Consider the following 115343-nt stretch of genomic DNA (forward strand, 5'->3'; position numbering starts at 1 on the left):
TTACACCAGGGGCTCTTTCCAGTAAGCGGAAACCCTCTGGGGTAATATCCATTACGGCCAGTTCGGTTACCACTTTTTTCACACAGGATACACCCGTCAGCGGCAGGGTACACGTTGGTAGCAATTTACTTTCCCCTTTGGGATTTGTATGCATCATTGCCACGATAATATTTTTTGCGGATGCTACCAGGTCCATCGCTCCTCCCATTCCTTTTACCATTTTACCGGGTATTTTCCAGTTGGCGATATCGCCTGCGTCAGATATTTCCATGGCGCCTAATACAGTAAGATCCACCTTTCCTGCCCTGATCATGCCGAAGCTCTCGGCAGAGTCAAAAAAAGCGCCACCCGGCAGTACTGTAACCGTTTCCTTACCTGCATTGATCAGGTCCGGATCCATTTCCTGCTCTTCGGGATAAGGTCCCATGCCCAGCAAGCCGTTTTCGGACTGTAGCATGATAGAGATACCCGGCGGAATAAAGTTAGCCACCAGGGTCGGAATACCAATGCCCAGGTTTACATACATACCATCGCGCAGTTCCTGTGCTATTCTTTTGGCAATGCCATATTTATCTAAAGACATAACGATTTTCAGATTTGAGGTTGCAGTAAGTTATGAGGGCTCAACCCATTTTTATGGTTTTCCGCTCTATACGTTTTTCATAGTTACTTCCCTGGAAGACACGGTGTACATAAATACCTGGTACGTGGATCTGGTCAGGATCCAGTTCCCCCGGCGGTACCAGGTGCTCCACCTCGGCAATGGTGACATTGCCCGCTTTAGCCATGGATGTACTGAAATTGCGTGTGGTTTTCCGGAATACGAGGTTGCCCATCGTATCCCCTTTCCAGGCCTTAACGATAGAAAAATCTGCATGCAGGGCCAGCTCCATAAGATATTGCTTGCCATTGAACTCGCGCGACTCTTTCCCGGCAGCGATCTCGGTACCATAACCAGCGGGGGTAAAGAAAGCGGGAATGCCCATACCAGCCATCTGGATACGGGTAGCAAGGGTGCCCTGGGGGATCAGTTCCACCTCCAGTTCACCGGAGAGTAGCTGGCGTTCAAATTCAGCATTTTCTCCCACATAAGAAGAAAGCATCTTTCTGATCTGCCGGGTTTTCAGCAGCAGTCCAAGGCCAAAATCATCCACACCGGCATTGTTGGAAATACAGGTTAACTGTTGAATGCCCTTACGTACTAAGGCGGCAATACTGTTTTCGGGGATGCCGCACAAACCGAATCCGCCCAGCATTAAGGTTGCGCCGTCACGGATGTCATGCAATGCCTCATCAGCATTAGCTACAACTTTGTTCATGTTTTGGTGATGTTTTTAAATAGGGAGGCGTCAGCTCCTAGGTTTGGCCAGTTTTAGCGGGGGCTTTGGTGGCAGATGGTCGAAATTGATGCCTCTCTTATTTTTCTTAACAAATGGAATTAATGTATCCTGTTCGCCTGAAATTAGGCTATTATTATTAACCGGCAAAAGAGAACGGCGGTTTGTAACATACTCCTTCCGTTTCAGGTTCAGATCCAGCATGTTTTTTTCGTTGGTGATAGATGCAAACATCATATCATACACTTCCTTGAACTTGTTGGGGTGCGACTCATAATAGGCGTAGCTGCGCTTAAACTCTGCTGGGGTCAGTTTGTGCAGATCCAGGATCTGGCGGTAATAAACTTTCGCCCGTTGCTTGCGCACCGAGTCACTGATGATCACGTTCGCCTGTTCATCATCCGCCATGCCGCTGTATGAATCCGCCAGATTCATATCCAGTAGCACATCGCGCATTTTTTCTTTTGGCAGAACGTCTTTCGGTACTTTATCCGCCCCCCCGCACGCCGTTATCAACAGCACCAGGCAAACTGCTATAATTCTATACATAAATGATTTTCCTTCTTCAGAATGCAAAGCTATTTCATCTGCTGATATTTCGCAGCATTGGTGACGTCCATTATGGCAAGTAATTGCGCCGCCCGTGACTTTTCCTGCGGAGGTGATTTCGCAAAGATCCTCTGCAGTTCATCAGCTTTGGCGGTAAAGAACGTCGACATCAGCATAGAATTGGGTATATCCTGATAGATGGCATACAACATGTTCAGACAGTTCATCACCGCATTACGTCCCTTATTCATGTCCTCATACATCATATCCAGTCCCTGCCGGTGATATTGGTACATCACATCATGAAAACGGGCGAATTTCACATTCAGCAGATTGTCCTGCAGCCAGTAGCGGTTACGGTTACCTTCAAAAGGTTTCCATCCGGCGATGTCTTTGCCGTCAGGTGCATTACTCACTATGTTCAGCGCCCTCTTATAAAAATCATCTCCTCCCCTGGCAGCGAAAGAATCTGCATCCAGTCCGAGAATAATGTAGGTATAATAAGCCAGGATAGCTGTAAGATTGGATGCCAGCGGATCATTTCCCACTACACGGTTATCGCTGAATTCCAGGGGCTGAAATTCCACATAACGGAACACTACATTCTGGTCCTGCGTGTTCAGGAGGCTGGTCAGGTATCCCGCATTGTATACCGGACGCGTAGCCTGTACGGTCAGGGTAGCCTTAAAGGTATTATTGCCCAGGTCTTCAGTAATGTTGAGTATGAAATTGCACTCTATTCGTTCTGCAGGCGTATACGCTTCGTCTGTCCATCTGCGGCCATTCAGAAACTCCCGGATGGAATTCTGCAGGGTAACAAATACCTTCCTGCTGGTGTTATTATTTACCAGCCTGCCGGTAGTGACGGTCACATTTGAACGGAGCTCCTGTGCCTGTGCAGGTATCAGGGCCATTAGGGTTCCTGCTATTGACATGATGAGTGCAAAACACCAGGTCCTGTGTTTTGCATAACATAAGTGAGCGTTATTAGCCATTGTGATCATTCTGTTATATAGAGCATATGTTTAGACTACCAGGGGAGCGCTATTAAGGTGAACAATGTCCACAATAGCTGCTACTATATCCTGTGCCACCTCCACTTTCGATTTCAGCGGCAGATCCCTTGCATCGCCTTTCTTGTCAAATAAAGTTACCTTGTTGGTATCGTGATTAAAGCCGGCCCCCTTATCATTCAGGGAATTCATTACCACAAGGTCCAGGTGTTTTTCACGGAGTTTCTTCAGTGCATATTCCTTTTCGTTGTTCGTCTCCAGTGAGAACCCAACCAGCACCTGCTTATCAGTGCGGGTAGCGCCCAGGGTACGCAGGATATCTTTTGTTTTTTCCAGTTCCAGCGTCAGAGCGTCTCCTTCTCCTTTCTTCATCTTAATGTCTGCCACGTGTTTTGGACGGTAATCTGCCACAGCTGCCGCCATTACTATAACGTCTGCCTGGGCGAAATGTGCAGCGCTGCCGTTGAACATGTCTTCCGCAGTCACCACCCGGATAGTGTTAACGGCAGGATGAACGGCAGAGAGGCCTGTCGGTCCCAGTACCAGGGTCACTTCAGCTCCGGCGGCTGCCAGCGCATCTGCGATGGCAATTCCCATCTTTCCACTGGAATGGTTACTGATATAACGTACAGGGTCCAACGGTTCTTGCGTAGGACCAGCAGTTACCAATGCTTTTTTTCCCCTTAGCGGCAGGCCGGCTGAGACAAATTGTTGCTGCTCAATGTGCTGTGCAGCACCGGCGCCTGACTGCCCTGTAAACACAGATTGACCGGTCGAGCCGGCGGCATCAGGATTTGCTTCCGGCTTATTGGAATATTGTCTGTTGCTGAAATGCCCTTCCAGGTATTTCACAATATTTTCCGGCTCCGCCATACGGCCTTCCCCGAAAAGGCCGCTGGCCAGTTCTCCTTTTTCTACCGGTATTTGTTGGTGCCCGTAAGAGAGCAGTTTGCTGATATTGTTCCTGGTAGCAGGATGATGCCACATGTCCTCATCCATGGCTGGTGCAAATAATACCGGGCAGGTGGCAGACAGATAGGTAGCCATCAGCAGGTTATCGCAGGCGCCATTGGCCATTTTGGACAATGTATTGGCGGAAGCCGGGGCTATCAGCATCACGTCCGCCCAGCGGCCCAGCATCACGTGGTTGTTCCAGCTCTGGTTATCGCTGATGGTCACCGGCACTTCATGTTTGGATAAGGTAGCCAGGGTCAGTGGAGTAATAAAATCGCAGGCAGATGGCGTCATGACCACTTTCACGTCTGCACCTTCTTTTACCAGCAACCTTACAAGCGTAGCTGCCTTATAGGCAGCGATGCTGCCGGATACACCCAGTAATATTTTCTTTCCTTGAAGCATGACCTATTGGCTATTAAACAAAAAGGCGGCAGAAATATGTTTCTGCCGCCATGAAGTTAGATATTTTTCAGTCAAACTACTTAACTATACAAGTCGTCGTCGTTCCTGCGGAAGTAGATCTTGTCTTCCAGGAATTCCTGTGTAGCCTGGATAGCCGGATTAGCCATCCTCTCATAGAAACGGGAGATCTCGATCTGCTCCTTGTTCTCATGCACTTCCTCCAGGTTGTCTGTGTGGCTGGCAAATTCTTCCAGCTTGGAGTGCAGTTCTTCCTTCACAGATATGTTGATCTGGTTGGCGCGTTTCGCGATCACTGCAATAGATTCATACAGGTTACCAGTTTTGCCCTTGATCTCGGTAGTATTTTTAGTTTCTACCATCGGATTAATGCTACTGGTGAGACCTCTTTTTATTTTGCTCATTCTCCAGGGAATTATTGTGTTTATTAATTGTTTTTAGTTTCGGTAACGGCTTTTTCAGATTTCTTTGAGTTATCTGAATTTTCCGTTTTGTTATTCTTTTCAGCCTTATCAGCTGCTTTTTCAGCTCTTTTAGCTTCTTTTTTCAGGCGCTCGGGCTTGGTATTGGTATAACTATCGAGCGTTTTGATATTGCCTTGTGCTAAGGTATAATATTTCTCGGCATCTCCCTTCAACTTGCTGTTAGGATAATGATCAGCAAAATCCAGGTATTCTGACAGCACCTCGTCGTAACGTTCCTTTTGCTTTTCCCAGATGCTATTTTTGGCATATTGATAATAAGCCTTGATAGCCATATACTTATACTCATCGCTCTTATCTGAATCCGGATAGTTACGCATCAGGCTCTTGAAAGAGATGGCAGCGGCCTTATAATATCCTAAGTTATAGTATAACTCTGAGTTATTGTATTCTTTCTTTTCCAGCTTCCTGCGGCACAGTTCGATTACGAGGTTGGCCTCAGGTACTTTATCGGAAGTGGGATAGTTATTAATGAAGGTCTGCATGGCAGCAATAGCCTTTTGGGTATTGGTCTGGTCCAGCTGCACTTTGGGCGACTGCTTATAATAACAGTAAGCCTGCATATAGTCCATTTCAGTCGCTCTCGGGCTGTTCGGGAAGTTATCCAGGTAGTTCTTGAAATAGAATCCGGCCTGTACATAGTCCTTCATCTTATAAGAGCAGTAGCAGTAATTATAATAAATAGGTTCATACTTATCAGTTCCTTTATATACCTGGAACAAAGACTCGTATAAAGCCTGGGCTGAAGTATACTTCTTTTTAGCATACAGCTTGTCAGCGTACGCCAGCTTGGCTTCGTAGTCCTTGCTTTTTTCAATTCTGCGCAGCTCCGAATTACATGATACCGAAGCTGTTACTGCCGCTAAAAGACTGATGTATAAAACTATTTTCCGCATAAAGAGGGCAAAGTTAAGAATTAAATGTAAATGTAAGATAGGGCGGGAATCGAAGCTGTTAAAATTTTGCAAAAGCCGGGACCGCAAGGAAGACTACGCTTTACCCCACCCCTGTTTATCAGACCTGGTCTCTTGACGAAAATATCCCACCACTTTTTACCACCCGCATCATATTCCCCACTTTTTACCACGGAAATCAATTTTCTCCACTTTTTACCACAGAAAACCAAAAACCTGGCTTTCGGAAGCAATCCGTTGTGTTCAAATCAACCTATGTGCGTGTGGTATATGCCTTTAAGGTGGACCTGAACATGGATTATACACGACGCATACAGGACGTATACAGGACGTATGGGGCGGTTGGAACGTCCTTATACCAATAGTTGATCGGGGGCCAGTTGATGGCACGGAAACGGGCATTGATACCGCCGGCCAGCATACCTATCGCCTCTCTCAGCTCTTTGCAGGCGAATACCAGACGCATCGGGGGGCCTTGAACTACCTTATAAGAGGTGCGTACCCAATATTAAAGGCATGTCAGAGGCATGGTAAGGCGTATTAAGTACTTAGGGAAGCGGACCTCCAACCCACTGATAATCAGATACAAAATATCATAGGAGGAAGAGCGTAAGTAGCACCAGTTTCAGATGGGAATGGCGGGCCTTCGGCTCTCTGGCATACGACTGACGCAGTTCAATCGGATTCCGACGCTAATCCGATTGACAAAGCCCAACAGCCTTGCGCTGCCAGAGAGGCGCCGACCGCCATCCCATACTGAAACTGAGCTACTTAGCGTGATCTACATAACAATAGGGAAGTGTCAAATACGGGAAGTAAGTTACTTAGCGCGATACGCGTATCAATAACCGGGGAAGCCGGAAACACCATTCCAGTCTGAAAATGAGCCACTTAGCGTGATACAGCATATCGACAACAAGTTAACCCCACCCGGTTATAAACAAGAAATACACACTTATAAACACGTTACTAACACACTATTCACATCAATCCACATTCATTACACAATAAAGCTCACACAACTCAATATTATAGGCAAAAAACTGCTGTGGAAAAAATTTATATTTCATTTTTTCGTTAGAGAGTGGGAAAAAGTGTTATTTTGTGTTAGAAAAGTGTTTTTCAAGGACTTTCGCCCCCAAGTATGACAGGCTTTCTCGGTGAATATGAGGCTACGCTGGATGCAAAAGGGCGCTTTCTACTCCCCGCTGGCTTTAAAAAGCAGCTGGCAGAGAGCGCAGGGGAGCAGTTTGTACTTAACCGCGGGTTTGAAAAATGCTTGTCTTTGTATCCCATGAATGAATGGCAGCCAATTTTCGAGCGTATCAGTAAACTGAACGACTTCGATCCGAAAGTTAGGGAATTCCGGCGCTATTTTCTGAATGGAGCTACAATATGTGAACTGGATAGTGCAGGGAGGTTATTGGTACCAAAAAACCTGATGTCGTACGCCTCACTTGAAAAAGACATTGTGCTGGCGGCGGCAACCAATAAGATAGAGATCTGGGATAAAGGTAAATACCAGGAGTTCTTTGAAAATTTCTCACCAGGATCATTTAGTGACCTGGCCCAACAAGTAATGGGAGGCGGAGATAATAATATTTCGATTTAACCGAGTATGGAAGAAGGTTCAGCATATCATCTGCCCGTGTTACTGCAGGAAGTGATCACAAACCTGCAGATACGCCCCGATGGTGTATATGTAGATGCCACTTTTGGAGGAGGGGGCCATTCCAGGGCAATCCTGGAACAACTAAATGAAAACGGCAGACTGATCGTGTTTGACCAGGATGAAGATGCTTATAACAACCGGATAGATGACCCGAGAGTCACCTTTGTTCAACAGAACTTCCGGCATATGCAGCGATTTCTGAAATTATACAAGTCAGTCCCGGTAGATGGTATCCTGGCTGACCTGGGAGTTTCTTCCTGGCAGTTCGATACCGCAGAAAGAGGATTCAGCACCCGCTTTGACGGTGACCTGGACATGCGGATGGACAAGCGCACCACGCAAACCGCCGCAGCTATCCTCCAATCATCTACCGAAAAAGAATTGCAACTGATCTTTCAGGAATATGGTGAAGTAACAAACGCCCGCACCCTCGCAAAGATCATTGTACAGGAACGCAAGGCCAGACCTATGCGTACCATCAGTGAATTCAAATCTGTAATTCAGCCGATAGTAAAAGGCAATCCGCAGAAATACCTGGCACAGGTGTTCCAGGCACTGCGAATTGCAGTCAATGATGAACTTGGCGCCCTGAAAGATATTTTGACCCAGTCAGCGGAAGTGCTGAAACCAGGCGGGAAACTCGCCATCATCACATTCCACTCGCTGGAAGACAGACTGGTAAAAAACTTTATGAAAATGGGACAATTTGAAGTGCAGGAGGATACGTTCTCTTTTGAAACGCCTCCGAAACGCTTCAGATTAGTGACAAAAAAGCCAGTAACTGCCAGCCCCGAAGAGCTGAAGCGCAATACAAGGTCCCGAAGTGCAAAACTCCGGGTTGCCGAAAAATTATAAGACTGATTATGAATCCGCTATGCCAATGTACTTGTTTGACGACAGGTTACATTGGCTTAGTAGCATAAATAATAAAAAGTGTTGCAGGACGAAGAAGCATACATATCAGCCGCAGACGAAACCCCGGAAGAACAACCGGAACAGCATGAACATAAAAAGGAATGGCGCCTTCGTATCAACTACAGAGCCATTACCCAAAACATGCCGTTCATCGGATTCCTGTCCGTGCTCGCACTGATATATATCGCCAACAGTCACCTGGCAGAAAAAAAGATCCGGCGCATCAACAAGCTTGGCAGGGAAATAAAGGAACTCAAATGGGAGTACCTCAACGTTAAAAGCGAACTGATGTTCCGGAGCAAAATGAGCGAAGTAGGTAAAGCAGTAGAGCCCCTCGGACTAAAACCGCTTAACTCTCCGCCACAGAAAATTGAACTGGAGAAAAAGGAATAACCTTTTATATAACAAACAGTGGAAGTAAAGAAAGACATATTGTGGCGTGTGTATCTATGCTTTATTGGCATGGGACTGTTTGGTGTGGCAATCCTCGTAAAGGTGTTCATGGTCCAGAACATAGAAGGTAACTACTGGCGTAGTATGGCAGACAGCCTGCACACCCGGTATGTTTCTCTCGACGCTGACCGTGGCACGATTTATTCAGAAGAAGGCAGAATGCTTTCCACTTCCATCCCTTACTTTAACCTGAGGGTGGATTTCGCCGCTGATGGCCTGCGGGAAAATAAAGGAAAGATCTTCAAGGACAATGTTGACTCATTGTCTATTCGTCTTTCCGCCCTGTTCGGCGATCATACACCTGCTGAATACAAACGTATCCTGCAGGACGCATACAAAAACAAAGACAGGTACTTCCTCCTCAAAAGAGATGTACAGTTTGTCCAATATCAGGCAGTCCGCGACTTCCCTATGTTCAGACTGGGAAGGAACAAAGGCGGCCTGATCGCAGAAACGAAAAATAAACGCATCAACCCCTTCAAACTATTGGCTAACCGTACAATAGGATTGTCCAGGGAAAATGCGCAGAACGTAGGTCTCGAAAGGACCTACGATAAATATTTAAAAGGCGTTACCGGTAAAAGACTGATGCGCCGTATCGCCGGTGGAACATTCGTTCCCGTGGAAGGATACGATATCGAACCTGAAAACGGACGTGATATCGTCACCACCATAGACGTCAATATGCAGGACATCGTGGAAACAGCGCTCATGAATATGATGGTGAGCAATGAAGCTGAACACGGCACCTGCATCCTGATGGAAGTGAAAACCGGTAAGATAAAAGCCATTGCCAACTTAGGCCGCCAGCCAGATGGCAGCTACTGGGAGGACATGAACTATGCCTTACAGGTGGGCGAACCTGGTTCCACCTTTAAACTGGCTACCGTGATCGCCGCACTGGATGACCAATACGTCACCATGAACAATCAGGTAAACCTTAATGAAGGCCGTTGGCAGATAGGAAAGAGAACAGTGTTTGATTCCGAACCTCACCCGGGACAAACAAACGTTAGCATTAAACATGCCTTCGAACTGAGCTCTAACGTGGGCATGGCGAAACTGGCCCTGCAGTGTTACGCAAAAAGGCCCAATGACTTTGTGGCTCACCTGCGTAAACTGAAACTGGATAAACCCACCGGTGTCGACCTCGTAGGGGAAGGCAAGCCGGTGATCAAGAATACAAAATCAAGGACATGGAGTTCCACCACCCTGCCATGGATGGCCTTTGGATACGAAGTGTTGATAAGCCCGTTACAAACCTGCATGTTGTACAATGCAGTGGCTAATAACGGTACCATGATGAAGCCTTACCTGGTAAACGCTATCATGGAATATGGTCAGCCGGTGGAATACTTTGATCCGGAAATCGTTCTGGACAGTATCTGCTCACAAAATACGCTCAGGCAGGTAAAGCAGATGCTGGAGGGTGTGGTGACCAATGGTACGGCCAAAGCCTTGTGGTCGCCGTACTACAAATTTGCCGGTAAGACCGGTACCGCCCTGGTAGCCAATGGTAAACAGGGATATGCAGATAAGATCTACCAGTCTTCATTTGCAGGGTACTTCCCGGCCAATGACCCACAGTTCACCTGTGTGGTGGTCATCAAGAACAAACCGAATGCGGTGAAGTTCTACGGAGGCGCAGTAGCAGGACCTGTGTTCCGCGAAGTGGCAGACAAGCTGTACGCGATCGCACTTGAGAAACAAAAGCCCATGCGCGCTACCCTGGCAATAGATACTTTGCTGGCGTTTAAAAACGGACAGGGACGCGAATGGAAAACAATACTGAACAAACTGAACCTGCCAATGCAGGGCAATGTGAATAACAGCAGCTGGGTAAGCGCTAAAGTAGACGATAAAAAGATCGTCTTTACGCCGGTACAGCATGTGAAAGGTGGAGTGCCCAATGTAACAGGGATGGGCTTAAAAGATGCACTGTACCTGTTAGAGAATGCAGGGTTGCGTGTGATTATCAAAGGAGCCGGTAAGGTGACCAGCCAGTCAATACCCGGCGGCTCCCAGTTGGAAAGAAACCAGACAATAGTAATAGAACTGAGCTAAGAGAATGAAGACGTTGCGCGACATACTATACAATGTGAGCATCCGTGAGGTACACGGCAGTACTGATACTGTCGTTAACTCATTGAGCATCGACTCCCGGGCCATTGGCCAGGGAGATGCCTTTGTTGCAATAAAAGGCGTACATGTAGATGGTCACCTGTTTATAGATAAAGCCCTCAGCCAGGGCGCCGCAGCTGTCATCTGTGAAGAACTGCCGCAAAATCTGGCAGACGGAGTGACATATGTGCTTGTGAACAGCAGCGCTACCGCTGCCGGTATCATCGCAGGTAACTTTTACGATAATCCGTCGCATAAACTGAAACTGGTAGGTGTAACAGGTACCAATGGTAAAACCACCATCGCTACCCTCCTCTTCCGCCTGTTCAGTAAACTGCGTTTCCACTGCGGACTCCTGTCTACAGTGCAGAACCAGATCGGCGACAAGGTCGTTCCGGCTACACATACCACACCCGACGCTATACACCTGAATGCCCTGCTGGCAGAAATGGTAGACGAAGGCTGCGAATATGTGTTCATGGAAGTCAGTTCCCATGCGGTACATCAGCAACGTATTGCAGGACTGAAGTTCACCGGTGGAATATTCAGCAACATCACACACGATCACCTGGATTACCATAAGACCTTCGACGAATATATCAGGGTGAAAAAAGCCTTCTTTGACGGACTGCCGCCCACTGCCTTTGCACTCACCAACCTGGATGATAAGCGGGGCAATGTAATGCTGCAGAACACCCGCGCAAAGAAACAATCATACAGCCTGCGCACAGTGGCTGATTTCAAGGGTAAGATCCTCGAAAACAACCTGACAGGGCTGATCATGACAGTGAATGAAAAAGAGGTGCATTTCCGCCTGATAGGTGAATTCAATGCATACAACTTACTGGCGGTATATGGCGCTGCCATACTACTGGGACAGGATAAAGAGGAAGTACTGCAGGCACTCAGCGACCTGTCTGGCGCTGAAGGCAGATTCGATTATATCATGTCCGCACAGGAAAAGATCATTGGCATTGTCGACTATGCACATACACCAGATGCACTGCTGAATGTACTGGCCACTATCAAAAACCTGCGCAAAGGCAACGAACAGGTTATCACAGTAGTAGGCTGCGGCGGCGACCGCGATACGGCTAAACGCCCCGTGATGGCAGCAGTAGCTACTGAACACAGTGATAAAGTGATCCTGACTTCCGACAATCCACGCTCGGAAGACCCCGTAGCCATCATTCATCAGATGGAAGCGGGTATACCGGTTCATCAGAAGAAAAAATCACTGTCTATCACCGACAGAAAAGAAGCCATTAAAACAGCTGTAAGCCTGGCCAACCCGGAAGACATTATCCTGGTAGCCGGCAAAGGCCACGAAAAATACCAGGAGATCCAGGGGGTAAAACATCCTTTCGACGACAAGCAGGTATTGCGCGAAATGCTGGAACTGATGGGGAAATAACAACAATGCTGAGACAACTAACGAAACTAAACCTGTAAGTAACGACTACAGGCAACTGACAGAGACTAACTAACTATATGCTATATTACTTATTTAACTATCTCAAATCATTAAACTTCAGCGGTAGCGGGATGTTTCAATTCATCACCTTCCGTGTTACAATGGCATTGCTGCTGTCGTTAGCGATTTCTTTGTTATTAGGTAAGCGCATTGTTCGTTACCTGCAGCGCAAACAGATCGGGGAAACCATCCGTGACCTGGGACTGGCCGGAGAGAACTCCAAGAAAGGCACCCCTACTATGGGTGGTCTTATCATTCTGTCTTCCATTCTTATTCCCACCCTCCTTTTCGCTCAGATCAAAACCGTGTATGTATGGCTCATGCTCTTATGTACCGTATGGCTGGGACTGATCGGATTCCTGGATGACTACATCAAGGTATTCAAGAAGAATAAAGAAGGGCTGGCAGGCAAGTTTAAAGTACTCGGACAGATCGGTCTGGGTATCATCATAGGCAGCACACTGTATTTCAATGAGAACGTAGTGATCTCCCGCGAGATCATCAGCGGCAAAAAGCTCGCTTCCTACGAACGGGATGTGCACCATAAAGAAAGGGTTACAAAAGATGGTCACCGGTTCGCTGATGTAAAGACGCCGATCACCACCATTCCTTTTGTTAAAAATCATGAGTTCAACTACGCCAAACTGATCTCCTGGATGGGAGAAGGTGCGGAGAAATATACATTCATCCTGTATATCCTGATCGTCATCGTAATCATCACAGCCGTCTCGAACGGCGCCAATCTTACGGACGGCCTCGATGGCCTCGCCACGGGCGTCTCCGCAGTGATCGGTGTGTGTCTGGGCATCTTTGCTTACGTATCGGGTAACATTCAGTTTGCGGAGTATCTGAACATTATGTACATCCCTAACCTGGGTGAATTGTCCATCTTCATTGCCGCCTTCGTGGGTGCATGTGTTGGCTTCCTCTGGTATAATGCTTATCCGGCGCAGGTATTCATGGGTGATACCGGTAGTCTTGCACTGGGAGGTATCATCGCTTCCATCGCGATCATCGTAAGAAAGGAATTACTGATACCAATATTCTGTGGTGTGTTCCTGGTAGAGAATCTCAGCGTTGTGCTGCAGGTTTCCTACTTCAAATACACCAAAAAGAAATACGGAGAAGGAAGACGCATTTTCAAAATGTCTCCCCTTCACCACCACTATCAGAAGCTGGGATATCATGAAAGTAAAATTGCAACAAGGTTCTGGATCATTACCGTAATCTGTGCAGCAGTATCTATAGCAACGTTGAAAATGAGATAAACATGCAAAAGAAACTCGTCATACTTGGAGCCGGCGAAAGCGGCATCGGTGCGGCCCTCCTGGGGAAGCAGCGCGGGTATGATGTATTTGTATCTGATGGCGGTGCTATAAAAGATATCTACAAACAGGAACTGGCGGTCAACCACATTCCGTTTGAAGAAAAAAGACACTCCTGGGATGTGATCCTGAACGCCGATGAGATCATCAAAAGCCCTGGTATACCTGAGAAAAGTGAGTTGATGAAGAAAGTGCGTGAAAGACAGGTGCCCGTGATCTCTGAAATAGAATTCGCTTACCGGTTCAGCAAAGACAGCAAGGTCATTGCCATCACCGGTAGCAATGGTAAAAGCACCACCACTGCGCTGACCTTTGACATCTTTGAAAGAGCAGGAATGAAAGCAGCCATGGTAGGAAATATCGGCCTTAGTTATGCAAGGCAGGTAGCCACAGCACCGGCGGATTATTATATCGTGGAGGTGAGCAGTTTTCAGCTGGACGATATCAAAGAGTTCAAACCAAATGTTGCCATTCTGCTGAACATAACACCAGATCATCTGGATCGTTATGACTACAAAATGGAGAACTATGTGGCGTCAAAGTTCCGCATAGCAATGAACCAGCGTCCAGGGGATTATTTCGTCTACTGCATGGATGATCCCGAGATCAGCGATTATTTAAGGAAGCAAACTATTTATTCAACAACAATACCCTTTACTATCATGGAACCATTAAAGCAAGGAGGATTTATGGCAAACGAACAGGTGAACATCCAGGTGAATGATGAGCCAATGATCGTATCAATGTATGATCTTGCGCTGAAAGGCAAACATAACTTGTATAATTCAATGGCAGCGGGTATTGCAGGACGCACCATGGACATCAGGAAAGAGAAGATCCGCGAGAGTCTTACTTCTTTCAAGAGCCTGGAGCACCGCATGGAGTATGTAGCTACTGTGCGCGGAGTGGATTTCATTAATGATAGTAAAGCAACCAACGTAAACTCACTGTGGTTTGCATTGGAAAGCATGGAACATCCTGTAGTGCTGATCATGGGTGGTGTGGACAAAGGAAACGACTACAGCGCGATCCGTGATCTGGTAAAGGAAAAAGTAAAAGCAATTATCTGTCTCGGTGTTGATAATGCCCCTATCCAGGAAGCATTATCAAACGATACACCGGTGATGGTAGATACACGCAACATGAAGGATGCTGTTCAGGCAGCATTCCAGCATGCCGCGAAAGGAGATGTTGTATTGCTCTCCCCTGCTTGTGCCAGCTTCGATCTCTTCAAGAACTACGAAGACAGAGGCAAGCAGTTCAAGGAGGCAGTCAAAGAACTGTAACCGGCTTGTTGTCTGAAAGTAATACACTCAGACAACCGGCGCCAAAAGAGTGAAATGGACGTACTTCATAGGACAAAAGGAGACAAAGTGATATGGACGATCGTGATCTTCCTGTCACTGGTAAGCCTGCTCGCTGTTTACAGCGCCACGGGATCGCTGGCGTATCGCGAACAGGGAGGTCATACGGAGTACTATCTTTTCAAACAGCTGAGTGTACTGGGCATGGGGCTGCTGATCATCTACTTCGCACACAGGGTGAATTATACCATTTACTCACGTGCCGCGCAGATAGGGTTTCTTATCTCTATACCACTACTCATCTACACACTGGCATTCGGACACAACATCAACGACGCCAGCCGTTGGATAAGGCTGCCAGTTATCAACCTGACATTTCAGACATCGGATGTGGCCAAACTGGCCATATTTATGTATGTAAGCAGACAGCTGTCCAAACGGCAGCATGTGATCACTGATTTCAGGAAGGGCTTTTTGCCCATCATTATACCGGTAAGTATCATCTGTGTGCTGATCATGCCGGCAAACATGTCTACAGCATTGCTGCTGGGCGCCAGCTGCATGATACTGTGCTTTATAGGCCGGGTACCTGTCAGGTTCCTGGCTTCCATGGTCTTAGCTGTAGTCGTCCTGGTGTTACTGATGTTTGCCATTGCGAAGCTGACAAAACTTGAAATGCGTACGCAAACCTGGATCAACAGGCTGGAACATTTCACCGGAGAAGAGAATTCAGAGCTGCCTTACCAGGTGCAACAGGCTAATATTGCGATTGCCGGCGGAGGCGTACTGGGTAAGGGTCCTGGCAATAGCACACAAAGAAATTTTCTTCCTCATGCATATAGTGACTATATATATGCAACAATTATCGAGGAGTATGGTATCTTTGGCGCCTTTTTGATATTGATGGCCTACATGTTGCTACTCTTACGCAGCATACGCATATACAGAAAATGCCCCTATGCATTTGGCGCATTTCTCGCAGTAGGTCTCAGTGTCACGCTTGTAATACAGGCACTTACAAATATGGCAGTCAATGTGGGATTGTTCCCCGTAACAGGGGTTACACTACCACTGGTGAGTATGGGAGGTTCCTCCGTCATCTTTACCAGCCTCGCTATAGGAATTATACTTAGCGTATCGCGCAACGTGGAAGAACTGGAAGGTAAAAGGATCGAACAGGAACGGATCGCTAAAGTGATGGAAGAAAACGGTATGCAACCGGCAGCTTAAACAACCAAAGTAAAACTATACAAAATGCAACGCAGAATAATCATAGCAGGCGGCGGAACAGGAGGACATATCTTCCCGGCAATTGCTATTGCCAATGCGTTGAAGAAAATAGACCCGGAAACGGAGATCCTTTTCGTAGGCGCCAGGGGAAAGATGGAAATGGAGAAAGTGCCGCAGGCAGGCTACAAGATCGAAGGACTCGAAATTGCCGGGTTAAACCGTAGTAACATGTTGAAAAACCTGTTGCTGCCTTTTAAAGTGATCAAAAGCCTGGGACAGGCACGCCGCATTATTGAACGCTTCCAGCCACAGGCTGTGGTGGGCGTTGGCGGTTATGCCAGTTTCCCTATCCTGCGCAAAGCACAGGGTAAAGGCATTCCGACGCTGATACAGGAACAAAACTCCTTTGCAGGAAAAGCCAATATGGTGCTTGGAAGAAAAGCAAAGAAGATCTGTACCGGCTACGAAGGCATGGAAAAGTTCTTCCCGGCCGATAAGATCATTTTCACAGGTAATCCTGTAAGAAATAATATCACACAGTCGTCAGTAACACGGGAAGACGCATTGCAGCACTTCGGCCTGAAGAACGGTAAAACAACCGTATTCGCTGTTGGTGGCAGCCTCGGGGCCAAAGCCATCAACGAAGCACTGCATCCGCTGTTGTCCAGCTTTGTAGAGAAAGATATTCAGCTGATCTGGCAAACAGGTAAGCCATACTTTGAAACAGCAAAGAGTGCAGCAGCTGCATACTCATCTCACGTGAAGGTGTTTGAATTCATCAACCTGATGGATTTTGCCTATAAAGCTGCAGATGTGGTTATATCACGTGCAGGTGCACTGGCCATTGCTGAATTGTGTGTAGTAAAAAAGCCGGTCATATTTGTACCGTATCCCTTTGCAGCAGAAGATCATCAGACCTTCAACGCGCAAAGCCTGGTGAATAAAAAGGCAGCCATCATGATCAAAAATGACGATGCCGCCACACAGCTTGGAACAACATTATTCAGCCTGGTACAAAACAAAGCACTGCTGGAACAACTGTCAGAAAACATCGGAAAACTGGGTAACACCAACGCTGACATGGTTATAGCAAAAGAAGTAATGGGACTAATAGGGTAATCAGTAATACATCATCGAAAAATGGATCTGAACAACATAAAACGCGTTTACTTCATCGGCATCGGAGGCATTGGCATGAGCGCCATTGCACGCTTCTTCAATGAGAAAGGTGTGCATGTGAGCGGTTATGACCGTACCGAGACTGCGCTTACCCGCCAGTTAGCTGAGGAAGGGATGCAGATCCATTATACTGACGATGTAGCGTTGCTTGACAAACAGGCAGAACTGGTGGTATATACACCCGCTATTCCTGGCTCCCACTCAGAACTGATCTGGTTCCACCAGCAGGGATATGAAGTAGTGAAACGCAGCGACGTATTACAGGAGATCACCAGGAACCTGTATGCGATCACAGTAGGTGGTACACATGGTAAAACCACCACCTCTACCCTGATCGCACACATACTCAGACATACCGGTTATGGCTGCAACGCTTTCCTGGGAGGTATCAGCGCCAATTATGACCGTAACTTCTGGAGCAGCAGCAAACAGGTGGCTGTGATAGAAGCTGATGAATACGACCGTTCATTCCTGAAACTACATCCTGATGTAGCTGTATTGACCGCTATTGATGCAGATCACCTGGATATCTACGGCACAGAAGAAGAAGTACAGGAAGCATTTATACAGTACACCCGCAACATCAAAGCCAATGGCACACTGGTGGCTAAGCTGGGTTTACATCGCGCTGATGAGCTGAAAGGAGATAACCATATATGGTATCACCTGAACGACAGTAAAGCGGATATACATGCCACCAACATACAGGCAACAGAAGGTGGTTACATGTTCGATGTGCTACAGAAAGACTGGAAATTAGCTAACATCTATCTTCCTGTCGGCGGCACCCACAACATAGAGAACACCGTAGCAGCCATTGCTGTAGCACACCTGCTGGGCATTGAGGATGATAAGATCAAAGCAGCTATTGCTGACTTTAAAGGTATCAAACGCAGGTTTGAATACCTGGTGAAGAATGACTATCAGGTGTATATAGACGACTATGCACACCATCCGGAGGAACTGCGCGCACTGATCACCAGTGCCCGTGCATTATTCCCCGACAGGAAATGCATCGTACTGTTTCAGCCGCACCTGTACACTCGTACACGCGACTTTGCAGACGGTTTCGCAGAAAGCCTGTCGCTGGCAGATGAAGTATTATTACTCCCCATCTATCCCGCAAGGGAATTACCGATTGAAGGAGTGCACAGCGAGATGATAGCAAAGAAGATCAGCAAGCCCGTTCAAGTGATACAAAAAGAGGACGTATTACCCTGGATAAAAGCGAACAGTGCACCACTATTCATCACAGCCGGTGCAGGAGATATAGACCAGTTCCGGGAGCCTGCACAGGAAATACTGAATGGAAAAGGCATCATAGACAATGAAGAAGTAAAGAAAGACGCATAAAAAAAAGTATAACACCCAATGCAAACCAAAACCCGTAAAGTACTAAAACGAATCGGCACCACTCTGATGTGGCTAGGCGTGCTGGCGGGCTTTGTTGTCATCCTGGTAGCTGCAGTGAATGACAAGAATGATGGTAAATGCACAGGGATCGTTGTGAAATTGCAGGGGGATGAGGCCAACTTCTTTATTGAAGAGAGAGACATTAAAGCGCTGGTAACGAAAGACACGGACTTAAACCCTGTCGGCAAGCCAATCAAGAATATCAACACTGCTAATCTCGAGAAGATCGTATCACGCGATCCCTGGGTAAAAAATGCAGAGATATTCATTGATAACCAGCGCAAACTGAACATAAAAGTAACACAGCGCGAGCCGGTAGCACGTGTATTCACGACAGCAGGCAACAGCTTTTACTTTGATACGGAAGGAGACCGGATCCCGGTATCTGCCCGTTACACCGCCCGCGTACCAGTGTTCACAGACTATCCCGCAGAAGCTGTAAAGCCTAAAACAGCAGACAGCTTGCTGGCGGCAGGTGTTATGTCACTGGGCACTTACATTGCGGAAGATCCCTTCTGGGCTGCACAGGTAGAACAGGTGGTGGTCACACCAACGCGCGAGTTTGAGATCATCCCGAAATTGGGCGATCATGTTATCGCTTTCGGAGATGGAACAGATGTAGAAAAGAAGTTCAGCAAACTGCTGGCGTTTTATAAAGAGGGACTGAATAAAGTGGGCTGGAACAATTACGCAAGGATTAATGTTGCTTATGAAAATGAGGTTGTATGTACAAGAAGGAACGGTGAGGAATTATCAAGGAAACTGGCATCTGCAGATAGTGCACGCACTGCCGGAAATGATTCTGCCGCAAAATTCCTCATACACCACGATGAAGTAACGCAAGCAGAAACAACATCAATGATGAAGACGCAGGCCAAAGTGACAGCGCCTAAGCCAACAAAAGCAAAGGCGACAACACCAAAGCAGGCATCTTCAAAGCCGAAGGTACAGAAGGTTGCGGCAGCTGATAAAAAGGCGCCGAAAGCAGTGTATAAGCCGGTTAAAAAATCTGTCAACACAACAAAAAATAATAGAACGCCATGAATCAGGAAGCTCCCATCATTGTAGGTCTCGATATTGGAACTACAAAGATTGCTGCCATCGCAGGAAGAAAGAATGAATACGGGAAACTGGAAATCCTGGGTTTTGGTAAAGCCCCGTCTTTCGGTGTTCAGCACGGAATGGTGCTGAATATTGATCAGACTATCAAGGCTATTCGCCAGGCCCTGGAAAACTGCTACGCTTCTAATCCGAATCTCGAGATCAATGAAGTATATGTTGGTATTGCAGGACACCACATTAAGAGTCTGCAGACACGCGGCGACATTGTGCGTAGCGATACCGATGCCGAAATTTCTCAGAAAGACATCGATCAGCTGATCAATGACCAATATAAAACTGTGATTCCCGCCAGTGATCAGATCATTGACGTAATACCACAGCAGTATATCGTGGACAGCCTCCAGAACATCACCTACCCTATTGGTATGTCAGGTGTGAAGGTGGGCGCTAATTTCCACATCATCACCGGCGACAAGAACGCTATCCGTAATATCAACCGTAGCGTGGAGAAATCCGGTCTGAAAATACATGACCTCGTACTGCAGCCACTGGCGTCTGCAGCAGCGGTAATGTGTGATATGGACTTCGAAGCAGGTGTTGCTATCGTAGATATCGGTGGTGGTACAACAGACCTCGCTGTGTTCTATGAAGGTATTCTGAAACACACAGCCGTGATCCCTTACGGTGGTGAGAATATTACCAACGATATCAAGAACGGCCTGGGTGTACTGAAAACACAGGCAGAACAGATGAAAGTGCAGTTCGGTTATGCCCTGGCTGATGAAGCTAAGAATAACGCATACATCACTATTCCTGGTCTGCGTGGACAAAGCCCGAAAGAGATCTCTGTAAAGAACCTGGCCCACATCATACAGGCACGTATGAGTGAGATCATGGACTTCGTGGTGTATCATCTGAAACAGATCGGTATGGACAATAAGATGCTGAATGGCGGTATTATCCTGACCGGTGGTGGTTCCCAGCTGAAACACCTTATACAGTTAACTGAATATACAACCGGTGTAAGCGCTCGTATCGGTTATCCGAACGAACACCTGGCCAGCGGTCATATCGACGAACTGACCAAGCCAATGTACGCTACCTGCGTAGGTCTCATCCTCAAAGGTTACAATGATTATGAGAATGACCGCAGAGCACTGGAAGAGAATTATGTAAAGATCAATACCAGCTACCTGGCAAAAGAGCAGGCGGCCAAAGCAGCTTCGCTTGAAGAAGATTCCTGGGAAGATGATGAGCCGACCGTTGAGCAGATACAGGAAAGGAAAGTAAAAGAACGGAATGCTTCGCTGAAAACATTCCTGGACAGGATGAAGACAAAGATCATAGACATGTTCACGGAAGAAGAAGATGCGAAACTTTAACAGGGTATTGTCGGTATATGGCGCAATTGTTGCAGCCACAAACGATTTAAAAATCAAATAATTAATAAGGGATAATTAATAACGTAGATAAGAATTGTGGGCATTATTAATTATACTAACTAACCCATAAAAGAGATAGAGTCATGATACATTTTGATCTTCCCAAAGAAAAATCTTCCATCATCAAGGTGATAGGCATTGGTGGTGGTGGGAGCAATGCGGTGAACCACATGTTCAACCAACGCATCGAGGGTGTGAATTTTATCATCTGCAATACCGACGCACAGGCTATTGCAAACAGCCCTGTGCCTAACAAAATACAGTTAGGACCGCATTTAACACAGGGACTGGGTGCTGGAGCCAATCCACGCATCGGTGAACAGGCGACGGAAGAATCCTTTGAAGAAATCAAAAAGATCTTAGAGGTGAATACCAAGATGGCCTTCATTACTGCAGGTATGGGTGGTGGCACCGGCACCGGTGGCGCGCCTATCATCGCACGTATATGTAAGGAACTCGGTATTCTTACGGTGGGGATTGTTACAACTCCTTTCTCTTATGAAGGGAAAAAAAGGATGGCCCAGGCAGATGAAGGTGTCAGCAGATTGAAAGAATATGTTGATACACTGCTTATCATCTCCAATGACAAACTTCGCCAGAAATACGGCGATCTGAAATTCAAGGCTGCCTTCGAGAAAGCAGATAACGTGCTTGCAACTGCGGCAAAATGCATCACTGATGTGATCAATTCAACGGGTCAGATCAATGTGGATTTTGCGGACGTTTGTACTGTTATGCGTAATGGCGGTGTTGCCATTCTTGGTGCTGCTACTGCAGAAGGTGAAAACCGTGCGCAGAAAGCGATCGAAGATGCACTGACTTCTCCGTTGCTGAATGATAATGACATCCGTGGTGCTAAATGGATACTGATAAACATTTCCTCTTCAGAAGGTGAATTCGAACACACCCTGGATGAAATGGATACAATACAGGCATACGTACAAAGCCAGGCCGGTGAGGATTGCGATGTGATCCTTGGTGTAGGCTATGACTCCACGCTGGACCGCAAACTGGGCGTGACGATCATTGCGACCGGTTTTGAACAGAAACCGATTCAGCAGGTAAAAACGACCCCACAGGATCCTTCCCAGGAACAGCCTAAGATTGTAATGCAGCTGGGCCAAGATGGTGATGAAAAGAAAATGAATAATCAGCAACAGACATTATTCGTTGAACCGGCGGACCTGATGGCGCCCCGCCTGGTAGAACCTGTGGTTACCCAGCCTGCAACTACCTTCACTCCTCCCGCTCCCCAGCAGCCGGAAAGACAAAGCTTTACGCTCAACGTTGAGCCTTCAGCAGTGCCTTCCCAGCCAATGGCAGGATACGGAGCCGGTGTAAATGTTATACAGCCTACTCCTGCAGCCGGTGGCTACCCTGCAGGCCCTGCATACATCTACATAGAGCCAGGTAACAACACGCCTGCATCCCAGGACGTTCCGGAAATGAAAATGGTTTTCAGAGAAGAAGACCAGTCACCGGATGCACCTTCAGATATTCAGCTGCAGGCTTTTGAAGAGCAACTGGAAGAACAAAAACGCAAACAGGCTGAACGCGTAGCAAAACTGCGCAGCATCAGCTTCAATGTAAAAGGCATAGATAATAACACAGAAATAGAAAACGTTCCTGCCTACATCCGTCGTAATATCAACCTCGATAACGGCGCTGGATCAGCAGAAAACTTCTATTCTAACTATACTATTTCCGACGGTCAGAACAACCAGGCGGAAATTAATACGATTAACACCTTTTTAGATGGGAAAAAACCCGATTGATCTATTCGGACGTTTGATTGTTTTTTAGTTGTGTTAAAGAAAAGTCCTCCGGTTCCCCGGGGGACTTTTTTTGTCCCTAAAATCATCCACCCTTTCCCCACATCTATCCATTCCCTCGCCTCGTGATCCTTCGTAAATTTGCTTATGCAAAAGACAGTAAACAAGGTTGTAAACAACCATCCGATAAGCGGCTCTCTGAGCGATTATTACTTCTATAGTCCTTTGCCCTATCAGGACGGCAAGGCGACGGACCCATTTCTGTTATTACATCATCATGGACCAATGACCCTGCCCCCTTTTAACAGCGGTATGCCATTCGGTCCGCACCCGCACAGAGGATTTGAAACAGTGACCTGGATCATCAGCGGACACGTGGTACACAAAGACTCTCACGGTTATCATAGCAGAATTGATGCAGGCGGCGTACAGTGGATGTCAGCTGCAAGGGGACTGATACATAATGAATATGTAGAGAAATCCTTTAAGGAAGAAGGTGGAGACCTGGAATTGCTGCAACTCTGGATTAACCTGCCAGCGAAGTTGAAGATGAATCCTGCCAAATATACCGGCTTGCAGAAGAACGATATTCCCGTAGTGACTGCAGATGAAGGTAAGGTGCAGGTGGCTATTGCAGGAGGCAACTGGAATGGCCATAAAGGTGCCGTTAATTCCCTTACTGGGGTCAATGCCTGCCTGATCACCATGCAACCCGATAGCAAGGCTGATATCACCGTTAAAGAGGGCAGGAATGTCTTATTTTATGTGTTGCGGGGGAATGTAACTGTGAATGGAAAGACGGCCGGAGACAGGTCGCTGGTGCTCTTTGATAACGGTGGGGATACGATCAATATCACAGCCAGCAGTGATGCCATTATCCTTTATTGTGACGGGGAGCCTTTAAATGAGCCTGTGGCCTGGCATGGCCCTTATGTAATGAATACCCAGACAGAGATCATGGAAGCAATGAGAGATGAACGAATGGGTAAATTTGGGTTCTATATAGACTAACGAAGCAGAAAAGGCCAGCATAATGCTGGCCTTTTTCTATTAAGAATGTATGATCCGTCGTAATTGCAGGTTCGTGACCGGCGACACAACCAGCGGATATTTTTCGATCGTTACATAGCTGGAATCCAGTCCGAAACCACGCTCTTCTGATAAGCTGATCTTCTTCAGGAAGAAGTACATACGCATGACCAGACGCTCGTAGAGAGGCAGGTCATTATCGTGTGACAGGAACTTCTCCATTACAATAAACTGGAAGTCCCCTACTACATTGTTTTTGCTCAGGGATTCGTAGCGGCTGGTAATGTTCACTTCCTTGTTACGTACCATGTCTTCCACCACCATACGGAACATGAGGTTAATGCGCTGCTCCACTTTAAAGCCCAGTCTGAATTCTACCCTGATCACCTCATTAGGAATGATCGTCTGTACGGAATATTCACTCAGGTAAGGCTCATCCACAACATCTACGTGTACAAACCAGTATATATCCGCCCGCTTTGGCTTCTTGTTCAGGATGGAATAAATAATCTTATGCTCGATCTCCTTTGGATTATCAGCACTACTCATGTATACCAGATGGGTGGCATATTTAGGGATGGTACTGTCATTACTGAGTTCCTGGATCACCGGAAGATGGTCTTCCAGCCTTACAAACTCCACATAACGGTTCTTGATCTTCCTGGATTTAAACCATACCATCATGATCAGGAAGAGTATTCCTGCCACGACCACGGTTACATAACCGCCATGCATGAATTTCACGAGGTTGGCAAAGAGGAAAGAGAATTCCAGGGTAAAATAAATCACCAGGTAGATCAGGATCAGGCTGAGCCGGACCCTCCGTGTATATAAATAGAAGGCGAACAGGCAGGAGGTCATCAGCATACAGATGGTGATAGACAATCCATAGGCCGCTTCCATGGCAGTGGACTCTTTAAATATCAGTACGATGGCCACACAACCCACAAACAGCATGGTATTGATGCCAGGGATGTACAGCTGTCCGCGCTCTTCGGTAGGATAATTGATCTTTAATTTGGGCCAGAGGTTCAGACGCATAGCTTCTGAAATAAGGGTAAACGACCCGGATATCAGTGCCTGGCTGGCGATGATGGATGCCAGGGTGGCAATCAATACACCGAAGATGACAAACCACTCCGGCATGATGGCGAAGAATGGGTTCTGGTCTTTAGGGATAACCTGTCCTTTCTGGGTCAGTAACCAGGCCCCCTGTCCGAGATAGTTCAGGATCAGGCAGGCCTTTACAAAGGTCCAGGAAACGCGGATATTGCCCTTACCACAGTGGCCAAGGTCGGAATACAGTGCTTCTGCCCCGGTGGTACAAAGGAATACTGCACCCAATATCATAAATCCACGGGGATAGGTAGTCAGCAGTTCGATAGCATAGTGAGGGCTGAAAGCCTTGAAGATGGCCACATCATCTACGATGTGCGACAGCCCCAGCACTCCCAGCATAGAGAACCAGATCACCATGATAGGGCCAAACAATTTACCGATAGATACAGTACCGAATTGCTGTACTACGAACATTAAGGTAATAATGGTCAGTACGATCTTTACAATCGTGAACTGGCTGAGGTCTTTGAATACTTCCAGTGTCCGCAGACCTTCTATGGCGGAAGTAACCGTAATGGGCGGGGTGATGATCCCATCAGCCAGCAGGGCGGCCCCTCCTATCATACCGAAGATGACGGCCCATTTTGCATGCCGTCTGACTAGCGCATATAATGAAAAAATCCCGCCTTCACCTTTGTTATCGGCCCGAAGTGTCAGGATCACATATTTAATAGTCGTTTGTAAAGTCAGGGTCCAGATGATACAGGAGATACCACCAATAACCAGGAGATCGCTTACAGGGTTATTGCCTACAATTGCCTTGAAAACGTATAACGGAGAGGTTCCAATGTCACCGTAGATAATACCCAAAGCTACTACTAAACCGGCCAGGCTTACCCTGTTAATGTCTTTTCTCACGAAATATGTATTTAATAAAAAAGCCACCAAAGTTAGGTGGAATTGCGCAGATGTACAAATATCAAAAAATCCGCTTATAAAAAAACCCCGTCTCGGTTTCGCGAGACGGGGCTTTATATCTTCTCAGTGAGATACTATTAGTTAGCAGGAGCTAAATCAACAGTAGAAGACTCACCAGGAGTGTTTTGTTTGATGAAGCGACCGCGATCGATACCTTGTTTATCAGCCAGGTAGTCGATAACTGCATCTACTCTTCTGCTGCTCAGGTCAACACCACCTTTCTTACCTTTAGCACCAGCGTGGCCGGTAACCAGGATGTTACAAGATGGGTTAGCTTTCAGTGTGCTGGCAACGCTTGCCAGGATAGCTTCGTTGTCAGTTGCAACTTTGGTAGAGCTACCTTTGAAGCTTACGCTAGGCAGAACCAGTGTGTTACAAGCTGCAGTAGCAACTTTTGTTGTGCAGCACTCAGGATCTGGGCATTTACCAACACCATCAGCGTCAACTGGCTGGCAGTAAGTTGGAGTAACCAGTTGTTTATCCTTGAAGTCAGGAACACCGTCACCATCAGTATCTTTAGCTACACCGTGAACATCAACTGGAGCACCAGCTGGTGTGTTAGGCTCACGATCAAACTGGTCAGTAACACCATCGCCATCAGCATCAGGCAGTACCGGAGTAGGCAGCTTCATGTGACGAGGAGCGCTCAGTTCGTTGTAAGCGTAGTTCAGCGGATTTACCCACCATAATGGCTCAACGCGTTTAGCGGTGTTACCCAGGTTGAAGTTCAGACGAATGCTGGTATAGCTGAACGCATCTTTGTGACTGGTAAATGGAGAAGAATAACCGTCCAGATAGTCATCAAAGTATAAAGTATATTTCTCTTCGATACCGATGTTGAAACGTTTAGAAACTCTGTACGCGATTCCTGTACCGAAATCAGCGCCATGACGCCACATCTGGTTGTTGTCTTTACGACCGATGTTAGCTCTGTTACCCTGAGATGGAGCGTTCTGCTCGTAATCACCGTCTAACAGGTTTTTCAGCTGATCCTTGATGTCTTTACGAGGAGCTGCGAAGTTGATCTGGCTGTAGTTATAAGCAGCACTACCGTTTAACGCATCAACGTCAACGTCGATCAGACCGAGGCTGTAACCACCGAATACATACCAGTTAATTTTAGGCTGTGCCTTGTAGAACAGGATGTTGCTCAGAGAAGCCATCAGGTCAAAAGACAACTGGTGAGTAGCAGTTTTATAGTTAGCCAGGATCATACCGTTGTTAGCTGCTGCAGTTGTTGCCCATGCATTGCTACCGGTAGTGATTGCTGGTCTTAATCTGTAGTCCATACCTTTATCGAAAGAACCGGTGTATTCAGCTCTTACAGAGATAGTATGACCCAAAGATTTTCTCAGGGAAACACCACCACCAAAACCTGGTCTGGCTGGGATTGTACCATTGATCAGGTGAAGACCACCATGGAAACCTAATTCCCACATATCGCGAGGTTTCGCAGGGAAATCATACTGATGGTTGGAAAAATTGTTCTGTTGGGCCTGTCTTGACGCTGGTACTTTACTTGAATCCAGGGCATCATAAACAGGGGTAACTTGTGCAAAACTGGAGGACGCCGCTAGGAGACTCATAGCGCCTGCCAGTAATAAGTACTTTTTGCTTGCCATAATTGTTTTCTATTTAAAAACTGTTAAAAATTTACTAATAACCCGTTTTTTTACCCAGCAAAGGTAAAATTCTCAAATGAATATTCAAATTTTTGTTACAATATTATTTTCATTGATAACTAGTTAACTACTAGTGCTTAGGCAAAACAAATGTTATACCTTAATTTGCCTTGGTATATAACGAATAAGCATATTTGTTAGAACTATAACAAAGTAATGTTAAAGTTATGTTACACCCATATATACAAATTAGGGGCCAAATTGTTAAAATTTGACATTTTAAGCATAGCTTAGCAATCTTTTTAGAGCACCTATGGACGAAATTAAACACCTGATCAGTAAGGAATTACAAGATTTTGAAAGCAAATTCGCAGACGCTGTTAAAAGTCATGTCCCCCTTTTGGACAGGATCATGCATTACATCGTTAAACGAAAAGGCAAGCAGATCAGGCCTATGTTTGTGCTTCTATCTGCCAAACTCTTTAATAATAATATACAGGAAAGCACATATCATGCCGCGGCCTTCGTAGAGTTACTTCATACAGCAACACTCGTCCATGACGATGTGGTGGATGATGCCAATGAAAGACGCGGCTTCTTCTCTATCAATGCACTGTGGAAAAACAAGATAGCCGTACTGGTAGGAGACTATCTCCTGGCCAAAGGCCTACTACTTTCAGTAAACAACAATGAGTTCAAAGCCTTAAAGATCCTCTCAGAAGCAGTAAGGGAAATGAGCGAAGGCGAACTCCTGCAGATAGAAAAGACCCGCAAGCTTAATATTAAAGAAGATATCTACTTCGAGATCATTCGCCGGAAAACAGCGTCACTCCTGGCCTCCGCCTGTGCTGCTGGCGCCTGGAGCACTACCAACGACGATGAAACAACAGAGAAAATGCGTCTCTTCGGTGAAAAAATAGGCGTAGCCTTCCAGATAAAAGATGACCTCTTCGACTATGGCTCGGAAAAAATAGGTAAGCCTACAGGGATTGATATACGGGAAAAGAAAATGACCCTCCCTCTCATCTATACGCTCGAACATGCCACTCCCGATGTCAGAAGACGTATTATTAATATCGTCAAAAATCACAATACTGATAAAGACCGTGTTGCTGAAGTGATTGAACTGGTCAAAAAATCCGGTGGCATTGAATATACACAGCAGAAAATGTTCGAGTACCGCGATGATGCACTGGCCATTCTGCACAGCTTTCCTGAAAATGACATCAGGGCCGGCCTGGAAACATTAGTAAGATACACCACCGATCGTACTTTTTAACCAATAAAAACTTATCTTCCGAAAACAGAACGCTAACTTTAGATACTAACTTTCGCCTTGATGCAAAAACGCTGGACAGTCCGATCTTATCAACCTAAACAGGAGGCATTGCTCCAGTCGTCTTTGCGCATTCATCCTTTATTATGCAGATTGCTGGTACAAAGAGGAATGCATACCTACGATGAGTCACGCCTGTTCTTCCGGCCGACCCTCACAGATCTGCACGATCCCTGGCTGATGAAAGATATGGATAAAGCTGTCTCACGTATTGAACAGGCCTTTTTCAGAAATGAAAAGATCCTCGTTTTCGGCGATTATGATGTAGACGGTACCACCGCCGTAGCTACTGTTTTTGACTTTCTGCACTCTCTATATAATAATATAGAATTTTATATCCCTCACCGGTATAAAGAAGGATACGGCATTTCCAAACAAGGTATAGAATACGCCAGGGACAATGAATTCACACTGGTTATTGCACTGGACTGTGGTATCAAAGCCATTGACCAGATCACGTGGGCGGCCGACAATGGTATAGACTTTATCATCTGCGACCATCATTTGCCCGATGCCATACTACCTCCGGCAGTGGCCATCCTCAATCCGAAACAATACGACTGCCCCTATCCATATAAAGAATTAAGTGGCTGTGGTATCGGTTATAAACTGATCTCCGCCTTTGCACAGAAAAGAGGTGTGCCAGACGAAAAAGTACATAATTACCTGGATCTCGTAGCCACCAGTATCGCTGCCGATATCGTTCCCATGACCGGAGAAAACCGTGTGCTGGCCTTTCATGGGTTGAAGAAAGTAAACTCGTCGCCACTCCCGGGTATACAGGCATTGATAGAACTAAGCGGATTGAAAGAACAGCTGACCATCTCCAATCTTGTATTTGTTATAGCGCCACGCGTTAACGCTGCCGGCAGAATGGATGATGCAAGAAAAGCAGTGAATTTGTTCGTGGAAAGAGATAAGGAAAAAGCAATGGAGATTGCCAAAGTGCTGCATGCCGATAATTTTGACAGGAAAGAAATAGACGGCAACATCACCAAAGAAGCAGTTGAATTACTACAGAACGATCTTACACTGCAGGATAAAAAGTCAACCGTTCTCTATAAACCTGACTGGCATAAAGGCGTAGTAGGCATCGTCGCTTCCCGCCTGATCGATAAATATTATTACCGCCCTACTATCATTCTTACACTGAGTAACGATCAGGTAGCAGGTTCTGCGCGCTCTGTGACCGGTTTTAATGTATATGAAGCCATCCACCAGTGCAAAGAACTGCTTGAAAACTATGGTGGTCATTTCTACGCAGCCGGTATGACATTGAAGCCTGAAAACGTTGCTGCATTTCAAAAGAAATTTGAGGAAGTAGTTGCCACTACCATAGATCCGGAACTGCTGGTACCGGAAATACTGATCGATACCGAAATACAACTGAAAGATATTACCCCCGCCTTTTTTAATATCCTGCGACAGTTTGAGCCACTGGGCCCGGAAAACCTGCGTCCCGTTTTCCTTGTCAGGAATGTAACTGATAGCGGTTACTCAAGGCTTGTGAAGGATGAACATATTAAGTTCTCCGTAAAACAGGGCAAATCTCCTAACGCATTAACGGGCATAGGATTCTACATGTCCGAAAAATTCCACATCGTGAATAGTAAACAACCGTTCGATATGGTATTTACTATCGATGAAAACGAATGGAACGGTAAAATGAATCTGCAACTGAAAGTAATTGACATCAGGGCGCACAACTAAGTACCATTACTTATCCCCTCCTCCTTTTATATGGTTTAACCTGCTATAACATTTCATTTTTTGTGTTGCAGCAGCCAGGTATATAATGCATCATCTGCATATGCTTTCGTCCATGCATCATGTCCACCAGTAGGATTTTCCGTATACTTAACCAGGTTACTTCCACATGTCTTTAATGCATTTACCATATCCCGCGAGCCGGCTACACCGACTGTCGGATCATTTGCATTATGAAATGCCCACACCGGCATATTCTTCAACACACAAGCCCTTGAAGGTGTACCTACACCACAGATAGGCACAATAGCGGCAAACTTCTCCGGACTGCTCTGCGCCCAGGTCCACGTGCCGAACCCGCCCATACTCAATCCCGTTAAATAAACACGCGAACTATCCACATGATACTTCTTCAGCACTTCCTGATACAGTTTTTGCAGAACATCAGTATTCCACCAGGACGCAGTACATTGCGGTGCGATCATTACAAACTGCTTTCCTGTTACCACTTTAGGCAACCCCACTTTTCTGATCACATTTACATCGGTTCCTATTTCCGCTACACCATGCAGAAAGATGACAACAGGCCATTTATACGTCTTTTTCTCATTGTACGTATCAGGAATATACAGCAGATAATCATCGATGTTGCCTCCCTTGTAATCCATCGTCTTTATAGTAATACCCGGGGTCTGAGGGTCAAAAACATCTCCTATTGGAGGATCGGGAATCGTGTCCGTTCCATTACCGCCGGGCAGGGCGGCATCATTCTTTTTGGAGCAGGCTACTGTAGTGCATAATGAAACAAGCAGTAGCGCATATACAAATCTCTTAATTATTCTTCTTTTCATATGCGTTGCATAAATGAAAAATCCCGTCTCATGGCTCATGAGACGGGATCGGGGTTGTTATTTCTTATTGCAAACCTACTACATTGTTTACTTATACAGCAGATTAATTTTTCTTTTCAGCACTCATTAATTCCACACTTCTGTTCACAAAAGCGGTAAGGTCCGCACCCGTCAGCAGGTTCTGAGATAATAACGCCAGATCCGCCAGATTTCGTACCTGTTTCTGCTGTTTATCATTGTCACTTTCTTCCAGGATCTGCAGATAGATCGGGTGGTTTGCATTGATGGTCATATTGATCTCATCAGGCATACTTGCATACCAGCTCATACCGCTGCCACCTACTGCGGCCATATCTTTCATGCGGCGCATAAATTCCGGGCGTGTTACGATCACAGGCTGGGCATCGGCGCTCAGGCCCCTCAGTTCTACTTTCACATGCTGCTGCGGAATATGTTCAAACAGCTCCTTCAGCTTGGTTTCCTGGTCAGATGTCAATACACTTTCTGATTTTTCATCCTTATCCACCAGGTGATCTGCTATGTCAGCATCCACACGGGTGAACATCATACTATCCCATCTTGGCTCCATATTGTTGATGAACGCAGCATCTACAATAGTATCCAGCTTCACGATCTTATAGCCTTTGTTCTTCGCAGCCTGTATATAACTATCCTGCTGTACTGCATTTGTTGCATACAACACGACCAACTTTCCATCTTTATTGGTCTGCAAAGCACTTGTCTCCTGCTTGTATTCTTCCAGTGTATAGAACTTGCCTTCCTCAGTGATATCTTCCATGATCAGGAATTTGTTTCCTTTCTCCTGGAACTTATCATCAGTCATCATTCCATATTTGGCAAACAGACCGATAGATTCCCATTTCTCTTCAAAGCTCTTACGGTCATTGCGGAAGATCTCATCCAGTTTATCAGCTACTTTCTTGGTGATATAAGTACTGATCTTCTTCACATTCGGATCTCCCTGCAGATAACTGCGGCTTACGTTCAGCGGAATATCCGGACTGTCTATTACACCATGCAGCAGCATCAGGAATTCAGGAACAATATCCTTTACTTCATCCGTCACGAATACCTGGTTGGAATACAGGCTGATCTTATCTTTCTGTACCTCGAAGGTCTTGCTGATCTTAGGGAAATACAGGATCCCTGTCAGGTTGAACGGATAATCCACATTCAGATGGATCCAGAACAATGGCGCCTCTGCATATGGATATAATTCTTTATAGAAATTCTGATAATCTTCTGGTGTCAGATCACTTGGTTTCTTAGTCCAGGCAGGGCTGGTATTATTCAGCTGCTTATCTGCAAATTTTACAGGTACAGGCAGGAATTTACAGAACTTCTCCAGCATGGTCTGAATGCGGTGCTCATCCAGGAATTCTTCACTTTCTTCATTAATATGCAGCACGATGTCAGTACCACGGCTTTCCTTCGTAGTCTCTTCCAGCATATATTCAGGACTACCATCACATTCCCAGCGCACAGCAGGCGCATCTTCTTTATGCGATTTGGAGAAGATCTCTACCTGGTTACTCACCATGAAGGAAGAATAGAAACCCAGACCGAAGTGACCAATGATATTGGCGCCGTCTGTCTGGCCTTTGTATTTTTTCAGGAATTCTTCTGCACCGGAAAACGCTACCTGGTTGATGTATTTGTCTACTTCTTCGGCGGTCATACCCACTCCCATATCGGAGATGGTCAGTGTCTTTTTCTCTTTATCCAGTTTTACGGTAATTTCAGGGGTGCCCAGCTCACCTTTGAATTCTCCGACACTAGCCAGGGTTTTTAGCTTTTGTGTGGCATCCACCGCATTACTCACCAGCTCGCGGATGAAGATCTCATGGTCTGAATAGAGGAATTTCTTAATAATGGGGAAAATGTTCTCTGTCTGAACACGTATTGCTCCTTTCTGCATGGGTGTCAAAATTTTTTAGATCTCCTGACAAAGGATATGCCAGCAGACATTAAGCTGACAAACTGTCTGCGAGGCTCCCCAAACAGGGGTTTTTCATACTGTCACTTGTTCGATGCTTATTCGTCGCTAATTCGTCCCTTGTTCGAACAAGCGGGCTTACATGCAGAAATGGCATTTTTCGCTCATTGGCTTAACAAATAAATCATATGAACGGTCCCTCAACTCTAAGACAAATATTGTAGTTTTAACAGTCCTGACCCCGGTGACTGTTGAGATGTAAGTTTTTACCCAGACCCTCTTTCTAAACCTCTATTTACATGAAAAGACCTTTACTCCTTTTCTTTGCTGCAGTTTGTTTCGCCAATGCCAACGCGCAGACGCAACCTGCTGCCCAGACGCTGCCTTATCAGCAGCCCTTCAGCACCTTGCCACCCTCATCCACCACTTCTCCGGATGGATGGCAGGGTTGGACACTCTCGGGTTCGCCTTCTGGCAGCTTTAACGTGCTGCCACCCGCTTCTGACAAGGCCCTTGTAACAGGCAGCGCTTCCAGCACCGCCAATGGAGTATATAATTACTCCGGGAAACTGGGTTTCCTCAATAGCGGTAGTGTGGATAACTCGCTGGTCCTGGCATTGAATACCACCGGTCAGACGAATATCGCTTTTCAGTACGATGTGATGACGCTGCGTAACCCGTACGACGGTACCAGCAACACCCGTATCAACGAAGTGACCCTGCAGTACCGTATTGGCAATACCGGCAATTTTACGAATATCACCGGTGTAGAATACCAGAACGGCACCACCCAGCAAACCGGTTCCGGCGTAACCACACCACTGGATTCAGCGCACAGATCACTGATATTACCAGCAGCCTGCGATAACCAGCCCCTGGTACAGCTGCGCTGGGTGAACCGCCAGATCAGCGGGGCCGGCTCCCGTCCTTCATTTGCCATCGACAATATTGTGGCCGGCAGCACAGGTGCGGATGTTACTCCGCCGGCTATCGACAGCCTGCTTCCGGCCAGCAACAGTACCGGCGTTTCGCCGTCCACCCAGCCTTCCATCTTCTTCAGTGAAAATATCAAGACGGGTAATGGCCAGCTGATACTACATAATGTCACAGCCGGCACACAACAGGTATTCCCTGTGGATAGCGCAGCAGTGATCATCAGTAACAGGACCCTGACACTGGCAGTAACCCTGCAACCACAACAGAGCTATTACATTACAGTTGATGATGGCGCCATACTGGACCTCAGCGACAATGTATTTGCAGGCATCACTGACAACAGTACCTGGACATTCACCACCGGTACCCAGCAGTTGTCGTTTGACTTCAATACCTGCATTACAGGCAGCATCACCGGTGGTTTCAGACAATACAGCGTAACCGGCGCCCAGAAATGGGATTGTACCACCTTCGGACAGAACGGGAACGGCGTACAGATAAACGGATATAGCGGCGGTCCGATAGAAAACGAGGACTGGTTAATCTCGCCAGCCTTCGATCTTTCCGGCTTCGACTATCCCTTGCTGGATTTTGCCAGCAGGACAGCATTCTCCGGTCCTGGCCTGCAACTCATGGTGTCCACCAACTATGATGGCGCCAGCAATCCGCACACAGCTACCTGGACACCGGTGAACGGACGTTTCCCAGCCCTGTTGTCAGACACCTGGACCGTTTCAGACAGTATTAACCTGGCAGCTTTCAAACAGCCCAATGTATACATCGCTTTTGTATATACTTCCTCCCCCGCCATTGGCGCGGCGCGCTGGACTCTGGATAACTTCCATATCACTAACAGTACTGAGGCGCCCAAACCGTCCCTGGATCTGAATACCAGCAGCATTGACTTTGACTATGTGCCGGCAGGACAACAATCTGCACCATTGCCATTCACCTTCCAGGCCAATGACTTTATTGACAGCCTGATCCTTGTTGCGTCTTCCGGATTCTCTATCGCGAAAGACAGTAATGGCGTATACGGTCAGGAGCTGACCTATCTGCCTGATTCCCTCAATGGTCCGCGTACGGTATGGGTGAAGTTCCAGCCTGCAGCCGCAGACCAGAATTTTACCGGCACCATTACTTTCGACAGCGATAGCATTCATGTACCTGCTATTCAGCTGTCCGGCACCTCCCTGCGCTCACTGAAAGTGGTGAACTGGAATATTGAGTGGTTCGGGAGCCCTGTACAGAATCCGGCCAATGACAGCCTGCAACAGGCAAATGTGACCACCATCCTCAAAAAACTGGATGCCGACATCTTTGCACTGGCAGAGGTGGTAGACACTACCCGCTTCAAAGCAGTGGCCAGCCAGCTGCCGGGATACAGCTATGTCATATCCGATTTTGGTTCTTATGCAGATAGTATCAAGGACGTTGACTACGCCTCTGCCCAGAAACTGGCGTTCCTCTATAAGACATCAGTTATAAAGGGATTCAGCTCTTATGGCGTACTCCGCCGCGGCGGCAGCAGCGATGCCTACTATAACTGGTCATCCGGCAGGTTCCCATTCCTCCTGGAAGCCCGGGCTAAGCTGAACAATGACAGCGCCGTGATCCGCTTCGTATTACTACATGCGAAAGCCAATACCGGCAACGCCGCAGATAAGATCGAATCCTGGCACAGGCGTAAAAACGGAAACGTAGAACTGAAAGACAGCCTGGATGCACAATATCCGACAGCTAACCTGGTAATACTTGGCGACTTCAATGATGCCTTGAACAAGACCATTACCACAGAACTGGCGCCGGATACCACCACTTCCTATATAGACTTCATAGAAGACAGCACCCACTACAAACCACTGACCCTGCCGCTCAGTCTACAGGGCCAGAAATCTACCGCATCCTTCAACACGGTGATCGACAACGTAGTGGCATCTGATGAAATGGCCCTGAGTTACCTGCCGGGATCTGCGCGCGTAAGGATAGAAGTGGAAAAACTGGTGAACAGCTATAGCAACACCACTACTGACCACTATCCAGTGCAGACAAACTATAACCTGCACGTACTGGCCCATCCGGCACCGCTGGAAGACTTCTCTGCTACAGTTGATACCGGAGATGTGAAACTCACCTGGAGCACCCCTTATGAGCTGAATACCGCTTATTTTGTGGTTCAACGTTCCCGCAATCAGCAGCAGTTCGAAGCTGTAGATACCGTGGCAGCACATGGTACCACTTCACTGCCAAACAGTTATGTAACATATGATACCCGCCCATGGCTCGGACTTTCTTACTACAGACTGAAAACAGTGGGTCTGGACGGATCAGTCAGCTATAGCAGCAACGAAAGAGTGGTTATTACACTTAAAGATCTGATAAAGAAACTTTTCTGGTGTATCTTTGGCCGCCAGTTGCAGGTGTACCTTGATATCGAAAGACCTGGACAGGCCATTTTACAGCTGGTCGATATGCAGGGACATGTGAGACAGACTACCCTGACTACTGTAAACAAAGGAAGAAATATCAAGACATTGGATATCAGTAATTTGTCTAATGGTGTGTATATCCTGCGCGTACAAAGCAAGGAAGGCATCCAGACAAGCAAGATACTTGTTAACCACTGATCTTTTTGAAAAAGCCATTAATCCAGCCGGCCCGTATTGCAATACGGGCCGGTTTTTAATTTTTGACCCTCCTGTTTTTTAACCGGTGCGCTTCACAGGTAGCTAACATAATTGAAATACAGCTAGTTACACAACATAGCACCATTTAATCAAGGGTATATATCCCGTCAGGATTCGGTTGAGATTCGGTGAAGGCTATAGCCTATAGGCGCTCTACTATAGCGTTACAGACACTATTCTATAGCCGTCGCTATAGAACGGCAGGCGTAATGCAGGACTATAGCGCCTATAGCTATACATCTTGAGTATAGTCGAAGCGAATCTCAGGCGAAGTTGAACCGGCTCAGCATTGTCATAAGTCCAACTATTAGGCAAAGGCATATCTTCCCGGTACCAATCCGGTACCAATAGCCTCATCTTATGTTCATCCTACGTTTTGAACGTAAGATGAACATAAGATGAGGCTATTGGTACACCGTTGGTACCGAATACATACTATATTCAAACGTGTTGTGTATATCTTGTCCAGATAAAGCCTGTCGTTTTTTTTGTCGAAAAAAGGGTATTCGATATAAAGCGGTAAAGTTGACAGGGGCAAATCGCCAGATTTCCATGAACGCATTTCGATTTTATAGCATATAGGACCACAGCGGGGTGCGACCCGGGGAACAAATGGGGGCCCGGAGACGGCTTTTCCCACCGAAAAGCAATTCCCCGCTTTTATTTGCTGGTGTCAGCAATTTCAGTATCTTTGCACTCCTAATTTTTTTTAACAAATTTAAAAACAGGGAAATTTATGAACTACGAATTGATGGTGATTTTTACCCCTGTGCTGTCTGAGGAAGACTACAAAGCTGCTCAGAAAAAATTCGCTGACCTCATTAAAGAGAACGGCGGAGATGTAACGCACGAAAATCCCTGGGGATTAAAATCACTGGCGTACCCAATCCAGAAAAAGACCACGGGCATGTACCTGGTACTGGAGTACAGCGCGCCATCCGACCTCAATGAGAAGCTGAAAATCCAGCTGAACCGTGACGAAAATGTACTGCGTCACATGATCACAGCATTAGACAAATATGCTGTACAGTACAATGGCCGCAAAAGACATGGCGTGAACGCTGATTCTAAAACCGCAGAAGCTTAAAATTATGGCAGTAAAACAAGAAATTAAGTACTTAACCGCCGTAAAACAGGAGAAACGCGCTAAGAAATATTGCCGTTTCAAGAAGTTAGGCATCCGGTATGTGGATTACAAAGACGCTGAGTTCCTGAAGAAATTCCTGAACGACCAGGGTAAAATGTTACCTCGTCGTATCACTGGTAACTCCCTGAAATTCCAGCGTAAAGTAGCGCAGGCTATTAAAAAAGCCCGTCAAATGGCTTTGTTACCTTACGTTACTGACCTTTTAAAATAAACAAACCTACCGGTTTCCTGGTCTGTGCCAGGTAATTAAAGGTCCTTAAAACTAATTAACAATGCAAGTAATCTTAATACAAGACGTAGATAACCTGGGCCAGAAAAATGAGCTGGCAACCGTTAGAAACGGTTACGCCAGGAATTTCCTGATCCCGCAGAAATTTGCGGTAGAAGCCAGCCCTTCTAACCTGAAGCAACTTCAGGAGCGCCTGAAAGTGCAGAAAGCTAAAGAAGAGAAAATGTTGGCTGAAATTGCCAAAGTTGTGGAAGTGCTGAAAGCAGGTCCCGTTAAAATTGGCGCTAAAACCGGTACTTCCGGTAAGATCTTCGGTAGCGTAACTGGTGTGCAGATAGCACGTGCTATTAAAGAGCAGAAAGGTTACGAAATCGATCGTCGCCGCATCCACATCCTGGATGATGTAAAAGAGTTAGGTACTTACAAAGCAAGACTGGATTTCGGTAAAGGCAACGAAGCTGAACTGGAATTCGAAGTAGTAGCTGAATAAGACTACATATCTTTCTAAAAAATCCCGTCTCGTTCTAAATGAGACGGGATTTTTTTATGCGGTTATTTATATTTGCGCCATCATATGAAAAAGTATTTACCTCTATTTTTTGTTGCAGGCATGATAGCTGCCTGCAACGGACAGGATATCAGTGATAGCGCTTCAGATACTTCACATATAGAAGAAGCTCCCTCAATAGGAAAAGTACCTGTTAACACAGACACCTTCTCTGTCGGTAACAAGTCCTTTACCATCTATCCGCTGGAACATTCCTCCTTCGATAAACTGCCGGATCCCGGCTATGACAGCGCGGAAACCAGCCTTCTGCACAAAGACAAAGCACATGTAAAACGTACTGGCGATACCCTGGCGTTTACGCTGAACAACGGTGAGACACGCATCCTTGCCAATAATACCAAAGAAGACGATGACCAGTATAGTCTCTTCTTTTATGCCGGCTACCTGCCCGATATCCATCAATATCTCGTTTTTGGCAGTTATTATGAATCCAGCGACTATGTGCTGATCAACGCCGATAATGGAGAACTCACGCATGTATGGGGCATCCCCGTCATCTCCCCCGATCATAAATACGTGATATGCGCCTCAGTTGACCTGATCGCAGGTTTCAACAACAATGGCTTCCAGCTCTTCTCTTATCGCGATAATAAGCTCATTCCTGAGGGAGACGTGCAGTTTGATAAGTGGGGCCCGGGACAAATGAAATGGCTCGATAATAAGACGATAGAGGCCGAATATGTGGTATTGGACAAGGATATGAATGAAGTGCCTAAACCGGTTAAACTGGTAATGAAATAAACGGATATGTTTTTGAGGATAGAGGAACATCGCATGGTGTTCCTTTTTATTTGGTGTACATGCTGGTAAAGGAGAACAATTTCTCTGCCGCCAGGTCAGCTACGTCTGCCGGCATCTCGTGCCCTCCCTTAAAACTGTATAATTCATGCACGACACCTGCCTTCTGCAGTACGCTATCCATGGCCACTGCCTGCGGGTAATGTACTAATGTATCCTGCGTACCATGCATCAGTAAGACAGGCGGCGTTTGTGCCGTTACAAAAAACAACGGGCTGACGAAACGATAAAGCTCCGGCTTTTGATCAGGAGAACCTCCAACCGCAATACTGGCCAGTGATGCCCCTATCCCTCCCTGATCATAAAAACGTTTCATATCATATATACCATATATACAGACCATCGATCTGATATATCCTTCCTTATTATGCCTGCAGCCTTGTAAGGCTGCAAGATGGGCGCCGGCGCTAATTCCTATCAGTCCTGTGAGCGGGGAAATATGGAAGCTGTTTGCGCGGCCCCAGATGTATTCCAGGGCTGCAATTATATCTTCCTCGGCCACCGGCAAAATGTTCGTACTATCTTTTACAAGCCGATAATTCAGATTAAAATACGCATAATTCGCATCCGCGTTTTTGCTCCTCATGTTATTGATGTACGCGGTAAAGTCCGATTTATCACCGGCTTTCCACCCACCCCCATGTATAAACACCATAATGCGCGTCGTTTCCGGCGTCGCATTCTTAGGCAGATAAATATCCATGACCTGTTGCGGATCGTCTCCGTAATGCACATTAAGCATTTCGAGTGGTGTAGGGGTGACACCAGCCGGATTGCAGGAAACTGCAAGCGCCATAATGAGTAAGCCTATTAACGACTTCCCCCACGTTATTACAGATGAGATAGGCATAAAGATTGACATTATGAGAAAATACAGACAGTTCCCCCTTTCCAGGAAGCAACAAATGCGTTAACTTCCTTATAAATCCCCTTTCGATGAAAAACGTGTTGTTATTTTCATTGTTACTGCTGGCAGGGCTGATCTTTGTATTCTCAACAAGCCATGCGCAGGTACCGCAAGCCCCACTTTCCAATATTGAAGGTAATGCACAATCCATTACCAGCAAATTAAAAGCAGCGCTGAGCTTAACCGAGGCTCAGCAACCTAAAATACTGAATACCGTTACCAACTTTCTGCAACAACGGGCTTCCATTCTTTCCCTGAACAACAGCAATCAAAAAGCATACGATACCAAGCTAAAAAGCTTTCAGAACGGTCTTCAGAGAAAGCTGAAGACAATCCTGACGCCGGAGCAATTCACTGGCTTCCTGGAGCTGAAACCAGTGAATAACGACATGACCAATGTCCTGTCACAGTTATATTATTAGCGATTAACTCCAGGCTTTACGCAGGAACCTTAGCCAGTTGCCATGCATAATGTTATCAATATCCGCTGCGGAATATCCTCTCTTAGCAAATAAAGCAGGTATCTTCTGCAGATCGGCGATCGTTTCAAGGTCATAAGGACTTTGCTCCTTTCCGAAAGCCCCGTCCAGGTCTGATCCTATCCCCACATGCAATGCATTGCCTGCCAGCTGGCAGATGTGGTCCATATGATCGACCAGTACGTCCAGGGAGGCCCCCATTTCCTTCGGCTGAGACACACCTCTTACCCAATCAGGCACCATCATCCAGGCATCCATTGCGCCGCCAATTACGGCGTCACGGCTGATCAGTTCTTTGAGCTGCTCGTCAGAGAACTGACGGTTGTGATTGACCAATGCACGTACGTTGTTATGGCTGGCCCATACATGTCCGTGGAAATGCTCCATTGCCTCCCAGAAACTATCATCACACAAATGCGTAGCATCCAGGATGATGTTCAGTCTTTCCATTTCCTTCAGCAGGGCATGTCCTTTGGGACCCATAAATCCGGTGGCGTCTGTTCCCTGTGCATAACGGCCGGGGCCATAATGGGCAGGACCCACCGCACGTAGTCCATTGTCGTAAGCACGCTGCAGGTAGCTGATATCAACAATAGAATCGGCTCCTTCCAGGCTGAGAATATAACCAATAGGTTTGCTGGTGTTAGGCGTACCATCATTCCATAAGGCCAGATGTTTCTCCAGCGCTGCCAGATTGGTGATCTGGACCATTTCCCCCGCATCTTCCATCGCTTTGTACCAGGCCAGCTGCCCCTGTGTCTGCGCCCATGCCTGTTCCGGCGAGAACCAGCCGGGAAGTGGGTTGTCGGGCGCTACAAAACGCGCAATCTGTGTAGCCACTACCAGTCCGATATTTCCTTTGCGCAACTCAGGGAATGAAACCACTCCTTTCGCACGATCCGGTTTGTCTGTCAGACCTGCCTCACGTTTCCTGATTTCTTCTACCGGCAATCGCAGGTTACGGTTCCATTCCATCGCATTCATGCTAAGATCAAGATGCGCATCTATTATAAACATGTCAGTATTTCTTTTTGATAAGTTAGATCATGATCTTTCTGTCCCGGGCTATTACCTTCCAATAGGCAACACAATTGTTATCTTCCACAACTGCTACCCGATCGTGCAAAGCAACTGTGGGGCAGATATGTGCAGGAATGCCATAGAAGACCGTCCCTACAGGATATAAAGAAGTATCAGGCACTTCAACAACCATATGCTCTTCGCTATGTCCTTTTGGTATAGCGCCAGGTATATCCAGGAAAAGCACGCGCGGTTGCGGCATTTCAGATGCAATGGATTTATGTCCTAGGTCCACACAGAGATGCTTGTCGTCGATGACGGAGATCACCCTGGTAGCCACTACAGCGGCATATGCAAACTCCTGTTCAGGAAGTTCCCGCCGGTATCCCCAGTCCCAGAAGATGAAGGTGCCCGGACTGCATTCAACTCCGGGACGTTCTGCATGAAATGCATAGGTAGGTGTACCACCTGCAATGATCTGCGGAGCCGCCGCTCCTGCTGCGGTGATAGCAGCTGCCAGCGTATTTACAGGTGCGAAACCTGCATTACATTTCTCCCGCCGTACGGCAACATCCGGATCGTGCAGGTGACCATCATATGCGTGTAAACCAACGGGAGTAACTCCAGGCATATGCTGCAGTTCCTGATAGAGCTCAAGTGCTGCATCTCCAGCAGGAATACCGGTTCTGTTCATACCTATGTTCAGATCAAGATATACAGGAATCGTGCGTTGCGCAGCGAGGAACAAGGCAGCGATAGCCATAGCGGCAGTACGGTTGTCCACCAGGCAGGCGTACTTTGTATCAGGATACTGTTCCACTATCTGCAACAGACGGCTGATTCTCGGGCCGACGGGCTGATAAGCCAGAAAGACATCCGCAGCACCAGCTTGTCCCAGCATTTCTGCCTCTGCTATAGTGGCACACTTGAACTTATTGATACCTTCTTCCTTCAGCAACTGCACGGCTTCTGTCATCTTACTCGTCTTGATATGCGGCCGCAGACGCTGTACATCTCCTACTGTCTTCTTTAACAGCAGAATGTTTTCACGCATACGCTCCGGGAAAACAAGTACCGCAGGAGTATCAACAGTATTGATATTATGTAATTCGTACCAATGCATGATTGTAAATTAGGACCTGGCAATGAAGCATCAGCCGTTGCAATAGCATGCGCTTCACACCTGATTGATTTAGTGTAGCTCGAACAGTGCTTCGATTTCCACGGGAATGTTATCGGGCAATGAACCGAAGCCTACTGCGCTGCGTACGCCAATACCATTTTCTTCACCCCATACTTTTGCAAACAATTCGCTGCAACCATTGATAACATAAGGATGACGGCCAAAGTCAGGCGAACAGTTCACCATACCCAATACTTTGATCACACGTTTTACTTTGTCCAGACTACCCAGGTTAGCCACAATGGTAGACAACATAGTGAGGCCCACCTGTCTGGCAGCCAGCTTACCCAGATCCATATCGAAGTCAACACCAATACGGCCAATGATCAGGTTCTTATCATCCTGTACAGGACCATGACCGGACAAATACAGATATTTGCCATCTACGAGGCATGGTTTGTATACGCCCACTGGCGCCGGTGCTGGTGGTAATGATAATCCTAATGCTTCAAAATTCTCTGTTGGTGTCATAGATCACTGTTTTGCTTGTAAGTTAGATAAAGAGGTTTAAGATCAGACACCCGATCAATCCTGCTACTGAAACGATCGTTTCCATAATTGACCAGGTTTTGAAAGTATCTTTCACTGACAAATTAAAATATTCCTTGAACATCCAAAAGCCGCCGTCGTTTACATGAGAGAACATAAGGCTTCCCGCACCCGTAGCCAATACCATCAGGCTCGGGTGTACTGTCGTGCCCACTACCAACGGCGCGACAATGCCTGCCGCCGTCAATCCGGCTACCGTTGCAGATCCTACGCTTACGCGGATCAGTGCGGCAATGGTCCATGCCAATATCAACGGATTCATGTGCATGCTGCCGAGGCCTTCTTTTATCACATCGCTGACCTTACTGTCCAGCAGCATCTGCGTGAGTGCCCCTGAACCCCCAATGATAAGGATAATGACAGATACATCCCGGATAGCATCTTCCATAGTGCCCATGACCTTTTTGATCGGCCAGCCCCTGCGGATGCCCAGTACATAAGCACCGTTCAACACTGCGAGCAACATCACGATCACAGGATCTCCCAGCCAGCTGGCAATGTTGAAGGCAATACTGTCAGGCACCGCCTTCAGTTTCAGTAACGAAGTAGCTGCGAGCAACAATACAGGCAGCAAAGCCGCTACAATACTGGTAGCCATACCGGGTAACTGATCATCAGGCAACGCAGCTGCAGTGAATAGTTGTGCAGGTTCCTGCGTGTATTTTTTAAGAAAACGACTGAAAACGGGACCTGCCAGTACAATGGCAGGAACGGCCACCACGAGGCCATACAACAGCGTTAATCCCATATTGGCATGGAAGGCTCCAACCAGGGCGGTAGGCGAAGGATGCGGCGGTAAATAGCCATGTGTTACAGACAATGACGCCAGCATCGGGATACCCAGGTATACTGCAGGCAATTTTGTACGTGCTGCCACCGTGAAGATCAGCGGCACCATCAGTACGAAACCGATATTGTAAAACAAAGGGATGCCTACAATAAAACCCGTCAGCATGAGCGACCATTGTACATATTTACGGCCGAACACCTGCATCAACCCGTTGGCAATGCGTTGCGCAGCGCCACTTTCAGCCACCAGTTTACCCAGCATACTGCCAAACACGATAATGATGACGAGCGAGCCTAAGGTTTTACCAATCCCCGTCTGGATGGATTGGGTAATGTCAGCAATCGACATTCGCTGCGCAGGTTCCCTGACCACGTTCAGGGCCAGGCCCATAAACAGGCATACGATCAGGAATGCAATGAATGTATTTAACCGGAAATAAGCTACCAGCAATACCAGCAGCAGAATGGAAGCAAATACTACACCTAATAAAGCCATGAATTAGTTGGATGTTGGCAATAGCCTGTTAATTATTCGTAACGTAGCGCAACTATCGGATCCAGACGAGAAGCCTTAATGGCAGGATAAATGCCTGATGCAAGCCCTACAGCCGCACAGATCACTATCCCTGTCGTTATCCATAACCACGGAATGATAAAATCGGTTTTCAATAACAATGATACGATGTTTCCTACCAGCATGCCTAGTATCACACCCAACAAGCCGCCCAACAGACTGATGATAACAGCTTCATACAGGAACTGCTGCCATATCACCTTCCTGGTGGCGCCCAGCGCCTTGATAACGCCTATTTCACGGGTACGCTCTGCTACTGATACCAGCATGATGTTTGTCAGGCCGATAGCAGAACCAAACAATGTGATCGCACCGATCAGGATGGCAGCAAATACCACCACGCCTAACAGGTTAAACAGCATCTCTGCAACACTGTCACTTTTATTGATATAAAAATTCTCTTCTTCTTTGAGCGTAAGGTGACGAATGATCCTGAACAGCCCAGTGGCCTCACCTATCGCAGCTTCCATCTTAGTGATATCTTTTACAGAAACCCCCAGGTTGTATGTCACATTCGGACGGTCAAATATTCTACGTGTATTATTCACCGTTGTAATAACCACATTGTCGGCACTCATAAAACCGCTGTTCCCTTTCGGCTCTAATACACCTACAACGCGATAGCGCACATTCCCCACACGGATGCTGCTGTTCACAACATTCCGCAGGTTATCGCCAAACAGTTTCTTCGCTACGTCCATACCCAGCAAGGCCACATTTCTGCCTGACTCCACATCCAGCAGATTCAGGTTGCGGCCATCGCGCAGCGTATAATTGGACAACAGCAGGTAGTTCTCATCCCCTCCTATCACACGTACGTTGGGATTCGTCTTTTTGTCGTCTTTATACACAGTGGCATTCCCCGTGGCATTGGTAGACAAGCTTACTACAGCAGGAAAAGTATACCGTTGTTTGAAGTCCATAGCTTCCTTGTAAGTAATAGGAATATTACTATTGGACGTTTTTACTTTGGATTTTTTGTCGCCTTTTGTGGCCCCTCCGCCACCACCGATGCGTATCTTCAGTGCCCTGCTCTGAATATTGAAGCTGTTGGCTCCCATATTGGCAAAGCTGCTATAGATACTGTTTTTCATACTGTCTATGGCGGTAAATATGCCCACCAGGGCCATAATACCAAAACCAATGATGGCTATAGTAAGCCCTGCGCGCAAACGATTGCCGCTAACAGAGCGAAAGGCGAGGGAAAATGTGTCACGGAACTGCATGATTTAAAGTTAATAAAAAGTTTTTTTCCGCTACTTTTATTATACAAATGGCCCGATGCCTAATCCTCCCACCATAAAAGAAATTGCCAAAAGGCTGAACCTGGCTGCTTCGACCGTTTCCAGGGCCCTGCACAATCATCCGCGTATCGGGTTGAGAACCAGGATGAAAGTTCAGGAGCTGGCCCGTGAACTGCAATATGAACCCAACCAGACAGCCATTTTCTTCCAGCAGAAAAAAACTTTTACGCTCGGTATAGTATTACCGGAATTGTCCGAAGCCTTCTTCTCTGCCGCCATCAGTGGCATAGAAGATACGGCTAATAAGAGCAATTATATGGTACTGCTGGGACAATCTCACGATGATACCACACGGGAACAGAAGATCGTGGAAATAATGAAGAATCACCGGGTGGACGGATTGCTGGTTTCCCTGGCCAAGAATACAGTGAATTACGCACATTTTGAGATGCTGCAGAAATATAACATACCTGTTGTATTCTTTGACCGCATTCCCAATATGCGTGATATCCACTATGTGGCTTCCAACATGGAATCGGGCACCATACAAGCCGTCTCTCTCCTGCTACAGCGCGGCCACCGCGTTATAGGAATGATCAATGGTCCTGAGAAACTGATCGCCAGTCAGCAACGTACCACTGGCTATCAGAAAGCCATGCGGCTACAGCGGTTAAAGTACGACGCCAGCCTCAATGTGAACGCCGATCTTACCAAAGAAGGCACCCGCAACGCCATGCAACAGCTACTGGCACATAAAAGGAAGGTCACCGCTATCGTGGCCTTCAATGATTACGTATCACAGGATGCAGTGCAATATGCACTTGAACAGGGGCTGGAGATCAACAAGGACATTACCTTCGTTAGTTACGCCAATCTGCCGCTGAGCAGCTATATGGCTTTTCCTCCCCTGGCTTCCGTAGAGCAGTATCCCTATCTCCAGGGACAAAGAGCCACCGAGATCCTGCTCGAACTTCTGTCGGGTAAACTTCCCCCGGACCAATATCAGCAGGTTGTTATCGACTCCCGGCTGGTAATCGCACCAGGCAGATAAATTTGCGCAACCGTTTGCCCAATCATTCTCTCAATTCTTATTGTTATGTTTGAAGCATCGCAATCTTATCAACCAGCAATGCAGGATATATTAACAGCTTATGGATTAGTGATGGATGAATGCCATATACAGGCATTCGGCAGCGGGCTAATTAATGCCACCTGGAAGGTATCCCATGCTGATAAAGTATACATCCTGCAACGTATCAATCACCAGGTGTTTAAGCAACCTGCACTGATTGCGCAGAACATCCGCGCTATAGGACATCACCTGAAAAAACATCATCCTGATTATTTCTTTGTGCAGCCGGTGCTGACTACAGATAAACGAGATATGGTCGTTACGGCCGAGGGAGAATATTATCGTCTGCAGCCCTTTGTAGCCAACTCACACAGTTACGATGTGGTCAACAATGAGCAGCTGGCATATGAAGCTGCCAGGCAATTCGGGCGTTTTACCAGATTGTTATCGGGTATTGATACCAATGAGATACAGGTTACCCTGCCGGATTTTCATAACCTTACTTTACGTTATGCACAATTTGAGCAGGCTGTTAAACACGGCAATCCTGCACGGGTTGCGGGAGCGGCGAACGACATCAATACTATCCGACATTATAAATATCTGACAGAGATATTCACATCGATCCAGCATAGTCCTTACTTTAAAGTGAGGGTCATGCACCATGATACGAAGATCAGTAACGTATTGTTTGATGCCAATAACAAAGGCATCTGTGTGATAGACCTGGATACTGTAATGCCGGGTTATTTTATCAGTGACTTTGGAGATATGATGCGTACTTACCTCTCTCCCGCCAGTGAGGAAGAAACAGACTTCAGCAAAGTCAAGGTGAGAAAGGAATATTACACAGCGATCGTGAATGGGTATCTCAGTGAAATGAAAGATGAACTGAGTGTTACAGAGCAGGCGCATCTTGTGTATGCAGGACAGTTCATGGTCTATATGCAGGCCATCCGTTTTCTGACGGATTATTTTAACAATGATAGTTACTACGGGGCAAAATATGAGCAACATAACCTGTTGCGGGCGAGGAACCAGCTTACTTTACTGGAAAGTATCACTCAACAAGAGCAAACTCTTTCTTCTGTGGCGACACACTAACGCCACTTCGTTTGAAAAGCAGCACCAACAAAAAAACCGGCCAGGTGGCCGGTTTTTTCATTTATCTTAAATAAGCTGTAATAATAGATCGGGGAAGAGCCCCAGCAATACCACGATGGCTGCTGTAATGATGAGCATCACCTTGAAGCCGCCGGTGATAGGCGCTGTTGCCGGCTCACCCTGTTTGAAGTACATCGCAATGATGACGCGGAAATAATAGTAAGCACTAATGGCTGCACAGATCACTGCTACAATTACCAGCCATAAGAGGTTACCCTGTTTTATAGCGGCCGTCAGTACAAAGTATTTGGCGAAGAAACCTGCTGTAAGCGGGATGCCTGCCAGTGAAAATACAAAGATGGCGGTGGTAGCAGCCAGTACAGGTTGTGTACGCGCCAAACCATTGAAACCATCGAAAGTGTAATCCTTCAGTTTGATCATCACAGCGAAGATACCGATAGTAGCCACGCTGTATGCAGCTGCATACAACACAATACCTTCTGTGGCGTATCTATTCATGGATATTACCGCCAGCAGCATGAAACCTGCCTGCGCGATACTGGAGTAGGCCAGCATACGTTTTACGCTTTGCTGGAATACTGCTGTAAAGTTACCGATGATCAGGGTGGCGGCTGTGATGATAGCCAGCAGCATCTGCCAGTCTGCAGTGATACGCTCTCCGATGAACGCACCATGGAAGATCCTGATGAAAGCGATGAAACCACCTGCCTTTACTACGGTCGCCATGAAAGAAGTGAATACGGTTGGTGAACCGTCATATACGTCAGGCGTCCAGAAGTGGAACGGTGCTGCAGATACTTTGAAAGATAATGCGAATGCCACCAGGATGATACCGCAGAGGGCTAGTGTATTCACTTTACCAGCGCCCAATCCCAGGTCAGCCACACTGAAAGTGCCGGTAGCGCCATAGATCAGGGTGATACCCATCAGCAGGATGCCGGTAGAGAAAGAGCCCATCAGGAAGTATTTCAGGGAAGCCTCGCTGCTCTTAGGCGTCTTTTTATCACTGCCTGCCAGTATATACTGTGGAATAGAAATGATCTCTATTGCCAGGAAAAGCATTAATAAACTGCTGAAAGTGGAAGCTAAAGTGATACCTGAAAGAATGAAAAAGATCAGCGCAAAATAATCTGCCACATGCTCTCCTACATGCTCAAATGCACTGCCCGACAGCAGAAAGAAGATCAGTGTAGCGCCCAATGCAATAGCATTGAACAGAATGCTGAAACGGCTGATAGTGATCATGCCGTATAGTGTACGGTCACCTGCTTCAATGGTGGATAACTCAGCCAGGTTGGCTACCAGACAAGCCAGCAGAACAACGATGGCAACAAATTTAATGCGCTGCTTATTACTTACAAATAAACCCGCAAACATCATTACAACGCCCGATAAAGCAGTAGATATTAATGCATTCATATTCCTGTGTTACGAAAGAACAACTTTTTAATAAACCTTGTTAACCAATTCAGTAGTGCTGCTTACCAATTCCAGCATAGGCTTTGGATATACGCCCAGTACCAGAATGATCACTACAATGATGCTCAGCACCAGCAGCTCATTTGCTTTCAGGTCTGTAGTAGTCTCTGTCAGCGCATTGCTCTGACCGAAGATCACCTTCTGTACCATATTCAGTGTATAAACTGCCGCCAGGATCACACCTATTCCGGCAACCGCCATAAACCATACATTATATTGGAACAGACCGCTGAACATCAGGAACTCCCCGACAAATCCATTGGTCAGTGGTAATGCGATATTAGCGAGACTGATGGTCACCAGGAAGATAGCGATGCCCGGTGCATACTGTGCGATCCCTCCCATCTCGTTCAGGTTCCTGATCTTCAGACGCTGCTGGATGATCTCTACGATGATCCAGAGCCCGATGATGTTGATACCGTGGTTGAACAGCTGCACCATCATACCCTGTAAGCTCTGCTCATTGTTAGTGAAGATAGCAGCGCTCATCAGGCCGATGTGAGCGATAGAAGAATAAGCGATCAGGCGTTTGATGTCTGACTGTACGATAGCGATGCAGGACGCATAGATGATACCGATGATAGACAATACGATGGCAACATCAGACCACATATAAGCACCTTTCGGGAGTACAGGCAGCAACCAACGCACTACGCCAAATAAACCCATCTTCACCATGATACCGGAAAGCACCATTGTAACAGGTGTGGGAGATTGTTCGTAAGTATCCGGCTGCCAGGTATGGAAAGGGAAAACCGGCATCTTGATAGCGAAGGCTACGAAGAACAGCCAGAACAACCATGACTGGTCCTGCGGCGCTACGCTGCCATTGGTAAAGCTGGCATAGCTGAAGGATTGGTCAGGTGATTGCAGGTAGATATAGATCAGGCCTATCAGCATGAGCAATGAACCTGCAAAGGTGTATACGAAGAACTTGAATGTAACAGGAATACGTTTTTCGCCTCCCCAGAGTGAGCAGAGGAAGTACACGGGAATCAGTGCCAGCTCCCAGAAAACGTAGAACAACAGAGCATCATAAGCAGTGAAAACGCCTACCAGGCCGGCCTGTGAAAGCAGCATCAGACCGTAGAAACTATTTGGACGCTCATAGTCCCTGTTGAAAATAACAATAAAGATCAGCAGGAAAGAAATGGCTGTCAGTAAACAAAGCATGAGGCCCATTCCATCAAGTCCCACACTAAACTGCGCACCCAGCTGAGGTATCCAGTTTGCAGAGAACTGCAGACTGGCCGGAGCAGTCCGGAACTGGAACAAGGCACCAAGCGTTACTGCCAGCGAAGCCAGGGATGCTATCAAACCCAGCGCTTTCGGTCCAGACCCCTTCAGACCAAACGTAATCAGGCCCGCAACTAAAGGAATCAATATGAGTAATACTGTCAACATAATTTTATCTAAACTTGTCCTTTTTTAATGATGGTGCTGGTTTCTCCTATTTCAGCAGAAAGCCTATCACGAATAAAACTACCATTCCAATTACCATGGCGAAGATGTAGAAGCCTACCTGTCCGCTCTGCAGCAGTCTTACCTGCTGGCTGCTCCATTGTACGCCACGGCCTACACCATTTACCAACCTGTCAATACCTGATTTCTCGATCGCTTCTTCAAAGAAACGGCTCAGCATCATCAGAGGTTTCACTATGATAGCATCGTATAACTCATCCACGTACCATTTGTTTTCCAGTACTTTGGCAATACCGGTACGAGGTTCTCCATTGTCTTCATAATTGCGGTACCAGCTGCGTGCGAAGAAGATAGTGATGATCACCAGCACAGAGCTTAATCCCATCAGCAGCCATTCAGTATTATGCGCCAGGTGCTCATGCTCATGAACAAATGGTACCGAACCGGCAAATACAGGCGCCAGGTATTCTTTCAGCATGCTGTGGGTACCGAATACTTCCGGCAGGCCAACATAACCACCAATTACTGAAAGGATGGCCAGTACAATCAGCGGAATGGTGATAGCCACAGGACTTTCGTGCAGGTGATGTTCCTGCTCGTGCGTACCGCGGAACCTGCCGCAGAAAGTGATGTAGTATAAACGGAACATGTAGAAGGCAGTCATCAGCGCTGTGATCAGAGCTACTGCATACATGATCTTATTGAACGCGAAAGTTTCAGCAAGGATCTCATCTTTGGAGAAGAAACCTGACAGACCAGGAATACCGGCGATAGCCAGACAGCCGATCAGGAAAGTGATGTGCGTAACCGGCATGTATTTTTTCAGGCCACCCATCTTATTGATATTCTGTTCGCCACCCATAGCGTGGATCACAGAACCGGAACCAAGGAACAGAAGGGCTTTGAAGAATGCGTGCGTCATTACGTGAAACACTGCAGTCGTATAAGCGCCCACGCCCAGTGCGAGGAACATATATCCCAGCTGGCTCACAGTAGAGTAAGCCAATACTTTCTTGATATCATCCTGTTTCAGGGCGATTGAAGCTGCCAGCACCGCTGTAGCCAAGCCTATGATAGCAACAACAGTCTGGATGCATGGAGCCAGGGTGTATAACACATTGCTACGTGCGATCATGTAGATGCCTGCTGTCACCATCGTTGCCGCGTGGATCAGGGCAGATACCGGAGTAGGACCGGCCATCGCATCGGGCAACCAGGTATATAGTGGCAGCTGGGCAGATTTACCGGCTGCACCCACAAATAGCAGGATGGCAATAACAGGTATTACCTTGTCGCCATGACCAATTGCTGCTGCTTTTTCAAATACTTCAGGGAAAGTAACACTGCCGAATTTCACGATCATAGCAAAGATACCCAGCAGGAAGCCGAGGTCACCAATGCGGTTCATGATGAAAGCTTTCTTGGCAGCGTTGTTATAAGCGGTGTTCTTGAACCAGAAGCCGATGAGCAGGTAAGAGCAGAGCCCTACGCCTTCCCATCCGATGAACATCATCACATAGTTAGCGCCCAGTACAAGTATCAGCATGGAGAAAACGAACAGGTTCAGGTAGGCGAAATAACGCGCAAACCCTTCACTGGTTTCATCATGCATGTAAGAAGTGGAGTAAATATGGATCAGTGAACCAACACCGGTAATGATCAGCAAAAATAAAGCGCTCAGCTGGTCCACCTGGAATGCGAATGGAATGTGCAGGCTGCCTGCAGAAATAAAGTCAAACAACGAAACTGTCTGTGCCTGAAATCCGGGGGCTTTCACTTCCAGGAAGATCAGTAAGCTAATTACAAAGCCCGCTAATACAGTTCCGCTTCCTACTATACCCGCCAGTGATTTGGAGAGGTATCTTCTTCCCAATCCATTCACCAGGAAACCTAATAATGGTAAAAATGGTACCAGCCAAACTAGATGTATCATCTATTCAAATACTAATTACGATTTACAATTACGATTCAAGCTGTTAGTTCTTCAGCCTGTTCATGATATTAATATCCACCGACTGTGAATTCCTGTACACCATTACGATAATGGCGAGTCCTACGGCTACTTCCGCAGCGGCCACCACCATGATAAAGAATACAAAGATCTGTGCCCCGCCGGCATCTACACGGCCAGCGTCTGCCCACATTTTAGAAAAGGCTACCAGCAGCAGGTTTACGGCATTCAGCATCAGCTCCACGCACATGAAAATAATAATGGCATTTCTGCGCATCAGCACGCCCATCACCCCAATGCAAAAGAGTGCTATGCTTAAGAAAATGTAATATTGAACAGGCATCTTAAAAAGAATTACAAATTGATCAATGACGATTTACAGATGTTGTGGTTATGCTTCCCTTTTCCCGATTACAACCGCACCTACCATAGCGCTCAGGAACAGGATACTGCTGACTTCAAAAGGAACTACGTATTGATTAAATAAAGTTTTACCAAGGTTAGCGATCAGACCTATATCTGCCGCTCCGGGTTGTATTGGAGTTACATCGGCTTCACGAAGTGCGCCCAGTAATACCAGCAAGAGGGCGCCACCACTGATAGCACCGGCATATTTCAGCCAGCTGCGCTTCTGTGGTTCTATTTCTGCATTCAGGTTCATTAACATGATCACAAACAGGAACAATACCATGATCGCTCCCGCATACACTATGATATGCACCACAGCCAGGAACTGCGCGTTGAGCATAATATAGTGCCCCGCTATGGTGAAAAACGTTACTATCAGGCAAAGGACACTGGTAACGGGGTTCTTGCTCAATATCACGCCCAGGGCGGATATAATAGAGATGATTGAAAGTACCCCGAAAACGATTTGTTGTAAACTCATTCCCATTGCTATAATGACTATTATGTTTTTTAGCTAAGACTGTCTTTGATTATGCTTTTTTCTTTTCACCAGGTGCCGGGATCAGCAGATCCTGTTTGCCATAAATGAAACCTTCGCGTTTGTAGTTAGCAGGTGCAAATGTTTCTGTCAGATAGATAGCATCTTTCGGACAAGCCTCTTCACAAAAACCACAGAAAATGCAACGCAACATGTTGATCTCATAGCGGGCAGCATATTTCTCTTCACGGTACAGGTGTTCTTCACCTGGTTTTCTTTCTGCTGCTTCCATTGTGATCGCTTCTGCCGGACAGGCTACTGCACACAAGCCGCAGGCGGTACAGTTCTCGCGTCCTTCAGCGTCACGGTTCAATATATGCAGACCACGGAATACAGGGCTGAACGGACGCTTCTGCTCCGGATAACGCACTGTTTCCTTCCTCTTCCAGATATGCTTAAAGGTGATGATCATCCCCTTAATAATATTCCACAAATAGATCTTCTCGATGAAGGTCATCGGCTTGCGGTCTACCTGTCTTGCCCTACTTGTTAAAGCTTGCATATGATGCTATTAAAATAAAGTCGTTAATTAATGTGTGCTGCGATACAGTACGATCGCTCCTGTTATCAACATATTAGCCAGTGCCAGCGGAATCATGATGTTCCAGCCAAGACGCATCAGCTGATCGTAACGGAACCTCGGGATCGTCCAGCGTACCCACATAAAGAAGAACAGGAAGCAGATGATCTTGATGAACAAGGCTGCTGTTCCCAGGATGGTCACCAGGTTAGGCGCCAGTCCCAGGCTGTCCATATATGGGAAGGAATAACCACCGAAGTACAGGCTGGCCATCAGTGCAGAGCTGATAAACATATTGATGTACTCTGCGAACAGGTAGAAGCCCAGTTTCATGGAAGAGTACTCCAGGTGATAACCACCATTCAGTTCACTTTCTGCTTCTGACAGGTCAAATGGTGTACGGTTACACTCAGCAAAGGAACATACCAGGAATATCAGGAAGCCCAGTGGCTGATATAATACGTTCCAGCCGCCATGACGCTGCTGTTCTACAATTTCTTTAATGCTTAAAGAACCTGTCATCATCAGCAGTGCGATCAGTGACAGCCCCATCGCCAGCTCGTAAGAGATGATCTGTGAAGCTGCACGCACGGATGCCAGCAGGGAATATTTATTGTTGGAAGCCCATCCACCGAGCATGATACCATACACGCCTAAGCTCACTACGCCGAAAATGTATAAGATACCGATGTTAATATCTGCGATCTGCAGCGATATGGTGCGACCTGCAATGGTCAGTGTATCTCCCCAGGGAATTACTGCGCTTGTCATACAAGCTACGATCATTGCCAGGGAAGGTCCGAGAATGAAGAGGAAACGGTTGGAATTGCCCGGGATGATCTCTTCCTTGAAGAAGAGTTTACCACCATCAGCCAGCGGCTGCAGCAATCCCATAAAACCAGCCCTGTTGGGACCAATCCTGTCCTGAATTATACTTGCTACTTTTCTTTCACCCCATGTGGAATACATAGCTACCACCAGTGATATCACCAGTACGCCTGATATCAGTACGATCTTCTCGAGGATAAAGAACCAGTCTATGTTCATCAAATACGAATTATATCAATTACGAATAAAGAGTGAATTACTTCTTGTTAAAGTCATCTGAATGTGCCGGTCCGTCTATCTTAGACAGATCGATCTCCGGTCTGTTCACCTCACTGATATTGTGAATATCGAGCAGCAGTTTAGGCTGACGGCCATCCAGTACCTCTACCAGTGTATCTTTCGGTTTGTGCACACCTACATAATGACCCTGGGAAATAACACTCTGACGTTCTATCTTACGCGGGCCTTCTATCACCCAGTCTTTCACATCTTTCTTATCAAAGCGGCAGGTATCGCAGATCCATTCTTCCACTTCACCGTATTTATCCTTGCGGGCAGTTACACGGAATACTTCATCACCACGCATCCACAGAACGGTCTTACCACAGCATTTTGGATCTTCACACTGGCGGTGTGCATCTACCGGTTTCAGGAACCATACACGGTTCTTGAAGCGGAAGGTTTTATCTGTCAGGGCTCCTACCGGACAAACATCGATCACGTTACCGATGAAGTTGTTGTCGAGTGATTGCTGAATATAAGTACCGATCTCCGCAGCCTCTCCACGTCCCAGTACGCCATGCTCACGCTTTTCAGTCAGCTGATCAGCCGTAAACACACAACGGTAGCAGAGGATGCAACGGGTCATGTGTAATTGTATCTTATCGCCGATATCGATCCTGTCGAAGGTACGGCGTTTGAATTCGTAGCGTGTAGTATCTGCACCGTGCTCATAGCTGAGGTCCTGCAGATGGCATTCACCGGCCTGGTCGCAGATAGGGCAATCCAGCGGGTGGTTCAGCAACAGGAATTCCACTACTCCTTTACGTGCTTCCTGCACTTCAGGAGAAGTGATGTTAGCCACTTCCATACCATCCATTACGTTGGTACGGCAGCTGGCTACCAGTTTAGGCATAGGACGGGGATCAGCTTCTGATCCTTTGGTTACTTTCACCAGGCAGGTACGGCATTTACCACCGCTACCCTGCAGTTTGGAGTAGTAACACATTGCAGGCGGCACGATATCTCCACCAATTTTACGGGCAGCATTCAGGATGGAAGTACCCGGCTCCACTTCCACGGAGATATTATCGATCTTAACCTTAAAGAGTTTCTTTTCTTCAGCCATTTTGCATCGCTTAAATTGATTCTTATACAGCAGCAGGAGCAGCTATTTCCAGTGGATCTGCGTAATGTGCCAGTCCGTAGTTACGTTTAGTAGCTTCTTCAGGATGCAGCACATGCCATTCAAATTCGTCACGGAAGTGACGGATAGCAGCTGCTACCGGCCAGGCAGCAGCATCGCCCAGCGGACAGATGGTGTTACCTTCTATTTTACGCTGGATGTCCCACAGCAGATCTATATCACTCATTTTGCCCTTACCATTCTCGATATTCTGCAGTACACGCTTCATCCAGCCGGTACCCTCACGGCATGGGCTGCACTGTCCGCAGCTCTCATGGTGATAGAAACGGGCGAATGTCAGTGTGTTCTTCACAATACACTGGTCTTCGTCCAGTACGATGAAACCACCGGAACCAAGCATGGTACCTGTAGCGAAACCACCGTCAGCGAGACTTTCATACGTCATCATACGTTGCTCACCTTTTGCTGTTTTCAGCAGCAGGTTTGCAGGCAGGATAGGCACGGAAGAACCACCGGGGATACACGCTTTCAGGCGTTTGCCATTAGCGATACCACCACAGTATTCATCAGAGTAGATGAATTCCTCAACAGAGATATTCATTTCGATCTCGTATACCCCTGGTTTGTTGATATTACCACAGGCAGAGATCAGTTTGGTACCGGTAGACTTACCAAGACCGTATTTTGAATATTCATCACCACCGATACGCAGAATAGGTACGACTGCAGCCAGTGTTTCCACGTTGTTCACCACGGTTGGGCAATCCCACAACCCTTTTACAGCCGGGAACGGAGGTTTGATACGCGGGTTACCACGTTTACCTTCCAGGGATTCTATCAGGGCAGTTTCCTCACCACAGATATAAGCACCCGCGCCACGCTGTACATATATTTCGAGATCGAAGCCGGTACCCTGGATATTCTTACCCAGCCAGCCATTCTTCTTTGCTTCTGCGATAGCCTGTTCCAGGATGTCAGGAATCCAGGCATACTCACCACGGATATAGATATAGCAGCTGTTGCAACCCAGTGTATAGCTGGAGATGAGCAGACCTTCTATAAGCAGGTGAGGGATAAATTCCATCAGGTAACGGTCTTTGAACGTACCTGGTTCAGATTCATCCGCATTGCACACCAGGTAGCGGGGTACGCCCTCCGGTTTTGCAATGAAGCTCCATTTCATACCGGTAGGGAAACCGGCGCCACCACGACCTCTCAGACCGCTCTTTTTTACCTCATCCAGCACCTGGTCAGGTGTCATGCTTTTGAGCGCTTTTTCTGCTGATCCATAACCTCCGTTGGCCCGGTATACATCATAGTACCGGATGCCTTCTATGTGCGCTTTGTCAAAAAGTAGTTTGCGTCCCATCTTACTTTTTATAATTGTAGACCGTATTCCGGTCATTCAAAGTTTTAGTTTGCTTTAACCCTGCATTCTTCTATGATAGCATCTACCTTTTCAGGGGTCAGGTGCTCACGGTAGTGTTTGCCCAGCTGCATCATAGGAGCGTATCCGCAGGCGCCGAGGCATTCTACCGTTTTGAGGGTGAACAGGCCATCTTTGGTGGTTTCACCCACGCCGATGTCCAGTTTCTTTTTGATATAGTCAATGATGTTGTCTGAACCACGCAGCATGCAAGGGCCTGTCTGACATACTTCAAATACGTATTTACCTACAGGCTTCAGGTTAAACATCGAGTAAAAGGTAGCCACCTCGTACACTTCGATCGGTTTGATCTGCAGCAGGGAAGCCACATAATCCATGGTCTCCGCGCTCAGCCATCCGCCAAACTCTTCCTGTGCCAGATGCAGCACAGGAATCAGGGCGCTCTTCTGTTTCCCTGCCGGGTAACGGGCGATGATCTCTTTTACCTTATTCAGTTTCTCTTCAGAAAACATAACTATGAAAGAAAATATTAATAATTAAGCATCCAGTTCACCTGCTATCAGATTCAGGCTACTCATACAGATAACGGCATCACTCAGCATGGCGCCCTTGATCAGTTCTGCATAAGCCTGGTAATATATGAAACATGGGCGGCGGAAGTGCAGCCTGTACGGGCTACGGCCACCATCGCTGATGAGATAGAATCCCAGTTCTCCGTTGGCGCCTTCTACAGGATTGTACAATTCACCCGGCAGGATATCAGATTCACCCATGATGATCTTGAAGTGGTAGATCAGCGCTTCCATTTTGGTGTATACCGCGCTCTTTTCAGGCAGATAGTAAGCAGGTACATCTGCGTGGTATACATCTGAAGGCAGGTCTTTCAGCTTATCCATCGCCTGACGGATAATGCTCAGGCTTTCCCACATTTCGGCATTACGTACCAGGAAACGGTCGTAACAGTCGCCGGTGGTGCCTACCGGTATATTAAATTCGAAATCTTCGTAAGAGGAATATGGCTGTGCCACGCGCACGTCGTAATCCACACCTGCAGCACGCAGGTTAGGACCGGTAAAGCCGTAGTTGATGGCTCTTTCTGCACTGATAGGGCCAACGCCCTGGGTCCTTTCCATGAAGATACGGTTACGGTTCATCAGGGTTTCGAACTCCTTCAGCGCCACCGGATATTCTTTCAGGAAACGTTCTATTTTTTCAAAAGCCGCAGGCGTAAAGTTTCTTTCGAAACCACCCACACGGCCGATGTTGGTTGTCAGACGGGAACCGCATATCTCCTCGTATATTTCGTATGCCAGCTCACGGTACTTCATGAGGTACAGGAAGCCGGAGAAGGCGCCGCTGTCCACACCTACCACACCGTTACAGATCAGGTGATCTGTAATGCGGGCCAGTTCCATAATGATCACACGGAGGTAGTCTACACGCTTGGGGGTTTGAATACCCAGCAGTTTCTCTACGGTCATGTGCCATCCCATATTATTAATGGGCGACGAACAATAGTTCAGACGGTCAGTTAAAGGAGTGATCTGGTAATAAGGACGGCGCTCTGCGATCTTCTCAAATGCACGGTGGATATACCCTACAGTAGATTCCGAACTCACGATACGCTCGCCGTCAATTTCCAGGATATTCTGGAATACCCCGTGTGTAGCGGGGTGGGTAGGTCCCAGGTTAAGGGTTTGTGTTTGCCTCTCTATGGAGCCTTCCGGCAGTGTGATATGTTGCTGCTCTGACATGTTCAAACGAATAAATTATTAAATGCCAATATGCCCGCCGCGGCCGAACATTTCATCATCTTTATCGGTGCGGGTCTGATCTTCCAGCGGAAATTCCTTACGCATGGGGAAATAGGTCATTTCATCCACGTTCAGGATACGCTTCAGGTTCGGGTGTCCTACGAAGTTCACGCCGAAGAAGTCGTATGTTTCCCTTTCCATCCAGTTGGCTGATTCAAACAGCCGGGTAGCTGTGAATACGCGTGTATCCTCAATGCTGGTGTACACTTTGAAGCGCAGTCTCACTCTTTCCCTGAAATTGTACAGGTGATATACTACTGCGAGCTCCTCCCCGATCCTGTTGGGATAGTGTACGGCTGTGAGGTCCGTTAAAAAACGAAATTGCAGCTCCTCATCATCGTACAGGAACTGCATTACTTTCAGGTTCAGGTCTTTCGGAGCTGCAAATGATAGCATCCCAAAGGATTCTTCCACCTGGCTGATTGATTCCCCAAACTTTTCTGCTAACCTTTGCTTTATATAGTCGTTTGTCAAAGACATTACGATTTCAATTTTCTATTTCAGATTGACTTTTCGGATATGATCTTCTTTTGGTGTGGTAGACTACTCGATACCGTAAGAGTTCAATAATTCCTTGTATTTATCGCTATGACGGCGGCGCAGGCTTTCCTGTCCAACCAGTTCCTGTACGCGCATAAAACCGTCTATGATCGCTTCAGGACGCGGAGGGCAACCGGGAACATACACATCCACCGGAATAACCTGGTCTATACCCTGCAATACGGAGTAGGTATCAAATACACCACCGCTACATGCGCAGGCGCCTACAGCTACTACCCAGCGGGGTTCAGCCATTTGCAGGTATACCTGGCGTAATACAGGGCCCATTTTCTTTGAAATTGTACCCATTACCATCAATAAGTCACACTGGCGGGGAGTGAAGGCCATTCTTTCAGAACCGAAACGGGCCATATCATAGGTAGAGGCCATGGTTGCCATAAATTCGATACCGCAACAGGAGGTAGCGAAAGGTAAAGGCCAGATAGAGTTCTTACGTGCGAGACCAATTACCTGGTCGAATGTTGTAGCAAAAAACCCTTCCCCTGCATACCCCTCGGGTACTTCCACACTCTTCACTTTTTCATTATACTGGACCGGACGTGCCATACCATGTCAGATTTAAAAATTTTCACAATCAGATTTGACCTAAACGCACACGGGATTGCCAGCCACCGGCAACCCTTCTGCTAATATTGCTATATAAAAATCAGTCTTCCCATTTCAGTGCCCCCTTCTTCAGGATATAGAAGAAGCCGCCCATAAAGAACGCAACGAACAGTAACATGGCCATAAAGCCATCCCAGCCCAGTTCTCTGAAATTCACCGCATAAGGATAAAAGAAGATCACTTCTACGTCAAAAAGCACGAACAGAATGGCGGTTAGGAAGTACTTAATGGCTACTGGCTGGCGTGCGTTACCTTTTTGTTCAATACCACTTTCAAAGGTAGCAAGTTTGTCGCTGGTTTTACGTTTTGGCCCCAAAAAATGGGTAGCGAGCATGGTAATTCCAACAAAGCCCAGTGCAGCTACAAGCTGCAAAACAATGGGAAAATAGCTGAAAGGAGTGGTTGCGGACAATAATTCTGTGTCTGTAAACATAAGCTTCCCTGTATAAATCGTTCTCCGAATGAGCAAAAATAGGCTAACTAATGCAAAAATCAAATCTTATGAAGGATTAAAATATTATCTTTTTTCACCAACCGGCAATAAAAAAGCCTCCTGTCAGGCGACAGGAGGCTTTCCTATTATTTAAAATCGATTATCTTTTGTTACCCTGAGCTGGTTTAGCAGCTGCAGCTTTTGCTTTGTTTTCCTGGTTTTCCTGGATCGCTTTTACAGTAGCGTTGTTAGGATCGATAGCCAGTACTTTATCCATCCAGATCTTCATATTTGCCTGATCATCCTTATTATAGTAGTAGATCATCATATATTGATAAGGGAACATCAGCTGAGATGGTTTGTTCATCTTCTCGTCACCCTTGATCTCAAAAAATTTCTGGAAGTAAGGAACTGCTACGCCTGATTTTGCTTCAGGGTCTTTCGCCATGTTGGCACGACCTCTCCAGTAAATACCTAAAGCTTCGTTGTTAGGATATTTAGCTGCAAAAGCACCCCAGGTTGAATCTGCCGCATCATATTCACGTGCGTAGATTTCCATGGTACCTTTAAAGAACATATCCTGTACTTTACCGCTGTTCTGCTCATCAGTAAACTCATTCACCAGTTTACCGTACCATTCTGCTGAACGTTTAAAGTCGTGCATTGCTTTAAAGTTGTCTGCAACGGCTCTGTATTTTTCAACATCTTTTGCGGTATCAGCCAGTGCATATTTCTCCAGGTACATACCTGCCAGTGAATCATTGATAGCTTCCTGCGCAGAATCAGTTACATGCTGCTGGTAGATAGCGCTCAGCAGTTTGTAGTCGTTAGCCTGGAGTTTAGCATCTCCAACTGATTTAGCGTACTCTTCGATCACTTGTTTACCGGTAGTGGTATCACCTTTCTGCAGATAAGCATCTGTCAGCAGGCGAACGAATTTACCTTTATTACCTTCAGTTGTCTGAGGTAATACTGCTTTAGTTTTATTGATAGCAGCATCATAGTCTTTTCTGTAGAAAGCGATGGCTGCCAGGTTGTATTCGTTTTCCATTTTACCGGCACCCTGACCTACCACTTCCATATATTTCTCCAGGTATTTAGCTGCATTTTCGAGTGACAGCTGAGCCTTGGTTGGAGTGATATAGAACTGGTACAGTTCATAGTAAGCTGGTGCGTAGTTAGGATCCAGGTTGGTAGCTTTTGTCCAATCGTTCACAGCATCCTGCAACAGTTTGGCGTTGTAGTTTACCAGCCCCTGTTTCATTACTGCTTCAGCGTTGTTTGGTTCCAGTTCCAGCGCCTTGTCGTAAGAAGTGATGGCTTTACCACCATTCTCACCACCCAGGAGGCGGTAAGCATCACCTAATTCTATATAATCTGCAGCTTTTGCAGTATATACTTCTTTCTTTTTACGGCCTTCATTGTTCAGCAGTTTTTCCATTACTGACAATGCGTAGCCACGGTCACCACCTTTTACTTCGGTGTTTGCATCTGCAATAGCGCGTGCCACATCACCATTACGTCCTTCAGTAGCAGTGCTGGCTGCTTCAAATTTCTGTTTTGCTGCAGCGGCATCGCCTTTCATCAGATCGATACGGCCCAGACCTGCCTGCAATAAAGGTGAAGTAGGTACGGCCTGCAATCCTTTTTGAAAAGTCGCAGCAGCACCGGCGTCATCGTGCAGGCCCAGCTGCGCAATACCCAGGTAGTAATAACCCCTGTCATCTGTTGGCTTGGCAGCTATTGCTTTTTCCAGGTTTCCTTTGGCTGTTTCATACTTGCCATAATACAGGTCTTTCAATCCATCTTCTACAGATTGGGCCATCACGCCGTTCGCGACGCACAGCAATGCAACAATTAAACTTTTCCGTCTGTTCATGAGCAATCCGGTTTTTAATTTTAGTTGTGTTAGTTTTTTTACTTAATGTTCGCTTCCCTGAATACCACATTCAATCTCGCAGGGAACAGTCTGAATTTCGCAATGATCATCTGTCCTTCATAACTCCCCAGGAAAGTGGCGAACCCTGATCCCAATCCTGAATATGGTTCCTTCAAGCAATAGAACAAACCACGTTTTAGCTGGTAGGAACCAAGAGCGATGTATGCCTGATATGGTTTTACAAATTCCGAACCATAATCTGCTCTCACCTTGACCACTTGCACTTTATTCGTAAATTCTATAGAAGTTGAGTCGTTCGGATCTGAGATCCAGCTTACTCCTATTACCCCAATCGCATTTTTCATTTTAGCCACGTAATCAACCACTTCGGGATTAGTTTTCGCCGCCATTACATTCGGTGGCAACGGTTTCCCTTTGTTGATCGAATCGCGGACATATCTTACCGTACTTGAATTCTGATTATCAAAAACTATCTGGTGTTTCTGCGTGGAATCAGACCCGTCCATAATTTCCCGCACCTGGTCCATTGTAAGGATACTGTCCGGATTACTACGGTTAGTAATCAGTGCTACACCATCCCAGGCGAGGAGCAGGCTTTGCGGCGTTACTTTCAACTCCTTAAAATATGCCTTTTCCTGTTCGCTGAAATCTCTTGTTACAAAGATCAGCCTTGAACTGTCAGCCAACAGATCCTTAAAGCAATCTGCTTCAGGCTTATATTCAGCAATGATATGCGCGTTCTTATATAAGGATTCAAAAACCTTAATTTCGGCTTCCATCAGTGGGCGATAGGTTTCATCTACACTTATTCTGATGGTCCCTGCAGTTGGCGTATCGTGCTCTACCCCGGACTTGTTGGCTGGTCCGCAGGATGCCAGTAAAGCTGCTACAGCTAACGACATTACAGCGATCTGGCTTCGCTTCATTATTCTGGTCATCATATGTTCGTCTCTTATTTAATCCCTTTGATGAAATAGGTATCTCGTTCCTCTATATACACGGAAAAGACCATACGCAATTAGTATGACTCCAAAAATGTTCAGTACAGTCTGAGATACCTGGAACTGTCCCAGGTTATATTTCTGCGCAAAGATTGCATATAGGCCTAAGAGCAGAAAAAATACACCTCTGATTAATTCCCCGAGCGAACGATAATTCACCTTAGTCCGCGTGTTTCCAGATCTTTCTTGTTGCATTAGCATTGTTAGCGAATTACAAGTATACAAAAAAATATTTCCAAATAAATACCTGTTCTTTTAGAGGAATGTTAAAAAAAAGCGGTTCCGGCCCCATCCCCTTCACCTCAAACCGGCCACTACGGCAGGTTTTAATAACCGTCCGGCATACACACATTTTTTCATATTCAATCTACATCTAATTAAACAAGAACTTGTTAAAACCATGTTAAATACTGGTACTTTCATTGCTATGTTGTACGTAATCATCAAAATACATACTCATTAAAAAGAAAGTATAGTATTAATCATTGTTACCATATAGATGCGGAAAAATCGGGATTCCATAACATCCGGTTTTCTCATTTTACAGCCAACAGGGGCTAATATGCACCAGTTCAGGATTTTAGCGGAAGCAAAAAATAATGTTAAAATCTTGTAGGTTTGCGGAAATTATGAAAATACTGATGGTATGCCTGGGGAATATTTGCCGTTCGCCCCTCGCAGAAGGAATATTAAGGCACCTGGCCATTCTGCAGGGACTTGACTGGGAAATAGATTCTGCTGGTACAGGCAACTGGCACGTAGGCCATCCTCCTGACCGCCGGTCAGTGAAAGTAGCCCAGCGTCATGGAATAGACATCTCCGGCCTGCGCGGCAGGCAGTTTCAGGCAGCAGATTTTGACCGGTTCGACCGCATTTTTGCTATGGACCTGGATAACTACAGGGATATACTCCTTAAAGCAAGAACTGAGGCAGACAAAGCTAAATTGCAGCTGCTGCTGGATGATCAGCAGCCCGTGCCCGACCCGTGGTATGATGACGCTTTGTTTGAACCAGTGTATACAATGATCTACGAAGCCTGTGAGAAGATCGTGGCAGGCAAAAAATAAATTACTTTATAAAGCATAACTGAATAAAATGATAAAACCCAGTATACCAAAAGGTACCCGGGATTTCGGACCGGTAGTGGTAAGAAAACGGCAATACATTTTCCAGACCATCCGTGAAACATTTGAACTGTTTGGGTTCCAGCCACTGGAAACCCCTACGATGGAGAACCTGGATACACTTACTGGTAAATACGGCGAAGAAGGCGATAAGCTGATATTCAAGATCCTGGACAACGGTGATATCCTGGGACGCGCCCAACAGGCAAAGGATAGCCGGGAACTGGGCATCTTATTATGCGAAAAAGCCCTGCGCTACGACCTCACCATACCTTTTGCGAGATATGTGGTAATGAACCAGCATGAACTGGCGCTGCCCTTTAAACGCTATCAGATGCAGCCGGTATGGCGTGGTGATCGTCCGGCTAAAGGCCGCTACCGCGAATTCTATCAATGTGATGCGGATGTAGTAGGTAGTAATTCATTATTAAATGAAATAGAACTACTGTTAATCTACGATACCGTCTTCACCAAACTCGGGATGGAAGGATACGAAGTACGGATCAATAATCGTAAGATACTCAGCGCATTGGCTGAACTGGCAGGACAACCCGATCTGTTGACAGATATTACTGTTTCCATCGATAAGCTGGATAAGATAGGTATGGAAGGTGTTAGAGAAGAATTACAGCAACGAGGTCTTGCTCCTGGTGAAATTGCCATCATTGAGAATTTCCTGAGTATTGAAGGCAACAACGAGGAAAAACTGCAACAGTTAAGTACTCTCTTCAGAAACTCTCCCACTGGCCTGAAAGGCGTGGAAGAACTATCCTATGTACTGCACACGCAGCCGGATGCATTCAAAACCACGCCTATACTGGACGTTACGCTGGCCCGCGGTCTGAACTACTATACAGGTATGATCGTGGAAGTAAAAGCGCCTCCTGCCGTAAAAATGGGTAGTATTGGTGGCGGTGGCCGCTATGACGACCTTACCGGCCTATTTGGACTGCCAGGTCTTTCCGGCGTAGGTATATCCTTTGGTGTAGACCGTATCTATGATGTACTTGAAGAACTGCAGCTATTCCCTGCTGAAGCGCAACAGGGCACACAGGTACTCTTCTTCAACCTCGATCCGCAAACGACCAGCGTCGCCTTTAAACTACTGATGCAGTTGCGTAATAAGGGTATTTCTTCTGAATTATACCACGAGGCATCCAAAATGGATAAGCAGATGAAATATGCGAATAAACGGAATATCCCTTATGTAATCATTATGGGCGAAAGTGAGGTGCAGGAACAGGTGGTGAGTATTAAAAATATGGTGACCGGTACACAAGAGAAAGTGGCGATGACGGATTTAGTGAATTATAATTTCTAAGGAATTGAAAATATATGGTAAAGGCCCGCATCGTCATGCGGGCCTTTGTTATTTAAGACTTTCAAGGAATTTTTGCACTCTTCGCCTTTCACTGTAAAAGAACTGGTCTTCTACTCCCAGACTATTGTAATAATCCTCTTCGATACGTTCCTCTAAGGTCTTGTAAATACCTCTTTTTTTTTCATCAAGTATTTTCTCCCAAATCTTCACAACCCTATCTACCCTTTCCTTTCTCAACTCTTCCCTGATTTGCTCTTCCTTCCTTTTCTCTTCCTCCTCATCTACAAAAATGATCATAATTATAAATTTTGACGTTAACTAATATGGTTTTAAAATATTGTGGCCGATTATATATCTGAATCCCTGTTTATCTATCACCGCTATTTTTATCACCCCGCCTACTGTAGGAATTTTCTCTACATATGTCTGAAAGGTCATTTCTAGTTTCAAAAAGAGATAAGCCATATTAACAGCCTGCTGCAGACTTAATTTTGATAAAGATTGCTGTATTTCCGAATCTCCTTTCTTATTTCTCAGTTTCAAATCGATCTTGTCAGCGAGTTGCCGTGTATAAACAGAGGAAATAGATTCCAACGGCAAATTGAAATCCTCCATTATCTCTTCTAATATGCATGGAATAAAGTCCAAAGATGAATGGTTCTTTTCTCCAAAAATTCTTTTGCTTATATGATCCTGGCCTTCGCTCACTACATAACGGTCCTCAGGTATTCTTTCATAACTCACATATTTCCACTCACGTTCCTCAATACTTTGCACCACCGCCTTGCCTATAACTATTCTATATATGATCGTCTTTTCAGTAATTGGCTCGTAGTGAGTAAACAACAATATACTTCTTCCTATATACTCTTTCACTGCAATACATGCCCTCACCTTTTCTTCCATAAACCTGCAAAAATCCGTTACCCTGGTTGTAACGGATTTACTATAATAATTTTCATCTTCCAAATTAACGGCGACCAATTCCTGTATCAAATGTTCGATCGTCTTACTTCCTATCTGTGAAGCTCCTGCTAATGTAATTGCGGTGAACTTATCAAATTGAAAAAGCTTGTCAGCGAAATCTGTAGTATGAGACGGTTTCTTCTCAAACAAGCGGGCTATCTCATTCCTGTTAATGCTGATCTCATTGCTGTTCGCATTCCCCTGTTTACGCTTTAAATAATCCATGAACTGTTCGTAGGTTACTACATTCTTACTAAACGTTGCTAAAGAATCAGCGATCACTGCTACGCCCTTCTTTGCAATTACAGATGCAATAAAAGTCATTGGTTTTTTGATTGGGTAAAACAATGGTTCACAAAAGCACGAATCGCGAATTTATATACACGCCACAAACCAAACAAATTATTTTTCATACAACAAACTGACAGGCATATAGTTAGCACGATATTGTAAATTACATATAATAAAAATGGTCTACAGTTATACACAATGGGGTAAATGATAATTTTCGCATAATAAAAACGGCTGTCCACTTGTAGCGAACAGCCGTTTCTTTCAGTTGTATATGTTTATTACTTTCCTTTCTTAAATGCTTCCAGACCACACTTCAACCAGCTCGCATATTCACTTGCACGGGGAGTATACCCTACAGGCTTCGTCAACAGCTTCTCATCAGGACTGATCAACACATAATAAGGTTGTGAATTATTCACAAAATTCTCTGTCTGCATCGTAGCATATTTGTCGCCGACAGTTTTGATCTCCTTCTTACGGCCGGTGTTGGTAGTAAAGAGGAACTGCTGATCTTCCGGTAACAATTTCCTGTCATCCACATACAATGATACCAGGATATAATCTTCTTCTATCAAGGCTTTTACTGTCTCATCCGGCCATACATTCTCTTCCATTTTACGACAGTTCACACATGCCCATCCTGTAAAGTCTATCAGGATCGGTTTGTTCTGCTCTTTCGCCAGCTTCAGTGCAGCTTCGTAGTCATTCACGACGTTCGCTTCAACTCCTTTAGCAGCCTCCTTATAAACGCTATAGCTTAATGGCGGAGGGAAACCACTGATCAATCTGCGGTTAGCATATTTTGTATTTGTTACACCCGGCAACAGGTATATAGTCATTGCAAGGAAGATCAACGCCAGTACCCAACGGGTAGGACTGATTTTCTTCAGCGGTGAATCGTGGGGGAAACGGATCTTGCCCAACAGGTACAACACAATGAGAAAACCGCAGATAATCCACACAGCAAAAAATACCTCACGTTTTACCAGTCCCCAGTGTGTTACCAGGTCGGCATTGGAGAGGAACTTAATTGCCATCGCTACTTCAATGAAACCTAACACTACCTTCACTGAAGTCAGCCAGCCGCCAGATTTAGGCAGTGATTTCAGCAGGTTAGGGAACATCGCAAACAAAGCAAAAGGCAATGCCAGCGCGAATCCGAAACCAGCCATACCTACTGTCAGCTGCATGGCGCCTCCGTCGGTCGACAAGGACCCTGCCAGCAGAGAACCCAGGATTGGACCGGTACAGGAGAAGGATACCAGTGCCAGTGTCAATGCCATGAAGAAGATACCAATAATACCTCCTACGCTTGTTTTTGCGTCCACTTTACTGGCAAGGCCACTTGGCAGGGTAATTTCAAAATACCCAAAGAACGAAATGGCAAAGACAATAAAGATCACGAAGAAGATCAGGTTTAACCAAACGTTGGTGGAGATATTATTCAGGATCTCAGGATCCAGTGAATCAAGGAAATGGAATGGTAAGCTTAACAACACATAGATCAGGAAAATGAAGAAGCCATAAATGCTCGCGTTCATTACTCCTGTCTTTTTATCATTCGACTTCTTAGTGAAGAAAGACACTGTCAGTGGTATCATTGGGAACACACAAGGCGTCAGCAATGCAATAAAACCACCGATTACGCCCAGAATAAACAGCCCCCAGAGACTTTTTTTAGCGGTTCCCTCTTCGCCACCACAGTTATTCACCGGATGGTCTTTGTCGATGGTAGCGCGCTTCAGCGTTTGTCCACCAGCTGCCGATTCCTGCAGGCCAGCAGCTACATTTACCAGGTTACCGTTTGCATCTGCATTAAACCGGAATTTTACTTCCTCGGGACCCACCACTTCGTCACCTTTCAGTGCCATATAGTTGACAGCCCCCTCCAGTTTCGTTACAGGGCCATTCAGTTTTACTGCTACCAGGAGAGATACCTGGTTTTCAAAGTACCTGATCTCTGCATTATCGAACAGCGGCTCCGGCGCTTTTTTCAGTTCTCCCTCTTCCGTGATGCCGGTAACAGTGGCTGCGCTGTCAACCACTACACGGGTATTAGGTTCATCATCTTTCATGGTAGTGGAAAACAATTTCCAATCTTTCTCTACGGTACCTTTCAGATGTAATATATATTCATGTTCGCCCTTTTTCTCCGCCGTGTATTCCCATTTTGCGACAGCTGCCGGAGCGGGGTTCTCCTGAGCTTTGACAGCAAATACTGCGGTGATAAGGATAATGAACGTAAGCAATTGCTTCATATAAATAATAGGCTTTAAAGACTTATTACCATTCTAAATAGTAAACGAGTTCCGTGGGAACTCGTTTACTCAATTCTGTTTACCTGACCGATGATTGCTCATCTGTAGTAATGACTTATTTTCCTCCTACGCTGATAGCGAATTCCACTTCTTTCGGCGGCAGGCACTGGTGATCATCGCACACCATGAATTCAACGCTACCTTTTACTTTAGTAGCAGCCTTTCCCTTAACGGTTACTTTCTGTACAAAATTCACCTGGTTTTCGTAGTATTTCAGTTCGGAATCAAAGTTCTTATCAAATGCCTTGTGCAGTTTACCTACTTCACGGATCTTACCTACTGGTACCACCAACGGGTTTTTTGTCAGTTTGAAAGTAGTAGGTACCGGACCTTCACCTGCTTCCTGTGCGTACAGGTGCCATTTGCTATCTATGGTAGCTGTCATGTGCAGTTCATAGGTAGTAGCGTCGATCTTTTTGGCGGTAAAATCCCATTTTACCGGGTTTTCTATCTGCGCACTTGCCAGAACCGGCAACGCAAATAGCAAAACTGCTGTTAGTAATTTTCTCATACTGGATTTTTTAACTGGTTGGTTGGCTCGATTTTTAAATATTGGTGGTTATTCCACCAGAGAATCAATTGTTGTTGATAAGGCTCTGAAAAATGAGCTGGCCATCGGTATTACCCAATACTGAGCTGGTAGCTCTTTCAGGGTGAGGCATCATACCGAATACATTACGCTCTTTATTACAGATACCGGCGATGTTACGCAGCGCGCCATTCGGATTGGCGTTATCCACCACATTACCGAATTCATCGCAGTAACGGAAAAGCACCTGGTTGTTGGCAAACAGGCTTTCCAGTGTAGCATCATCTGCATAATAGCGGCCTTCGCCATGTGCCACCGGAATCTTCAAAGCGCGTCCGGTCACATCTTTGGTCAGGGATGCGGATGTATTTTCACTTTTCAGGTATACATTCTTACATACAAACTGCTGATGGCTGTTCTGCAGCAAAGCGCCTGGCAACAGACCCGCCTCGCACAGGATCTGGAAACCATTACATACCCCAATCACACGGCCACCTTTATTGGCAAACTCTATCACACTCTGCATCATAGGACTAAAGCGGGCAATAGCGCCGCAACGCAGGTAGTCGCCATAGGAAAAGCCACCTGGCAGTACAATACAGTCTTCTTTAGTGAACTTGCTCAGATCAGAGTCTTTATGCCACAGCTCTATTACCTCCTGTCCAAGATCGTTACGCAGTGAATCGATCATGTCATGATCGCAATTAGAGCCTGGAAAGGTGACAACGCCAAATTTCATGTTTAATTTGTTGAATGTTACGGTCTAAGATATTATTCATGCTTTTATCCGGCGGATAATAGCCATTGGACCATTAATCGAAATTACCGGAAAAGGCACAAAATTACTACGCCGCTCCCACATTTCCATAGCCGTTCGTCCGGTTTTAACAATTACCCCCGAAACCGGCTAATTTTTGCTGAAATACTGCATTATAATGACATAAGCCAATGTCAGGATGTGGATAACATTCGCTACCGTGTTGTTGACAATAGACCAATATGCGTTGGCTACGAACAGGGAAAGGGGTAAAATAGCGAGTACCCAGTAGGCCGGGGAAAAATGTACGTTGAAAAAGGGCACCATCATGGCTATAAATACGTATACGATCAATACGCTCCAGATCTTACGGCCCTGTATCAGCATTTTTTTGAGGGTGCGCTGCAATAATAACCAACCGAGTATGAAGAAGAACAGACTTATAGCCATGGCTCCCCATACCTTGTAGTGGCTAATAAACGGAATTTCAAGCCCTATTCTTGGAATTTTTGCAAATAACACCCACTGATCCGTCAGAAAAAGATACGTTCCCAGCAGATATATCGGACAAATCAGGCCCAGCAAGGCAATAATCCATTCCGCCAGACGGAACGGACGCATGATGAGCAGGCTTAACCATAACAAGAGGCAGAATATTGTAGCCGGGAAGTAGAACAATCCACATACTCCCAGGGCAAAACCTATATTGAATACCACATCTCTGGCAGAGGTACGCGTGTACAACAAGGTAATACTGGAAAATACCCACAGCATCACCAGGTTAACCAGCAAAGCCGGGGAAAATATGTTCCAGCCCTCATATAGGGAGGTAAAGAGCATATAGCTCATGGCGGGCAGGTAAGTCGGCCTGGCAAACAGTCGCTGGTGATTTACGATCTTTGTTACCAGCAGGGCCTGCAGTAATAATATTAAAACTGCCAGCGAGGTGAACAGAAAAGGGCTCTTTCCAAATGCCATTTCCATCCATTTCACAAACAGGCCGTATAACAAACCTTCGTTGCCGTCTACCAGAAAGGAAGACGGATGGATCAGGTAATAGAATTTTACCAGGAGCGTATATATCAACAGCAACAGTACCGTTAGCGGGTTGCCTGAGCGGAAAAACTTTACCACAATATGAATTCTCTTTTCAACTTTTGAAAGCGTTCCAAAGGTATTTTAAAGCAGGAGAAAATCAAAATATTATGAAAACCATGAATAATTAATGTGTTTCCCCCTCTTCCTGCCCTTCCGGTGTTACGACATCAATCTTATCTATCAGTAACCGGTCCCCCTGAATCACAAAGTCAATCCGCAGAGTATAAACAATTGTGACGTCTATAGACGCCCCATTCTCTGTTTCAGAATAATTTGCAAAGCTCGCCTGGCTGAAGTTGGAGATATCCTCCTCATATTCCTGGCTCAACAGGATAAGATCAGCATCAAGCCCATACGGCGTAGCCGTCCGTACACTATCCTGCCGGATCCTGGCTGCACAAAGCTGGAAATAGGCGTTCTTATCCTCTATATAGTCACGGGTAAATATGCCTGCATTGGTTAAGATATGCAGATAAGCCGCTGTACTGTCAAAGTTGACCGCATAACGACCGGTATCTTCCACTCCTGAGTTATCCACCAGCTGAATATCCACCAGGGAGTCCACCCGGGTGGTGTACCAGTCAAAGAATTCGCGCACCTTTTCTTCCAGTACCTGCTGACTGAGCGCCGGACTTACCGTACCTCTAAAGTACGCGCTGGCTGAAGGGGTTTCCTGATCTCTGTGAAAACCGAATAGACCACATGCGCTGATGGTCATGGTAATCCCAAGCAGGAAGAGGTTTCGTTCTCTTTTCATTATCAGATATGGTATAAATAGCTGTTATTTTCCTGGTAGCCCCTTCCGTATGCAGCTTAACGATCGGCTTTGACACCGGCGCCGCTATTTGCTGCTTTCTTTATTGCATCCTGCAGGATCATCTGTGAGCGCACGAAGGCATTTTCCGCCGTGATGCTTATCCTGTTCTCCTTAAACCATTTCATAAAATCGGTCCATTGCTGTTCATGTTCGCTCCTCCATTCCCCGAATACTTTCTCATCACCCTGCCCCAGTATCCAGTAGTTGTAGGCATCCAGGTGTCCGGCCTCTTTCACTTTTCGCTGGAAATCGAAAAGCACTACGGGATAACTCGTATCACGCCCTTCCTGTGCATAGATGTCCAGAAATTTTGTCCTTATGCGGTTTAAAGACGCCAGGTTGACCATCTTCTCTCCTATTATCGATTTTACCAGCGTCATTTCGTATGCTCCGTTTGCAAAAGAATTCCCCATTGACGCCATCAGCTGCTCCACCAGGGCATTAGCCAAAGAACTGGTTTGCGCTTTTTTGCTCTGGTTAGGGTCCAGCAGAATGGTATTGTTCTGCTTTGCAAAGCTTACCGACACAGTGGTATCAGACTCAAATTTAATCTCTCCTTTGTAAGTATAATATAAAAGTTTGCTGATTTCCTCTGTACGTTTAGATCCACGTTCAATGTTCATGAAGATCTCTCCATAGATCATACCCCATACTTCCTGATCTGAGTCGAAGAAGACCTTCGCTGCCCTGTAGTAGTTGGACGGATACATAGGCGCTGCCTGTATTCCCTTTTCAAAGAATTTCAGGGCCGCATTATGATCATTTTTCCTCAGCTCCATTACGCCCCGCTCCAGGTATAAGTTACCTTCTGCCGGGAATTTCTCAATGCCTTCATCATACATATCGATGGCTTTTTCCGGTTTCCCCATCTCGTCGAGCGCGTTGCCCATCATAGCGTATACCCTGCCTGTTGCCTGCTTCTTCTTCACCAGTCCTTTAAGCAGCTTTATGGCTTCCTCAAAGTTCTTTTGCTGATATCTGGCTAACGCCATTTCATACACTATCTCCGGTTCTGCCGGGTCAAGCTTACGCGCTTCTTCTAATAAGGTAATAGACTCGGCCAGTTTACCATCATCCATAAGTTGAATGGCTTCATTCTTTTTGGCAAGGGCTTTTTCCTTGTCAGTGGCCTGGGCATTGGCTGCAGATACAGAAAAGCAACTGATGACCATCAGGGATAGTAGTATTCGCATAAAATAGGTATTGAGATTGTCCCTTATAATGTAATAAAGATAAATATTTATTATCTGAAGAAGCGCGGTATTAAAAAAGGATTAGGAAGACTTTAACGAACGCTATTTTGTGAGGGCCTTCCGCTTACATATTTATTGCTGCGGATAATGAAACGGTAAGGTAATAAGGCATCTGCCCCGGCATAATCCACTCCTATACGGGGAGTAGCAATAATATCCTCTGCCGGAGGTATAAAACCATCTGACACGAGATGAAATTCATCTTCCAATAGGGATTCACCCGTATGACCGGTAGTGATCCCCAAAGCCTTTGATACATTCCCCGGCCCCCTGGTTAAGGTGAAATCTGCCACTTTCTTTCCCGTACGACGTAGCATAACGGGTACACCTGTTATTGGCTCCGCTCCCCTGATGAGGATCGCATGCGGAATATCCGGTTCATTGGTCACAATATTGAATAACTGATGGATACCGTAACACAGGTAAACATATGCTACACCTGCCTCATGGTACATGATCTCTGTACGGGCAGTACGCCTGCCGCCATAAGCGTGGGAAGCCTTGTCTATAACACCGGCATAGGCCTCCGTTTCCACGATACGCGCAGAAGTCAGCTCACCGTTGAATTTTGTTACGATGATCTTTCCCAGTAATTCACGGGCAATAGTTAAAACGTCAGGACGGTTGTAAAAACCGGATGATAATTTCTGATAAGCGGTGGTCTCCAAAATCTTGGTATAACGGCTTCCGTTAAACAATCTTTAAACGGGGCTCCAGCAGTGCATAGATCTTGTTTAACACAGGCACAAGACTTTCAAAATCAAAGTCTTCTCTGAACGAATCCGTATCAGATGACCACAGGAAAAGATCAGCACAGATCTCCATGTATTCATTTACGATATCACTGTTCAGGAGAGCCAGCAAGTCATCGACATTCTCCTGCTGTGCATAGTCCTTTACAACTCCCAGCGCGCCATAGATCTCGTACAATAACGGATCATCATCCGCTTCCAGGAATTCTGCCTTCAGGGAAGAAAAATCAAAGCCTGTATAGGCAGTATCAGTTTCGTTGATGTCTTTTCCCCAGGCCTGCATGTTGGGGGTATCAAACGTAATAATGCCTTCTTCGATGCCTTTCCTTAAAGAAGGAAGGTCAGCATATAAACAGATCCTGCCATCCTTATCTGTCAGCAATCTAACGGTATCATTGTCTGACGTATCGGCGCCGGAAACGGTATAATAAGTCTCGTCGTTATAAGTTACCTGCAATAAATACTTCTTGTATTTTTCGGAGGCTGCATCATAAAATTCTTCCATATTAACTTTGGTTATTCTTCTAAGGTACTAAAATAAAAAAACCGCCACACATAACATGAGGCGGTCTTTTTCAATGTGCCATTTATCCGCTACTTAATTCCATATAATCCATTGAACAATAGCTTAAAAGTACCATGTGGCTGTGCCCTGAAAGTAATTTCGGGGCCAAAGGCATATAACTTACCCTTGCCTACCTGCGCTTCAAATGCGGCCACCCCATCTTTAAGGTAGGATTGTCCCCAGGCCCAGCCACTGCGCAAAGGCTTGTCCGTGGCAAACCAGGCCACCGGGCGTACGCCTTTCGCTACGGCATCGCTGTCCAGCCTGAAGACAGGACTGTTATCAAAAACTACATCTCCCAAAGACGGCATTCCCCAGGCCGCTGTACGGGTACTATCAAAAGCTACCTGCAGGATGCTGCCGGGCACAAAGTATTTGGTACCGGGCAGCGGCTGCTCCTTGCCGTCCTTAGCCTTTTCCACCAGGGCATTATGTACCGGAAGTCCCAGGTGATAAGCCAGATTGGTGCTGGTACCGATAGTGATAACGGTACCACCCGCTTCCAGGAATTCCTTCAGTTTTGGAACCGAGGTATCTTTTGTGATACGGCCCAATGTATGGCGGTACTGTTCGGGAATCTCATCCGGGTTGGGAGGCGTCTGCCTGAAACCATAACGGTTGCTTTCTTCCCCTGAAACGGGAGGAATCGCCCTGGTCACAAACACGATCACATCGTATTGTTTCTTCAGGTCACCGGCGTCAATATCTTTGGAATATACGCGTTGGAAGGGAAAATGATACTGTTCCATCATCCAGCGGATCCAGCCGGAAGGCATGGAGCCACCATAGGTATCCCACAGGGCAATGCGCAGTGTTGCTGCTTCTATGGCTCCTTTGGGACGTTTGCTCACTGCTTTTGTGACCACACCCAGCTGAGTGGCCGCTGTCTTTAATATGCCATTGGCCTGTGGCCCTGCAGGCACAAAGAAAGTACCTGGTGCTGTACCTTCAGCTCCTTCCGGCAACCGGTACACCTTCACGCCTGCTTTCATCAGGTCATTGACCGCAATGAAGGCGTTATTGACGTTAGGGCTTAGCAGGTAACCACCGTTCGCTGCAGGCGTAAATGGCTCGCTCATAGGAGACTGCAACTCACCATATGGTAACTGCTGAAATGGCCCGCTGAAATCGTCCAGGATACGGTCAAACTTTACGCCCATCTGGAAAGCCAGCGTCCATCCTGCCGCATCATAAGGACGTACAGGAGGACCGCCGGGATATTGGAAGTCATTAGGATGATCCTGAGGTTCAAACATGTCCAGCACATGCGGACGGAAAGCCTGGTTCGTACGTACAATGTAAGAGTTAACCGGATACGGCTTCCCTCCTACCGTAAATGGCGCGGTAGCCTTTTGCACAGAAATACCAGCCTTGATCAGTGCATTGATAAATTTCACTGCCGTGGCAAAATCCGGCTGATCTGCCGGCAGGATATAGCCACGGGGATCCCGTTCTGCCGGATTCTTATATACCGCATCATAGTATTGCATAGAGATATTACTGCCTCTTCTCATCCATCCGTAAGGATCGCTGCCATCATCTTTAGTAGTATCATTCTTGTCTTTCTTATAGGCGGCAGTAATTGCTTCTGCACGTTTGGGCGATAAAGTCCAGGAGTCTGTATTTCCCTTATCTATTGCATTCTTACCCATCTTGTAAATGTTGTACAGGACCTCATCCCGCTGACGGGCGGCATAATCGAGCACTGCGTAGTTGAGTGATACAGAATAATCAATAGAGGTCCTGAAGCGCCAGTCTGCTGTTGGCTTTACGGGATTAGGCGTAGCGCCATTCGGGATCAGGCGTTGTGGCACAACCGGTATTTTCTCCGGAGTAGGATTACCAATGATCTCTGTGAGCAATCCTATCATGTTATGATACTGCGTTGTAGTGCGCAGCCCACCGTTATACCAGGTAGAAAAACTGGAACCGTTCAGACGTGTATAGCCGGGTTTATCTTCTGCATTCAGCCTGTTATACATGGCCGCTCCCAGCGCATCAATGCCTGTGATCATCAGCGGATCGAAGAAGTAGTTGAAGGGATCGCGGTAGGGAGGCCCCGCCAATACGGAACCTTCCGGACCACGTTGGTGATGATTGTACATGATCTGCGGCATCCATTCCAGGAACAGTTGCTTTCCCATATTGATGCTTTCCTTCATGTTCATGATATAGAAGTCACGATTGTTGTCGTGTCCTATATATTTCTGATACAGCACAGGCAATTGTTCTGTTGAACGTTTCAAAGTGTCTGCATTGCGCATGTACCAGTTACTGGTGAGCTCCTGTCCGTCGGGATTAGCATGTGTCATTAGTACAATCACATTATCCAGTATCCGCATGGTCTCCGGATCCTTGCGGCTGATGAGTTGCCAGGCCGTCTCTATCAGCTGGTGTGTACCTACCACTTCTGTGGCATGCAATCCACCATCTATCCACACTACCGCTTTTCCTTTATCTGCCATATCATGCGCCTGCTGCGGCGTAATGCCTTCAGCCCTTGCCAGCTGTCGGGAGATGTGTTTGTAATCATCCAGTTGTTTGATGTTGGCAGGTGAGGATATGATCAGCATGTACTGATGACGTCCTTCTTCTGTCAGGCCGATATCCACAAGTTTTACCCTGTCGGAAGTGGCGGCCAGTTTTTCAAAATATGCGGCTGTTTGTGTATAGGTTGCCAGTTTATAATCATCTCCGATGTTAAATCCGAAGTGTTCTTTAGGTGATGGCACAGTCTGGGCCTGTAACTGTGATGTACAGCAAATGCCTGCCATCAGCAGCCAGCCCAATAAGGTATGTTTCATAAGCATTTATTTTTTACGGTAGTCCAACGCCGGGGCACGGTTACCCAGCATGGCCTCGTATTTGAAAGAAGGTCCCTGACGTTTTTTGAGTTCAGTTTTTGCGGTTTCTAAAGCAGCAGGATCATTAAACAGGTCATAGGCCGTGAGAGCAATTGTCTTTGCGGCCACCATCATTCCTTTAGCGCCAATGCTGCTACCTGCGGCTGCTACATTCTGCCAGCTATGGCCGGAGGAACCAGGTACAAAGGTAGCAGTAGAGATACCAGCTGTTGGCGTTACCCAGCTCACATCCGCCACATCAGAAGAACCGATAGCATCATGTTTATCTGATATGAAAGGCCGTATGGTTGCAGTTGCGGTATCGAGGTTGGGCAACTTTGATTTATCGATCAGTGTAGACTGGATCTTTTTTGCAAATTCTCTTTCGTCGGATGTGTAGGTAAACCCACCCACCTGCCGCAGATTGCTATCCATTATCTTTGAGAGGGTCTCATTAGGCAGCATATTGTACACGCCTCCTATCACTTCATAATCCATTCTTGTACCTGTCCCCATCGCAGCGCCTTCTGCAGCTTTTACCAGTCTTCCCCATACATCTTTCACCACCTGCATATCCGGATGACGTACATAATAATACACTTCTGCAAAGGCAGGTACTACATTTGGCGCATCACCTCCTTTCGTGATCACATAATGAATACGCGTCTCCTGGGGAACGTGCTCACGCATCATGTTCACCATAAAGTCCATGGCTTCCACACCATCCAGTGCAGAACGTCCTTTTTCAGGTGCGCCAGCGGCGTGTGAAGCTGCGCCATAAAAGCGGAACTTTGCATTCTTGTTGGACAACCAGGGAAAGATAGTAGCAGAGTTGTCGTTACCGGGATGCCAATGCAGTACCGCACTCAAATCATCAAATAACCCTTCTCTTACCATATACACTTTACCTGAGCCACCTTCTTCCGCCGGACATCCATACACACGTATAGTGCCTTTCCCGTTATGTTGCTTCAACCAGTTCTTCACACCGATGGCAGCAGCCACGGAAGCAGTGCCAAACAGATTATGCCCACAACCATGCCCCGCGCCACCTTCCTGTACTGCTTTCTGCTGTGGCTCCGCTACCTGCGATAACCCCGGCAATGCGTCATATTCCGCCAGAATGCCTATTACCGGCTGCCCGCTGCCATAACTGGCAACAAAGGCAGTTGGAATACCAGCTATACCAGCTTTCAGGGTAAACCCTTCCTGCTGTAATGTAGATTGCAACAGGGCGGAACTTTTTTCTTCCTGATAACCTACTTCTGCGTATCCCCAGATCTTCTTTGCAATATCTGCATATGCAGGCGCCTGTTGATCCAAATACGCCGCTATTGCCTTTTTATCTTTGTTCTGTGCTATAGCCAATACCGGCAGGTAAAAAAGGAATGATATAATCAGTCTTCTCATTTGTACAATTGGTTGAATAGTAATTTAAAGGTGCTGTGTGACTGACCACGGAATGTGATCTCTGGTCCGAAGGCATACAATTTGCCGGCTCCTACCGGTGCTACGAATGCGGCCACACCATCTTTCAGATATTTCTGTCCCCAGGCCCAGCCACTATGTAATGGCGTTGCAGTAGAGAACCAGATCAGCTTCTTCAGGCCTGCACTCTCTGCGCCGGGGGTAAACTTAAATACCGGGCTTCTATCGAAATATACATCATTCTTCGCAGGCATTCCCCAGTTTTCTTCCGCTGTTGTATCCAGATCTGCAGTCAGCAAACTACCGGGAATGTAATATTTTGTACCGGGTATTGGTTTCCATTCCCCCTTTGCATTCTTCTCTACCAGCGCGTTTTCCACCGGTAATTTCAGGTGATATGCGAGGTTGGTACTTGTGCCAATAGTAACAATTTTACCACCGGCATCCAGAAACTTCTTCAGCTGTGGCACAGAAGTATCTTTGTTGATTCGTCCCAGCCAGGGCTTAAATTCATCGGGCAGTTCTTCCGGTTTAGGAGGTTTGTTATAACTATTCTCACTTCTTCTGGGCTTGCCTGTATCCGGGATGGCCCCTGATACAAAGATGAGCACATCATATTTTTTACGCAGCTCACCTGCATCCACTTCCTGTGAATAAAGCATCTTGTAATCATAGTGATATTGTTCCATCAACCAGCTTATCCATCCCGCAGGAATAGAACCGCCATATGTATTCCAGATACCTATGCGTAGCGCAGCGATTGCTTTCAGCTGTGCAGGTGTATTATCTGCTGCTGTAACACGAATGCCCAGTTCAGCGCTTGCCCTTGTAAGTATGCGCTGCGTGTTTATTCCGGCAGGTACATAAAATGTACCATTAGCAGTACGGGATACCTTCACGCCTGCCTTCAACAGATCATTCGCAGCAATAAAGGCATTGTTGGATGCCGCATCTATCAGGTAACCTTTTTTAGCCACAGGTAAAGTAGTTGCCAGAGGTGATTCGATCTGACCGTAGGGCAGCTGTGTGAAAGGACCATCAAATCCCTCCATGATACGATCAAATTGTACTCCCATCTGATAAGCCAGGGTCCAGCCTGCTGCGTCATAAGGACGAATAGGTGGTCCTCCGGCATATTGGAAATCATTCGGATGATCCTGTGGTTCAAACATGTCAATTACATGCGGACGAAAGGCCTGCGCAGTTTTCACGATATAAGACCCCGCCGGATATTGTTTACCTTCTACAACGAAAGCAGCTGTTGCTTTATGAATGGCAACGCCCGAACGACTTAATGCATTGATGAATTTTACAGCTGTGGGAAAGTCCGCCTGATCTGCAGAAATAATGTAACCGCGGGCATCTCTGTAGTCAGGGTTCTTTAACACGCCTGCATAATATTTTGAAGCGATCGTATCTTCCCTGCCAAACGCAAACTCACCACCTGTTTCACCTTCAGTGGTAGTGTCCCGCTTTTTTTCCACTTTATACGCTACACGGATAGAATCTATGTATCTTGGATAGAATGTCCAGTGATCGCTGTTACCACGGTCTATCGCATTCTTACCCATCCTGTAAATATTAAACAGTAACTCGCTTCTGTAGCGAGCCGCATAATCCAATACCGCATAGTTCAGCGAAACAGAATAATCAATCGACTGGCGGAAATGCCATTCCTGTGGCACTACCGGATTGGGTGTAGCGCCATTGGGCACCAACCTGTCAGGTACCAGCGGTACGTTTTCAGGAGTAGGGCCACCGATGATCTCCGTGAGCAATCCGATCATGTTATGGAAATAAGGCGTAGTACGTAAGCCACCATTCCACCAGGTAGAAAATGTAGAACCATTACGCTGTGTATAGCCAGGTTTATTTTCGACATTCAGCCTGTTGTTCATAGCTGCACCTACTGCATCAATACTGGTCACGATTAACGGATCATAAATATGATTGAAAGGATCACGGTAAGGAGGGCCGGCCAGCACAGAGCCTGCAGGACCGCGCTGGTGATGATTGTACATGATCTGAGGGATCCATTCCACAAACAACTGGCGGCTGATGTTCTGGCTTTCCTTCATATTCATCATGTAGAAATCCCTGTTGTTATCGTGCCCCACATACTTCTCATACAGACGGGGAATATTCAATGCACGTTTCTTCGGATCAGCCATACGCATATACCAGTCAGATACAAGCTCCTGTCCGTCAGGGTTGGCATGTGTGAGCAGGATAATATCATTCTGTAAGATGTTCATTGTTTCAGCATCCGTACGTGTTACCAGCTGATACATCGTTTCTATGAGCTGATGCGCACCCACTGTTTCAGTAGCATGCAATCCACCGTCGATCCATACCACAGCCTTACCTTCCGTAGCCAGTTGACGCGCTGTTTCATCTGTAAGCCCTGTTGCATGCGCCAGCTGCTGCGATATTTCTTTGTAGCGGCTCAATGCCTTCAGGTTTTCCGGAGAAGAAACGATCAGCATATACTGATGCCTTCCTTCTTCCGTCATACCGATATCTACCAACTCAGCACGGTCAGAAGTCGCCAGCTTTTTAAAGTAAGCCTCTGTTTGAGTGTAAGTAGCCAGCTGGTAATCATCGCCGATGTTAAAACCAAAATGTTCTTTTGGAGAGGGAACTGTCTGTCCCCAGGCTGTAGCTGCACATAACAGCAACGACAGCATACCATAGAGTTTTCCTGCCATAAGTAAGGTTTTATATTGCTATACAGGCTGACCTGTCCTGGGCCCGGTGGCCCAGGTCGCAGTCAGCAGAGCGAATGATAGCGTTGTGTTTCTGATTGTGCTCATTGATAACTTGTTTACGACGGTAACTACTGTTTCTTAAATCTCACGCCAACTCTGCAATCGCCGGGTTCACCGCGTGACTCATCACAAATATTATTGAAGAAAGTTACAATTCTCCGGCCGTCGCCGAGGTTCAGTATAAACTTGAAGAGAAAATAGTCATTTACTGCTACAGATCCAAGCGGTATATTATTGATGGTTGCTAACTGAGTAGCAGTGAACGAATATGTTTTGGGAAAAGTAGTCACTGTTTCGTACAATTTGTCCCGCGAACCGATAATACTGGGCAGCGGAAACTGTGCAATATTCGTGTACTGGTTTCCCGGAGAAGAGATCACCAATGGATAAGCAGGCACGCTGGATTCAGCTTTATTATAACTCGTATATACTTCAATGGATGTCACTGTCACTTTATCAAATCCTTCCCAGTCCAGGGCAAAGGCAAATTCCTGGTCAGCAAGGTTGGGATCATTCAGATTAAAGAATGCCACTTTCCCCGCCTGCCTGGTGGGCAATGCTGTTTTCGTCGTATCGACGGTCACAATAGGTACAGCAGTGTATTCATATTGTTCCCATTCATAGTCTGCCTTCTTGCAGGAAAGGAACCCGGTGTAGATGATCAGTATGACTATTATCAGATATCTCATGCGTTAGTTTTTTTGTGATGATCTATTTATCCCAGAATACAGGTGTAGTCTGCTGTGCTACCTGCAGTGCGCTGGCATTTTCACCAAAACTGGTGTTTGCAGATAATTCGGTCTGGGAATAATAAAGCCTTAAAGGGAATGCGTTCAATGGCGACAAAGGTGCACGTAACACAGGCAATGCAGTTCTCCTGTAATCATTATACGCCTCCATTCCATTACCATAACAGGCAATGTATTTCTGCGTCATCACCATATTCATCTTACCGGCAGCATCTGCAGCGTCGTAGGCTGTCAGCAGTTTATTCACAAACCCGCTGATAGCGGCAGGCGATAAAGCCACTCCACCATTTGCAGCCCCATAAGCACTCACGCTGTTCAGATGTGCAGTAACGCCATCAGCGAAGTTCTGCCTGGCATCATCACCAGTATTCAGCGCTAATGCGGCTTCTGCGCGGATCAGCTTTACCATGGCGTTTGTCAGTAGCGGAATAACACCGGCGCCTGTACCATCCGAAGTGGCCACTACTTTCAGACTGGAAGTAGCGCCTACATTCGTGACGTAACTATATGTGTCAGGAATGTTATTGATGGCTGCATTATCATACAACCCTCCCGCCGGATACACACCAAAGGTGGAACGCCTGTTCAGGTCAGCCGGTGCCGCAGTGCCGTCACCGGGATTACGGCCGTAATAACCATTGCTGTTAGTAGAATTGTTCAGCCCTGCAGTGGCGTTCTGACGATAGATAAAATACCTCAAACGAGGGTCATCATTATTGAACAGCAGATCAATAAAAGACTGGCACATGTAAAAGTTCTTGCTGGACTGGTATTCGGAACGATGCCAGGGATGACGGTTATTCGGGTTCTGTGCAGATCCGAACCTGAAAGTATAATCCGTTGCATTACTATTATTCGTTCCTCCTATTAGTGTAGCAGGATTACTGATCAATGCCTGTATCGCCGTCGTAGACCGGGCAGGATCTACCAGGCGGATCCCGTTGTAAAGTTTCAGCTTCAGCGAATTGGCCAGGGCGATCCAGGAGTTTTTTGAGCCACCATAGATCATATCTGCGCTGGAAGGCACCAGTGTGGAAGTGCCCACTTTTCCTGCATCCTGCAGTGCCTCTTCAATCAACGTTAATACGCTTTCGTAGATCTCCGCTCCTTTCTCCAACGGAGGACTAACTGTTTGCTGTCCCTTCTCTGCCTGGGAATACGGGATATCGCCCCACATATCTACCATCAGGCTTACGAGGTAAGCTTTCTCGATTTTCGCAACGGCAACATATCCCCACTCCTGCTGCGCAGTACCGCTGCTGATGATAGATTCCAGGTCGTTCAGTGTCTGGCTGTAGAAACCATCCCAGGGATCGTCAAAACTGGTACCCTGCTGCTGGTACCGGCTCAGATCACCGGACGATACCATGTGTTGCATAAAGGTGGAGGTACCGCTGTTCAGTTCATACATATTGGCTGCCATAGACACTTCTGTAGAAGGTAGTAATAGCGACAACTGTGCAGTGGTCGGGTTATTGGGATCGGTATTAATATCGACAAACTTATTACAGGCGCCGGTTATGAAAGCTATACCGGTTACCAGGAGTGTATATGTACTATATTTCAATTTCATAATTCATGACAGGTTGAGTGATCAATATCCCACATCAGAAGGAACACCTTAGATTGACGCCAAATCTTTTTGTAGTAGGAACGGACAGGTTATCATAGCCCTGTGAGTTACCCACACCCAGTGAGCTCACTTCCGGATCGAAGTTGGAATACCTAGGGAAGTTAGGCGCGTTGTACCAGAGGTTCCTTCCTGACAGTGAGATGGTGGCAGCACCAAATGGAGAATTGCCCAGTAGGCTCTTCGGAAGATCATATGCCAGCGAGATCTCACGTAGCCTGAACACAGTCGCATCGAAGATGGATCCTTCATTCACACCACCAGGCCCCATACCTCCATTGAAGAAATGATCTTCATAAGACATTGCCACGTTGTTGGGGATCTTCTGTCCGCGTTCATCCAGCAGTGCTTTCAGTGTATTGATATCGCCCATTACACCAGGAGAAACGATCTGGAACTCACGTTCTTCCGTATCTCTGGTCACACCGCGGGCCATCATCTGACCAACGGTGTTGGAATACATCTGTCCCCCCTGCTTCCAGTCAAAGAGCACATTCAGTGTCAGCCCCCGGTACCGGAACGTATTGGTGATACCCAGTATGAAATCGGGATTAGGATTACCGATCGCTTTCAGTGAGCCAGATACCAACGGCTTACCGGAAGCAGGATCGATCAGGATATTACCTTCTTCATCACGTGCATAGGCAGTACCCTGGATCAATCCGTAAGGTTGCCCTACAATATGCACACTGCTGGTCCCATTGGTACCGCCATAACTGAAACTTTCATAACCACCGAGGTCTTTGATCATGTTCCTGTTGCGGGTAAAATTGGCGTTGATATCCCAGTTAAAACCATTCGCTGTACGGATAGGCGTAGCTGTAAAACCGATCTCTATCCCTTTGTTGGTAGCCTCGCCCAGGTTAAGGATCTGAGTAGTGTAACCGGAAGAAGGGGCTGCTGTTACCTCAAAGATCTGTGAGGTACTGCGTTTATTATAGTAAGTCAGATCTATACCGATGCGGTTGTCCAGGAATTGTAATTCCGTTCCCAACTCCAGTTCTGTAATAAACTCAGGTTTCAGGTTGGCATTTGTCAGCAGGTTGGATTGCGTAACGATATTATACACGGCCCCATTCTGCGGTGTAAAGGGCAAACCGACATTTGAAGGGGTTGTACTACCACCCAGAATTGCATTGATCTGGTAAAAATTAGCTGTCTGGTAAGGAGACGCTTCATTACCTACCCTTGTATAACCAGCTCTCACTTTACCGAAAGTCAACACTTCTTTTGGCAGCTGGAAAGCTTCTGTAAATACTAATGAACCATTCACACCACCATAGAAATAACTCCTGTTATTGGCAGGCAGCGTAGATGATACGTCATTGCGCCCCACGAAGTTCAATGACGCAAAGTTCTTATAGTCAAAGGTTATATCTGTAAAGAACGCATAATAACGTTGCTTCAGCAGGTTCCTGTTGTTGGTGAGCTGTACACCCGTTACCGAGCTGGTATTGTTCATATCATGCAGATCAGCAACAATGATATTATCTCCGTAAAATGCCTTCCTGTCTGTAAAACGCTGGTTCACGTTATTACCTAAAATGGCGCGGACAGAGAGATTTGGTGTGATGGCATGTGTTGCTGTCAGCAACAAGGTATTATCCAGTTCCTGGCGGTAGATATTATCGCTGGTGATACTACCGTTTGCATAAGAAGATGATCCTTTCCCTCTTACACTCAATCGCCTGTCTGTGTATGCGTTAAAACCGATCGTATTCTGAACATTCAGCCATGAGAAAGGATCAAAACCTACAATGAGGTTGCCATAGTAACGGTCCACGTCACTTTTATTCGGACTATGTTTTACTGACCAATACGGGTTATCCACACCCGTGTAGTCATATACATTACTTCCATCTATCGGATTTTCAAAAGGGTAGTGTGTGAGGTCATAGCTGGTGGGCACATACATCAACGTTGACATAATCGAGCCTGTCAATCCGCCTACAGGAGGCGTTTTCTGGCGGGTGGTCACATAGTTGATAGAGCCACTGGCATAGAACTTATTCTCCAGCCGGATATTACCACCGATATTCACTGAAGTACGCTTGATCTCATTACCCGGCACTACACCTTTGTTATCTGTATTGGAAAAGCCTGCGTTAAAATTCCCTTTCTCGCTACCGGATGATATAGTGATCGCATTCTCATATACACTCCCTGTTCTGAAAAAATTTTTAGCATTCTCTTTTGCATAGGATTTATAGGGAACCTGTATTGGCGTCACACCATCGGCTTCATAAAATTCGGGGAATACTGCAGCGCTGAACTGACGTGTTAACTGATGAGGAATAGTAGCGCGGGTAGGCAGCATACTGGGAACGCCCTGAAAAGGCTGTCCCCAGGACGCATACACACCCTGCCTGTAGTCATTGTTCGTACCTTGTCCGTAGCGTGTCTGGTATTCAGGCAATCCGGCCACTTCTTCAATAGCGTAAGAAGTATTGTAGGTGATCTCTGTGCCCTTGCGGCTTTTCTTCTTACCCGCTTTCGTGGTGATGATGATAGCGCCGTTGGCTGCTCTTGAACCATATAATGCAGCTGCCGCCGCACCTTTGAGTACTGTCATACTCTGTATATTGTTTGGATCAAGGTCGAATGCGCGGTTGGTCACGCCCACGCCACCGACAGAAGATGAACCAACATTCGCAAAGCTGGAGTTGTCGAAGGGAACACCATCTACTACAAACAGCGGCTGATTGTTACCATTCAGGGAAGAGTTACCACGAATGGTAATATTGGTGCCACCACCGGCTACGCCACCGGCAGACTGTATATTCACACCGGCCACTTTACCTGTCAGTGCACGCACAGGGTCAGGTTCCGATTTCTGTGCAAGTTTCTCTGAGCCTACTGTACTGACGGAATAACCAAGACTATTCTTCTGACGCGCGATACCTGCTGCTGTCACAACAATATCGTGCAATTGCTTTACGGCAGCCTGCAGTTTGATCGTACCTGCCTGCGCAGCACCGATCTCCGTAACATGATAACCGATAGCAGTGATCGATAGCGTAGCACCTTGTTTTACTCTTAGTGTAAAGGCACCATCACCTCCTGAGGTAACGCCATTGCTGGTGCCTTTTTCTACGATTGTTGCACCCGGGAAGGGATCGCCGCTCTCACTGAGCACCTTCCCCCTGATCACCGTATCTGCTGCAGGAGCAGCCGGTTGCGGCTGAATATTATGTTGTTCACTTTTCTCTTTCAGGATGATGAAATCATCGTTTACTACAAAGTTAATGTCGAGTTTCCCCAATACTTTATCCAGCACTTTGCCGAGTTCTTCTTCATTCGCATTTGCAGTGACTTTTTTATCCATAGCAATGCGATCGGAACTATATACAAACTTCACATCTGCCTTAGACCTGATCTGGTTGAGTACCATTTTCAGGCTCATATCATCTGCCTGCAGCGATATCTTTCTACGCAGGATATTCTGCGCATACAAGGCTCCGGGGCTGACTGCAAATAATATCATCGTACTTAACGATGTGATAATGACGGATTTGGTTATAAAAGCATTTGTCTTTACATTTATGGACATAGGCCTGTTTCTTTGTTAGATTTCTGGTTGAATAAGACAAAGGAATTCCCTTACTGCGCTGTCACGCAGTATTTCAGGGCTAAATCAATTTCAGCAGGGGGCTGTCACCTCCTGCTTTTATTTTTGCTGTTTACTTTCCTCATAGGCGACTCTTTTAGTGTGATAGTGATACATCCTGATTTTGGTTGAATTACAGTTCATAGTTTATTTTTTTGCTCGTATTAATACCATCTTATCATTGATCGCTATATCCAGGTTGAGAGCCTGGCTGATCATCTCCATCGTATGTTCTAAAGATTGGTCTGTCATGTCCGCAGTAATGACGTGCTTTCGAATGGCGGTATCTTCCAGGTTGATCTTTACTTCAAATTTCTTTTCTATTTTCTGTATTACATCGTTCATGCCGGCGTCATTGAACGCCATGTCATATTCTGTTCCTCTGATAAATTCGTGTATATCTGTACGTGACGGATGTACGTTCACTACAGATGCATGTACTTCTGAATAAACGATACTTTCGTTTGTTTTGACGATCTGCTCTCTTGTCGATTTCGATCCTACGACTACAGATCCTGTCAATACCGATATGGCTACTTCTCCCTTTTCATTCTTACGAATATTAAAGCTGGTGCCTAATACGCCTGTAGTGAGTGAGCCACAGTATACAACGAAAGGACGTTTTGCATCTTTTGCTACTTCAAACAAGGCTTCTCCTTCCAGTGTCACAGGGCGTTCCTTCTCATTGAACACAGCAGGGAAAGTGAGTTTACTCTTCCCTTTCAGCCATACAATGCTGCCGTCAGACAGGATCTGCTTATGGATATGTCCTTTGTCACTGTAGGCATAAGTGGTTCTATGCGGGGCCACGATGTCCAGTACACTCTTTCGCCAGATATACCCTGCTACAATGATCACGGCAATTGCTGCAGCCACTGCTATCTTTTGCGACAGACGAAACATACGGACAGTTTTTGCCGGCTGGCCGATACGTTGCTGCAAACTGCTGAACATCTTTTCTTTTGCAGTTGCCCTTTCTTCCTGAGAAAGGTTGTCAAATGCCGTTTTATCTTCCATAGAGTCAAGCCACTTTTCCAGGTGTTCCATTTCCTGTTTATCCAGGAGACCTTTTGTATATCTGTCCAGTAAATATTTAAATTCTCTATTGTCCATCAGTAACTAAGGCTTATTTTGGTATATGGCAGTGGCACGTCTAACACGTCTATATAGTATGTAAACTGAAAAAGGGGATACACCTATCAGGCAGGAAAAAATTTATAAAAACCAGAAATATTCCCTGAAAGCCAGGCGTAGATGCTTCAGGGCCTTGGTAAGATGGTTTTCCACCGTCTTATGGGAGATATTCAGCGCATTGGCAATATCGTGAATGGAGCGGTGCTCATTCCGGCTCATTCTGAACACCTGCTGACATTTTTCCGGCAGGCGGGATACTTCCTTGTCAACTGCGTTGGCCAGGTCAGAAAAGGCAACATATTCCTCATTTGAATTATCCCGCAAAGTCTCATTATAGCGGGCAAAAGAGCTGGCGTAAGTTTTCCGTACCTTATCCGCTTTGATATAGTTGAAGATCTGGTATTTAACTGCCGTGTACAGGTAGGCAGAGAGGGTTTGCTGCAACCGGAGCTCGGCCCGCCTGTTCCAAAGGGAGAGAAACACCTCCTGGAGCAGTTCTTCTGTAACTTCCTTTGATTTCAGGCGGTTATAGATATAGGCATATAAAAGGGGCCAGTACCTGTTATAAATACATTCGTATGCAGCCATATCACCTGTTTGTAATAGAGCCATAAGATCTGCATCACCGTATGTATGTATATTTTCGATAATATTGATTTTTTGAGCGTGCTGAAGTTGGTCGATAGTATAAACTAACAAAAAAAAGCATACAAATCATAACCGATTATCAAAAAATTCCACATTTTATCTTAAAAACTACTTCTTTTAAGTACATAAAAAAAACCGCCTCATTGCATATGAGACGGCTTTTTCCTAAATATGCTAATACATGAGGCAACAGGTCAATTATATGATCGTTGCCCCCTTAGAAATCAATTTTCGCGAAGCAGATATAGTTCCTGTAAATGCAGGGCACCAACACAGACCGGCCACTGATCTGCTTACCATACCGTGGCATCCAGGTAAAGCCTTTATCCAGGTTACGTAAGGTTGGTTTACGAGTGGCTTTACCGTCGGGCTGTACACTGTTGTCTGTCAGGATAAAACTGCGTCTGTCCAGCTCATTATACAGGAAACGGAGCTCACTCCCGATGTTGACCATCATGTATGACAGATACAGGTCAGAACCGTCGTCATACTGGCTCTTATGTACAAAATTGCTCCAGAGCAGGTTGCCTTCATTATCCATGGAAAGCACCGCTATATTATCGTAATGATAGCGATCCTGGGAGTTGTAATTATTGTACCAGGGATTATAGTAAAATGGCGAATATGGCGAATAATAGTAGGGTGTATACATGCCATAAGGACCATACATATAATTCCAGCGATTCCAGGGTTGTGACCGGGAAGTAGTGTAATAAGACTCTGCTGTGATGATAAAACCGCCATTGCTGGTATTGATGATCTTGCGGATGAAATAGTCATTGAAAGCTGCGTTGGTAGAAGATTCTCCCTTAGCATTATTTTTCAGCTCAGGAGTAAATGCAACCTCTTTCTCGTACAGCAGCTGTTTCTGTCCGTAGTCATATTTACTGACATACAGGCCTTCCACATTACCCCTTTTCTGCTTGTAGTAAAAGGCCGTAATCAGCACCTTTTTACTGTTGTTGTCAACTTTCATCTTCACCTCGTCCAGCAGCTGGGTTTTGAGCTGCATAGATACATTCTCAAATGAATCTACCACAGCCCGTTTAATGATCAGGCTACCACTGATGATATAATCCCGGTTGTTAGTACGTTCCAGTTTATTAAAAATCAGGTCCCCTTCATTAGTGAGATTAAAGTTGCTGAGGAAGGATTTCTTTGTTTCCATCGGCAGCGATACCCGGCTGTTGTTGATCAGTTTAAAGGCGCTGTCATACAGGAAAGTGTAGAACACATTGTCGTTCTCCTTGTCCTGATTGATCTTATACACCATGATCTTATTCTTGTCTTCCGAATATTCTACGGAGTACACCTTGTTCTCTTTGGAGTAAAACCCTATCCTGGTAGAATCCACCATTACCGGCGCATCGGCAAAACGGGCATTACCATCCATGGTAGCACAGAAGCTATAGACAGCATCCTTACGCTGGAACTGGTACAACATGAATACTTTATCCGCATAAGACACGAAATCGACACTGATCAGCTTTTTGGGCAGAAAATCCAGTTTCACCCGGCTTTTCAGCGCCATTGTGTTATCATAGATAGAAATGACATAATCACCTCTGTCGCTCTTGTATACCAGTATATTTCCTGATACCCTGCCAATAATTTCAAATTCCGTGCTTTTGTAATCATCCCTTTCTGGTTCTGTATAGGATATTTTCTGGGCCATTACAGCCCCGCTCCATAAGACCAGCAAAGCATAGAGATATAGAATGCGCATTGCTAATATTTTAAAAGGTTGCAAGTTTAGATATAGATTTAACGGTAAATCGCTATCATTCATTGTGAAACATGGGCAGGAAAACGTGGAGCATTTCCGGCCGCCAACACTAAAATACGCAATTACGAATTATCTTAAGCCAATTCGGTTATCTTCCTGTATCGGGGTGTTTCAGGCCTGTTATTCAGGGGAAACAGGGGAACTGCAGTTATTCATCACTTTCAATTCGTAATTTCTAATGCTGAATTATGTATTTTTACGATTATGGATACGGTGTTAATTACCGGCGGCACGGGTCTCGTGGGCCGGGCGCTTACTAAGTTGCTTACAGACATTGGTTATAAAGTCATTATCCTGAGCCGGCGAAATAGCGACGGTAATACAGATAATGAGCTTATCAGCTATGCCCACTGGGATGTTGCCCGTCAGACAATTGATGAAGCAGCTATACAGCAGGCGGATTACATCGTCCATCTTGCAGGCGCTAATGTTGGGGACAAACGGTGGACAGCCGCCCGTAAAAAGGAGATCTTGAACAGCCGTGTACAAAGTGCTGGGCTGTTATTCGACGCCCTTAGCAAGTATCCAAATAAAGTTAAAAAGGTGATCAGCGCCTCCGCAATCGGCTACTATGGCGAGAACAAAAGCGGACCAGCCTTTACGGAAAACGATCCGCCAGCCGGCGATTTCCTTGGAAATACCTGTGTAGCCTGGGAAAACAGTATCCTGAAAATGCGGGAGCTGCAGAAAAAAGTGGTCATCCTTCGCACCGGTATTGCACTCAACCTGGCCGGCGGCGCTATGAAAGAATTCTATAAACCTTTACAATTCGGCTTTGCGACCATCCTGGGTAACGGGGAACAATATGTTAGCTGGATACATCTTCATGACCTCGCCCGTATTTACCTGAGCACTATTGTCAATCATGAACTGGAAGGCATCTACAATGCAGCGGCTCCCCATCCGGTGCAAAATAAAGAGCTGGTAATGACGATGGCGCAGGAAGCAAAGGGCAGAAGTTTTCTTCCTGTATATGTACCCACATTTGCCTTGAAACTGGCATTGGGTGAGATGAGTATTGAAGTATTGAAAAGCTGCCGGGTATCTTCCCTTAAGATCCAGGAAACAGGGTTTGTGTTTTCATACCCGGATATCCGTGGTGCCATGGAAAATATCTTCCAGGAAGATAAGTAGCCTGTCCTTAACCCTCCAGGATATTCCTCATAGCTTCTGCCTTTAACAGGCATTCCTCCCATTCTTTTAGCGGATCGGCATAATAGGTAATAGCAGAACCGGTCTGAAAAGAAAGATATTTTTTGCTGGCATTATACAGTATGCTGCGTATAACCACGTTGAAATCAAAATCGCCTTCCGGCGTAATATATCCAAGGGCGCCGGAGAATACCCCCCTGCGGGATTGCTCATACTGTTCTATCAGCTGCATCACACTCAGTTTAGGCGCACCTGTCATAGACCCCATAGGGAAAGCCTGGCTGATCGCATCTGTAAAAGATACTCCCTCTTCGAGGGTAGCCGTCACCGTAGATATCATGTGGTGCACCTGCGCAAATGAATAGATCCCGAATAACTCGGCCACCTGTACGCTGCCCCGTGTAGCGGTATGGGACAGGTCATTACGCACCAGGTCAACCACCATTACATTCTCTGCCCTTTCCTTGCTGTTCTGCTGCAATTCACGACGGCGCTCATCATCAGCAGCGGGTGTTTCTGCACGCCTGATCGTTCCTTTTATAGGTTGAGAAATAACAACCGGGCCTTTCTTCTGCAGGAAACGTTCAGGACTGGAACAAGCCAGGTAAAGGTCATTTGTGCGGTAATAAGCCGCAAAAGGGGATGGAGAAACGTTGTTCAGGCGCTTAAAAAGAGACAGGGGATGTACGATAGCGTCTTCAATGAAATTTTCCCTGCAGAAATTCACTTCATAACAGTCCCCCCTGTGTATATGTTCCTGTAAACTGGTAACGGCGTTGAGGTATTGTTGTTTGTCGAGATGGGCCTGTACCCTGCCAGCCGGTATTTGCTGCACTTTCTCTTCTTTTGCAGCAAGACATTGTGTATAAACGGCACGGGCAGCTGCCTCGTCCATCTCCCACCCTCCTATCTGCACCTCGTTATTACGCAATAACATGACGATACGGGGCCTGAAAAAGAAAAGGTCACCCCAGCCTATTCCATCTTTATTATCCGAATATAAGCCCGGAAACACCTCGTTTTTAAGATCGTAAGCAAGATGACCAAACAGCCAGTCACGGTGAGTGTTGTGATATTGGAGCAATGAGGGGAATGCATTGCCGGCATTGCAGGAAAGCGTATCCAGCGCATCTGCGGCCAGTATAGCCTCGTTTTGGTGATAGATGGAAGCGTAGTTGTTATTATCCAAAAAACAGCAAATGTTGAACTGATTACTCCAATTCAACATTTGCTGTTTAAATAAGTTTGGATCATTAACCGGGAAACCGTAAAATATCCTGATAATGCGTGCTTTTAATGCTTAAAAATCGTCGTCATCGTCATCAAAGCCACCCCTGTCGTTGAACAGGCCCATGTCTTTGAACTCGTCATCGATGCCCAGATCATCATCGTCATCTGCGCTCTTTTTACCAGGGCGGCCACGTTTGCTCTTAGGTTTAGGCATGTCAAACTCTTCGAAATCAGGATCATAATCCTCATCATCACCTTTGCCCCAATTATCATCATCGTCGTCCAGGTCCACATCATCATCGTCATCATCCAGATCATCCTCATCATCGTCATTCTTCTTCTTTGACTTTGAAGGCGACTTATCTGATTTTTTAGAAGCAGCAGACTTACGGGGAGTTTCCTCCTCATCCAGATCCTCATCATCGTCCTCCTCTTCCTTCTTTGGCTTACTAGCAGCTTTAGGCGTGGCTTTCGTGGTCTTTGGAGAACTCGTCTTTTTGGTCTCTTTTTCGTTATCAGATTTTGATTTCATAATAGGTTCACTTAAGTCTTTAGCGTATTACTTTTGCGTAAAGTTTTAACAGTTTTTTGTATTAGCCAAATTTTTTTTGCCGATTTTTTTCCGTAATTTTTTAAGCTTTTTCCTGCTCCAGAATCTGGTCCCTGCCTGGTCCGTTAGACACAAATTTCACAGGTACATCCAGGTAACTTTCCACTGCTTTTACGAAAGATTTCATCTCGGCCGGCAACTCGTTAAAGTGCCTGCTTTTGGCTGCTGTTTCATCACTCCATCCTTTATGCTTTTCCCATATAGGTTTCACTTCTGTATCATTCAGCTGGTATGGCATTGCTTTTGTCTGCTGACCATCGATTTCATAAGCAGTACATGCGTACACTTCATCGAATGCGTCCAGCACATCACTTTTAGTCATTACCAATTGTGTAACACCACTCAGCATACAGGTGTAATTCAGGGCAACAAGATCAATCCAGCCGCAACGACGTGGACGTCCTGTAGTGGCGCCAAACTCATTACCTTCTGCACGTAGTTTCTCACCAGTAGCATCATGCAACTCGGTAGGGAATGGTCCGCTACCTACGCGTGTACAATATGCCTTGGTTACACCGATCACTTCTTTTATCCATTTAGGCGCTACGCCCAGTCCGGAACATACGCCCGCAGAGATAGTACTTGAAGAAGTAACAAATGGATAAGTACCGAAATCCACATCCAGCATGCTACCCTGTGCACCTTCTGCCAGTATCTTCTTGCCTGCTTTCAGCCTCTCGTTGATAAAATACTCCCCGTTCACAATATTCATCTGCTTCAGGTAGTTCACGGCATCAAAGAACTCTGCTTCCCAGTCAGCAATATCTTTTGCTATTTCAGCCTTTACTTCTGCAGTAAAATCATATCCTGCCAGCAAATGCTGATGTTTCTCTTTTAGTTTGTTATAACGCTCATTAAAATCGCTGCGCAGCACATCACCTACTCTCAGACCATTACGACCGGTTTTATCCATATATGCAGGTCCGATACCTTTCAGCGTAGAACCGATCTTTTCACTGCCTTTGGCTATTTCTGAGGCCTTGTCAAGAGCACGATGAGAAGGTACGATAATATGCGTTCTTTCCGCAATAAAAAGATTCTTTTTCAGATCAACACCTAAAGAAGAGATCTTATCACATTCTTTCTTAAATGTCACAGGGTCGAGTACCACACCATTACCGATCAGGTTAATGGTATTCTTGTGAAATACACCGGAAGGAATGGTATGTAATACTACCTTCTGGCCATCCACATATAAAGTATGCCCTGCGTTGGGCCCACCCTGAAAGCGGGCTATGACATCGTATTTACCTGCAAAGTAATCCACAATCTTTCCTTTGCCTTCATCGCCCCACTGTAGGCCCAGCAAAACATCTACCATAAGAGTTGATATTGATTTTTAAAAACGAAGTGGCAAAATTAAGGAAAAATAGCACGAATCCGAATTAGGAATTAATAATCAGGAACCGGGGGGCCAATCCACAAAAAAAGACGGGCCACAGGAATAAACGCCCTGCAGCCCGTCTTATTATTATAAGATCTTAATTTCGGGTAGCATTACTCATCCTCCAGACGGCTTACTGATTGAATACCATCCAGTTTCTTCAGCCGTTCAAACAGCTCATCCAGCTCCTCCTTATCATGTACGAAAACCTTGATCAGCCCTTCAAATAAGCCTTCACTGGATTCAATGGTCAGACCTGCAATGTTAACCCTCAGCTCACCGGAGATCACATTGGTGATCTTATGGATAACCCCTACATCGTCCATACCAACGATCCTCAGGCCTGTCAGGAAGGAGATCTCCCTGTTCTTCACCCACTTGGTCTTTACAACACGATGGCCGTAGTTTGCCAGCAACTGGGCGGCATTAGGACAGTTCGTTCTGTGGATTTTCAGGCCTTCACTGGCGGTGATGAACCCAAATACGTCATCTCCCGGAATCGGACGGCAGCAGTTAGCCAGTTTGTAGGCTATTTTGTCTGAACTTTCCCCGAAGATGATCAGTTCTGCATCTTTCTTGGAAGGGATCTGATGTTTCAGATGATCTTCCGAGATATGTTCCGGCTGTTTCACCGGCGGCGGTTTAGGCGCCTCCAGCTTATCTCCCAGTACGGTAAACTGCTTCAGTTCCTTCAGGTCTATATTCTTAACGGCGATCTGGTAATACAGGTCCAGCGGCGATGGCTGCTTATAGAACTGTACCAGCTCGTTGATGTTGTGCTGATTATTGGAGATCTTCAGATGGTCCAGCTTACGTTCCAGCAGTTCCTTCCCATCCATGGCCACCTTCCTTTTTTCCTCCTTCAGGGCATCTTTGATCTTGGATTTGGCCTTGGCCGTTAAAACATAATTCAGCCAGTCTTCCGTAGGCTTCTGCTTATTGGATGTAATGATCTCCACCTGATCGCCGCTACGCAACTTATGGCTGATAGGTACCAGCTTATAATTCACTTTGGCGCCGATACACTTGTTCCCTACCGCACTATGGATCGCATAAGCGAAATCGAGGGCAGTGGAGTTCACAGGCAATATCTTCAGATCGCCTTTCGGTGTATATACATAGATCTCTTCGGTAAAGAGATTACTTTTAAAATCTGCCAGAAAATCCAGCGTATTGGAGTCCGGGTTGTTCAGGATCTCCCTGATCTGGGTGAACCACTGATCAAATTTGGCTTCTGTGCTGACGCTCTGGTTGCTACCCTCCTTATAACGCCAGTGGGCGGCCAGGCCTTTTTCCGCATAGTCATTCATCCTTTTGGTCCGGATCTGCACTTCCACCCATTTACCTTGCGGACCCATTACCGTCACATGCAGAGCCTCGTAGCCGTTGGATTTCGGATTACTGAGCCAGTCGCGTGTCCTTTCCGGGCTGGGGTGGTAAAAGTCTGTAATAATTGAATAGACCTTCCAGCAGTCTGACTTTTCCTTTTCCAAAGGAGAATCCAGGATGATACGGATCGCAAAGAGGTCGTACACTTCTTCAAAGGTGACGCCTTTCTTCTTGATCTTGTTCCATATGGAGTGAATGGATTTGGGCCGTCCGTAGATCTCGAACATGAAACCTTCCTCCTGCAACACCTCCTTGATAGGCTTTATGAATTCATTGATATAACGGGTACGCTCACGCTTTGTTTCCTTCAGGCGTTTGGCGATGTCCCGGTAAGTCTGCTGCTCAGTGTACTTCATAGACAGGTCCTCCATCTCGGACTTGATATTGTACAGGCCGAGGCGGTGGGCCAGCGGGGCATAAATAAATACGGTTTCCGAGGCTATTTTGAGCTGTTTTTCACGGCTCATACTATCCAGGGTACGCATATTATGCATCCTGTCTGCCAGTTTTATAAGTATCACCCTGGGGTCGTCTGCCAGTGTGAGCAGGATCTTTTTGAAGTTTTCCGCCTGGGCGGTGCTCGTGTTTGAGTCGATCACGGTAGAGATCTTGGTCAGACCATCCACGATGTGGGCGATCTCAGCCCCGAAGGCCCTGTCAACGTCTTCCAGGGTGACTTCGGTATCTTCCACGGTGTCGTGCAGCAGGGCGCAAATAGCGGAACGTACACCCAAGCCGATCTCGTCAACGCAGATCTGCGCTACTGCGAGGGGATGTAAGATATAAGGCTCTCCGGACTTCCGGCGCATTTCCTTATGTGCGTCTGCCGCCATTTCGAAGGCAGTACGTACCAATTCACGGTCTCCTTTCTTCAAACGGGGTTTAAGCGACCTCAGTAAAGCGCGGTAATGACGAACGATTTCTTTCTTTTCCTGTTCCTCGTCGAGGTTATATTGTTTTACTACCACTGTTTCCATCTGCAATAAAGTTACGATTTTATTACATAGGAAGCATGGCAGAAAAGTGCTAGTTAAGCTCCTCCCAGCCTGCATTTATGCAGCACCTCCCAGGAGGTGCCGTTATGCCTGAGCAGGTATAGATTGCGGACCTGGAAGGATGCATCGAAGGGGCGGTGCCGGTATTCCTCCATAGCCAGTTCAAATTCAAGGTCGGACAGATCGCGGAATGCCAGGGATACATGCGGATTAAACCCATAGCGGGCCAGCATATGGCTGAACCCGAACTCTTTCTGGAGAAACTCCATCATTTGCTGGTGCAGCTGTACGATCCCTGCATTCTTTTCCACATTGATATACAACACTTTCCGTTTGGTAAAAGAAAAGCCACCGAAACCGTTCAGTTTTATTTCAAAAGGCTGCATGGACGCTGCAAATGCCGTCAATCCGGGTATCAGGCACTTTTCCAGCGAGGGACTGGCAGTAAAGGGAACCTGCATAGTAATATGCGGCAGCACCCTGAGTGCCCGGCGGGCGTCATACTTTTCGGCAAACTCCTGTTTCAACCGGATGATCTCCTTACCAATTTCGGCATTAGGGAGCAGGGCTATGAAATAGATCTTGCTTTCTTCCTTTGGCGGTTTGATGCGGGGCGGAAAGCGTGATCCGTTTTTGGGGCGGGAAGCCCGGTACTGATTCCCGTTGTGTCTTTGTGTGCGGTGATTGCGCTCATCACTCTCATGACGACTGCCATTGCCCTGTTGCCGGTAGCGTGGCTGGTCATTTCTGCCGTAAGTCATTGTTTTGGTGGTTATGGGGTTTGGATATTTGCTAGTCGTCACCCTGATTATCTGTATCTGCTGACGTAGACTCGTCTTTTTTATCTTTGCTGCTCTCCAGGATGTTTAGCCTGATACCCACATTATGCAGGGTTTCCAAAGCTATTCCCGGCTGTGTTTTAAAATGCTTCCGTAAGCGGGTAATGAATACGTCCATACTTCTGCTGGAAAAGAAACTGCTGTTTCCCCAGACTTTCAGCAGGATCTCATCCCGTTTTACCAGTTTGTTACTGTTCTCGACCAGGTATCTTAATACCTTTGCCTCTTTTTTTGTCAGGGTAGCGAAAGCCTCGCCCCCCGTCTTTCGGAGTTCCTTTTCTTCATAGTTGAACCTTACATCTTCGCCCAATTTATAGATGCCGTCTCCTGGTACATCTTTGGGCAAGGTCCTTCGCAGGAATACCCTGATCCTCATGATCAGCTCGCGCATGCTGAAGGGCTTCACCAGAAAATCGTCCCCGCCTATGCGGAAACCATGGAGCCGGTCTTCGTCGGCCGATTTTGCAGAAACAAAGAGGATCGGTATCATACCGTTCTTTTTACGGATATCCTGCGCTAGCGTGAAGCCGTCTTTTTTGGGCATCATCACATCGAGTATACAAAGATCGAAATCGTCTCTTTGAAACTTCTTCCAGGCTACCTCACCATCGAAACAGTGCACCACCTGGTATCCTACGGCTTCCAGCTGCTTTTTAATGATATTACCGTATTGATAATCATCTTCTGCAAGGAGAATTTGTACATTACCTACCATGCGTTAAGTTTTATACCCTGTTCAATTTGTGTTAACAGACAATGTCATAAAATGTCATGCAATGTCATACCATGACTCTGCTACAATATTGACGAATAAACTTCTCATTTTAGTTAATGATTAGTTATTGAAGAAAATTTTCTTGGTTTGCCATGCTAAGGATCAAATTGAACGGATGGGGTTTTTCAAGGATTTTTTACACACATTTATTTAGACAACAAAAAAAAAGGCCGCCTGTTCAAAGGCAGCCATTTTTTTTGTTCACAGCTTTTGCAGGCTGTTATGATTTCATCTGCTGACGGCAATTTATGACGCTACCGCAGAGAGCTGTATAGCAACTGCATGTTGCCATGCTTTTTGCTGTAAAGCAGCGGGGATGGTAATCTGAGTACCTGTAGCAGTGGCTTTCCAGGAGATCTTTTCCTTAGCACCCAGTACGGTCACCTTTGCTCCTTTTGCCGGTTTCAGACCTTCAAATGCAATCTGTGCAGGCAATTTTTCTCCTTCATCCAGCAGGTAGATGGCATATACATTACCATTCTTTTTGCGGGTAAAACACACCTTTCCGTCTTTGTACGGAGCTATTGAACGGGTACCATAAATGGCATCCCCGTTCACCTTCATCCACGCTCCAATGGCAGCCATAGTGGTATAAGCCTCGTCATGCAACTGCCCATCAGGACCTGGACCTACGTTCAGCAGGTAGTTACCGCCTTTCGCCACAATGTCTACCAGGTTGTGAATGAGCTTATTTACAGGTTTATATCTATCATCCGGTACGTATGACCAGGAGCCGGCCATCGTCATACAGGTTTCCCATGGATAGGACAGCGGCTTTTCCGGGATCTGCTGTTCCGGCGTACGGTAGTTTTCAAACGGACCGTGTACTGCCCGGTCCACCACGATCAGACCAGGCTGATGGCTGCGGGCCATTTTAGCGATACCGGCCATGTCGATATCTTCATTTTGTTTGGTTGGCCTGGTGTCGATCTCCGCTGCCGTGATGTCGTTTGCCTTTTTAACACCCTGGTTGCGGGCGCGTACCCATCCACCATCCAGCCAGAGGATCTCAATCTTACCCATGGTGGTCATCAGTTCCTCGATCTGTTTATAGGTATACTCTTTAAAGTTTTTCCAACGGTCAGGGTACCTTGTCACATCATAGTTCACATGCCTGTCTTTCGGAGGGAAGTAAGGCCACCAGTAAAATTCACTGTGCCAGTCAGGTTTAGAAAAATAAGCTCCGGTATGGATGCCTTCCTGCTGAAATGCAGTAAATACCTCTTTCGCCACATTCTTTCTTGGATCATTACGGAAAGGGCTTTTGGAGCCGGCTATACCATAATCGGTCTGTTTAGTATCCCACATACAAAAACCATCATGGTGTTTAGTTGTGAAAACAACATACTCCATACCTGCGCCCTTAGCCGCCTTTGCCCATTTGGAAGGGTCAAATTTGGTAGGGTTGAAAGTCGTAGCCAGTTCTTCATATTTCTTTACGTAATCATAATATGGAATACCATAAGGCTTACGCTGAGTCCATCCCTCATCTTCCGGGCAAATACTCCAGGACTCTACAATACCCCACTGGGAATAAGCCCCCCAGTGAATCAGCATACCAAATTTCCAATCCTGCCATTGATCAAGCTTTTGCAGCACAGCCTGATCGGTTTCCGGGATATAGGGCTGTTCCAGACCGTGGTCCTGCGCGCTGGCTGTGGAAAATGCCAATAGTGCGCTACTAAATAAAAGAAATAGTTTTCGCATGATTAATTTTTAAATGTATCTGAGAACTTAGAAACTTCCTGCTCTTTCGGTTGTAGTGACAACCAGGCGCCGTCTCCGGAAAAATTTTCATAATGCTGATCCTGACAAAGTAATACACATTCCCGCTTAATTACTCATTGTCCTTTACCACTTTCCTATAGAATATTACCCTGTGGTGATCCGGCAAGCGTAATACACCCAGCGCTTCATGAGTCAGGCCCTTGGTGAAGTAGATGTATAAAAACTATCTTTGTATTATTATGAAAAGCATCTGGCAACAAATACTACGCTACCTCTACATAGGTAAAAAAGATCCCTCTGCACCTAAGAATCGTTATGTATATATGATGCACGGTATGAACCGGATCTCTATTATCGTTTTCCTGATCGCATTGATAATAATGCTGGTAAAACTTTTTAGCCGTCATCATTGAGCCGACTTTATCGAATAAGCAGCTTCCTTTCTTTCTTTAGGCGTTATCTGCCTGCTTCCGCATAGATCACTTCTGCCGCCCGGCGACTGGCATCTTTTTCTCCCAGTTTCGACCAGAGGGCCGCATAATCGGTCTTTATACGGTTGCGCACCGTGGAATCTTTCAATAATAAGGTCAGTTCCTTCAGAAGGTTCTCTTCATTCAGCTCATGCTGGATCAGCTCTTTTACAACAGGTTTGTCCATTACTAAGTTGACCAGCGCAATATATTTCACCTTGATCAATCGCTTGGCGAAGAAATAAGAGATGGCGCTTCCCTTATAACAAACCACTTCCGGTACTCCGAACAAAGCGGTTTCCAGTGTGGCTGTTCCGGAAGTAACCAATGCAGCTTCTGCCTGACGTAACAGGTTGTATGTTTGTCCTTTAACGGTGGAAACATTGGGGTGCGCCCCTGTCAATCCCGCTATAAAAGCGTCATCGAGGCTTGGAGCCTGCGCCACAATGAACTGATGATCGGGAAAATGTCTGGCCATGGTGAGCATGATCGGTAATTTTACACTTACCTCCTGCTTACGGCTGCCAGGTAGAATGGCGATAATGGGTTTATCTGACAATGGCCTGTCGGCAGGCTTTTCTTTTGCCTCCTTTATAACCTGAATAAGGGGATGACCGATATATTCTACCTCATAATCCCATTTCTTATAAAAGTCCTGCTCAAATGGCAGGATGCAAAGCATCTTATCAACGCTCCGTCTGATCTTCTTCACACGGCTCTCTTTCCATGCCCATACCTGCGGAGAGATATAAAATACCACTTTGTATCCCAGCGGTTTGGCCCACTCCGCGATACGCAGGTTGAAACCTGCATAGTCGATCAGCACCAGTACATCCGGCTGGTACTGCTGGATATCCTTTTTACAGAAGTCCATATTCCTCAGTACTGTACGGATGTTCATCACCACTTCAATAAATCCCATGAAAGCAAGATCTTTATAATGCTTCACCAGCGTTCCTCCCGCCTGTTGCATCATATCGCCACCCCAGCAACGGATATCCGCTGCGGTGTCCTGTTGTTTCAATTGTTTGATCAGATTGCTGCCATGGAGATCACCGGAAGCTTCACCGGCGATGATGTAATACTTCATAGGACAAATATAACTTAGGAATCAGGAATTAACCAGCAATTGGTCAGACCAGGTATTATTCCTGATTCATTCCCTCCTTCATTGGTTTATCCGTGTAATAATTTGAGGAAGATGATAGTGATGGCGTAAAGCATGGTGACCAGAAAGATCCCTTTTGCAGTTACGTCTTTCCGACTCCGGGTATAGAAATAGAACACCAGTCCGTTCAGGAGAAGACAGATGCTGATCAGCTTTGGCAACATCTGGCGGTTTCCCAAAATAAGGGTAATAAATTCATCCAGGGATACATGCTTAGGCATGAAAATCAACAGGTAGTACAGGAAAAAGGCGAATACCGGGGTAAACATACCCAGCACGATGCCCAATGGGAGATTATCTCGTTTTAACATAGTAGGTTTTGATAATGTGCGTTAATGACACATCAGAGTTTCCAGTCGTTCTCAATCTTCTTCTTCAGCTTATAATCTGTCAGGTCAAACTGTACAGGCACCAGGGAAGCATAGTTGTTGGCCAATGCATATACGTCAGTATCCTCTCCGTTATCGCGGTTAATGAATTCACCAGTAAGCCAGTAGTATTTTTTACCACGCGGATCACGGCGCTCATCAAAGGCCTCCACCCATTTCGCATCTGCCTGACGGCATATCTTAATTCCTTTGTAATCTTCCTTTTTTATAACTGGTATGTTCACATTGAACAAAGTACCTTCCGGCAGTTCAGATTCCAGCATCTTTTTAGCTACCGTATAGGCTACCTCCTTACACAAAGAGAAATCTGCATGGAAACTGTAATCGAGGTAAGAAAACCCTACAGATGGCACTCCTTCTATCGCGGCTTCCATTGCGGCAGACATAGTGCCGGAATAGATGACATTAATGGAATGATTGGCACCATGGTTGATCCCGCTTACGCAGATGTCAGGCAGACGATGCAGGATCTTGTCGCGGGCCAGCTTTACACAATCCACCGGTGTACCGGAACATTGCCAGGCTTCAATGCCCTCAAAAATGTCCACCTGGTCCAGCCGCAGCGGCACGCCAATAGTGATCGCATGTCCTTTACCCGATTGCGGGCTATCCGGGGCTACCACTACAACCTTACCCAGCGGGCTTACCGCTTCAATCAGGGCCCTGATACCAGGAGCCGTTACACCATCATCATTCGTAACAAGTATGATCTTTTCCTGCTCGTTTCCCTTCACAAACGTTGCTATTTACTTTTCGACAAATTTAATATTCTTAACTGATAGTCCATAACGCACGGTCGTGTGATAATGCGTAACAGACTAAAAACGCAAAAGATAGGTGAAACATTACGGCTGTTTTACCTTATCTTTTACAAATAACATATAATTAACATACTATATTACAGATCAGTACGAAGCATCCTTGTGAACACCAATCCTACCAGGAGTCCTACATATAAGACCATTACTACCAGATATACCTGGCTATCATAAGGTGCCTGATAGCCAGCTAATTTCTCTACTTTTTCCACAATAGGAAAGGGCAGCAATTCATCTCCCGCCTGCAGCGGGAATAAGCCACCAATGTTGCCCCAATTGCGTTTTGCAATAAAGACCAGCAGTTGTTCAAGGAACATCGTATACCCTATAAATAATATAATTGCAAGCCCTGTACGTTTTACCACCATTGCCAGGAATAGAGCCAGTGACAGCGATACAACCACCTGCAACAGGTAATAAAGTATATAATGGCTGTTTTCCAGGCTAAACGCAGCCTTTCCATAAAAACCGCCAAAAATGAACACCGTGATAAGGGAGGTCAGAAACGCTACCAGCGACAATGTCACGATCCAGAATAACTTTGAGATTACGAAATCCTTACGTTCCCATCCATCAATAATATTCTGACGGTGCGTTTTGTAGGTAAATTCATTGGTCACCAGTGTGATCAGCAACAGGCCGAAAATCCCGGAGGTATAAGATCCGACACTACTTACCGTCTGCCAGACCGTTGGGAAATCGTATATAGATTGCCCCAGCAACGTTTGTGCTTCTTTAGGGATTCTCCTGGCGAAGACATCATGAATGATAAAGTTAGGTGCCAGAATAGACAGCAGGCCCAGGGCGATGAACACCCAGAAAGTGCGGTAATTCTTTACCTTCAGCCATTCTATTTTTATGATTTGCAGCATATGTGTGATGCGAAGAGTATTAGTTATTGGTTAATTCCAGGAATGCTGTTTCCAGGCTCTTTCTGCTCATCTGCAGATGACTGAGCCAGATGCCCTGCTGTGCGCACCAGTTATTCAGTGCCGCCGGGTCAACTGAATCCCTGAAGGTTACCTGCAGCAGCCCATCTCCCGCAGGCAAAAGCGCCACAAATGCAGGATGTTGCTGTATCAGCTGCGCCAATCCATGGCTGTCTGCGCTGCCTATCTCAATAAAATTATCCCTGGACACAACGGTATTCACCGGTCCCGAGCCGAGCAGCTGGCCTTTTCTCAGGATGGCTACATGCGTACATACCTTTTCCACTTCATCCAGTAGGTGACTGGCCATAATAATAGTCTTACCTGACAGCGCCAGCTGGCGGATAAGATTCCTGACCTCTGCTATCCCCACAGGGTCCAGTCCGTTGGTCGGCTCGTCCAGTATCAGGACCTGCGGATCTCCCAGCATGGCCGCCGCTATAGCGAGACGCTGCTTCATACCGAGGGAGTAGGTCTTAAAGGCCGAATGCTGGCGGGCCGTCAATCCGGCCAGCTCCAGCACCCTGGGAATGTCCGCTTCGCTTTGTTGCTTGATATTGGCCACTATCTGCAGGTTCCGGTAGCCGGAAAGGTAGTGGTAAAAGTTAGGCGTTTCCAGGAGGGTACCAATCTTCCGCCGCTGCAGGGCAGAAGGTGGCGCATCCAACAGGGTAAAAGAACCGGCATCCGCTTTCAGGACGTCGGTAACAATGCCCAATAGCGTAGTTTTTCCGCTCCCATTCGGGCCCAGTATGCCAAATACGCAATTAGTGGGAATATCAAATGATACTCCTGACAATGCCTGTACGGCACCATATCTTTTTGAAATGTTCTGAAGGGAAAGAATAGTCGACATCAGGTGGTTTAGTTTCTAATTGGTTTCCCTGTTTTGATCACGCTCTGCAACCGCTCCAGTGTTTTACGCTCTCCCGCCAGACTGAGGAATGCTTCCCTTTCAATGTCCAGCAGATATTGTTCGCTTACCAAAGACGCTTCTGACAAATCCCCTCCGCTCATTACGTATGCGAGCTTGCCGGCAATCTTTGCGTCATGATCGGAAATATAGTTCGAGAACCGCATGCTGTGGATGCCTGTCAGCATCATTCCAAGGGCTGTGCGACCCAGTACTTTAATGTCTTTTCTTTCTACAGGACGTGTATACCCTTCTTCCGCCATTTGCAGTATACTGCGTTTGGCATCAGCAATCAGGCGGCTCTGGTTCAGCGTGATCTCATCATGTCCTTTCCGCAGGATGCCCAGATCGAATGCCTCATGAGCAGAAGTACTCACTTTCGCCATCGCGATGGTCATAAACCTGTCTTTCAGCGGCTCCTCTTCTATGCGGCCTTCCTTGAACTCGTCGGCCGCACGCAATGCCATTTCCTTGGTGCCACCACCGCCGGGTATCAGGCCTACGCCCAGTTCTACCAGTCCGATATAAGACTCTGCCGCAGCCTGTACTTTATCTGCATGCAGGCACATCTCACAGCCACCACCCAATGTAAGCGCGTGTGGAGCAACTATTACCGGAATAGAAGAATAACGGAGGCGCATGGTGGTCTTCTGGAACATGCGTACTGCCATGTCCAGCTCATCATACTCCTGTTCGGCTGCAAACATGAAGATCATGCCCACATTAGCACCTGCAGAAAAGTTAGCGCCTTCATTGGCAAGGATCAGTCCGCGGAAATCTTTCTCTGCCCTGTCAATGGCTTTATTCACACCTTCCAGCACTTCTCCGCCGATGGTATTCATCTTCGTTTTCCAGTCGAGCACTACCACGCCATCGCCTATGTCATACAGGTTGCAGGCACTGTTCTTCCAGACAACATTACCGGAAAGATTTTCCAGGATAACGAAGGTATCTGCACCAGGCAGCAGTTTATAAACATGTGTCTTAACATCGTAGTAATACCGCTTCCCGTTCTCTACTTTATAGAAGCTTTTAACGCCTTTTTCCAGCATTTCCTTTACCCATGGGGCCACACTCAGGCCTTTAGCTTCAATTGCCTTAATGCCTTTTTCAACACCTACTACATCCCACGATTCAAAGGGTCCTATTTCCCAGCCAAAACCGGCCTTCATGGCATCATCCACTTTGTAGATGTCGTCCGCTATCTCAGGTATCCGGTGAGAGATATAAGAGAACAGATGTGCATGGAACTGCTGATAGAACTCTCCTGCTTTATCGGTTGCATTATATAACGCGACAAGTCGCTGCTTCAGATCTTCCACCTGTTTGGCGGCCTCTATGCTGGCAAACTTAGATTTCTGCCGGGGGCCATACTCCATCGTTTCCAGGTTCAGCGTAAGAATCTCCTTACCGCCCTCTCCCTTTGTCTTTTTGTAGAAACCCTGGCCTGTCTTATCGCCCAGCCATTTGTTTTCCACCACTTTCTGCAGGAATGGAGGGATCACAAATATATTCCTGGCTTCGTCCTGCGGACAGTTATCAGCCACACCCTTTGCTACTTTTACAAGCGTATCGACTCCCACGACATCGGCTGTACGGAAAGTAGCCGATTTGGGCCTTCCGATCACCGGTCCGGTCAGCGTGTCTATCTCATCGATATTCAGCTTCAATTCCTGCATGAGGTGGAAGATGGCCATGATGGAATACACCCCCACCCTGTTGGCAATAAATGCAGGGGTATCCTTACAGAGCACGGTTGTTTTACCCAGATAGAGATCTCCGTAGTTCATCAGGAAGTCTACTATTTCCGGGTCAGTATATGGTGTAGGAATTATTTCCAGTAAGCGCAAATAACGAGGTGGGTTAAAAAAGTGCGTTCCGCAGAAATGTTTCTTAAAATCGTCACTACGACCGTCAGCCATCAGATGAATAGGAATACCCGATGTGTTGGAAGTGATCAGCGTACCGGGTTTACGGTATTTCTCCACTTCTGAGAACACTGACTTCTTGATATCCAGGTTTTCCACCACTACTTCGATGATCCAGTCATAGTTGGCAACCTCCTTCATATCGTCCGTAAAATTTCCTGTACGGATCAGCTTTACCACATCCTTCTGGTATACGGGGGAAGGGTTGGCTTTCAGGGCAGACTGCAATGCTTCGTTTACGATGCGGTTCCTGACCGCTTTACTGTCCAGCGACAGTCCTTTAGCTTTTTCTGTATCAGTTAACTCTTTAGGGGCAATATCCAGTAACAACACCTGAACTCCGACTCCTGCAAAATGAGCTGCTATACGAGAACCCATTACTCCTGAACCTAAAACGGCCACCTTATTGATGTGTCTTTTCATAGAACGCGTTTTATAAGCTACAAGCGCTAAGGCATTGTAGTGAGTCTTTTCGTTAATATCGATTAATGAATATATGATTTTTTGGGAGACTTGAGGCAAAAGGAAGAAAAAAACGAACAGGCCGTCTCCGGTACCGGGACGGCCTGTGAAAACAATATAATGGCGTGCTTACTTAAACTGGCTGCAATGCCTTCGCTGTCTCTTGCTTTTTGCCCACACTTTTCTTCGCTTTCTTTTTACGTCCCAGCCATACCAGGAAACCCGTAACGGGCAAACTGGCGCCGATCAGTGCGCCAAAGAAGGCCAGGATCTTACCGGGCAAGCCCAGTATCGAGCCTACGTGAATATCATAGTTCATCTTACGCAGTTTCGTTCCAAAGCCAGCTTCCTGGAAACTGATCTCGAATACTTTATCGCCCTTGAGCTGCTGCCCCGTATGCTGGTCGAAGGCATAACTCCGGTTGTTATAGAACTTGCCAACGGTGGGATAAATGGTTATATTAATAGCAGCTTTCGGTTTGGATGTATCTGCGAAAGTGTAAAAAAATCCTTCTGCTTCCGGATGTTTACTGAGTACTTTCCCCCATACAAGGTCCATTGCCTGTTCAGGTGTATACAACTTGCCTGCCTGCAGTGAGTCAGACTGCGGCCGCTTGAAATCTGGCAGGGTTTGTCCGCCGGAAGTGACCCAATACAGCCCCTTGCTATACCATTTGATGCCATATACCATTCCGGTCAGCGCCATCGCCAGCACCACCAGTAATGAATAGAAGCCCAATACATTATGCAAGTCATAGTTCACTCTTTTGAAAGAGGCTTTCCATTTTATCTTAAAACTCTGATCGCGTGTAGCTTTCGTCCATTTCTGCGGCCACCACAATACCATTCCTGTAATGAGGATGAGCACAAAAATGAGGGTACTGTAGTTCACGATCGGACGGCCGATTTCGGCAGGCATCCAAAGAAAACGGTGGCCATTGAGGATAAAGCGGAAAAAATCAGTTTCGCCGGGTTTATTTTCCTTTATGCTAATCACCTGGCCGGTGTAAGGATTCAGCCGCATCACCGTGTTGCCTTTTCTTCCTTCGCCAAGGCTCAGGTAAATAGCTGTTCCCTGTTGATAAGTAACATATCCTGGTTTTTTACCCGGATATTTCGCGGCGGCTATTCCCTTCACTTGTGACGGAGTGATCACCGGTTTATCCTGGCGGGCAATTACCGTTTCCGGTTCCATTAACCTGGTAATCTCATCATGAAATACCCATATGCAGGCGGTTACGCATACGATGAGCATCACGATACCGGTGATCAGCCCCAGCCATAGGTGTAGCCAGGCGGATATACGATAAAAAAGGCTGCGTTTCTTTTTAACTGCTGGTTTCCGGGAGAAGAAATTCATGTTACGATGTTGAGTGATGGTCCAATAGATGGACCGGCGCGCTGATTGTTGATAGAACAGCGCAAAAATACCTCCTTGTCATAGAAAAGGTTTACGCAATCGGGAAATAATAAAGGAGGAAAAAAGATCGGATTTGAGCGGGGGAAATGGATGATGATGATTTGTTCATTTTTTGCATACAATCAGATGTCATTCAGTTCATTCATTTAGGTTGTAGTTTTTCCTTATATCTTAATTCTTGATAATTTTGACGTGAATGACGGAAGTACAGAAATCAGCGATTAAGCTGTAACTTAGAATACTGCGTTTGTATTAATTATCAGACGAATAAAAGTTCGAAATACATAATGATTAGTCTTGACTTAAATTCAGTTCTAAATTCTCAATATAAGGAGAACAGGGGGTATAAGAAACTACTCTCCTGGTATTTCGTGTTAAGGAATTTTCTCCCAATAAACTGGTCTTTTAAAAAAGCTAATCGTAAACTGCAAGCTCGCCTGGCAATTTTAAAAGAAATGCATGCTTATCTTATGGAGAAAGCACCTGAGTTAAAAGATACAGATCTGCGTGCTGAAATAACATCCACTGAAAAACTGATTGAGTATATTTACGGGCAAAGGGACATCCTGGAAGGCCATATGCCTCATGCGGGATTTAAACCATTACAGCCATCTCTTGATATTACATCAGAGATTATTACTGTTTTACATAGCATATTGCGGATATTACAAAAAAACACACTCAAACCACCATTAACAAACAAGACCGAAGAAGCAACTCTTGCTGTTAACCGTTCAAAAAAAACAATCAATAAACTATATGACCGTTAACCAACGTGACGTATATCTTCTCCCTCATCCTTACGGAAACAGTCACGGCGAACCACATCCACACATTGTTCTCTCAATACCTGAGGCGAATCAACATGAGAATACTTTTATTGCTGTGATGATTACCAGTTCATCTGCTACCAGGGATGATTTTTCTTTTGCATTGTATGACCAAATGTTTGAGAAACCTTTGGCAAAAAATAACTGTCATGCCAGAATGCATCTCATGACACTTTCATTTGGGGAAGATATCGACAGGCCAAAGATCAATACAATGAAAATTGCTCCCTTTAAGGAATTGATGCGGAGTATAGGAGATCTCATATTCGATTATCACTTCCTTCCTAAATAAAAAGCCCTCCAGCGCTCACGCTCTGAAGGGCCTTTATATCTCTAAAAACTAAATCATCTCACTTCACTTCCTGCATCCACAGCTGCATCCGGATTCACGAACACCAGCTTTCCTGCAGCATTCTCCGCCATCAGGATCATTCCCTGGCTTTCAATACCACGCATTTTCCTCGGCGCCAGATTAGCTACCAGTGTTACCTGTTTACCCACCACTTCTTCCGGTGCAAAATGCGCTGCGATACCTGATACAACGGTACGCTTTTCAGAACCGATATCGACCAGCAGTTTTAGCAGTTTATCCGCCTTAGGTACTTTCTCTGCTTCCAGGATAGTACCTACACGCAGGTCCAGCTTAGCGAAATCTTCAAACTGGATCTCTTCCTTCACTTCCTTCGCTGCAGGTGCTGCAGCATCAGCTGCAGGAGCCGCAGGCTTGATCAAACCAGCATGCAGTTTATCGATCTGCTCCTGTATCTTGGCGTCGTCGATCTTGGTGAATAAGTACTCAGGCGGACGCAGAGAATAACCTACGCTCACCAGTTTCAGGCTGCCTGCATTTTCCCAATCCAGCATACGGTCCACCACTTTCAGCATATGGCAGATCTTCTTTGCAGTGAATGGCAGGAACGGATTTGCCAGGATAGCCAGGTTGGCTGTCAGCTGTAAACATAAATGCAAACAGTTGTCAATCAATTTCTGATTCTCTTCCGCATTTTTAGCCAGTATCCACGGCTCTTTTTCCTGCAGATATCTGTTGCCCTGGCGGGATACCTCTATCACCTCAGCCAACGCCTCGCGCAGACGGAAATTCTCGATAGACTCTTCGATCTTCTGCTTTGAAGCCAGTAAGTTGGTCAGTACTGCATCGTCTTTTTCATCCTTCACTTCAGGATGGAATGCAGGCACTTTACCACCACACAGTTTATGCATCAAAACCATAGTACGATGCACAAAATTGCTGAAGATATCCACCAGCTCACTGTTGTTGCGCTGCTGGAAATCTTTCCATGTAAAGTCGTTATCCTTGGTTTCCGGCGCGGTACTGGTTAGTACATAACGCAGTACATCCTGCTGATCAGGGAAGTCCTTTACATAGTCGTGTACCCACACTGCCCAGTTACGCGAGGTCGATACCTTATCTCCCTCAATGTTCAGGAACTCATTGGCCGGTACATTGTCAGGCAGCACAAAGCCTCCATGTGCCTTGAGCATTGCCGGGAAGATGATACAGTGGAACACGATATTATCTTTACCAATAAAGTGTACCAGCTTGGTATCGTCTTTACACCAGTAATCTGCCCAGTTTTCAGTCAGCTCTTTGGTAGCAGAAATGTACCCGATAGGCGCATCAAACCATACATACAATACTTTCCCTTCCGCATCAGGCAGCGGCACTTTAATACCCCAGTTGCTGTCGCGGGTCATTGCCCTGCTTTGCAGACCGCTATCCAGCCAGCTTTTACACTGACCGTATACGTTATTTTTCCACTCTTTATGGCCTTCCAGGAGCCACTCCTTCAGGAATGGTTCATAGTTCTGTAAAGGCATATACCAGTGCTTTGTCTGTTTCTTGACAGGTACGGCGTTACTGAGGGTAGAGCGCGGGTTGATCAGCTCATCAGGGCTGAGGGAAGATCCGCACTTCTCACACTGGTCGCCATATGCATTGGGGTTGCCACATTTAGGGCAGGTACCCGTGATATAACGGTCAGCCAGGAATACACCGGCAGTTTCATCGAAAAACTGCTCAGTCACTTTTTCTTCAAACAGTCCTTTATCGTACATGGTTTTGAAGAAAGCCGCTGAGGTTTCGTGATGTATCTGTTTAGTGGTACGGGAAAAAATATCAAAGGAGATACCCATGTCTGTAAAACTGTCATGTATGATCTTATGATATTTATCCACAATATCCTGAGGAGTTACTCCTTCCTTCATCGCTTTGATGGTGATAGGCACTCCATGTTCGTCTGTTCCTCCTACGAACTTTACATCCGCCTTCTTAGCGCGCAGATAGCGCACGTAAATGTCGGCGGGAATATAACAGCCTGCCAGGTGGCCGATGTGGACCGGGCCATTGGCATAAGGCAATGCCGCTGTTATTAGATATCTGTTAAATTTTCCCATGTTCGCTTAAAGAATGCT

98 protein-coding genes (1 of these 98 only partly in view) are annotated in these 115343 nt (G+C 46.3%); 30 read left to right on the plus strand and 68 right to left on the minus strand.

The genetic code is table 11. The features are described 5' to 3' along the window. From L3C95_RS13710 to L3C95_RS13745, 8 genes are all read right to left on the minus strand, one after another. Positions 1–583 carry the 5' portion of a 3-oxoacid CoA-transferase subunit B gene (locus tag L3C95_RS13710; protein ID WP_236388470.1) on the minus strand. It extends 77 nt beyond the left edge of the window, so the window shows 583 of its 660 coding nt (coding positions 1–583); the start codon lies at positions 581–583; its stop codon lies beyond the left edge, outside the window. A 40-nt stretch (positions 584–623) separates the two neighbouring features. Continuing rightward, the gene (locus L3C95_RS13715; RefSeq protein ID WP_236388472.1) at positions 624–1319 is read right to left on the minus strand and encodes a CoA transferase subunit A; all 696 of its coding nucleotides are present in this window, start codon (positions 1317–1319) and stop codon (positions 624–626) included. Positions 1320–1349: 30 nt separating this feature from the next. Next, the gene (locus L3C95_RS13720; RefSeq protein WP_236388474.1) at positions 1350–1886 is read right to left on the minus strand and encodes a DUF4296 domain-containing protein; all 537 of its coding nucleotides are present in this window, start codon (positions 1884–1886) and stop codon (positions 1350–1352) included. Between the two features lie 29 nt (positions 1887–1915). Then, entirely contained in the window at positions 1916–2881 is a 966-nt protein-coding gene (locus L3C95_RS13725) for a DUF4835 family protein (RefSeq protein ID WP_236388475.1), read from the minus strand. Between the two features lie 30 nt (positions 2882–2911). After that, positions 2912–4258, minus strand: a complete 1347-nt coding sequence (locus L3C95_RS13730) for a bifunctional phosphopantothenoylcysteine decarboxylase/phosphopantothenate synthase (protein ID WP_236388476.1) — start codon at positions 4256–4258, stop codon at positions 2912–2914. 80 nt (positions 4259–4338) lie between these two features. After that, on the minus strand, positions 4339–4680 hold the full coding sequence (locus L3C95_RS13735; RefSeq protein WP_149693489.1) for a DNA-directed RNA polymerase subunit omega: 342 nt from the start codon (positions 4678–4680) through the stop codon (positions 4339–4341). Positions 4681–4703: 23 nt separating this feature from the next. Then, positions 4704–5654 (minus strand): outer membrane protein assembly factor BamD, encoded by a 951-nt coding sequence (locus L3C95_RS13740; RefSeq protein ID WP_236388477.1) that lies wholly within the window; start codon positions 5652–5654, stop codon positions 4704–4706. 316 nt (positions 5655–5970) lie between these two features. Then, positions 5971–6138 (minus strand): hypothetical protein, encoded by a 168-nt coding sequence (locus L3C95_RS13745; protein WP_236388478.1) that lies wholly within the window; start codon positions 6136–6138, stop codon positions 5971–5973. Between the two features lie 678 nt (positions 6139–6816). On the opposite strand from L3C95_RS13745, the gene mraZ reads away from it, so the two are divergent. The 14 genes from mraZ (at position 6817) to L3C95_RS13815 (ending at position 24045) form a co-directional block, all read left to right on the plus strand. Further along, positions 6817–7284 (plus strand): division/cell wall cluster transcriptional repressor MraZ, encoded by a 468-nt coding sequence (gene mraZ / locus L3C95_RS13750; protein WP_089828277.1) that lies wholly within the window; start codon positions 6817–6819, stop codon positions 7282–7284. A 6-nt stretch (positions 7285–7290) separates the two neighbouring features. Then, positions 7291–8199 carry a 16S rRNA (cytosine(1402)-N(4))-methyltransferase RsmH gene (gene rsmH, locus L3C95_RS13755; RefSeq protein ID WP_236388479.1) on the plus strand — a complete coding sequence of 303 codons (909 nt, stop codon included), beginning with the start codon at positions 7291–7293 and terminating at the stop codon, positions 8197–8199. A gap of 78 nt (positions 8200–8277) precedes the next feature. After that, a complete protein-coding gene (locus tag L3C95_RS13760; protein ID WP_236388480.1) occupies positions 8278–8652 on the plus strand; it encodes an FtsL-like putative cell division protein in 375 nt (124 codons plus the stop codon). An 18-nt stretch (positions 8653–8670) separates the two neighbouring features. Further along, positions 8671–10776, plus strand: coding sequence for a penicillin-binding protein (locus L3C95_RS13765; RefSeq protein ID WP_236388482.1), 2106 nt, complete (start codon positions 8671–8673; stop codon positions 10774–10776). A gap of 4 nt (positions 10777–10780) precedes the next feature. After that, positions 10781–12247 (plus strand): UDP-N-acetylmuramoyl-L-alanyl-D-glutamate--2,6-diaminopimelate ligase, encoded by a 1467-nt coding sequence (locus L3C95_RS13770; protein ID WP_236388484.1) that lies wholly within the window; start codon positions 10781–10783, stop codon positions 12245–12247. A gap of 131 nt (positions 12248–12378) precedes the next feature. Beyond that, positions 12379–13575 carry a phospho-N-acetylmuramoyl-pentapeptide-transferase gene (mraY, locus tag L3C95_RS13775; RefSeq protein ID WP_236388486.1) on the plus strand — a complete coding sequence of 399 codons (1197 nt, stop codon included), beginning with the start codon at positions 12379–12381 and terminating at the stop codon, positions 13573–13575. A 2-nt stretch (positions 13576–13577) separates the two neighbouring features. Next, positions 13578–14918, plus strand: coding sequence for a UDP-N-acetylmuramoyl-L-alanine--D-glutamate ligase (murD, locus tag L3C95_RS13780; RefSeq protein WP_236388488.1), 1341 nt, complete (start codon positions 13578–13580; stop codon positions 14916–14918). Between the two features lie 54 nt (positions 14919–14972). Then, positions 14973–16166 carry an FtsW/RodA/SpoVE family cell cycle protein gene (locus tag L3C95_RS13785; RefSeq protein WP_236388490.1) on the plus strand — a complete coding sequence of 398 codons (1194 nt, stop codon included), beginning with the start codon at positions 14973–14975 and terminating at the stop codon, positions 16164–16166. A 24-nt stretch (positions 16167–16190) separates the two neighbouring features. Continuing rightward, positions 16191–17285, plus strand: coding sequence for an undecaprenyldiphospho-muramoylpentapeptide beta-N-acetylglucosaminyltransferase (gene murG, locus L3C95_RS13790; protein WP_236388491.1), 1095 nt, complete (start codon positions 16191–16193; stop codon positions 17283–17285). A gap of 21 nt (positions 17286–17306) precedes the next feature. Then, complete coding sequence (murC, locus tag L3C95_RS13795) at positions 17307–18698, plus strand: UDP-N-acetylmuramate--L-alanine ligase (protein WP_236388492.1); 1392 nt, start codon at positions 17307–17309, stop codon at positions 18696–18698. Positions 18699–18716: 18 nt separating this feature from the next. Continuing rightward, positions 18717–19802 (plus strand): cell division protein FtsQ/DivIB, encoded by a 1086-nt coding sequence (locus tag L3C95_RS13800; protein ID WP_236388493.1) that lies wholly within the window; start codon positions 18717–18719, stop codon positions 19800–19802. Beyond that, positions 19799–21202, plus strand: coding sequence for a cell division protein FtsA (ftsA, locus tag L3C95_RS13805; RefSeq protein ID WP_236388494.1), 1404 nt, complete (start codon positions 19799–19801; stop codon positions 21200–21202). The genes L3C95_RS13800 and ftsA overlap by 4 nt, the downstream gene beginning before the upstream one ends. 143 nt (positions 21203–21345) lie before the next feature. Continuing rightward, positions 21346–23037 carry a cell division protein FtsZ gene (gene ftsZ, locus L3C95_RS13810; RefSeq protein WP_236388495.1) on the plus strand — a complete coding sequence of 564 codons (1692 nt, stop codon included), beginning with the start codon at positions 21346–21348 and terminating at the stop codon, positions 23035–23037. Positions 23038–23181: 144 nt separating this feature from the next. Then, positions 23182–24045 (plus strand): pirin family protein, encoded by an 864-nt coding sequence (locus tag L3C95_RS13815; protein WP_236388496.1) that lies wholly within the window; start codon positions 23182–23184, stop codon positions 24043–24045. Positions 24046–24084: 39 nt separating this feature from the next. Here L3C95_RS13815 and L3C95_RS13820 read toward each other — a convergent pair whose 3' ends face one another. Next, positions 24085–26040 (minus strand): KUP/HAK/KT family potassium transporter, encoded by a 1956-nt coding sequence (locus L3C95_RS13820; protein ID WP_236388497.1) that lies wholly within the window; start codon positions 26038–26040, stop codon positions 24085–24087. Positions 26041–26177: 137 nt separating this feature from the next. Then, the gene (locus L3C95_RS13825) at positions 26178–27722 is read right to left on the minus strand and encodes an OmpA family protein (RefSeq protein ID WP_236388498.1); all 1545 of its coding nucleotides are present in this window, start codon (positions 27720–27722) and stop codon (positions 26178–26180) included. 313 nt (positions 27723–28035) lie between these two features. Between L3C95_RS13825 and L3C95_RS13830 the strand changes: the two genes are divergently transcribed. Both L3C95_RS13830 and recJ read left to right on the plus strand, forming a co-directional pair. Then, on the plus strand, positions 28036–29001 hold the full coding sequence (locus L3C95_RS13830; RefSeq protein WP_236388499.1) for a polyprenyl synthetase family protein: 966 nt from the start codon (positions 28036–28038) through the stop codon (positions 28999–29001). A 60-nt stretch (positions 29002–29061) separates the two neighbouring features. Further along, on the plus strand, positions 29062–30768 hold the full coding sequence (gene recJ / locus L3C95_RS13835; RefSeq protein ID WP_236388500.1) for a single-stranded-DNA-specific exonuclease RecJ: 1707 nt from the start codon (positions 29062–29064) through the stop codon (positions 30766–30768). Positions 30769–30821: 53 nt separating this feature from the next. Here recJ and L3C95_RS13840 read toward each other — a convergent pair whose 3' ends face one another. Both L3C95_RS13840 and htpG read right to left on the minus strand, forming a co-directional pair. Continuing rightward, a complete protein-coding gene (locus L3C95_RS13840; RefSeq protein WP_236388501.1) occupies positions 30822–31616 on the minus strand; it encodes a prolyl oligopeptidase family serine peptidase in 795 nt (264 codons plus the stop codon). 103 nt (positions 31617–31719) lie between these two features. Further along, entirely contained in the window at positions 31720–33555 is a 1836-nt protein-coding gene (gene htpG, locus L3C95_RS13845; protein WP_236388502.1) for a molecular chaperone HtpG, read from the minus strand. Positions 33556–33872: 317 nt separating this feature from the next. Between htpG and L3C95_RS13850 the strand changes: the two genes are divergently transcribed. The 5 genes from L3C95_RS13850 to L3C95_RS13870 all read left to right on the plus strand — a co-directional run bounded on the left by L3C95_RS13850 (position 33873) and on the right by L3C95_RS13870 (position 39881). Continuing rightward, positions 33873–37136 (plus strand): Ig-like domain-containing protein, encoded by a 3264-nt coding sequence (locus L3C95_RS13850; protein ID WP_236388503.1) that lies wholly within the window; start codon positions 33873–33875, stop codon positions 37134–37136. 796 nt (positions 37137–37932) lie between these two features. Further along, entirely contained in the window at positions 37933–38283 is a 351-nt protein-coding gene (rpsF, locus tag L3C95_RS13855) for a 30S ribosomal protein S6 (protein ID WP_106601492.1), read from the plus strand. A 4-nt stretch (positions 38284–38287) separates the two neighbouring features. Next, positions 38288–38554, plus strand: a complete 267-nt coding sequence (rpsR, locus tag L3C95_RS13860) for a 30S ribosomal protein S18 (protein WP_089828299.1) — start codon at positions 38288–38290, stop codon at positions 38552–38554. Positions 38555–38615: 61 nt separating this feature from the next. Beyond that, complete coding sequence (gene rplI / locus L3C95_RS13865) at positions 38616–39062, plus strand: 50S ribosomal protein L9 (protein WP_199653303.1); 447 nt, start codon at positions 38616–38618, stop codon at positions 39060–39062. 84 nt (positions 39063–39146) lie between these two features. Further along, positions 39147–39881, plus strand: a complete 735-nt coding sequence (locus tag L3C95_RS13870) for a hypothetical protein (protein WP_236388504.1) — start codon at positions 39147–39149, stop codon at positions 39879–39881. A 46-nt stretch (positions 39882–39927) separates the two neighbouring features. Here the strand turns inward: L3C95_RS13870 and L3C95_RS13875 are convergent, their stop codons facing one another. Beyond that, entirely contained in the window at positions 39928–40734 is an 807-nt protein-coding gene (locus L3C95_RS13875; RefSeq protein ID WP_236388505.1) for an alpha/beta hydrolase, read from the minus strand. Between the two features lie 140 nt (positions 40735–40874). Between L3C95_RS13875 and L3C95_RS13880 the strand changes: the two genes are divergently transcribed. Beyond that, on the plus strand, positions 40875–41267 hold the full coding sequence (locus L3C95_RS13880; protein ID WP_236388506.1) for a hypothetical protein: 393 nt from the start codon (positions 40875–40877) through the stop codon (positions 41265–41267). A 3-nt stretch (positions 41268–41270) separates the two neighbouring features. On the opposite strand, the gene L3C95_RS13885 is transcribed toward L3C95_RS13880, so the two are convergent. The 5 genes from L3C95_RS13885 to L3C95_RS13905 all read right to left on the minus strand — a co-directional run bounded on the left by L3C95_RS13885 (position 41271) and on the right by L3C95_RS13905 (position 46665). Next, positions 41271–42341 (minus strand): dipeptidase, encoded by a 1071-nt coding sequence (locus L3C95_RS13885; RefSeq protein ID WP_236388507.1) that lies wholly within the window; start codon positions 42339–42341, stop codon positions 41271–41273. Positions 42342–42363: 22 nt separating this feature from the next. Next, entirely contained in the window at positions 42364–43467 is a 1104-nt protein-coding gene (locus tag L3C95_RS13890; protein ID WP_236388508.1) for a D-TA family PLP-dependent enzyme, read from the minus strand. Positions 43468–43536: 69 nt separating this feature from the next. Further along, positions 43537–43998, minus strand: coding sequence for a RidA family protein (locus tag L3C95_RS13895; RefSeq protein ID WP_236388509.1), 462 nt, complete (start codon positions 43996–43998; stop codon positions 43537–43539). A gap of 22 nt (positions 43999–44020) precedes the next feature. Then, positions 44021–45361: a gluconate:H+ symporter gene (locus L3C95_RS13900; protein WP_236388510.1), complete on the minus strand. Its 1341-nt coding sequence runs from the start codon at positions 45359–45361 to the stop codon at positions 44021–44023. Between the two features lie 32 nt (positions 45362–45393). Next, the gene (locus L3C95_RS13905) at positions 45394–46665 is read right to left on the minus strand and encodes an ABC transporter permease (protein WP_236388511.1); all 1272 of its coding nucleotides are present in this window, start codon (positions 46663–46665) and stop codon (positions 45394–45396) included. Positions 46666–46720: 55 nt separating this feature from the next. Between L3C95_RS13905 and L3C95_RS13910 the strand changes: the two genes are divergently transcribed. Further along, positions 46721–47734: a LacI family DNA-binding transcriptional regulator gene (locus tag L3C95_RS13910; protein WP_236388512.1), complete on the plus strand. Its 1014-nt coding sequence runs from the start codon at positions 46721–46723 to the stop codon at positions 47732–47734. A gap of 78 nt (positions 47735–47812) precedes the next feature. Beyond that, positions 47813–48859, plus strand: coding sequence for a phosphotransferase enzyme family protein (locus tag L3C95_RS13915; RefSeq protein ID WP_236388513.1), 1047 nt, complete (start codon positions 47813–47815; stop codon positions 48857–48859). A gap of 66 nt (positions 48860–48925) precedes the next feature. Here the strand turns inward: L3C95_RS13915 and L3C95_RS13920 are convergent, their stop codons facing one another. From L3C95_RS13920 to L3C95_RS13995, 16 genes are all read right to left on the minus strand, one after another. Next, positions 48926–50299 carry an NADH-quinone oxidoreductase subunit N gene (locus tag L3C95_RS13920; RefSeq protein ID WP_236388515.1) on the minus strand — a complete coding sequence of 458 codons (1374 nt, stop codon included), beginning with the start codon at positions 50297–50299 and terminating at the stop codon, positions 48926–48928. Positions 50300–50326: 27 nt separating this feature from the next. After that, the gene (locus tag L3C95_RS13925) at positions 50327–51763 is read right to left on the minus strand and encodes a NuoM family protein (protein ID WP_236388517.1); all 1437 of its coding nucleotides are present in this window, start codon (positions 51761–51763) and stop codon (positions 50327–50329) included. A 46-nt stretch (positions 51764–51809) separates the two neighbouring features. Then, positions 51810–53714 (minus strand): NADH-quinone oxidoreductase subunit L, encoded by a 1905-nt coding sequence (gene nuoL, locus L3C95_RS13930; RefSeq protein ID WP_236388519.1) that lies wholly within the window; start codon positions 53712–53714, stop codon positions 51810–51812. Positions 53715–53757: 43 nt separating this feature from the next. Then, positions 53758–54075 carry an NADH-quinone oxidoreductase subunit NuoK gene (gene nuoK, locus L3C95_RS13935; RefSeq protein ID WP_149693526.1) on the minus strand — a complete coding sequence of 106 codons (318 nt, stop codon included), beginning with the start codon at positions 54073–54075 and terminating at the stop codon, positions 53758–53760. 48 nt (positions 54076–54123) lie between these two features. Further along, entirely contained in the window at positions 54124–54621 is a 498-nt protein-coding gene (locus tag L3C95_RS13940; RefSeq protein ID WP_236388522.1) for an NADH-quinone oxidoreductase subunit J, read from the minus strand. Between the two features lie 49 nt (positions 54622–54670). Further along, positions 54671–55180 carry an NADH-quinone oxidoreductase subunit NuoI gene (nuoI, locus tag L3C95_RS13945; protein ID WP_199653317.1) on the minus strand — a complete coding sequence of 170 codons (510 nt, stop codon included), beginning with the start codon at positions 55178–55180 and terminating at the stop codon, positions 54671–54673. 27 nt (positions 55181–55207) lie between these two features. After that, complete coding sequence (nuoH, locus tag L3C95_RS13950; protein WP_236388523.1) at positions 55208–56245, minus strand: NADH-quinone oxidoreductase subunit NuoH; 1038 nt, start codon at positions 56243–56245, stop codon at positions 55208–55210. A gap of 37 nt (positions 56246–56282) precedes the next feature. Beyond that, complete coding sequence (locus tag L3C95_RS13955) at positions 56283–57374, minus strand: 2Fe-2S iron-sulfur cluster-binding protein (RefSeq protein WP_236388524.1); 1092 nt, start codon at positions 57372–57374, stop codon at positions 56283–56285. A 22-nt stretch (positions 57375–57396) separates the two neighbouring features. Beyond that, complete coding sequence (nuoF, locus tag L3C95_RS13960) at positions 57397–58761, minus strand: NADH-quinone oxidoreductase subunit NuoF (protein WP_236388525.1); 1365 nt, start codon at positions 58759–58761, stop codon at positions 57397–57399. 44 nt (positions 58762–58805) lie between these two features. Next, a complete protein-coding gene (gene nuoE / locus L3C95_RS13965) occupies positions 58806–59291 on the minus strand; it encodes an NADH-quinone oxidoreductase subunit NuoE (RefSeq protein ID WP_236388526.1) in 486 nt (161 codons plus the stop codon). A 24-nt stretch (positions 59292–59315) separates the two neighbouring features. Further along, positions 59316–60533 (minus strand): NADH-quinone oxidoreductase subunit D, encoded by a 1218-nt coding sequence (locus L3C95_RS13970; RefSeq protein ID WP_089828316.1) that lies wholly within the window; start codon positions 60531–60533, stop codon positions 59316–59318. 18 nt (positions 60534–60551) lie between these two features. Then, positions 60552–61073, minus strand: coding sequence for an NADH-quinone oxidoreductase subunit C (locus L3C95_RS13975; protein WP_236388527.1), 522 nt, complete (start codon positions 61071–61073; stop codon positions 60552–60554). Between the two features lie 63 nt (positions 61074–61136). Further along, positions 61137–61700 carry an NADH-quinone oxidoreductase subunit B gene (locus L3C95_RS13980; RefSeq protein WP_236388530.1) on the minus strand — a complete coding sequence of 188 codons (564 nt, stop codon included), beginning with the start codon at positions 61698–61700 and terminating at the stop codon, positions 61137–61139. 100 nt (positions 61701–61800) lie between these two features. Continuing rightward, positions 61801–62193, minus strand: a complete 393-nt coding sequence (locus L3C95_RS13985; RefSeq protein WP_149693534.1) for an NADH-quinone oxidoreductase subunit A — start codon at positions 62191–62193, stop codon at positions 61801–61803. Positions 62194–62353: 160 nt separating this feature from the next. Continuing rightward, on the minus strand, positions 62354–64072 hold the full coding sequence (locus L3C95_RS13990) for a tetratricopeptide repeat protein (protein ID WP_236388532.1): 1719 nt from the start codon (positions 64070–64072) through the stop codon (positions 62354–62356). 38 nt (positions 64073–64110) lie between these two features. Continuing rightward, entirely contained in the window at positions 64111–65034 is a 924-nt protein-coding gene (locus L3C95_RS13995; protein WP_236388534.1) for a substrate-binding domain-containing protein, read from the minus strand. 689 nt (positions 65035–65723) lie between these two features. Here L3C95_RS13995 and L3C95_RS14000 point away from each other — a divergent pair. Next, the gene (locus L3C95_RS14000; protein WP_236388536.1) at positions 65724–66161 is read left to right on the plus strand and encodes a low molecular weight protein-tyrosine-phosphatase; all 438 of its coding nucleotides are present in this window, start codon (positions 65724–65726) and stop codon (positions 66159–66161) included. A gap of 28 nt (positions 66162–66189) precedes the next feature. Further along, entirely contained in the window at positions 66190–67539 is a 1350-nt protein-coding gene (gene hisS / locus L3C95_RS14005; protein WP_236388538.1) for a histidine--tRNA ligase, read from the plus strand. A gap of 48 nt (positions 67540–67587) precedes the next feature. Here hisS and L3C95_RS14010 read toward each other — a convergent pair whose 3' ends face one another. The 19 genes from L3C95_RS14010 to L3C95_RS14100 form a co-directional block, all read right to left on the minus strand. After that, complete coding sequence (locus L3C95_RS14010; protein WP_236388540.1) at positions 67588–67836, minus strand: hypothetical protein; 249 nt, start codon at positions 67834–67836, stop codon at positions 67588–67590. Between the two features lie 21 nt (positions 67837–67857). Next, on the minus strand, positions 67858–68829 hold the full coding sequence (locus L3C95_RS14015; RefSeq protein WP_236388542.1) for a hypothetical protein: 972 nt from the start codon (positions 68827–68829) through the stop codon (positions 67858–67860). Between the two features lie 248 nt (positions 68830–69077). Beyond that, positions 69078–71057: a protein-disulfide reductase DsbD family protein gene (locus tag L3C95_RS14020; protein WP_236388544.1), complete on the minus strand. Its 1980-nt coding sequence runs from the start codon at positions 71055–71057 to the stop codon at positions 69078–69080. A 115-nt stretch (positions 71058–71172) separates the two neighbouring features. Beyond that, the gene (locus L3C95_RS14025) at positions 71173–71568 is read right to left on the minus strand and encodes a protein-disulfide reductase DsbD domain-containing protein (RefSeq protein WP_410683167.1); all 396 of its coding nucleotides are present in this window, start codon (positions 71566–71568) and stop codon (positions 71173–71175) included. Positions 71569–71692: 124 nt separating this feature from the next. Further along, the gene (gene purQ / locus L3C95_RS14030; protein ID WP_199653329.1) at positions 71693–72385 is read right to left on the minus strand and encodes a phosphoribosylformylglycinamidine synthase subunit PurQ; all 693 of its coding nucleotides are present in this window, start codon (positions 72383–72385) and stop codon (positions 71693–71695) included. A 168-nt stretch (positions 72386–72553) separates the two neighbouring features. Then, positions 72554–73537 carry a hypothetical protein gene (locus L3C95_RS14035; protein WP_236388546.1) on the minus strand — a complete coding sequence of 328 codons (984 nt, stop codon included), beginning with the start codon at positions 73535–73537 and terminating at the stop codon, positions 72554–72556. An 88-nt stretch (positions 73538–73625) separates the two neighbouring features. Further along, positions 73626–74258 carry a hypothetical protein gene (locus L3C95_RS14040; protein ID WP_236388547.1) on the minus strand — a complete coding sequence of 211 codons (633 nt, stop codon included), beginning with the start codon at positions 74256–74258 and terminating at the stop codon, positions 73626–73628. 56 nt (positions 74259–74314) lie between these two features. Beyond that, the gene (locus tag L3C95_RS14045; RefSeq protein WP_236388548.1) at positions 74315–75511 is read right to left on the minus strand and encodes a tetratricopeptide repeat protein; all 1197 of its coding nucleotides are present in this window, start codon (positions 75509–75511) and stop codon (positions 74315–74317) included. Between the two features lie 92 nt (positions 75512–75603). After that, positions 75604–76239: a DNA-3-methyladenine glycosylase gene (locus tag L3C95_RS14050; RefSeq protein WP_236388549.1), complete on the minus strand. Its 636-nt coding sequence runs from the start codon at positions 76237–76239 to the stop codon at positions 75604–75606. A gap of 22 nt (positions 76240–76261) precedes the next feature. Further along, entirely contained in the window at positions 76262–76828 is a 567-nt protein-coding gene (locus L3C95_RS14055; RefSeq protein ID WP_236388550.1) for a hypothetical protein, read from the minus strand. Positions 76829–76917: 89 nt separating this feature from the next. Further along, entirely contained in the window at positions 76918–79692 is a 2775-nt protein-coding gene (locus L3C95_RS14060; RefSeq protein ID WP_236388551.1) for a M14 metallopeptidase family protein, read from the minus strand. Between the two features lie 6 nt (positions 79693–79698). After that, positions 79699–81141, minus strand: coding sequence for an amidohydrolase (locus L3C95_RS14065; RefSeq protein ID WP_236388552.1), 1443 nt, complete (start codon positions 81139–81141; stop codon positions 79699–79701). Further along, the gene (locus L3C95_RS14070; protein WP_236388554.1) at positions 81138–83867 is read right to left on the minus strand and encodes a M14 metallopeptidase family protein; all 2730 of its coding nucleotides are present in this window, start codon (positions 83865–83867) and stop codon (positions 81138–81140) included. Before L3C95_RS14070 ends, L3C95_RS14065 begins: the two co-directional genes overlap by 4 nt. A 128-nt stretch (positions 83868–83995) precedes the next feature. After that, a complete protein-coding gene (locus tag L3C95_RS14075) occupies positions 83996–84616 on the minus strand; it encodes a hypothetical protein (RefSeq protein WP_236388556.1) in 621 nt (206 codons plus the stop codon). A gap of 22 nt (positions 84617–84638) precedes the next feature. After that, positions 84639–86249: a SusD/RagB family nutrient-binding outer membrane lipoprotein gene (locus L3C95_RS14080; RefSeq protein ID WP_236388557.1), complete on the minus strand. Its 1611-nt coding sequence runs from the start codon at positions 86247–86249 to the stop codon at positions 84639–84641. 34 nt (positions 86250–86283) lie between these two features. Further along, entirely contained in the window at positions 86284–89856 is a 3573-nt protein-coding gene (locus L3C95_RS14085; protein ID WP_236388558.1) for a SusC/RagA family TonB-linked outer membrane protein, read from the minus strand. 204 nt (positions 89857–90060) lie between these two features. Next, positions 90061–91026 (minus strand): FecR family protein, encoded by a 966-nt coding sequence (locus L3C95_RS14090; protein WP_236388559.1) that lies wholly within the window; start codon positions 91024–91026, stop codon positions 90061–90063. Between the two features lie 102 nt (positions 91027–91128). After that, positions 91129–91635 (minus strand): RNA polymerase sigma-70 factor, encoded by a 507-nt coding sequence (locus L3C95_RS14095; protein ID WP_236388560.1) that lies wholly within the window; start codon positions 91633–91635, stop codon positions 91129–91131. Positions 91636–91912: 277 nt separating this feature from the next. Beyond that, complete coding sequence (locus L3C95_RS14100; protein ID WP_236388561.1) at positions 91913–93421, minus strand: hypothetical protein; 1509 nt, start codon at positions 93419–93421, stop codon at positions 91913–91915. A gap of 264 nt (positions 93422–93685) precedes the next feature. Here L3C95_RS14100 and L3C95_RS14105 point away from each other — a divergent pair, with 264 nt between their 5' ends. Next, complete coding sequence (locus L3C95_RS14105; protein ID WP_236388562.1) at positions 93686–94615, plus strand: TIGR01777 family oxidoreductase; 930 nt, start codon at positions 93686–93688, stop codon at positions 94613–94615. 7 nt (positions 94616–94622) lie between these two features. Here L3C95_RS14105 and L3C95_RS14110 read toward each other — a convergent pair whose 3' ends face one another. From L3C95_RS14110 to L3C95_RS14140, 7 genes are all read right to left on the minus strand, one after another. Next, entirely contained in the window at positions 94623–95822 is a 1200-nt protein-coding gene (locus tag L3C95_RS14110; protein ID WP_236388563.1) for an anthranilate synthase component I family protein, read from the minus strand. Positions 95823–95933: 111 nt separating this feature from the next. Continuing rightward, positions 95934–96395: a hypothetical protein gene (locus L3C95_RS14115; RefSeq protein WP_236388565.1), complete on the minus strand. Its 462-nt coding sequence runs from the start codon at positions 96393–96395 to the stop codon at positions 95934–95936. A gap of 100 nt (positions 96396–96495) precedes the next feature. Beyond that, positions 96496–97794 (minus strand): adenylosuccinate synthase, encoded by a 1299-nt coding sequence (locus L3C95_RS14120; protein WP_236388566.1) that lies wholly within the window; start codon positions 97792–97794, stop codon positions 96496–96498. A gap of 176 nt (positions 97795–97970) precedes the next feature. Then, positions 97971–100223: a RelA/SpoT family protein gene (locus tag L3C95_RS14125; RefSeq protein WP_236388567.1), complete on the minus strand. Its 2253-nt coding sequence runs from the start codon at positions 100221–100223 to the stop codon at positions 97971–97973. Positions 100224–100276: 53 nt separating this feature from the next. Continuing rightward, a complete protein-coding gene (locus L3C95_RS14130) occupies positions 100277–101002 on the minus strand; it encodes a 2'-5' RNA ligase family protein (RefSeq protein ID WP_236388568.1) in 726 nt (241 codons plus the stop codon). 31 nt (positions 101003–101033) lie between these two features. Beyond that, on the minus strand, positions 101034–101795 hold the full coding sequence (locus tag L3C95_RS14135; protein ID WP_236388569.1) for a response regulator transcription factor: 762 nt from the start codon (positions 101793–101795) through the stop codon (positions 101034–101036). A gap of 306 nt (positions 101796–102101) precedes the next feature. Continuing rightward, positions 102102–103562 carry an alpha-L-fucosidase gene (locus tag L3C95_RS14140; RefSeq protein ID WP_236388570.1) on the minus strand — a complete coding sequence of 487 codons (1461 nt, stop codon included), beginning with the start codon at positions 103560–103562 and terminating at the stop codon, positions 102102–102104. A gap of 260 nt (positions 103563–103822) precedes the next feature. Here L3C95_RS14140 and L3C95_RS35115 point away from each other — a divergent pair, with 260 nt between their 5' ends. After that, positions 103823–103996 carry a DUF6728 family protein gene (locus L3C95_RS35115; protein WP_188133662.1) on the plus strand — a complete coding sequence of 58 codons (174 nt, stop codon included), beginning with the start codon at positions 103823–103825 and terminating at the stop codon, positions 103994–103996. 43 nt (positions 103997–104039) lie between these two features. Here the strand turns inward: L3C95_RS35115 and lpxB are convergent, their stop codons facing one another. The 7 genes from lpxB to L3C95_RS14175 form a co-directional block, all read right to left on the minus strand. Continuing rightward, complete coding sequence (lpxB, locus tag L3C95_RS14145; RefSeq protein ID WP_236388571.1) at positions 104040–105143, minus strand: lipid-A-disaccharide synthase; 1104 nt, start codon at positions 105141–105143, stop codon at positions 104040–104042. A gap of 86 nt (positions 105144–105229) precedes the next feature. After that, positions 105230–105532 carry a hypothetical protein gene (locus L3C95_RS14150; protein WP_236388573.1) on the minus strand — a complete coding sequence of 101 codons (303 nt, stop codon included), beginning with the start codon at positions 105530–105532 and terminating at the stop codon, positions 105230–105232. Between the two features lie 32 nt (positions 105533–105564). Then, complete coding sequence (gene surE, locus L3C95_RS14155; RefSeq protein ID WP_236388575.1) at positions 105565–106344, minus strand: 5'/3'-nucleotidase SurE; 780 nt, start codon at positions 106342–106344, stop codon at positions 105565–105567. A gap of 164 nt (positions 106345–106508) precedes the next feature. Next, positions 106509–107300 carry an ABC transporter permease gene (locus tag L3C95_RS14160; RefSeq protein WP_236388576.1) on the minus strand — a complete coding sequence of 264 codons (792 nt, stop codon included), beginning with the start codon at positions 107298–107300 and terminating at the stop codon, positions 106509–106511. Between the two features lie 19 nt (positions 107301–107319). Further along, positions 107320–108213: an ABC transporter ATP-binding protein gene (locus L3C95_RS14165; RefSeq protein ID WP_236388578.1), complete on the minus strand. Its 894-nt coding sequence runs from the start codon at positions 108211–108213 to the stop codon at positions 107320–107322. Positions 108214–108221: 8 nt separating this feature from the next. Next, entirely contained in the window at positions 108222–110621 is a 2400-nt protein-coding gene (locus L3C95_RS14170; RefSeq protein WP_236388579.1) for a 3-hydroxyacyl-CoA dehydrogenase NAD-binding domain-containing protein, read from the minus strand. A 172-nt stretch (positions 110622–110793) separates the two neighbouring features. Next, on the minus strand, positions 110794–112020 hold the full coding sequence (locus L3C95_RS14175; protein ID WP_236388581.1) for a PepSY-associated TM helix domain-containing protein: 1227 nt from the start codon (positions 112018–112020) through the stop codon (positions 110794–110796). Between the two features lie 347 nt (positions 112021–112367). On the opposite strand from L3C95_RS14175, the gene L3C95_RS14180 reads away from it, so the two are divergent. Both L3C95_RS14180 and L3C95_RS14185 read left to right on the plus strand, forming a co-directional pair. Then, entirely contained in the window at positions 112368–112850 is a 483-nt protein-coding gene (locus L3C95_RS14180; RefSeq protein WP_236388583.1) for a hypothetical protein, read from the plus strand. Then, complete coding sequence (locus L3C95_RS14185; protein ID WP_236388585.1) at positions 112840–113202, plus strand: type II toxin-antitoxin system PemK/MazF family toxin; 363 nt, start codon at positions 112840–112842, stop codon at positions 113200–113202. Before L3C95_RS14180 ends, L3C95_RS14185 begins: the two co-directional genes overlap by 11 nt. Before the next feature lie 53 nt (positions 113203–113255). Here L3C95_RS14185 and metG read toward each other — a convergent pair whose 3' ends face one another. Further along, complete coding sequence (gene metG / locus L3C95_RS14190; protein ID WP_236388587.1) at positions 113256–115325, minus strand: methionine--tRNA ligase; 2070 nt, start codon at positions 115323–115325, stop codon at positions 113256–113258. Positions 115326–115343 lie beyond the last annotated feature (18 nt).

Source organism: Chitinophaga filiformis (genome assembly GCF_021646545.1).
Taxonomy (GTDB): Bacteria; Bacteroidota; Bacteroidia; order Chitinophagales; family Chitinophagaceae; genus Chitinophaga; species Chitinophaga filiformis_A.

Coding starts and splice junctions, on each gene's coding strand:
- L3C95_RS14180 (WP_236388583.1), top strand. CDS start 112,368: ATGATTAGTCTTGACTTAAATTCAGTTCTAAATTCTCAATATAAGGAG.
- hisS (WP_236388538.1), top strand. CDS start 66,190: ATGATAAAACCCAGTATACCAAAAGGTACCCGGGATTTCGGACCGGTA.
- L3C95_RS14095 (WP_236388560.1), bottom strand. CDS start 91,635: ATGGCTGCATACGAATGTATTTATAACAGGTACTGGCCCCTTTTATAT.
- L3C95_RS13995 (WP_236388534.1), bottom strand. CDS start 65,034: ATGATGACCAGAATAATGAAGCGAAGCCAGATCGCTGTAATGTCGTTA.
- L3C95_RS14080 (WP_236388557.1), bottom strand. CDS start 86,249: ATGAAATTGAAATATAGTACATATACACTCCTGGTAACCGGTATAGCT.
- L3C95_RS14090 (WP_236388559.1), bottom strand. CDS start 91,026: ATGGACAATAGAGAATTTAAATATTTACTGGACAGATATACAAAAGGT.
- L3C95_RS14135 (WP_236388569.1), bottom strand. CDS start 101,795: ATGGTAGGTAATGTACAAATTCTCCTTGCAGAAGATGATTATCAATAC.
- ftsZ (WP_236388495.1), top strand. CDS start 21,346: ATGATACATTTTGATCTTCCCAAAGAAAAATCTTCCATCATCAAGGTG.
- L3C95_RS14060 (WP_236388551.1), bottom strand. CDS start 79,692: ATGAAACATACCTTATTGGGCTGGCTGCTGATGGCAGGCATTTGCTGT.
- L3C95_RS14100 (WP_236388561.1), bottom strand. CDS start 93,421: ATGCGCATTCTATATCTCTATGCTTTGCTGGTCTTATGGAGCGGGGCT.
- nuoI (WP_199653317.1), bottom strand. CDS start 55,180: ATGCAAGCTTTAACAAGTAGGGCAAGACAGGTAGACCGCAAGCCGATG.
- rsmH (WP_236388479.1), top strand. CDS start 7,291: ATGGAAGAAGGTTCAGCATATCATCTGCCCGTGTTACTGCAGGAAGTG.
- L3C95_RS13885 (WP_236388507.1), bottom strand. CDS start 42,341: ATGTTTATAATAGATGCGCATCTTGATCTTAGCATGAATGCGATGGAA.
- rpsF (WP_106601492.1), top strand. CDS start 37,933: ATGAACTACGAATTGATGGTGATTTTTACCCCTGTGCTGTCTGAGGAA.
- L3C95_RS13725 (WP_236388475.1), bottom strand. CDS start 2,881: ATGGCTAATAACGCTCACTTATGTTATGCAAAACACAGGACCTGGTGT.
- L3C95_RS13910 (WP_236388512.1), top strand. CDS start 46,721: ATGCCTAATCCTCCCACCATAAAAGAAATTGCCAAAAGGCTGAACCTG.
- L3C95_RS14120 (WP_236388566.1), bottom strand. CDS start 97,794: ATGGTAGATGTTTTGCTGGGCCTACAGTGGGGCGATGAAGGCAAAGGA.
- L3C95_RS14010 (WP_236388540.1), bottom strand. CDS start 67,836: ATGATCATTTTTGTAGATGAGGAGGAAGAGAAAAGGAAGGAAGAGCAA.
- nuoK (WP_149693526.1), bottom strand. CDS start 54,075: ATGCCTGTTCAATATTACATTTTCTTAAGCATAGCACTCTTTTGCATT.
- mraZ (WP_089828277.1), top strand. CDS start 6,817: ATGACAGGCTTTCTCGGTGAATATGAGGCTACGCTGGATGCAAAAGGG.
- L3C95_RS14130 (WP_236388568.1), bottom strand. CDS start 101,002: ATGACTTACGGCAGAAATGACCAGCCACGCTACCGGCAACAGGGCAAT.
- L3C95_RS14170 (WP_236388579.1), bottom strand. CDS start 110,621: ATGAAAAGACACATCAATAAGGTGGCCGTTTTAGGTTCAGGAGTAATG.
- L3C95_RS13720 (WP_236388474.1), bottom strand. CDS start 1,886: ATGTATAGAATTATAGCAGTTTGCCTGGTGCTGTTGATAACGGCGTGC.
- L3C95_RS14105 (WP_236388562.1), top strand. CDS start 93,686: ATGGATACGGTGTTAATTACCGGCGGCACGGGTCTCGTGGGCCGGGCG.
- murD (WP_236388488.1), top strand. CDS start 13,578: ATGCAAAAGAAACTCGTCATACTTGGAGCCGGCGAAAGCGGCATCGGT.
- L3C95_RS13985 (WP_149693534.1), bottom strand. CDS start 62,193: ATGTTTACAGACACAGAATTATTGTCCGCAACCACTCCTTTCAGCTAT.
- L3C95_RS14125 (WP_236388567.1), bottom strand. CDS start 100,223: ATGGAAACAGTGGTAGTAAAACAATATAACCTCGACGAGGAACAGGAA.
- nuoL (WP_236388519.1), bottom strand. CDS start 53,714: ATGATACATCTAGTTTGGCTGGTACCATTTTTACCATTATTAGGTTTC.
- rpsR (WP_089828299.1), top strand. CDS start 38,288: ATGGCAGTAAAACAAGAAATTAAGTACTTAACCGCCGTAAAACAGGAG.
- htpG (WP_236388502.1), bottom strand. CDS start 33,555: ATGCAGAAAGGAGCAATACGTGTTCAGACAGAGAACATTTTCCCCATT.
- L3C95_RS13870 (WP_236388504.1), top strand. CDS start 39,147: ATGAAAAAGTATTTACCTCTATTTTTTGTTGCAGGCATGATAGCTGCC.
- purQ (WP_199653329.1), bottom strand. CDS start 72,385: ATGAAATTTGGCGTTGTCACCTTTCCAGGCTCTAATTGCGATCATGAC.
- L3C95_RS13745 (WP_236388478.1), bottom strand. CDS start 6,138: ATGCGTCTGGTATTCGCCTGCAAAGAGCTGAGAGAGGCGATAGGTATG.
- L3C95_RS14040 (WP_236388547.1), bottom strand. CDS start 74,258: ATGAAAAGAGAACGAAACCTCTTCCTGCTTGGGATTACCATGACCATC.
- L3C95_RS14175 (WP_236388581.1), bottom strand. CDS start 112,020: ATGAATTTCTTCTCCCGGAAACCAGCAGTTAAAAAGAAACGCAGCCTT.
- L3C95_RS14015 (WP_236388542.1), bottom strand. CDS start 68,829: ATGACTTTTATTGCATCTGTAATTGCAAAGAAGGGCGTAGCAGTGATC.
- L3C95_RS13915 (WP_236388513.1), top strand. CDS start 47,813: ATGCAGGATATATTAACAGCTTATGGATTAGTGATGGATGAATGCCAT.
- L3C95_RS13955 (WP_236388524.1), bottom strand. CDS start 57,374: ATGGCTGAAGAAAAGAAACTCTTTAAGGTTAAGATCGATAATATCTCC.
- nuoE (WP_236388526.1), bottom strand. CDS start 59,291: ATGTTTTCTGAAGAGAAACTGAATAAGGTAAAAGAGATCATCGCCCGT.
- L3C95_RS35115 (WP_188133662.1), top strand. CDS start 103,823: ATGAAAAGCATCTGGCAACAAATACTACGCTACCTCTACATAGGTAAA.
- L3C95_RS13850 (WP_236388503.1), top strand. CDS start 33,873: ATGAAAAGACCTTTACTCCTTTTCTTTGCTGCAGTTTGTTTCGCCAAT.
- L3C95_RS14085 (WP_236388558.1), bottom strand. CDS start 89,856: ATGTCCATAAATGTAAAGACAAATGCTTTTATAACCAAATCCGTCATT.
- L3C95_RS13770 (WP_236388484.1), top strand. CDS start 10,781: ATGAAGACGTTGCGCGACATACTATACAATGTGAGCATCCGTGAGGTA.
- L3C95_RS14045 (WP_236388548.1), bottom strand. CDS start 75,511: ATGCGAATACTACTATCCCTGATGGTCATCAGTTGCTTTTCTGTATCT.
- L3C95_RS13895 (WP_236388509.1), bottom strand. CDS start 43,998: ATGACACCAACAGAGAATTTTGAAGCATTAGGATTATCATTACCACCA.
- L3C95_RS13785 (WP_236388490.1), top strand. CDS start 14,973: ATGGACGTACTTCATAGGACAAAAGGAGACAAAGTGATATGGACGATC.
- L3C95_RS14070 (WP_236388554.1), bottom strand. CDS start 83,867: ATGGCAGGAAAACTCTATGGTATGCTGTCGTTGCTGTTATGTGCAGCT.
- L3C95_RS14065 (WP_236388552.1), bottom strand. CDS start 81,141: ATGAGAAGACTGATTATATCATTCCTTTTTTACCTGCCGGTATTGGCT.
- L3C95_RS13840 (WP_236388501.1), bottom strand. CDS start 31,616: ATGAAAAGAAGAATAATTAAGAGATTTGTATATGCGCTACTGCTTGTT.
- L3C95_RS13800 (WP_236388493.1), top strand. CDS start 18,717: ATGCAAACCAAAACCCGTAAAGTACTAAAACGAATCGGCACCACTCTG.
- murC (WP_236388492.1), top strand. CDS start 17,307: ATGGATCTGAACAACATAAAACGCGTTTACTTCATCGGCATCGGAGGC.
- L3C95_RS14140 (WP_236388570.1), bottom strand. CDS start 103,562: ATGCGAAAACTATTTCTTTTATTTAGTAGCGCACTATTGGCATTTTCC.
- mraY (WP_236388486.1), top strand. CDS start 12,379: ATGTTTCAATTCATCACCTTCCGTGTTACAATGGCATTGCTGCTGTCG.
- L3C95_RS13970 (WP_089828316.1), bottom strand. CDS start 60,533: ATGTCAGAGCAGCAACATATCACACTGCCGGAAGGCTCCATAGAGAGG.
- L3C95_RS13740 (WP_236388477.1), bottom strand. CDS start 5,654: ATGCGGAAAATAGTTTTATACATCAGTCTTTTAGCGGCAGTAACAGCT.
- L3C95_RS14075 (WP_236388556.1), bottom strand. CDS start 84,616: ATGAGATATCTGATAATAGTCATACTGATCATCTACACCGGGTTCCTT.
- L3C95_RS13830 (WP_236388499.1), top strand. CDS start 28,036: ATGGACGAAATTAAACACCTGATCAGTAAGGAATTACAAGATTTTGAA.
- L3C95_RS13890 (WP_236388508.1), bottom strand. CDS start 43,467: ATGCATTGGTACGAATTACATAATATCAATACTGTTGATACTCCTGCG.
- recJ (WP_236388500.1), top strand. CDS start 29,062: ATGCAAAAACGCTGGACAGTCCGATCTTATCAACCTAAACAGGAGGCA.
- L3C95_RS13975 (WP_236388527.1), bottom strand. CDS start 61,073: ATGTCTTTGACAAACGACTATATAAAGCAAAGGTTAGCAGAAAAGTTT.
- nuoH (WP_236388523.1), bottom strand. CDS start 56,245: ATGAACATAGACTGGTTCTTTATCCTCGAGAAGATCGTACTGATATCA.
- L3C95_RS14115 (WP_236388565.1), bottom strand. CDS start 96,395: ATGAAATCAAAATCTGATAACGAAAAAGAGACCAAAAAGACGAGTTCT.
- L3C95_RS14165 (WP_236388578.1), bottom strand. CDS start 108,213: ATGTCGACTATTCTTTCCCTTCAGAACATTTCAAAAAGATATGGTGCC.
- murG (WP_236388491.1), top strand. CDS start 16,191: ATGCAACGCAGAATAATCATAGCAGGCGGCGGAACAGGAGGACATATC.
- L3C95_RS14160 (WP_236388576.1), bottom strand. CDS start 107,300: ATGCTGCAAATCATAAAAATAGAATGGCTGAAGGTAAAGAATTACCGC.
- L3C95_RS13735 (WP_149693489.1), bottom strand. CDS start 4,680: ATGAGCAAAATAAAAAGAGGTCTCACCAGTAGCATTAATCCGATGGTA.
- L3C95_RS13715 (WP_236388472.1), bottom strand. CDS start 1,319: ATGAACAAAGTTGTAGCTAATGCTGATGAGGCATTGCATGACATCCGT.
- L3C95_RS13825 (WP_236388498.1), bottom strand. CDS start 27,722: ATGGCAAGCAAAAAGTACTTATTACTGGCAGGCGCTATGAGTCTCCTA.
- L3C95_RS13815 (WP_236388496.1), top strand. CDS start 23,182: ATGCAAAAGACAGTAAACAAGGTTGTAAACAACCATCCGATAAGCGGC.
- L3C95_RS13940 (WP_236388522.1), bottom strand. CDS start 54,621: ATGAGTTTACAACAAATCGTTTTCGGGGTACTTTCAATCATCTCTATT.
- rplI (WP_199653303.1), top strand. CDS start 38,616: ATGCAAGTAATCTTAATACAAGACGTAGATAACCTGGGCCAGAAAAAT.
- L3C95_RS14000 (WP_236388536.1), top strand. CDS start 65,724: ATGAAAATACTGATGGTATGCCTGGGGAATATTTGCCGTTCGCCCCTC.
- L3C95_RS14055 (WP_236388550.1), bottom strand. CDS start 76,828: ATGGAAGAATTTTATGATGCAGCCTCCGAAAAATACAAGAAGTATTTA.
- L3C95_RS13730 (WP_236388476.1), bottom strand. CDS start 4,258: ATGCTTCAAGGAAAGAAAATATTACTGGGTGTATCCGGCAGCATCGCT.
- nuoF (WP_236388525.1), bottom strand. CDS start 58,761: ATGGGACGCAAACTACTTTTTGACAAAGCGCACATAGAAGGCATCCGG.
- L3C95_RS13990 (WP_236388532.1), bottom strand. CDS start 64,072: ATGAACAGACGGAAAAGTTTAATTGTTGCATTGCTGTGCGTCGCGAAC.
- L3C95_RS13900 (WP_236388510.1), bottom strand. CDS start 45,361: ATGGCTTTATTAGGTGTAGTATTTGCTTCCATTCTGCTGCTGGTATTG.
- L3C95_RS14150 (WP_236388573.1), bottom strand. CDS start 105,532: ATGTTAAAACGAGATAATCTCCCATTGGGCATCGTGCTGGGTATGTTT.
- metG (WP_236388587.1), bottom strand. CDS start 115,325: ATGGGAAAATTTAACAGATATCTAATAACAGCGGCATTGCCTTATGCC.
- L3C95_RS13905 (WP_236388511.1), bottom strand. CDS start 46,665: ATGCAGTTCCGTGACACATTTTCCCTCGCCTTTCGCTCTGTTAGCGGC.
- L3C95_RS13980 (WP_236388530.1), bottom strand. CDS start 61,700: ATGGCACGTCCGGTCCAGTATAATGAAAAAGTGAAGAGTGTGGAAGTA.
- ftsA (WP_236388494.1), top strand. CDS start 19,799: ATGAATCAGGAAGCTCCCATCATTGTAGGTCTCGATATTGGAACTACA.
- L3C95_RS14185 (WP_236388585.1), top strand. CDS start 112,840: ATGACCGTTAACCAACGTGACGTATATCTTCTCCCTCATCCTTACGGA.
- lpxB (WP_236388571.1), bottom strand. CDS start 105,143: ATGAAGTATTACATCATCGCCGGTGAAGCTTCCGGTGATCTCCATGGC.
- L3C95_RS13920 (WP_236388515.1), bottom strand. CDS start 50,299: ATGAATGCATTAATATCTACTGCTTTATCGGGCGTTGTAATGATGTTT.
- L3C95_RS13880 (WP_236388506.1), top strand. CDS start 40,875: ATGAAAAACGTGTTGTTATTTTCATTGTTACTGCTGGCAGGGCTGATC.
- L3C95_RS13875 (WP_236388505.1), bottom strand. CDS start 40,734: ATGGCGCTTGCAGTTTCCTGCAATCCGGCTGGTGTCACCCCTACACCA.
- L3C95_RS13925 (WP_236388517.1), bottom strand. CDS start 51,763: ATGTTGACAGTATTACTCATATTGATTCCTTTAGTTGCGGGCCTGATT.
- L3C95_RS14020 (WP_236388544.1), bottom strand. CDS start 71,057: ATGAAGCAATTGCTTACGTTCATTATCCTTATCACCGCAGTATTTGCT.